We start from the raw sequence: 111,425 nt of genomic DNA on the forward strand, positions 1-111,425 counted from the left end.
ACTACGCCAACTGCACGACCTCGGCTACCAAGCCGACCTCACCCCACTCGCCGCATAGGTAAATCCACCGCTACCCATGGAGTTTCGTCTGAGTTCTGACCACTTCGTCTGGCGGTGTCCGTCCGCATCTGCGACCTCGGGCCATTGTCCGCGGGCGGCAGTCGGCGGCTGTCCTCGTGCCGCCTCGTTGCTGTCACCGTTGCTGTCGACAGCCCCGCCCTGTGGGGTGAGGTGGGCGCCAGCGATCCCTCGGCCAGCCCTAACCGCACCAGCCGACGGCCATGCTTTACAGGCCGTCTGCTTACCAGCCACTATCACCCCGCACTCACTGACCCCGGTCCCCGCCGACCATGACACTTCACCAACGCCTTCGGTTCTGTCATGGACTGACGGCTTCTGGAGGTAGAGCATGTTCTTCAAAGCCGTCCTTACGGTGCTGATAATTATTGCGGGGTTGGCTGCAATAATCTGGGTGGCCAACTGGCCCTTCAACACCCCCTGGGAGAAGAACCTCACTGCCGAGCAACGTCGTATTAACGCCGCACACAATCGGCGTCATCATCGGGGTGTGGCGCGCATTTTGTTGCCCAGTCTTGCCGTCATTTTCGGAATTGCATCGGTGGGAATTTTGTCAGGCCCGAAAAGTGATCCGCTCGCGGCGGCAGTCATGGGTGTCTGCTCGGTTGTGTGCGTCGGCGTGTTCGGTGCTCTGATCAAGAGGGGGCGCAGGCGGCGGTCTTCGACACGGCGATGAACTCTTTTTCTCAGAGCAGCACCTCACGCTTGCCTACCCTGGAGCGAACAGCCTGCCATCCCGATGCTCCATGGATGTCAACCCGGCGACTCCTTGACCCCCAGGCAACCAACACGGGGCTTCGGCCTGCCGCTTCATGGGCGTTGAACTGCGGGCGCCGACCACCAGCGTCCCTGCCCGTCCGCTGGCGTCCATCCCGATCGTCACCCAGCTAGTCACTCACCGCTGGTGACGTCGGCGTTCGATCAGCCATAGCGCTAGAACGGGCGGAACCGAGAACACGCCCAGCAACGAGGTGGTAGTCACCCAGGCCGGCATGGTCTTCGCCGGGACACTCGGCACCCTCCCCGGAAGAGGCGCTTGCAGGCCAGCGCAGACCGCCGCGAACTCCTATTGTGGTACGCATGTTCGAGACAGCGTTCGTCAATCTCTACACGCACGACATCGAAGCGGGGATCCGCTTCTACCGCGATCTGCTCGGGTTCACGGAGACGTTCCGGACTCCCACCGAGGGAGTCCCGGAGCACATCGAACTCCGGCTCGGCGGATTCAGCGTCGGACTCGGCACGGTCGAGGCGGCCAAGAGGGTCCACGGGGTGGAGGCTGAGCCGGGCAGACCCGCGATGGTCCTGGTGGTCTGGACACACGACGTCGACGAGGCCTTCGAGAAGCTCGTCACCGCTGGCGTCCCTGCGGTCCAACCGCCGCACGATTCCGGCAACAACAACCGCAATGCCCTGCTGCGCGACCCGGACGGCAACCTTGTAGAGATCGTCTCCAAGGTCGGGTAAGGCAGCCTCGGGCATCAGATGGCTCCCGCGCCATCCCGTCTGCCATCGACCCGCCCTTCCGGGGAGCGGGCCGCCGCCCGACCCGCCACGTCAAGCGGACCTTGACACCGGTTCGGACGCTGGCGGGTCGGGCGGTGGTCTGCTCGGCTCGCCCCGGGTCGATGGCAGGCGGGATGGCCTACCGCAACCACCCACGGACCGCGACCCGCCGGCGGAGCCCCGGCCATCCTGGAGCCGGAGCGCCCCCGCCGGAGGCGCACTAACCGCACCCCGCGACCGCCGCCAGCTCGCCAACGCGGCCTGCGTGCGCTCCCCCCACGCCGCGCGGGTCCTGGCCGCGCGGCCCGGCCGGCTGCCGGCCCACCACTCCACCGGTCAACGTCCTGTCGTTCTGCGGCGGCCCTCCGGGCTCCCCGCTCTCCGCGCCAGCCGCCGGGCGTTCGGCGTGTCGGCCGCAGAGCGGCAGCGGCAGCGGCCGGCGCGCGCCCTGGCGGCGGCGCGTGCGGCCCGCTCAGGGCCGCCTTGATAGACGTAAGGAAAGTCCTCACACACGGCCGACAGCCGGCCTGTCCTGTCTCGTGACCTGCGTGACAGATCGGTATCAGGACCTGGGTGACATTCCACCGACCGCTCGTGTCTCAGCTAGGTATGGGTTCGACGGCATCCCCGAGTGCGATACGACCAGGGCGTTCGACTGTGGCCCACACGCCGAAGGTCATGTCGTGGTGATCCGCGACGGTTCTTAGGAGATGTCCGTGCTCCGGGGCGCCCTCCTGGGCGAGGTCGATCATGACGCATCGAGTAAGCCGCTGGCGTGGTCTCAAGACGACCTCGGAACCGATGCGAACGGTTTTTCCGAGCCATCCGTCTTCAGGGAAGTCGCTGCCCGGTACATCGACAAGCAGGTTGGCGCGGAACCGCAACGGCTCGACCGGCTCCCCCAGGAGATCATGGAGTCGTCGCAGGGCGGCGGTGCTGATCAGGCTTACGGGTCCCTCGTCATGGTGCATGACCTCAGCCTGACGCTCGATCGTGACGCGCCGGGCGAGCAGCTTGCCGACAGCCTCATGCCCTGCTGGTGCATCGGCGGCGAAGCGGCGTCCGTCGGGCAGCTCGACGAGCGGCACCGGATCACCGAAATGCCCGCGGAGCGTGAACAGGCCGGGCATCCGGCGGAAGCGACGGGTGTTCTTCCCGCTGCCCAGCTTCCCGTCTGCGTCCCGCACGGCCCACAAACGGTCACCAACTAATCCCCGCTGGTCAACCTCGACGGCGGTGAGCTGCTCGCCGAGCAGCGACTTGATCGGATACCGGCGGATCTCGGCTAGCTCCATCGGCGTCACTGTAGATGGCCGGACGGAGCAAGGTCATCTAGCCGCCCGCGTCACGCGGGTCCTGAGACCGATCTGTCACGCAGGTCCTGAGACCCGACAGGCCGACAGCCGGCCTGTCGTACTCCGCTTGATGCTTTACGTCGTGGCTTCACTTGATGCACGACACTCTCCTCGTATGGGGAACCAGCCAGCGAAGGTCGCGTTCGACTTTCAGCAGTAGGCGCGTCGGGTGAGCGGAGGGCCTTGCTTCGTCTGCGCGTTTGCGCCCGCCGCGTCGGCTGTGGAAATCGCTGTCCGATTGTCGGAGCACAGTGCTAGAAAGCCGGAGTGCAAAAGACTTTGACGTTCCCTGAACAGCTGCGGCTCATTGACGAACGGTCGACCGCCTTTCGCGCCGCGGTCGCCGCGGCACACAGCCTCGACGTTCAGATGCCGACCCATCCCGAGCGGACGCTGTTCGATCACGTGCAACACGTGGGCATGGGCCGCCGCAAAGCAGCCGCCATCGTCACCGCAGGGCCCGCGGACGCTCCGCCGGAGGAGTCCGCATGGGGAGGCGGCACGGGCGCACCTCGGGAGCGCGAGGCTCTACTGGCCTGGTGGACCGAGTCCATCGAGCAACTAGCGAGCGCGCTGCGCGAGGCCGGCCCGGATCGCGCTTGCTGGACATGGTGGTGGGACTCGCCGTCACCGCAGACCTCCGGGGCCTGGGCGCGGCGCCAGCTCCACGAGATCGCGGTGCACACCTACGACGTCCAGCTCACCGGGGGCGCCCCGAAGCCGATACCGGAGGAGATCGCTCTCGACGGTTTCGACGACTGCCAGTTCACCCTCTGCGCGACGACGGTCGCCTGGCCACACGAACCCGCCGTCGTCGATTACCACGCCACCGAGGGCCACTCCTGGCGCCTTCGGCTGTCCCACAACGGCGCACAGGTCGCCCGCCTCGGCGCTCCCGCTGCCGGCGAGGACTCGGACACGGCCGACGTCTCCGCCCGGGGCACGGCCAGTGACCTGGTCCTGTTCTTCTACGGCCGCATACCGTTGGATTCCCTGAAGTTCGAAGGCGACCGTCGTATCTTCGATCAGCTCGCAGCCTGGGACCCGTCCGTGTAACGGCATCCCAGCTGGCACGCTCCCGTGTAGGTTCACAGCGACGCTGTCCTGCCCATCCCCGTGCACACGCGCCAGAGCGGCCGGGGCAGGCGTGAAGTCGCAGCAGTTCCACGCGGTGATGGCTGAGAACGGCGTCCTACGGGTCGACGACGACAGCCAGACAGCCCTCGCCCGGGACATCCGCAGCCGCATCCAAGCCTGAACTCACAGGACGATCGTGCGCACGGTGCCGTGATCGTCTAGCCGGAGGCGTAACGGATCAACTGAACGCAATCCGTAACGCATCAAGTGGAGCCCGACAGGCCGACAGCCGGCCTCCCCGGGCCGCTACTCGGCCTCTGCCAGATAGCCGACGTACGGTGACCCAGCCGCAGAGCGCACGTTGTAGCCCCAGCGGCGCAACGCCTGCATGATCTTTCCAGCGCCGGCGGGGTTCGCTGAGTGGACGTAAACGACGCCGATATCGAACGGGCGCTCCTCGAACGCGGCCCGCTCCAACACCTCGACGACCGGCCAAATCGTGTCGTCCTGGCCGAGGTCGTGATCCAGCCACAGCTCGTCCAATCGCTGTCCGCGGTGTCGCTCCAGCGCCTCAATGCCGGCCCTGCTGGTGCGCGCGACTTGTGCCACCCGGCCATCAACGAACGAGCGCAGGTCGTCTACCAGCACGATTCCCTTCAGCTTCTCGGTAACCACGGCACCATCCTTGGGCCAGCGCGCCGCCATCGCCACCGCTATTGGGGCCTGCACTTCGCACCGGACTACGGCGGGTTGACGTGTCGGTACGCGGTGCTACTCTGGCGCTCGTCGAGCACGACAGCGCGGCCTTCCTGCCGGATCGCTGGCCTCGACGTTGGGATGCCGAGCGGCCTTCCTGCCGCTGATGCGGGCCACGTCCCGCCGGCCCTCGATCACACCGGCCCCCATGTCGGTTCCCGAATCCGCTGAGCGGCCCAGCACGGTCTTCCCTACCGTCGAAGATGGCCCGGATTCGCTCACCTCCACGGGTGGGGGCAGCCTGCGGCAACCCGCCGGATGCCGACAACCCAGGCTCCCCACCCGTGCCAGCCCACTCACCAGGTTCACGAGCGTGAAAGGACATGACCCATCGGCGGGAAGTGGTACGACCACGATTCCGCCCTCCGGCGTCAGCCGCCCTCTCGGCGGTGCCAGGAGACCCGACGAACACCACCAGCGGACACATTTCCACGGCTGGTGGTGCTTCGTCTCCCGTCCCCGCCACCCCCTGATGAGGAGACAGTCGTGTCCACCACCCCGCTCACCATCGACGGCCCCGGTCTCGCCGTCGGCCGTGACGCCCAGGTCCTGCACCGCGCCGCCACGCCGGAGTTCTCCGGCTGGCTGGAGCACACCCGCCCCGCCGGCGGCTGTGCTCGCCCGATCCGCCTCACCGGCACCATCGCCGCCGTCGACCGGAACACCGGCCGCATCACCGGCCAGCTGCACACCGACGAGCTGCCCGACCGGACGCTCTACAAGGCGTGCGGCAACCGCCGCGAATCGGTGTGCCCGGACTGCGCCTGGGTCTACCAGGGCGACGCTTACCAAGTCGTCTGTCGCGGTGTGACCGGCGGTAAGGGTGTCCCCGCCTCGGTCGGCCGGCACCCGGTCGTCTTCGCCACCTTCACCGCCCCCTCCTTCGGCCCGGTCCACCACCGGCACGTCCCACGCCACACCTGCCACAACCGGCAGCGCTGCGACTGCCGCCCCGCGCACTGCCGCGCCCGCAGCAATGCCGGCACCTGCCAGCACGGGCGACCCGCGGCGTGCTTCGCCCGCCACGACGTCGACGATCCGCGGCTCGGACAGCCGTTGTGCCTGGACTGCTACGACCACGACCACCAGGTCGTCTGGAACTACTTTTCCGGCGAGCTGTGGCGGCGCACCAAACAGGCCATCGACCGCTACCTAGCCGCGCTCTGCGGCAAGCGCGGCATCCCCAAGGTCGGCATCGTCACCGCCTCCGGCAAGGTCCGCTGGGTGCCGCCCGTACGGGTCTCCCACGGCAAGGTCGCCGAGATGCAACGCCGCGCCGCCGTGCACTTCCACGCCCTGCTACGCCTCGACGGCGTCGACCCCGACGACTCGGACACTCTCGTGCCGCCACCGGCGGGCATCACCGTCGACGACCTGGAGGATGCCGTCCACGCCGCCGCTCGGCAGATCACGGTCACCACACCCGCGCACCCCGACCAGCCCGAAGGCTGGCTGGTCGCCTGGGGCAAGCAGGTCGACGTCCGACACATCAACTCCGCCGGCGGCGAGCTGACCGACGGCAAGGTCGGGGCCTACCTCGCGAAGTACGCCACCAAGGCCACCGAAGTCACCGGCCACTGCTCCACTCGACTCACCCCCGCCACCATCGACGACTACGCCGACCCCGAAGGCGACCACGTCGCCCGCCTCATCGACGCCTGCTGGCATCTCGGCCGCCCCACCCCCACCGACACCAGCAGCGGCGCCACAACCGCCGACGATCGTCAAGGCGGCCTTGACGCCAAACCCAACATCTACGGCGGCTTACGCCGCTGGGCGCACATGCTCGGCTTCGGCGGTCACTTCCTCACCAAAGCCCGCCGCTACTCCGTAACCTTCGCCCTACTCCGCGACACCCGCGCCACCTACCGCCGAGAAGAGGACGACCAACCGGCCGACACGATCAACGTCGGCACCCTCACCTACATCGGCTCCGGCTGGCTCTCCGAGGGAGACGCCCTGCTCGCCAACACCGCCGCGGAACAGCGACGCGAGAGCAGACGCATCGGCCGAGAAGAGCTCGCCTACGAAGCCTGGCTCCTCGGAGCCGCCGCATGAGCCATGACCTCACTCCTCGCTGGTACTCGCCTGCCGAGGTCGCCGTCCTGCTCGGCTTCGGCATCTCCAAGGTCAAGATGAAGATCGCCACCGGCGAGCTGCGCTCCATCAAGGACGGCAAGTACCGCCGCATCCTCCCCGAATGGGTCGACGACTACATCCGCGAGCAGGTCGAACGTCAGGAGGCCGCCTGATGCCCGCACGCGCACGAGCCAACGGCGAAGGCTCGATCTTCCCCTACCGCAACGGCTTCGCCGCATACGTCTGGGTCACCAAGCCCGACGGCCGGCGGGACCGCAAGTACGTCTACGGGAAGACCCGCGAAGCAGTGCACGACAAGTGGATCAAACTGCACCAGCAGGCGAAGCAGGGACCGGTGGCAACGAGCGTCCCCACGGTCGGCAGCTTCCTCACCTATTGGCTCACGGAGATCATCCAGCCGAACCGGGCACCGTTGACCTACGCCACCTACGAGACCTTCGTCCGCCGCTACATCTCCCCCGGCCTCGGGGCCAAGCGGCTCGACCGGCTCCAATCGAGGGACGTGCAGACCTGGATCAACCAGGTAGCCCGCACCTGCCAGTGCTGCGCCCAGGGCAAGGACGCCGCCCGGCCGAAGCACAAGCGCCGCTGCTGTGCGGTCGGCCGCTGCTGCCAAGCCGTCCCGTCAACGCGGACGGTCAGCGACATCCGGGCCGCCCTGCGGGCCGCCCTCACCCACGCCCAAGCCGAAGACCTCATCACCAAGAACCCGGCCGTCCCGGTCACCCTCGCCACCGTCCGCCGCCGCCGGGGCAAGTCCTGGTCGAGCGACGAGGCCCGCAAATTCCTCGAATCGGCCCGCGCCGACGAAGACCCGCTCTACGCCGCCTACGCCCTGGTCCTCGTCACCGGCCTACGCAAGGGCGAGGCACTGGGACTGACGTGGGAGGACGTCGACCTCGACGCCGGAGAGCTGACCATCGGCCGCCAACTGCAACGCGTCCGCGGGCAACTCCTGCACCGCGACACCAAGACCCAGGCGCCCGACGCCACCCTCCCCCTGCCCGACATCTGCCTGACCGCCCTCAAGCTCAGACAAGAACAACGCAACGAGGCCCGAGCAGCCGCCGGCAACGCCTGGCAGGAAACCGACCTTCTATTCACCACCCGCTACGGCACACCCATCGAGCCGCGCAACTTCCAACGCTCCTGGCAGACCCGGTGCGAGAAGGCGGGAGTCAAGACCATCACCGTCCACGACGCCAGGCGCACCTGCGCCACGCTCCTGGCCGACCTGGACGTCCACCCGCGAGTCGCCATGCAGGTCCTCCGGCACGCCCGCTTCTCCGTGACCATGGAGATCTACACCCAGGTCTCGTCCAAAACGACGCGGGAAGCACTCAAGCGCCTCGGCGACTCACTCGGCCGCTGAACGAACTGCTGTACTTCACTGCTGTACGCAAGCAAAAAGGCCACCTCCGAAGCCGGGAAGTGGCCTTTGACCTGCGTGGGCGATACTGGGATCGAACCAGTGACCTCTTCGGTGTGAACGAAGCGCTCTCCCGCTGAGCTAATCGCCCTCAGCGCCGATGACTCTACCTGATCGAGACCCCCGACCAAAAACCGGGTCTCAGTGCGTCGCGAGGTAGTGCAGCGCCCGCGCCACGATGTCGATCCCCAGGCTGTACTTGAGCGACAGCCACAGCACGACCGACACGAACACCAGCCCGGCGGCGCCCAGGGCGCAGCGCACCGGCAGCGACCGGCTGGTCGCCCACCGGGTCCAGGCGTTGACGTGCCGGCGGGTGAAGGCGAGCAGCCGTCGCGCCCAGTGGAACTCGACGGCCCAGACGCCGAGGCCGGCGATCACCAGCAGCCAGCCGGGTCCGGGCAGCGGGATGAGGGCGATGCCGAGGGTGACGACGATGGCGCCGAGCAGGCCGATGAAGATCTTGAGGGCGACCCGGCCGGTGGGGTTGGCCCGGATCAGTTCGAGGGTGGTGTGCAGGCGCCCGCGCCATCCCCCGCGGCGCCGCTCGGCGAGAGCGGTCCCCCGACCCCCTTCGACAGGCACCTCGTACCCCCGACTTTTGGCTGCTCGGACCGCACCTTTCGGTGGGCTGGCCGTGGTCCTCGTTTCCACCGAGGAACCCCTCGTGACCATTTCCACCCCCAGTGTCGCCCGGGACCGTCACCCCTGCTGAGGACTGGACGTTACCGGAGTAAGTCGACGACTGAACCACCCGTTGCCGGGCGGGATGACGGATCGGGCGGAAGCGGAAATCCTACAAGAATTTTCATGTTCTCGGAGGCTTTCCGACCCCCTTCCCACCACTGGGTGAAGTCAGCGTATGGCGGAGCGTAGCCAGGAGCAGCACCTGAGTATGGGAAAAGCGGGACACGCGCGTTCCGCAGCGGTGCCGGGGGGAGAACGTCCATGAGTGTGATTCGACCGACGACCGTAGAGGTCGAGACGTCGCTAAGGCTCGTCGCGCCTGACGCCACCGCCTTGCCGGTGCGCGCCAGTCTGCGTTACGACCCTGCTGACCCGTATGCGGTCCATGTCCTGTTCCACGCCGAATCCGCTGGCGGCGAGGCGGTGAGCTGGTCGTTCGCCCGCGAACTGCTGGTCACCGGGCTCGACGAGCCGGCCGGCATCGGCGATGTCCGGGTCTGGCCGTGGGCCACCCCGCGCGGCGACTTCGTCGCGCTCGCGCTGTCGTCGCCGGACGGCAACGCCCTCTTCGAGGTCCCGCGCAGCGTGCTCGTGCGCTTCCTGCGCCGGACCTACGTCGTCGTCCCGCGCGGCCGCGAGGCCGAGCACCTGGACGTCGACACGGCGGTGAACCGGCTGCTCGCCGGCCGCTGACACGGCACACCCGGGGCCGCGCGGATCTGCCGAGTCCGCGCGGCCCCGGGCCGTCAGGTCCGGGGTACGCCTCAGCCGTGCGTGGTGATCCCACCGTCGACCGGGATCACCGCCCCGGTCAGGTACGCGCCGGCGCGCGACGACAGGTAGATCGCCGTGCCCGCCATGTCCTCGGGGCGGCCGATCCGGCCCAGCGGCACCTGCTGCTCGATGGCCGACCGGGAGGCCGGGTCCTCCAGCGCGAAGGCCATCATCTTGCTCTCGAACGGCCCCGGCGCGATCGCGTTGACCGTGATCTGCTCGCCGGCGAGCTGGTGGGCGAGGCTGCGGGTGAGCATGTGCACGGCGGCCTTGGTCGCCGAGTAGGCGTACACCTCCATCCACGGCACCCGGATGCCGTCGATCGAGCCGATGTTGATGACGCGGGCCGGGTCGTCGGGGCTCGCCGCGGCGCGCAGCGCGGGCAGCAGCGCGGTGGTGAGCCGGAAGACGGCCTTGACGTTGACGGCCCAGAGCTTGTCGAACGCGGCCTCCGGGTACGACTCCAGCGGCGCGCCCCAGGTGGCGCCGGCGTTGTTGACCAGCACGTCGAGCCGGTCGGTGCGGTCCCGCACGGCCTGCGCCAGCCCGAGCGCGCCCTCGTCGTGGCCGAGGTCGGCGGGGATCGCCTCGCAGTGCCCCTCGGCGGAGAGCTCCTTGGCCACGGCCTCGCAGACGTCGGCCTTGCGCGAGGAGATGATGACCTTGGCGCCGGCCCGCACGAAGCCCCGGGCGATCATCAGGCCGATCCCCCGTGAGCCGCCGGTGACCAGCACCGTCTTGCCTTCGACCGAGAACAGATCCGTCATGCCCATCCCATCGCCGGTGTGCGGGGCCGCGGGTCGGTCGGGCGACCCCGGCGCTACCGATCGGTAACCTAACCGTCCCCCGTCGGTGCCGACAAGGCCGGCCGAAACCGTCGAGATGCAACGTGCGCGTCGGGCGGTTACCGTCGGGACGATGGTCACTACCGGTCAGCCCTCCCCGGCAACCCGCACCGACCTGTCCGCTCGCGTCGACGCCGACGAGATCGCCACCGGTGCGCTCGCCGACCTGGCACCCGCGTCCGGCTGGTCCCGGCCGGTCCTGCTCGACGCCGACCTGCTGGTCCTGGTCACCCACGGTCACGGCACGGCGGAGCTGGACTTCCGCGCGCTGCCCTGCCGCCCGGGCACGCTGCTGCGGGCCCGCCCCGGTCAGGTGCTGCGCTGCCACGGTCCGCAGCTCGACGCGACGGTGGTGCGCTGGGGCCCGGAGACGCTGCGCGGCCTGGACGTCGACCCGGACGCGGTGCCGGCGTACCGGCAGCTCGCCGGCGAGGACGAGGACGCCGTGATCAGCGAGGTGACCCAGCTGGCGGTGGACGCCGACCGGCACGCCGGCGTCCCGGCCGCGGTGGCGCTGCTGCGCCACCAGCTCGCCGTGCTGCTGCTGCGGCTGAGCCTGCTGCCCGGCACCGGGGAGCGGGCGACGCCGCGGGCCGAGTCGGAGACCTTCCGCCGGCTGTGCCGGGAGGTGGAGCGCGGCTACCGGCACACCCGCCGGGTGGAGGACTATGCCGCCCAGCTCGGCTGCTCGGTGCGTACCCTGACCCGGGCCTGCCTGGCGGTGACCGGCCGCAGCGCCAAGCAGGTGATCGACGAGCGGGTGGCGTTGCAGGCCAGCCGCCTGCTCGCCGCCACCGACGAGCCGATCGCCCGGATCGGCCGGCGGCTCGGCTTCCCCGAGCCGACCAACTTCGGTCGCTTCTTCACCCGCGAGGTGGGGGTGAGCCCGGGTGCCTTCCGGGCGGCCCGGGAGCAACCTCTGCCCGTCCGCATGGTGCGCCCTCGCCCGCCCGCCGACTCCCCCGCCCCGGCCGGCCGGGCATGATGGCACTGTGCAGATCTCCGCGCGCGGCGACTACGCGGTCCGGGCCGCTCTGAGCCTGGCCACCGCGTACCCCACCCTGGTGTCCACCCAGGCCATCGCGGCCGAGCAGGACATGCCCCGCAAGTTCCTCGAAGCAGTCCTGGCCGACCTGCGCCGGGCCGGGATCGTCCGGGCCCAGCGCGGCGCCGAGGGCGGCTACACCCTGGCCCGGCCGCCGCGCGACATCACCATCGGGCAGATCCTGCGCGCCGTCGACGGCCCGCTCGCCGGGGTACGCGGGCTGCGCCCCGAGGAGACGCGGTACGAGGGCGCGGCGGAGAACCTGCCCCGGCTCTGGGTGGCCGTCCGCGCCGCCGTCCGGCAGGTGGTCGACGAGGTGAGCCTGGCCGAGATGGCCAGCGGGAAGCTCCCCGGCCACGTTCGCAAGCTGATCGCCCGCCCCGACGCCTGGGAGCCCCGCTGACGCCTCAGAGGGTGCTGACCACCTCGGCGTAGTCGAGCCGGGGCAGCCGCTCCCGCCACGCGTCCGGTGCCGGCCGGCCGATGTTCATGAGCAGCAGCACCCGGTGCCGGCCGCCCGGGAAGAACTCCCGCTCCACCCCGGCGGTGTCGAACCCGGCCATCGGGCCGGCGGCCAGCCCGGCGGCGCGTACCCCGACCAGCAGGTAGCCGATCTGGAGCGCGGCGTTGAGCCGGGCCTGGGCCTCCCGGCCGGCCGGATCGCCGGTGAACCAGTCCCGCGCGCCAGGCCGGTGCGGGAACAGCTCGGGCAACCGGTCGTGCCAGTCCACGTCGGCCGCGAGCACCGCGGTCAGCGGCGCGCCCGCCGTCTTGTCCCGGTTGCCGGAGCTGAGGTACGGCAGCAGTCGGGCCCGGGCCGACGCCGAGCGCAGCAGCAGCACCCGCAGCGGCTGGGCGTTCATCGCGGTCGGGCCGTTGCGGACCAGGTCGTGGATCGCCCGGACCTGCTCCTCGTCGACCGGTTCGTCGGTGAACGCGTTGGCCGTCCGGGCCCCCCGGAACAGCAGGTCCTGGGCGGCCCGGTCGAGCGCGAGCAGCTCGGTGGTGGGTGCGCTCACCACGTCTCCGGCCACGCGCCGAGCGTCGTGGTGTAGCCGCCGCGGTGGTGCACCAGCGGGTCGCCGTCCTCGCCCGCGCCGAGCGCGAGGGGCTCGGCGAGCACCAGGGTGTGGTCGCCGGCCTCGATCCGGCGGACCACCCGGCAGAGCAGCACGGCCAGGGCGTCGCCGATCAGCGGCACCCCGAACGGTCCGGTCTCCCAGCCGGGGTGGCCGGCGAACCGGTCGATCCCGCTGGTGGCGAAGATCTTCGCGACCTCCTGCTGACCGGAGGCGAGCAGGTGCACGGCCACGTGCTCGGCGTGGGCCACGGTCGGCCAGCTCGACGACTCGCGGCCGAGGCAGAACGACACCAGCGGCGGGTCCAGCGACACCGAGGTGAACGAGGTGGCCGTGAAGCCGGCCGGGGGCAGCGACGGCAGGCGCCGGCCGGTGTGCAGGCAGGGGGTGGTGACGACGGTGACCGTGGACGCCTGCCGGCGCAGCAGGCCGCGGAACGTGTCGGTGTCGACCGGGCGCAGCTCGACGGTGCCGGCCCCGGGCCGGTCCACGGTGGTCACGCGGTCACCAGCTCTCGGCCGGCGTAGCTGCTGGCCGGGCGGGGCAGACCGTAGTGCTCGCGCAGGGTGCGTCCGGTGTACTCGTGCCGGAACAGGCCGCGCCGGCGCAGCAGCGGTACGACGTGGTCCACGAAGGCCTCCAGTCCGTGGGGCAGCAGGGGTGGCATGACGTTGAAGCCGTCGGCGGCGCCCTGGGTGAACCAGAGCTCGATCTGGTCGGCGATCTGCTCCGGGGTGCCGGCGACGACGCGGTGCCCGCGCCCGCCGCCGAGCCGGCCGATGAGCTGCCGGATGGTGAGCTTCTCCCGCCGGGCCAGGTCGACGACGAGCTGGTAGCGGCTCTGGTGCGACTGCACGGCGGTGACGTCGGGCAGGTCGGGCAGCGGCCCGTCCAGCGGCAGTCCGGTGAGATCGAGACCGGTCATGCCGGAGAGCTGGGCGAGGGCGTGCTCGGGCACGATCAGCGCCTCCAGTTCGTCGGCGAGGGCACGGGCCTCTCCCTCGGTACCCCCGATCACCGGCGCGATACCGGGCAGCACCTTCACCCCGTCGGGGTCGCGGCCGGCGGCGGCGGTCGCCCGCCGGAGCTCGGCGTAGAAGGCCTGGCCGTCGGCGACGGTCTGCTGGGCGGTGAACACGGCCTCGGCGTAGCGGCCGGCGAACGCGATGCCATCGGCGGACGAGCCGGCCTGGACCAGCAGCGGCCGGCCCTGCGGCGGGCGGGGGGTGTTGAGCGGGCCGTGCACCCGGAACCGGTCGCCCCGGTGCGCGATCTCGTGCACCCGGTCGGTGTCGGCGAAGACGCCGGCCGCGGTGTCGAGGACCAGCGCGCCGTCCTCCCAGCTGTCCCAGAGCTTGATCGCCACGTCGGCGAACTCGGCGGCCCGGCGGTACCGGTCGGCGTGCGCCGGGTGGTCGTCGAGGTTGAAGTTGCGGGCCTCCCGGGCCTGCGCGGAGGTGACGATGTTCCAGCCGGCCCGGCCGCCGCTGAGGTGGTCCAGCGAGGCGAACGTGCGGGCCAGGTTGAACGGCTCGTTGTAGGTGGTGGAGGCCGTGGCGATCAGGCCGATGTGTTCGGTGACGGTGGCCAGCGCGGCGAGCAGGGTGAGCGGCTCGAAGACGGCCTGGATGTTGTGCCGGACGGTCGGGCCGACGGCGAGTGAGTCGGCGAGGAACACCGAGTCGAGGGTGCCCCGCTCGGCGATCCGGGCCAGCTCCTGGAAGTGGGTGACGTCGGCGACCCGGCGCGGGTCGGTGCGCGGGTGCCGCCAGGCCGCCTCGTGGTGGCCGACGCCCATCAGGAACGCGTTGAGGTGCAGGGTTCGGGACATGGGGGTTCCTCTCAGGCGGTGACGTCGACGCGCCAGGTGGAGAAGCGGCGTTCCCCGGCGACCAGGAGTTGGTTGACGACCAGGCCGATGGCGGAGATCGTGATGATCCCGGCGTACATGTCGGGGATCGCGAAGTTGTACTGCGCGTAGTTGATGAGGTAGCCGAGCCCGGCCTTCGCGCCGACCATCTCGGCGGCGACCAGCACGAGGATCGAGTACGCCCCGGCGAGCCGGACGCCCGTGAAGATGGTCGGCACGGCCGCCGGCAGGATCACCTTCTGGAACAGCCGCAGGTGGTTGAGCCCCATCGAGCGGGCCGAGCGGATCAGCAGCGGGTCCACGCCCTTCACCCCGGCGATGGTGTTCAGCAGGATCGGCCAGGAGCAGGCGTAGACCACCAGGGCGATCTTGGAGGTCTCGCCCAGTCCGAGGATGAGCACGAAGACCGGCAGCAGCGCCAGCGCGGCGGTGTTGCGGAACACCTCCAGCAGCGGGCTGAGCAGGTCGGCGAGGGGCCGGTACCAGCCGATCAGCAGGCCGAGCGGGATCGCGGCGGCCACGGCCAGGGCCAGCCCGGTGAGCGAGCGGGTCAGGCTGGCGCCGACGTGGTCGGCGAGTTGCCCGGTGCGCAGCAGCGTCCACCAGGCGGTGAGCACCTCGGACAGCGGGGGCAGGAAGACCCGGTCGACCAGCCCGGCGCGGGGCGCGGTCTCCCAGACCGCGGCCAGCGCCAGCAGCGCGACGCTGCGGTGCAGGGCCCGGCCGCCGAGCCCGAGCAGCCGCCCGGACAGGGTGGGCGCGGCGGCGGGGGCCGCCGGGGACACGGCGGGCCGGGCCACCGCTGCGGTGGGTCGTTCGGCGACGTCAACCAACGCGGGCCTCCTCTCGTACGGCGGACTGGGCGGCACGCACCTCGTCGCGCAGCAGCGTCCAGATCTGGTGTCGGTGGTGCCGGAACGCGTCGGAGGAGCGCAGGTCCTCCTCCGCCTCCCGGTCGCCCAGTTCGATCTCGATGACCTCCTTGATCCGCCCGGGGCGGGAGGTCATCACGGCGACCCGCTGGCCGAGGTGAACGGCCTCGTCGATGCCGTGGGTGATGAAGACGATCGTCTTGCCGGTGGCCTGCCAGATGCGGACCAGCTCGTCCTGGAGCGAATCGCGGGTCTGCGCGTCGAGCGCCGCGAACGGCTCGTCCATGAGCAGCACGTCGGGGTCGTACGCGAGGCTGCGGGCGATGGCCACCCGCTGCTTCATGCCGCCGGAGAGCTCGTGCGGGTAGCGGTCGGCGAACCCGGCGAGCCCGACCAGGTCGAGGTGGTGGGCGATCAGGTCGGCGCGCTGCGCGCGCGGCACGCCCTTGGCCTCCAGTCCGAACCCGACGTTGCCGGCGGCGGTGCGCCAGGGCAGCAGCGCGTACTGCTGAAAGACGATGCCCCGGTCCAGGCCGGGCCCGGTGACCGGGCGGCCGTCGACCAGCACCTGCCCGCCGGTGGGGGCGGAGAGCCCACCGAGCAGGTCGAGCAGGGTGGACTTGCCGCAGCCGCTGGGGCCGACGACGACCAGGAACTCGCCGGGGCGTACGCCGAGGGTCAGCTCGTCGAGCGCGGTGACCGCGCCGCCGCTGCCCCGCCGGCCCGGGAAGACCTTCGTCACCCGGTCGAAGAGGATCTTGTCGGTGCTCACGCGCCACCCCCACCGGCGGCGAACTCGTTGAACCTGTTCGTGTACAGGTCGGCGGGCTTCGGCCGGTCGCCCTTCAGCTCGCCGGAGTCGGCCAGCCAGTCGATCCAGGTGGCGAACTCGCGGTCGCTGATCACGCCGCCCTTGCCGGCGACGCCGGTGGACTTCCAGTACCGCACCAGCGACGGGTCCTCGTTGCGGCCGCGCGTGGCGATGATGGCCTCCAGCCGGGCCACGACGGTCTCCCGGGGCTGGGTGCGGGCCCACTCGATGGCCTTGCCCACCCCGGTGACGAACGCCCGGACCGTCGCCGGGTTGCGCGTGATGAAATCGTCCCGGAAGACGTAGCTGCCCCCGCTGAACGCGCCGAGCAGCTCGTAGTCGGTGAGGACGGTGCGGACGCCGCCGGCGGCCACCGCCTTGTCGCGGATGACGCCGCCGAGCACCGCGACGTCGATCTGGTGCTGCCGCAGCGACTGCTCGATGTTGACCGGGGGCAGCGCGACCAGTTCGACCTTGGCGATCTCGGCCGGGGTCAGGCCGCCGGAGGCCAGCCAGGTCTTGAGGACCGCCTCGGCGTGCGCGCCGAGGGTGTTCATGCCGACCTTCTTCCCGATGAGGTCGCGGGGGCCGCGGACCGGGCTGTCGGTGAGGACGTAGTAGCCCTGGAAGGTCTGCGCGTCGGAGCCGTAGTAGGCGACCACGGCGGTGATCGGGGCGTTCGCGGCCTGGAGCTTGACGATCGCGCCGTTGAAGGCGCCGCCGAAGTCGGTCTGGCCGGTGGCGGTGGCCTGGATGTCGGCGGGGCCGCCGGTGACGTTGCCGATCCAGTCGAGCGTGACGTCGCCGAGGTAGCCGAGGTCGGCGGCGAGTTCGGGGAGGGTCACCTGGCCGACCGAGCCCTGGTAACGCAGCTGGGTGGTCTGCCGGCCGCCCGCGGCGGCGTCGGCGCCGCATCCCGTGGCGGCGGTGAGGGCGAGCAGGGTGACGGCGGCGGCGAGGGTACGCCGCAGCGACTGACGGGTCGAGGGCATGGAGAGGTCTCCTGATCTGTCCACGATGCGGTGGCGAGGGCCCGCGAGGGGCGCGAGAGCACGCCGCTGCCGGCCGGGCCACGATGCGCCGGCGACGGGAGCGGACGAGCGGAGGAGATGCGACGACCGGAAGCGGTCAGCTCAACAGAGCGCGCTCGCGTGCCGGACCAGGTCGACGTGCACGCGAGCGGTGAGGAGAAGCTCGTCCCGCTGCGACATGACCTCATGCTGCCGACCGTTCTCCGCGTCGGTCAATGCCCTTCCACAGACTGAGACTTGCATCGCTGGCTTTGTTACCAACCGTCACCACCAGCATTTACCGCCCCTTAACACCTACCCGTTGGATAGAGATTGTGACGGGTGGGACGGGCATCGTCCAGACCGGATCCGACCGGGTTTCGCGAACCGCCCTTTCGGGCATGTTCGATGCCGCAGAGGCAGGGAGGACGACGAGAGGAGCCCCGCGATGGGCATCGTGTTCCGCAAGCGGCAGAAGTACGGCCCGCTGATCTTGAACTTCACCGAGAACGGCTTCTCCTCCTGGAGCATCAAGATCGGCCGTTGGTCGTGGAACTCGCGGTCCCGCGCCCACCGCGTGGACCTGCCGGGACCGCTCTCCTGGAAGCAGGACAAGTCCCGGGCGTGACGTCCCGAGGTCGCGCGGGGTGCCGGTGGTTCACCGGCACCCCGCTCGGCGTTCAGGCGGGCTTCCTCGTTCCGCCGACGGGAACCCCGCGTTCCTGGTCACCGGCCAGGTACGTACGCCGTCAACTCGCCGCCACCGGGGCGTCCATCGTGGTCAGGCAGATGACCCAGCGGCCCCGCCCGACGCGGCGCTGATCACCACGTCCCCGCCGAGCCGGCCGTGCTCGGGGTCGCGGGTCACCGCGCCGGCGGCGAGCAGCGAGGCGAGCGCCCGGTTCGCGTCGGCGGCCCGGTAGACCGTCGAGGTGGCGGCGAAGCGGCGCAGCTCGGTGACCGTACGGGGGCCGGAGCGGGCGAGTTCGGCCAGCAGTTCGCGGCGCAGCGGGCCGGGTTCGGGGTCGAGGCTGATGTCGAGCAGGCGCCCCGCCGGGTCGGCCGGGTCGCGGTAGCGCACCCCCGCGTACTCGTCGACCGCCCAGAGGGCGTCCTTGACCGCCTCCAGGCCGCGGTCGGAGCCGGTCGCGTAGCCGAACAGCCGGGCCGGCCCGCCGTCGACCGGCACCAGCTCGACCTCGGTGACCAGCGGGAAGCCGGCCCCGGTCAGCGCCGGGCGCAGCGACCGGCCGGGCGCCGTGACCAGCAGCACCTCGGCCGGGCGGCCGGACGCGGCGGCGGCCAGCAGGGCGGGATCGGGCTCGCCGCCGTCGAGCACGGTGAACAGCGGGGCGCCCGCCGCGCCGGCCGCCTTGAGCGCCACCGGCAGCCGGTCCGGCCGGCCCGGCACCACGTGCACGGCGACGTCCGCCGGCAGGGCGGCCTCCGCCGCGCCCAACCGGGCCGGCAGCTCCGCGCCGCCCTCGGCGAGCACGAGCACGGTCAGCCGCCGGCCGCGCAGCCGGTCGGCGAACTCGGCCACCACCCGCAGCGCGGCCTCCGCGCCACCGACGTCGCTTCCGGCGTACGCGAGGGCCAGGGTGGCCCGCCGCGAACGATGCAACGCGGCGGGCAACCAGTAATCGAGTTGCCGGACGAGCAGTTCGCGCAGGACGGCGTCGGTCGACATGCTGCCGTTCTACCGCATCGCCGGTCAAGCGGGAATGGAGATCCCCACGCCGCCTCGGGTCTGGCCGCCGTAGCGCTGCCGCTCGCGGTCGAGGTCGAGCCGGCCGATCCGCGTGCGGGCGGCGAGGGCGGCGTCGTCGAGCAGGTCGGCGGGGACGATCCAGACGATCTCGAACTCCAGCCCGTCGGGGTCGCGGCCGTAGAGGCTCTTGGTGGTCCCGTGGTCCGAGGCGCCCACCAGGGCGTCGGCGGCGGCCAGCCGCTCGGCGGTGGCGGCCAGCTCGTCCAGGGTGTCCAGCTCCCAGGCAAGGTGGTAGAGGCCGACGGCGCTCCGGCCGGCCGGGGAGGGCCCGGCGGCCGCGCCGATCTCGAACAGCCCGAGGTCGTGGTCGTTGGTGGAGCCGGCCGCCTGCAGGAACGCGGCGCCGCGGAAACCGTCCGGCGTCATCGGCACCGGGCGGAAGCCGAGCACGTCGCGGTAGAAGGCGACGCTGCGGTCAAGGTCACGGACGTAGAGGACGGCGTGGTTGAGCCGGTGGATTCCCATGACACCGACCGTAGCGCGGTTTGGTTGAGCGTTCAACAACACGCGCTATGATGGCCGTCATGACCCGGTGGCTGGACCCCGACGAGCAGCGGACCTGGCGGGCCTTCCTCACCGCCTCGCGGGCGCTGATGGACACCCTCGACCGCGAGCTGCAACGCGACGCCGGGATGCCGCACGCGTACTACGAGATCCTGGTCCGGCTCTCCGAGGCCCCCGACCGGCGGCTACGGATGAGCGACCTGGCCGACGCCACCGGCTCCTCCCGCAGCCGCCTCTCGCACGCCGCCGCCCGCCTGGAGGCCGCCGGGTGGATCCGACGCGAGGAGTGCCCCACCGACCGGCGCGGCCAGCTCGCCGTCCTCACCGACGCCGGCTTCGCCACCCTGGCCGCCGCCGCGCCCGGCCACGTCGCCGGGGTACGCCGGCACCTCTTCGACGCGCTCAGCCCGGCCCAGGTGGACCAGCTCCGGCGGATCAGCGAGACCCTCGCCGAGCACCTGACCGGATCGCGACCAAACTGATCCACAGCGGGGGTTGTACTTACCGTCGCCGGATGAGCACGATGGGGCGTGTCCTCCGGCTTCGCTGACCTGACTGTCCAGGCGCACCACCTGGTGTCCGAAGGCGACCTCACCGGTGCCCAGCAACTGCTCGCCGACGCGCTGAGCGACGCCGATCCCCGTCCCGCCAACGCCTCCGCCGAGCTGGCCGAGGCCGCCGGTCTCCAGGCCCGGGTGCTCGTGGCGCTCGGCGAGCCGCACTCCGCGCGCGGCTGGGCCGCGTTCGCATACGCGGCGACCACCCGGCTGTTCGGGCGCTCCGACGAGCGCACGGTCACCGCCGCCGCGACCCTGGCCGCGGTGCTGCACCGGGTCGGCAGCGACGCCCGCGCCGCCCGGCTCTACTCCGACGTCATCATCGAGCTGACCGCCCGCGACGGGCCGGAGTCGCAGCGGGTGCTGGCCGCCCACGCCGACCTGGCCACCGTGGAATACGCCCGCGGCCAGTGCGACGTGGCCCGCGACCGGTTGCAGGACGCCTGGGAGCTGCACCGCGAGGTCTACGGCGACGGCCACCCCAGCGGCATCAAGATGCTGGCCAAGCTCGGCGCCATGGAACGCGACTGCGGCCGCTACGCCGAGTCCCACGAGCACCTGACGCTCGCCGAGGAGCTGTGCCGGGAGCACCTGGCCGCCGACGACCCGCTGGCCGCCCAGGTCGCCGGGCTGGCCCGGGCCGCCGCCGACCCGGACCACGTCTGCGGCGCGGCGGAGCCACCGGCCCGGGAGACCCCGGTGGTGCCGGCGGCCCGCGTCCCCCCGCCCGCCGAGGGGCCGCCCGACCTGCCGCCCTACCAGCCACCGACCCTCGACGACCCGGTCGAGACGCCGCTCTACCGCCCGCCGGACCGGGCCGAGGGCCCCCACGTGCCGACACCCCGCACCCCGCCCGAGGCGGACGACGAGGCGTTCGCCGACTATCCGTGGCCGCCGGACGAGCCGGCCGAGGAGCCGTGGCGGCCCGGGGAGAGCGCGCTGCCACCGACCGTGGTCGGCCTGACCGATTCCGAGCCGGCGGGCGTACGCCGGGTGCCCCGGACCACCGAGCCCGAGGCGCCGTCGCGCTACCTACCGGTGCACGTGCCCCGGCCGCCCGCCGCCGAGCGCCGGAACACACCGTGGCTGCCGCTCGTGGTGGCCGGCGTGGTGGTGGCGCTGCTGCTCGGCACCATCGCGGTGATCGCCGGGGTGTCGCGGGTGGACGACGGGCGGGACGCCCCGGCGCCCGCGCCGACCGGGCACGCCTCGTCGGCCGGTCCCACCGCCGGCACGCCGACCGCCGCCCCGGCCGCATCCCCCGGCACCCCGCCCGGGCAGCTCACCCTGGCCGACCGGCGGGACAGCATCGTGCTGAGCTGGACCTACCCCGCCGGGGCCGAGGGGCCGGTGGTGGTCGCCGGCGGTCGCTCCGGGCAGCCGCAGCGCACCTTCCTGACCCTGCCCGCCGGCTCCGTCGACTACATCGCCTACGGCCTCGACCGCACCACCGACTACTGCTTCACCGTCGCGCTGGTCTGGTCCACCGACAGCGTCGCCCGGACCGGCCCGGTCTGCACGAAACGGCGCCGCTGACCGGTCACTCCGCGTCGGGGTCGGCCAGCGCCGGCAGCCGTACCGTCACCCGCAGCCCCGGGGCGGCCGCCGCCGGCGTGGCGTCGGCCAGCTCGACGGCGCCACCGGCCCGGCGGACCAACTCCCGCACGATGGCCAGGCCGAGGCCGGCGCCGCCGGCGTCGCGCGCCCGGGCGTCGTCCAGCCGGGTGAAGCGGGCGAAGACCCGCTCCCGGTCCGCCGCCGGGATGCCCGGCCCGTCGTCGGTCACCGTGACCAGGTGGTACACCGAACCGCCCCGCTGCCGGGGCACCGGCGGGTCCGCATGCGGGCCGGTGACCGCGAGCCGCACCTCGCCGTGCGCGTGCCGCAGCGCGTTCTCCACCAGGTTGACCAGCACCCGGCGCAGCTCCCCCGGGTCCCCCTCGGTCCAGAGCGGGCCGGGCGGCGACGCGTGGCGCAGCGGCGGGGACGGATAGCGCTCGGCCACCCCGCGCAGCAGCTCGCCCAGCTCCACCGGGCCGACGGCGTGCGGCGCGGGACGGTCCGGCCGGGCGGCCTGCTCATCGAGACGGGCCAGCAGCAGCAGGTCGTCGACGAGCCGGCTGAGCCGCTCGGTGTCGGCGAGCAGGTTCTCCGCCACCGCCGGCCAGTCCGTCCCGTCGCCCAGCCGCCGGGCCACCTCCAGCTCGGTGCGCATGTTCGTCACCGGGCTGCGCAGCTCGTGCGCGGCGTCGGCGACGAACGCCCGCTGCCGGTCGCGGGAGGCGGCCAGCCGGTCCAGCATGTCGTTGAGGGTGACCGCCAGCCGCTGGATCTCGTCCCGCGCAGCCGGCACGGGCAGCCGTTCCGCCCCGGCCCGGCCGGTGATCTCGGCGGCCCCGCTGCGCAACGCCTCCACGGGCCGCAGGGTCGCCCCCACCACCCGCCAGGCCACCACGGCCAGCCCGGCCACCAGCAAGGGGAAGCCGACCAGCAGCAGGTTCCGGACCACGTGCAGGCTGTGCCGGACGTCGGACATCGACTTGGCGACCAGCACGGTGAGCGGCTCGTCCGCGGTGCCCGCCGGCACGGTCACCACCCGGACCGGCCCGGTCAGGCCGACCCGCCGCCCGTCCACCACCAGCCGCTGGCGCTCCCCGGCGCGCAACTGGTCGGCACCGAGCATCGGCACCAGCCGGTCGGCGTCGATGGAGGCGGCCCGGATCCGGCCCTGGCCGTCGAGCACCTGGACGCGGAGCTGCCCGCCGGCCACCGGCAGCGGATCGGGCAGGGCGTCCTCGGCCGCCAGCAGTGCGACGGCGTCCGCGGTGCGGAGCGCCTCGGCGTCGACGGAGCGCTGCAACGTCCAGCCAAGCGCGCCGAGCAGCAGCGCCCCGCCGAGCGCGAACCCGACGACCAGCCCGGTCACCCCGAGCGCGAGCAGCCGGGACCGCAGCCCGAGGTCCGGCAGGAGCTCGCTGAGCCGGCGCCTCATGTGGCCAGCCGGTAGCCGGCGCCGCGTACCGTCTCCAGCCGGTCCCGGCCGATCTTGCGGCGCAGGTAGCCGACGTAGACCTCGACCGCGTTCGGGGCGGTCTCCACCGAGGCGTCCCAGACGTGGTCCAGCAGCTCGGTCTTGGAGACCACCTCGCCGGGGCGGCGCATCAGGTAGGCGAGCAGGGCGTACTCGCGGGCGGTCAGGGCCACCTCGGCGTCCGACCGGGTGACCCGTCGCCGCGCCGGGTCCAGCCGCAGGTCGGCGACCGCGAGCACGGCCGGGCGCTCGGGCGCGCCGCGGCGCAGCAGCGCCCGCAGCCGGGCCAGCAGCACCACGTACGAGAAGGGCTTGGTCAGGTAGTCGTCGGCGCCGCAGTCCAGCCCGTCGGCCTGGTCGTACTCGCCGTCCTTGGCCGAGAGCATGAGCACGGGCAGCCAGCGCTCCTCGGCGCGCAGCCGGCGCACCACCTCGTAGCCGGAGAGCCCGGGGAGCATCACGTCGAGGATCATCGCGTCGTAGTCGCCGTGCCGGGCGGCGTCCAGCCCGCCGGGGCCGGTGGCCTCGACGTCCACCACGAAGCCCTCCGCCTGCAGGCCCCGCCGCAGGGACGCGGCCAGCCGCGTCTCGTCCTCCACCACCAGCACACGCACGGCTCAAGGGTGTCACGCCGCCACTACTGGGCAGGGACGCGGGCGCCGGTTGACAGGGGTCTATTAACCACGGAACGGCATCGATGCGATAATCGTGCCCCGGGGAATCGCCCAGCCACAGCCGGACAGAGCACGGACCCAACCGAGATGAAGGCATTCCAGGCTTACCAATTCGCCCTCGACCTGACTCCTTCCCAGGAGCGGGCCTTGTTCGCGCATGCCGGCGCGGCGCGGGTGGCGCATAACTGGGCTCTTGCGCGGGCCAAGGCCATAATTGACCAGCGGTCGGCGGAGCGGTCCTACGGCATTGCGGAAGTCGATTTGACCCCGATGCTGAGCTGGTCACTTCCGGCGTTGCGGAAGGCGTGGAATCAGGCCAAGGGGAACGTGGCGCCCTGGTGGACCGAGTGTTCCAAGGAGGCGTTCAACACCGGACTGGACGCTGTGGCACGGGCATTGAAAAACTGGTCGAACTCGAAGACGGGAAAGCGGGCTGGCCAGCGCGTCGGATTTCCTCGCTACAAGTCACGTCGCCGTAGCACCCCTAGCGTCCGGTTCACTACAGGCACAATCCGGGTCGAGGCGGACCGTAAGCACGTGGTACTGCCCCGGCTGGGTCGGCTCAAGACGCACGAGTCGACGCGCAAACTCGCTCGTCGGGTCGAGGCAGGGACTCTCCGGATCCTGGCTGCGACCGTGCGCCGTACCGGCGGCCGATGGCATGTGGCGTTCTGCGTCGAGAGCGAGCGGGGCCCGCGGGCTCCGATGCGTCCCTCGGCCGTGATCGGTGTAGACGTCGGGATTAAGCATCTTGCAGTGCTGTCTACCGGTGAACTGGAACCCAACCCTCAGCACCTCGGGGCTGCGTCTCGACGCATGCGACGGTTAGCCCGGCGCATGTCCCGCCGCTGTGGGCCGGACCGCCGGACAGGCCAGCACCCCTCCAATCGATGGGAACGGATGCGGAAGCGGGTCGCCCAGGTCCACGCCCGAGTGGCGAACCTTCGCCTCGACGCATCCACAAGCTGACGACGCGGCTCGCCCGCGAATACGGCACTGTCGTGGTCGAAGACCTTCACATTGCAGGCATGCTGCGCAATCGTCACCTAGCACGACACATCGCCGATGCCGGGTTCGGGGAACTACGGCGGCAACTGGCGTACAAGACGCTCCGGAATGGCGGCCAACTGCTTGTGGCCGACCGCTGGTACCCCTCCTCGAAAACCTGCTCGGACTGCGGCACAGTGAAAACCAAGCTGGCGCTGTCCGAGCGCACGTACTCTTGCGAAGACTGCGGCTTAGTCCTCGATAGGGACTTGAACGCCGCACGCAACCTTGCCGCCCTCGCGGCGCAGGTGAACACCGCCGGGAGTGGCCCGGTGGCTGGACGTGGAGCCGATCGTAAGACCCGCCACGGCGGGCCGTTGGCCGTGAAGCGTCAACCCGGCATCGCCCCTGCGGATAAGACCGGGACCGTCTCGCCGCAAGGCGGGGCTGTCGATCATGTGCCCTACCGGCAGCATGAAGGCAACGGAATCTCCTCAGCGCCCTCACAGCGACCGTGCTGCACCATTACCGTCAGGAGGTGCACATCATGTCCGTACTGAACAACCACGCCGTGCTCCGCTGGCTGGTCCCGGTGACCGCGGGGGTCGCCGTGATCGGGGGCGGCGCCGCCGTCGGCACGTTCGCCGCCGGGGCCGACCCGGCGCTGCCGCCGCGTACCGCCGCCCAGCTCCTGGAGGACCTGCGGACGTCCCGCCTCGACGGGCTCTCCGGCACCGTCGTGCAGCGCGCCGACCTCGGGCTGCCGCCGATCGCCGGGCTGGTCGGGCAGGCCGGCGGGAACGAGCTGGCGAGCCTGGTCAGCGGCACGCACACCCTGCGGGTCTGGTACGCCGGCCCGGAGCGTCAGCGGCTCGCCCTGGTCGACACGCTGGGCGAGCGGGACGTGCTGCGCAACGGGCGTGACGTCTGGACCTGGAGCAGCCGGGACAACGCCGCGTCGCACCGGACGCTGCCGGCGGACGCGAAGGACCTCGAGTCCGCCCCGGCCACGCCGGCCGACGCCGCCGACCGGGCGCTGGAAGCGATCGACCCGAGCACCGCGGTCACCGTCGGCCGCTCCGCCACCGTCGCCGGGCGCAGCGTGTACGAGCTGGTGCTGACCCCGCGCGACCGGGACTCGCTGGTGCATCAGGTGCGGATCGCGCTGGACGCGAAGGAGCACGTGCCGCTGCGCTTCGAGGTGCTCGCCGACGGGGCGGACGAGCCGGCGTTCGAGGTGGCGTTCACCCAGGTCGACTTCCGCACCCCGGACGCCGACCAGTTCCGGTTCAGCCCGCCGCCCGGCGTCACGGTGAAGGAGGAGCCGGCGGTCGACGAGCGCGGGCCGGCCGGTAAGCAGCGGCCCGAGCGGGGCGAGGCCGACCCGGACGTGCGTACCGTGGGGACCGGTTGGACCACCGTGCTGGTGGCGAAGCTCGACGCGGCCGGCGCCGCGGGCACGGCCGGCGCGAAGCCGGGCGCGGCGGCCGGACCGGACGCCGACATGGTGGCGAAGGTGCTCGGCGGGCTCCAGCGGGTGAGCGGCGACTGGGGCAGCGGCCGGCTGCTCACCGGCAAGCTGTTCAGCGTGCTGCTCACCGACGACGGCCGGGTGCTGGCCGGCCTCGTGCGGCCGGAGCGGCTGTACCAGGCGGCGAAGGGCTGAGCTCGGAGCGGACTCCTCGGGGTCCGGTCGGCGTGTGCCGGCCGGGCCCCGCTTTCGTGTGCGAACCTGCGGTGTGACGTGGTCGCGGGCGGCCGGCGGGGCTTGGTCCGGCGGCCCGCCGCGCGGTATCTTTCTCAGTTCAAACACAAAAAGGAATGGCTCCGAAAGCCATTCCTGCCGCAATTTTAGCCATGAGGAGCCGGCTTGTCAACGCACTCCGACGTGTCGGGTGAGCTGCACCAGGACGACGAGATCGGTCGCGAGCAGAAGTACGTCTCGATGCTCTACGACCGGTTGGACGGCATGCGGGACCAGGCCGCCCGGCGGCTCACCGAGGAGCTGCGCACCACCGGCGGCACGTTGCAGGCCCGGTCGCAGCGCGACTACGCCGTGCGGATGTACGCCGACCAGGTCGAGCAGTTCTCCGCGGTGGAGACCGGGCTCTGCTTCGGCCGCCTCGACGGCGAAGACGACTCGTGCCGCTACATCGGCCGGATCGGCATCTTCGACACCTCCGGCGACTACGACCCGCTGCTGATCGACTGGCGCGCCCCCGCCGCCCGCGCCTTCTACCTGGCGACCGCCGCCAACCCGCAGGGGGTCCGCCTGCGCCGGCACCTGCGTACCCGGGAGCGCAAGGTCACCGGGCTCAACGACGAGGTGCTGGACATCGCGGCCGCCTCCCCCACCGCCCACGAGGAGGTGACCGGCGAGGCGTCCCTGCTCGCCGCGCTGAACGCCGGGCGTACCGGGCGGATGCGCGACATCGTGGAGACCATCCAGGCCGAGCAGGACCGGATCATCCGGGCGGACCTGCCGGGCGTCATGGTGGTGCAGGGCGGGCCGGGCACCGGCAAGACGGCGGTGGCGCTGCACCGGGCCGCGTACCTGCTCTACACGCACCGGCAGCAGCTCTCCACCCGGGGCGTGCTGCTGGTTGGCCCGAACCCCACCTTCCTGCGCTACATCTCTCAGGTGCTGCCGGCGCTGGCCGAGACGGGCGTGCTGCTGCGTACCCAGGCCGACCTCTTCCCCGGCGTGCACGCCCGGCGCACCGAGCCGGCGTCGACCGCGGCGCTGAAGGGCCGTGCCGTGCTGGCCGAGGTGCTGGCCAACGCGGTGCGGGACCGGCAGTGGGTGCCGGACGAGCCGCTGGAGATCGAACTGCCCCAGCGGGAGGTCCTCACCCTCGACCCGGAGACCGTGCGCCAGGCGCGGGAGCGGGTCCGCCGCACCGATCGCCCGCACAACCTGGCGCGGGCGCTGTTCGACGTCGAGATCGTGCACGCGCTCGCCGACCAGGTGGCCGAGCGGATCGGCGCCGACCCGCTCGGCGGGGAGAACCTGCTCTCCGAGGCCGACCGGGCGGAGATCCGCCGGGAGCTGCGCGACGAGCCGGAGATCCGGGCCGCGCTGGACGAGCTGTGGCCGGTGCTCACCCCGCAGCGGCTGCTCGCCGACCTGTTCGAGTCGCCGGAGCGCATCGCTGCCGCCGCGCCGATGCTCACCGACGCGGAGCGGGCCGCGCTGCACCGGCAGCCGGGCGGCTGGACGCCGGCCGACGTGCCGCTGCTGGACGAGGCGGCCGAGCTGCTCGGCGAGGACGAGCGCGCCGCCGCCGCCCGCCGGGACCGGATCCGCGCCCTCGAACGCGAGTACGCCGAGGGCGTGCTGGAGATCTGGCGGGGTTCCCGCTCGATCGACGTGGAGGACGAGGCGGACGGCGGCGAGATCCTCGGCGTCACCGACCTGATCGACGCCGACCGGCTCTCCGAGCGGCAGGAGGAGGCCGACCGGCTGACCACCGCGCAGCGTGCCGCCGCCGACCGGACGTGGGCCTTCGGGCACGTGATCGTCGACGAGGCGCAGGAGCTGTCACCGATGGCCTGGCGGCTGCTGATGCGCCGGTGCCCGAGCCGGTCGATGACCATCGTCGGGGACGTGGCGCAGACGGGCGCCCTCGCCGGCACGCCGTCGTGGCAGGAGGCCCTGGCGCCGTACGTGGCGAACCGGTGGCGGCTGGAGGAGCTGACCGTCAGCTACCGCACCCCGGCCGAGATCATGGCGGTCGCCGCCGAGGTGCTCGCCGAGATCGACCCGGCGCTGCGCCCGCCCCGATCCGTACGCGCCAGCGGCGTGCCGCCGTGGGACCGTACCGTTCCGGCGGACCGGCTCGCCGCCGAGCTGGTCGAGGCGGCCGCGCGGGAGGCGGCCGGGCTGGCCGACGGCCGGCTCGGGGTGATCGTGCCGGCCGGCCGGGCGGCCGAGCTGGGGGCGACGGTCGTCGCCGCGCTGCCGGAGGCGACCGTCGGCGAGCAGCCGGAGCTGGCGAACCGGGTGGTGGTGCTCACCACCGAGCAGGCCAAGGGCCTGGAGTTCGACTCGGTGCTGGTGGTGGAACCGGACCGGATCGTCGCGGAGTCCCCGCGCGGCCACAGCGACCTCTACGTCGCCCTCACCCGCGCCACCCAACGCCTCGGCATCCTCCGCACCGCCTGACCCCGCCGCCGGGCCGCCCCGGTCCGTGAACCTCGTGATCGGCGCAAGACGGAGGGGGCGGCTCAGCCGCCCCCTCCGTTCGCGTGCCGGTGTCAGCCGGGGTTCGCCTGGTCGTTGGTGAAGTTGCCGACCTGGCTGCCGCTCGACGAGGCGTCGCTGGTGGAGCCGCCGGCCGGGGTGCTGAGGCCGCCGGTGGTGGCGTCGCCCGTGGTGGTCGGTGCCACCGTGCCCCGGTGCCGCTCCGGTTGGCGGGCCACCCGGCGCACGCTGGCCGGCCCGGCGGTGCCGCCGGTCGTGGTGACCGCGCCCTGGCCCCGGGTCGGGCCGCCGTCGCGCAACACGTTCGGGTCGACCGGGGCGTCCGCCGGGTCGTCCGGATCCTCCTCCTGGATGACCCGCAGCACGTCGGTCTGCGGCACGGTGACCTCGTCGAGCGCGCCCTCGCCGTAGACGCCGCCGGCGATCCGCTCCTCGGCCCGTCGGGCGGCCTGCTGCCGCATGTCGTCCTCACGCACGTGAACCACCTCGCAGATTTCTCGGGATCCTCCTTGCGTGCCCGACGGCCGGAGGCTGAAACCGGCCGGCCCGTCCGGTCCGCAGCGATGCCGGTTACCTGTCCGTGTGTCCGGTTCCCGGGTCAGGCCGGCGGCGCTTCCGCGTGGTGCTCCTATTCGGCCCCGGGGTGGCGTTACCTCACCGAGGCCAGGGGTAGACGGAGGGTGCCCCCGCCACAGAGCGCGAACCGTGCCGTGGCCGACCTGCGGCAGCGGGGCGGGAGGTTGCAGAGAACGACTCATCGCATCCTGAGGAGGACCAGATGAGCACGCAGGCTGCATCCGCCAGGCCGATGAACCGGCCGGCACAGGACATGTCCAACCGGGCCGGGATGCAGGAGGCGCCGACCCGCCCGATGCCGATGATGCACGACGGGCACCGGGAGCAGGCAATCGCGGCGCCCGGCACCGAGACCAAGCCGTCGCTCCGGACGACCGAATTCTGGGTCTACATCGCGTCCGTCGCGGCCGTGCTGGTGGCGTCGTACCTGGTCGGTAAGAACTCGGTCGGCGTGGACATCTTCCGCGCACCGCAGGCCTGGTTCTTCATCACGCTGCTGACCATCGGTTACCTCGGTAGCCGCGGTCTGGCCAAGGCCGGAAGCAACTTCCGCAGCGAGGAGGAGCGCAAGGCCCGGCACTGACCGGAGCCACTCCTGAAACGGCGATGCCCCCGGGGACAACCCCGGGGGCATCGTCGCGTGTGGTCACTCCCCGCCGAAGTCGCCGAAGTCGCCCTCGAAGGCGTCCTCGATCAGCTCACCGGCGACCAGGCCGCCCGCCACGCCGAGCGCGGCGCCCGCCACCATGCCACCCATGCCCGGGCCGCGGTGGCCGTGGTGCCCGCGCGGGGCGCCGAAGCCGTGCGCGCGCAGGTTGCCGTAGCGCGAGGTCGTCTCCCGCAGCCAGCCGTCGACCACCTGGACCCAGTCGGAGCGGCCCGCGTCGCTGTGCGGGACGGCGTAGCGGCCGAAGGCGTCGTGCCCGGGGGTGAGGAAGCCGCCGCGCTTGTCACACTCCAGGATCACCTCGACGCCGTGCTGGCTGGTGACGAAGGTCAGCTCGACCTCGTTGGTCACCTGCGCGTACTGGGGCGCGGCGAAGAACTCGATCTCCTGGTAGAAGGGGAGCGTCTGCTGCACCCCACGGATGTGGCCGCGCTCCAGGTCGGCGTGCTTGAAGCGGAAACCGAGCGCCTGGAAGGCGTCGAGGATGCGCTCGTGGATCGGCAGCGGGTGCACCGCCACCTGGTCCAGGTCGGACTTGTCCACGGCCCGGGCCACCGCCAGCTCGGTGCGCAGGCCCATGGTCATGCCGTGCAGCCGCTGGCCGTACACGTCGGTGACCGGGGTCTCCCACGGCACCGGGAGCTGGAACGGGATGGACAGCTGCTGCTTCGGGGCCAGTTGCAGCGGGCCGCTCACCGACATCCGGTGGAACTCCATGACGCCGGCGTACTCGGTGTCGCCGCCCTCGATCTCGACCCGGGTGACCAGGCCGACGGTGATCTGCTCGATGCTCGCCGGCGCGTCGCCGCCGACCAGGTTGACGTGCCCGTCCAGGGTCAGGCCCGGCCGGGTGTTGGGGTTGGTCAGCACGGTGTCGACGCTCGGGCCGCCCACGCCGAACGCGCTCAACATCTTCTTGAAGACCATCGCCACTCCGCTTCCACCGTCGGCGCACTCCACCCTGGAGCACACGGGGCCACGAAGGGGACCCTAACCTGGGCGGCTGTGAAGTGCCTGAAAGCCGGGCCGGTCAGTCGGCGTCGACCACGATCAGCTCACCGACCTGCTCGCCGATCTGCCGGCGCCCCTCCGGTGGCAGCCCGCCGTCGGTGATGAGCACGTCGGCCTCCTCCAGCGGGGCGATGGTGGCGATGCCGATCGTCTCCCACTTGGTGTGGTCGGCGAGCACCACGAGCCGCCGGGCCGCGCCGATCAGCCGCCGGTTGACGGCCGCCTCCAGCAGGTTCGGGGTGGTGAACCCGGTGCGCGGACTCATCCCGTGCACGCCGAGGAAGAGCAGGTCGACGTTGAGCGCGGCGATCGCCGCCTCGGCCACCGGCCCGGTCAGCGCGTCCGAGGGGGTACGGATGCCGCCGGTGAGCACGACGGTCTGGTCGGCGCGCGGGTTCTGGTATAGGGCGTCGGCGACCGGGATCGAGTTGGTGACCACGGTCAGCCCCCGGACGTCGGCGAGCCGCGCGGCCAGGGCGGCGGTGGTGGTGCCGGCGGAGAGCGCGATCGCCATGCCGGGCTCGACCAGCCCGGCGGCCCGCTCGACGATGGCCCGCTTCTCGGCCTGCTGCCGGATCGACTTGGCCGCGAAGCCCGGCTCCTCGGCCGAGCCGGGGCCGGCCAGCGTCGCTCCCCCGTGGACCTTGTCGACCAGGCCCCGCTCGGCGAGCACCTCCAGGTCCCGCCGGATGGTCATGTCCGACACCCCGAAGCGGCTGACCAGGTGGCTGACCCGGACGCCGCCGCGCTGGCGGATCAGCTCCAGGATGGCGCTCTGCCGTTGCTGCGCGAGCATCGGACCTCCTTCAGGCGCGCGGCGCGGGTACGCGGGATCAGGCGGCCTCGGGACGGGCCGAGGGTTCCTCGCGAACCACCGCCACCTCCCCCGCCGGGACCACCAGCTCGCCGTCGCACCGGCCGCCGTCGAGCAGTTCGGCGCCGGTGACCGCCAGCCGGGCCTCGGCGTCGGTGTGGTTGATGACGAACAGCCAGCTCCGGTCGCCGGCCCGGCGGCGGACCACCTCCACCCCCTCCGGCGCGCTCACCGCCGGGCGTGCGCCGGCCTCGGCGAGCAGCCGGGCGACCAGCCGGTCGGTGGCCGCCTGGTCGAGCCGGGTGCCGAGGTACCAGGCCGCGCCCGCGCCGACCGCGTGCCGGGTCAGCGCCGGCACCCCGGGCAGCGGCCCGTCGGCGTACGCGGCGAGCACCTCGGCGCCCTCGGCGTGCAGCCATTCGGTCCACACGTCGGCGGTCGCGCCGTCGTCGAGGCGGACCGACTCGCCCGCCCGGAGCGGGAAGAACTCCTCGGTGCGTACGCCGAGCAGGTCGCGGAACGCGCCCGGGTAGCCGCCGAGTCGGATGTGGTCGTGCTCGTCGACGATGCCGCTGAAGTAGGTGACCAGCGCGGTCCCGCCCGCCTCGACGTACCGGCGCAGCGCATCGGCGTCGGCGTCGCGGACCAGGTAGAGGGTGGGCACCAGGACCAGCCGGTAGCGGGACAGGTCGGTGGACGGGTGCACCACGTCGGCGGTGACCCCGGCCCGCCAGAGCGCGCCGTGCAGCGCGGTGAGCCGGTCGACGTAGGTGACGTCGACGCTGGGGTGGGAGTCGAGTTCGGCGCCCCACCAGGCCTCGTAGTCGAAGAGTATGGCCACGTCGGCGTCGACCCGACTGCCGCGTACCTCGGCCAGGGCCTGGAGGTCGGCGCCGAGCCGGCAGACCTCGCGGAACACCTTGGTCTCCGGGCCGGCGTGCGGGACCAGCGCGGAGTGGAACTTCTCCGCGCCGGCCCGGGACGCCCGCCACTGGAAGAACAGCACCCCGTCGGCCCCACGCGCCACGTGGGCGAGGCTGTTGCGGCGCAACTGGCCGGGGGTCTTGGCGATGTTGCGCGGCTGCCAGTTCACCGCACTGGTCGAGTGCTCCATGAGCAGCCACGGGTCGCCGCCGGCGACGCCCCGGGTGTGGTCGGCGGCCAGCGCCAGACCGACCTGCGGCTGCGCGTCGGCGGCGGTGAGGTAGTGGTCGTTGGAGACCAGGTCCACGTCGGCGGCCCAGGAGTGGTAGTCGAGGTACTTGATGCCGGTGCCGATCATGAAGTTCGTGGTGACCGGCTGGGTGGTGAGCCGGGTCAGCAGCTCCCGCTCGGCGCGCAGTTGGGCGCGCTGTTCGTCGGAGGAGAAGCGCAGGAAGTCCAGCTGCTGGGTGGGGTTGGCGAAGGTCGGGGCGCTCCGCGGCGGGTTGACCTCGGCCCAGTCGTGGTAGCGCTGGCTCCAGAACGCGGTGCCCCAGGCGGCGTTGAGCGCGTCCAGGTCGCCGTAGCGCTCGCGCAGCCAGGTGCGGAACGCCTCGGCGCTGACGTCGCAGTAGCAGTGCACGTTGTGGCAGCCCAACTCGTTGGAGACGTGCCACATGACGACGGCCGGGTGGTCGGCGTACCGGCCGGCGACCGCCTCGACCAGGGCGAGCGAGCGCTCCCGGAACACCGGCGAGCTGGGGCAGTACGCCTGCCGCCCGCCGGGCCAGAGGATCGTGCCGTCGGCGCGGCGAGGCAGCGTCTCCGGGTGCCGGTGGGCCAGCCAGGGCGGCGGGCTGGCCGTGGCGGTGGCCAGGTCCACACTGATCCCGCCGGCGTGCAGCAGGTCGAGCGCCCGGTCCAGCCAGCCGAACTCGAAGCGGCCGGGAGCGGGTTCCAGCAGGGCCCAGGAGAAGATCCCGACCGAGACGAGGTTGACCCCGGCGCGGCGCATCAGCTCGACGTCCTCGACCCAGATCTCCTCGGGCCACTGCTCCGGGTTGTAGTCGGCGCCGTACCAGATGTGCTCGCCGTGCCAGTTCCGCATGACAGCAGAGGGTGCCTCCGAACGTCACCCAAGTCAACACTTTCCAACATCGACAGAAATTCCAACGTTTACCGTTTCCCGCCGTTGTCACAACTGGGTTATCGCTGTCCTTCTGCCCTCTTGACACCGCCGAAGCAAGGGGTAGCTTCAAGCGCCACCGGCTGTTTGTGTTCGGACATGTGGATTCACGGTGGATCTACGGCGGCCGGCACGAACACCTATCCCCGCCACTCATCACGGCCCTTGGGCGCAGCGCACCTCTTCCACGCAGGAGGCACAATGTCCCGTCCCCGTACCGAAGCCGAGTACCTCGCTCGACTCGTACCCCCGTCCGTCGCCGGCCTGAACCGCCGCTCGCTGCTCGCCGGCACGGCCGGCGCGGGCGCGCTGCTGGGCACGGGACTGCTCGCCGGCTGCGGCTCCGACTCCGACTCCGGCGGCGACTCGAAGACCGTGTCGGTCGGCTCGAACGCCTCGGACCCGACCCCGAAGGACGTCCTCGCCAAGCTGGCGGCCGGCTTCCAGAGCTCGTCGGGGGTGAAGGTCGCCATCAACACGGTCGACCACAACACGTTCCAGGAGAACATCAACAACTACCTGCAGGGCAAGCCGGACGACGTGTTCACCTGGTTCGCCGGCTACCGGATGCGGTTCTTCGCCGCCAAGGGCCTGGCCGGCGACGTCAGCGACGTCTGGGGCAAGCTCTCCGGGTTCTCGGACGCGTTCAAGAAGGCGTCCACCGGCGACGACGGGAAGCAGTACTTCGTGCCGGCGTCCTACTACCCGTGGGCCGTCTTCTACCGGAAGTCGGTGTGGCAGCAGCGCGGCTACCAGGTGCCGAAGACGCTCGACGACTTCAACGCGCTCGGCGCGCAGATGAAAAAGGACGGCCTGAACCCGATCGCCTTCGCCGACAAGGACGGCTGGCCGGCGATGGGCACCTTCGACATCCTCAACCTGCGGATCAACGGCTACCAGTTCCACGTCGACCTGATGGCCGGCAAGGAGGCGTGGACCTCCGACAAGGTGAAGAAGGTCTTCGACACCTGGGCGGGGTTGCTGCCGCTGCACCAGCCGGACGCCCTGGGCCGCACCTGGCAGGAGGCGGCCCAGTCGCTGCAGCAGAAGAAGAGCGGCATGTACCTGCTCGGCCTCTTCGTCGCCCAGCAGTTCAACGAGAACGAGCAGGACGACATCGACTTCTTCACCTTCCCGGAGATCGACTCGACCATCGGGGCCAAGGCCCTGGACGCGCCGATCGACGGCTACATGATGGCCCGCAAGCCGAAGTCGGAGGCCAACGCCAAGAAGCTGCTGGAGTACATCGGCGGCGCCGACGCCGCGAACATCATGGTGAAGGGCGACCCCGGCACCCTGGTCGCCAACACCGGCGGGGACACCAGCGGCTACACCGCGCTGAAGAAGAAGGCCGCCGAACTGGTCGGCTCCGCCACCGAGATCGCCCAGTTCCTCGACCGGGACACCCGGCCGGACTTCGCCTCGACCGTGATGATCCCGGCGCTCCAGCAGTTCATCAAGGACCCGAAGGACATCGGCGGGCTGCTCACCAGCATCGAGAACCAGAAGAAGTCGATCTTCACCAGCTGACGGCGGAAGGGGGAGGACAGCCATGTCCGACCTGCCCCTGATCCAAGCGGATCGCGCCGTGCCGCCGCCGGCCGCGACCACCACCACGCGTGGTCGCGGCCGCCGGCTACGGCTCCTGTCCGGCACCGACCGCGTGGTGATCACGCTGATGGTGCTGGTACCCCTGCTGCTCGTCGTCGGCCTGGTCTGGCTGCCGGCGGCGGCAACCGTGCTGCTCTCCGGCACCGACTGGGACGGCATCGGCCCGCTGGGCGAGATCGACTGGGTCGGTCTGAAGAACTACGACGACGTGGTGAACATCTACCCGCCGTTCGTGCCGGCCGTGCAGAACAACCTGCTCTGGCTGGCCGCGCTCTTCGTGGTGGCCACCCCGTTCGGGATGTTCCTCGCCGTGCTGCTCGACAAGGAACTGCGCGGCAGCCGGTTCTACCAGACCGCGCTCTACCTGCCGGTGGTGCTCTCGCTGGCGCTGATCGGCTTCGTCTGGCAGCTCATCTACAGCCGCGACCAGGGCCTGCTCAACGCGCTGCTCGGCAGCGACACCGACTGGTACGGCGACCCGAACGTCAACATCTGGGCGGTGCTCTTCGCCGCCGGCTGGCGGCACGTCGGCTACATCATGCTGCTCTACCTGGCCGGCCTGAAGGGCGTGGACCCCTCGTTGCGCGAGGCCGCCGCCGTGGACGGCTCGTCGGAGGCCAGCACCTTCTTCCGGGTCGTCTTCCCGGTGATGCGACCCATCAACATCATCGTGCTGGTGGTGACGGTGATCGAGTCACTGCGCGCCTTCGACCTGGTCTGGGTCATCAACAAGGGCCGCAACGGCCTGGAGCTGATCTCCGCCCTGGTCACCCAGAACGTGGTGGGTGAGGCGAGCCGGATCGGCTTCGGCTCGGCACTGGCGACCATCATGCTGGTCGTCTCCCTGGTCTTCATCACCCTCTATCTCTTGACCGTGATGCGGGAGGACCGGCGATGAGCAGCGCGACCCTGACCCGTGCAGCCGACACCCCGGCGCCGCCCGCCCGCCGCCGGCCGCTGCGGCCGGCCCGGGTGGTCCTGCACGTCTTCCTCGTCGCGGTGGCGGTCGGCTGGCTCTTCCCGATCCTCTGGGCGGTGCTGACCTCGCTGCGCTCCTACGAGTACACCGCCACCCACGGCTACGTCTCACTCGGCGGCTGGACCCTCGACAACTACGTGACCGCGTGGCAGACGGCCGAGTTCGGCAAGCATTTCCTCAACTCGGTCTACATCACGGTCCCGGCCGTGCTGCTGACCCTCTTCCTCGCCTCCTGCGTGGCGTTCGTGATCGCCCGGTTCAGCTGGAAGCTCAACATCGTGCTGCTCGGCCTCTTCACCGCGGCGAACCTCCTGCCGCAGCAGGCCCTGCTCATCCCGCTGTTCCGGATGTTCACCGAGATCCCGCTGCCGGCCTGGCTGAGCGACTCGGAGCTGCTCTACGACAGCTACTGGGGGCTCATCCTGGTCAACGTCGCCTTCCAGTGCGGCTTCTGCGTCTTCGTGCTGAGCAACTACATGAAGGCCCTGCCGCACGAGCTGTACGAGGCGGCCATGGTGGACGGGGCCAGCGTCTGGCGGCAGTACTGGCAGGTGACCATGCCGCTGTGCCGGCCGGCCCTGGCCGCGCTGGCGACGCTGGAGGTGACCTGGATCTACAACGAGTTCTTCTGGGCCACCGTGCTGATGCGCACCGGCGACAAGTTCCCGGTGACCAGCTCGCTGAACAACCTGCGCGGCGAGTTCTTCACCGACAACAACCTCGTCTCGGCCGGCTCGGTGCTGGTCGCCATCCCCACCCTGGTGATCTTCTTCCTCTTGCAGAAGCAGTTCGTCCGGGGCCTCACCCTGGGAGCCAGCAAAGGATGACCATCGTCCACCTGCGCCGCGCGCGGACCAGCCTGGTGCTCGACGCGCGCGGCCCCGGCCTGCCCCGGGTCCTGCACTGGGGCGCCGACCTCGGCCCGCTGCCCGCCGGCGACCTGCCCGCGCTGGTCGACGCCACCATCCCGCCGGTGGTGCCGAGCAGCTTCGACGCGCCGACCGTGCTGTCGCTGCTGCCCGAGCCGAGCGCCGGCTGGAGCGGCCGCCCCGGCCTGGCCGGACACCGGGACGGCCGGGACTGGTCGACCGCCTTCCGCCTCGACACGATCGACGTGGAGGACCCGCGTGGCGGCGGTGGGGACGCGGTACGCGTATCCGAGGAGGAGCGGGACCACGACGTGGCCGGACCCGCGCGGGTGACCGTGCGGGCCGCGGACGCGGGCGCCGGGCTGTCGCTGACCGTCGAGATCACCCTGACCCCGGCGGGGCTGCTGACCGTGCGGCACCGGCTGCGCAACGACGGCGACCGGCCCTACGAGGTACGCGAGCTGACGCCGGTGCTGCCGGTGCCGGCGGTCGCCACCGAACTGCTCGACCTGACCGGTCGCTGGTGCCGGGAACGCGCGCCGCAGCGGCACCCGTGGCCGATGGGCGCCTGGGTGCGCGAGGGACGGCACGGCCGGACCGGGCACGACGCCACCCTGCTGCTGGTCGCCGGCACCCCCGGGTTCGGCTTCGCACACGGCGAGGTGTGGGCGGTGCACACCGCGTGGAGCGGCGACCACGTCACGGTCGCCGAGCGCCGGCCGACCGGCGAGGCCACCCTCGGCGGCGGTGAGCTGCTCGCCCCCGGCGAGATCCTGCTCGGTCCGGGCGAGGAGTACGCCACTCCCCTGCTGTACGCGGTGCACTCCGCCGACGGGCTGGACGGGCTCAGCGACGTGCTGCACACCCACCTGCGGGCGCGCCCGGAGCACCCGCGCGGCCCCCGCCCGGTGACGTTGAACGTCTGGGAGGCGGTCTACTTCGACCACGACCTGGACCGGCTCAAGGGTCTCGCGGACCGGGCCGCCGAAGTGGGCGTCGAACGCTTCGTGCTGGACGACGGCTGGTTCCGCGGCCGGCGGCACGACCGGGCCGGGCTCGGCGACTGGTGGGTGGACGACGACGTCTGGCCGGGCGGGCTGCAACCGCTCATCGACCACGTCCGCAAGCACGGCATGCAGTTCGGGCTCTGGGTCGAGCCGGAGATGGTCAACCCGGACTCGGACCTGTTCCGGGCCCACCCGGACTGGGTGCTCCAGGCGCCCGGCCGGCTGCCGCTCCCGTGGCGGCACCAGCAGGTGCTCGACCTGGCGCACCCGGACGCGTACGCCCACCTGCTCGGCCGGCTGGACGCGGTGCTGAGCGAGCACGACGGCATCGCGTACCTGAAGTGGGACCACAACCGGGACCTCACCGAGGCCGGGCACGGCGGTCGGCCGGGCGTGCACGCGCAGACCGTCGCCGTGTACCGGCTCCTCGACGACCTGCGCGCCCGGCACCCCGGCGTGGAGATCGAGAGCTGCTCCTCGGGCGGCGCCCGGGTCGACCTGGAGATCCTGCGCCGCACCGACCGGGTCTGGGCCAGCGACTGCAACGACGCCCTGGAGCGGCTCTCCATCCAGCGCTGGACCGGCCTGCTGCTGCCGCCCGAGCTGATCGGCACCCACATCGGGCCGGAGCGCTCGCACACCACCCACCGGGTGCACGACCTGGGCTTCCGGGCGGTCACCGCGCTCTTCGGCCACCACGGCATCGAGTGGGACATCAGCGGGATCGGCGCGGCCGAGCGGGCCGAACTCGCCGCCTGGGTGGCGCTGCACAAGCGGCTCCGCCCGCTGCTGCACGGCGGTCGGGTGGTCCGGGTCGACCACCCGGACCCGGCCGTCCAGGCCCACGGCGTGGTCGCCCACGACGGCTCCCACGCGGTGTACGCGGTCTCCCGCCTGGCCACCTCGGCGGCGCAGGTGCCGGGCGCGGTGCGGCTGCCGGGGCTGGACCCGGCGCGGCGCTACGTGGTCCGGATTCCGGCCGGGGTGCCGGAGCCGGCGCTGCTGGAACTGGCCCCGCCTGCCTGGCTGGCCTCGGACGACGGGGTGACGTTGAGCGGATCGGTGCTCGGGGCGGTCGGGCTGCAACTGCCCGCCCTGCACCCGGAGCAGGCGCTGCTCCTGGAGGTCACCGCGGCCGGCTGAGCACAGCTCCGGCGACCGGAAGGAGCCCGAGAACTTTCAGGCACGCCAACGCGGCGCTGCGCCTCATCGAAGGTCCGCGCATCCCCGAGTGCGGCACCACGCTCCGCACCGTCGCCACTGGCCAGCATCGATGGCTGCGCGCCGTCTTCGCCCTTCCGGTGCCGACCTCCACAACACTTCCGGAAGTTGTTGACGTCGCGACGACGCTGCGCCGATACTTGCGCCGTCGGCGGACCTCGACGGTCATCGATGCACAGCGCGGTCCGCGGCTCCCACACAAGGAGGACGCGCATGTGGATCAGAACACGTCCGTCGAAGCGGTCGCTCGCCGCGGGATTCGCCGTGGCCGCGTTGCTCGCGGCGAGCACCCTGGCCGTCGCGCTCACCGTCACGGCCGTCCCGGCCCAGGCTGCTGCCTGCAGCGGGTACGTCGGGCTCACCTTCGACGACGGCCCGTCGAATGACCACACCCCGGCCCTGCTCACCGCGCTACGACAGAACGGGCTGCGGGCCACGATGTTCAACGAGGGCCAGTACGCGGCCGCCTACCCCGCCCAGGTGCGCGCGCAGGTCAGCGCCGGCATGTGGGTCGGCAACCACAGCTACACCCACCCGCACCTGATCCAGCAGAGCCAGTCGCAGATCGACTCCGAGGTCTCCCGGACCCAGCAGGCCATCGCCAATGCCGGCGGCGGCACGCCCAGGCTGTTCCGTCCGCCGTACGGCGAGACCAACTCGACCCTGCAGTCGGTCCTGGCGAGATACGGCCTGACCCAGATCATCTGGGATGTCGACTCGCAGGACTGGAACGGGGCGAGCGTCGACGCGATCGTGCAGGCCAACGCCCGGCTCACCAACTTCCAGATCATCCTCATGCACGAGTGGTCCGCCAACACGTTGGCGGCGATCCCCCGTATCGCACAGGGGCTGGCCAGCCGCGGCCTGTGCGCCGGCATGATCTCCCCGCAGACCGGCCGCGCCGTGGCGCCCGACGGCGGCGGTGGCGGCGGTGGCGGTGGGGGCAGTTGCACCGCGACGCTCTCGGCGGGGCAGCAGTGGAGCGACCGCTACAACCTCAACGTCTCGGTGTCCGGGTCCAACACCTGGACGGTCACCATGAACATCCCTGCCCCCGCGAAGGTCATCGCCACCTGGAACGTCAACGCCACCTGGCCCAACGCCCAGACGATGGTCGCCAGGCCGAACGGCAGCGGCAACACCTTCGGGGTCACCGTCCAGCACAACGGCAACCGGACCTGGCCAACCGTCTCCTGCGCGGCCGGCTGACGCCGGAAATTTCTTCTGGACGGATGTCGAGGAGCGGAGTGGCAGCTTCTACCGAAGGGTGGAAGCACCGACAATCGGTGCTCGGGCGTGAGGAGCCAACCGTGAAGTACATGCTGCTGATGCAGTTCAGCGCCGCCGGCACCGACTTCCCCTCCATCGACACCTGGACGCCGGAGGAGATCCGGGCGCACATCGGGTTCATGGGGGAGGTCAACGCGAAGCTCGTCGCCGACGGGGAGTTCGTGCAGGGCGAGGGCCTGGGCGGGCCGCAGCAGGCGCGGATCGTCCGGGCCGGCGAGAACGGCGCGCCGGTGGTCACCGAGGGGCCGTTCGCCGAGACCAAGGAGTTCCTCGCCGGCTGGTGGATCGTGGACTGCGAGACGCCGCAGCGGGCCGTGGAGATCGCCGCGCACATCTCGACCGCCCCCGGGCCCGGCGGGCGTCCCCTGAACATGCCGATCGAGGTGCACCCCGTCATGTCGGCGCCGCCGCAGGAGCTGTGACCCCTGGGCGTACCGGACCACACCGTCGAGGACCTGCTGCGCGAGCTGGCGCCGCAGGTCCTCGGCGTGCTCGCCCGCCGGTTCGGCGACTTCGCCACGGCCGAGGACGCCGTGCAGGAGGCGTTGCTGGCCGCGGCCACCCAGTGGCCGGCCGAGGGGCTGCCCGACCATCCGCGCGGCTGGCTGGTCCAGGTCGCGTACCGCCGGATGATCGAACTGGTCCGGGGCGAGGCGGCCCGCCGCGACCGGGAGGACCGGGCCGCCCGGCGCGGCGGTGACGACCGGCGGACCGCGCCGGCCGCCGACGAGCCGCTGACCGCGGACCGGGACGACACCCTGGTGCTGCTCTTCCTCTGCTGCCACCCGACGCTCTCCACGGCGTCGGCGATCGCGCTGACCCTGCGCGCGGTCGGCGGGCTCAGCACCGCCGAGATCGCCCGCGCCTTCCTCGTCCCCGAGGCCACGATGGCGCAGCGGATCAGCCGGGCCAAGCAGCGCATCAGATCCTCCGGTCTGCCGTTCCGGATGCCGGCGGAGGAGGAACGGCAGGCCCGGCTCGCCGCCGTGCTGCACGTGCTCTACCTGATCTTCACCGAGGGGCACACCGCGAGTCTCGGCGACGACCTGCGCCGGGTCGACCTCTCCGAGGAGGCGATCCGGCTGACCCGCGCCATGCACGCCATGCTGCCCGACGACAGCGAGGTGGCCGGGCTGCTCGCCCTGATGCTGCTCACCGAGGCCCGGGCCGCCGCTCGCACCGGTCCGTCCGGCGAGCTGATCTCCCTGGCCGAGCAGGACCGCTCCCGGTGGGACGCCGCCGCGATCGCCGAGGGAACCGCGCTGGTCACCCGGGCCATGGCCCGGGGGCCGGTCGGGCCCTACCAGGTCCAGGCCGCGATCGCCGCCCTGCACGACGAGGCGCCGACCGCGGAGCGCACCGACTGGCCGCAGATCCTCGCCCTCTACCAGGTGCTGGAGGGGCTGGCGGAGAGCCCGGTGGTGTCGCTCAACCGGGCCGTGTCGACCGCCATGGTGCACGGCCCGGCCGCCGGGTTGGCCGCCCTGGCGGCGCTGGCCGACGACCCCCGGCTCACCGAGCACCACCGCCTCGACGCGGCCCGGGCCCACCTGCACGAGATGGCCGGCGACCGGGACGCGGCGGTGGCGCACTACCGGGCCGCCGCCGGCCGGACCACCAGCCGCCCGGAGCAGGAGTACCTCCTGGTGCGGGCGGCGCGGCTGGCCACCAGCCGTCCATACGACGGCGAGCAGTCCGGCCCACGCCAGGGCTCAACATCACACCAGCGGGAAGCGGGTACGACAAACGGTCCCTCTGCTGGAGAAGGACCGTGAGGCGATGAGATCAGGCAGCGTCCGCTTGCCGTTACCGCTGGTTGTTCTGGTTGTGCCGTAGGGCTTCTTCGAGCTGGTCTTCGAGAATGATGATCCGGCAGGCGGCTTCCAGGGCGGTGCCCTGGTCGACCATCTCCCGGGCCCGCGCGGCAAGGCGGAGCTGGTAACGGGAGTATCGGCGATGGCCGCCGGCCGACCGGAACGGGGTGATCAGCTTTGCCTCGTCGAGGCGACGCAGAAAGTCCTGCGATGCGCCGGTGATCTCCGCGGCGCGGCCCATCGTGTAGGCGGGGTAGTCGTCGTCACCGAACATGTCGTCGGGTTGGGCCATACACGTACCTCTCCATGACGAGGGCCCCGGCGCTTTTCAGCGCCGGGGCCCGGGTTACGGGTCAAACACCATCTACCGGCAAATTCGTCGGGTTGTCGTATCCGCACCTACCGCCGTCGGCGGCTTGGGGTGCGAGGATCGCATAAGCGTGACCGGAGACCACCTCTCGTTCGATGGAAACTGCGGTGTCCGGCTCCAGAGTTGAACTACGTCCTGGAGACGGGCGATCCAACGGTGTTCGGGCCCTCCCTTTCCTCTGCTTCCGATTTCTGTGGTGCTTGTCGTGCTGCCCGCCGGTGCCGGAGCCCCACTCGACTTCATGGCCCCGTGCACGTGCGGCGGACTGTCCTACCAGGCGAGCCCTGAACCAGCATCGGCCCACCTGTCTGCCCTGACCTGGAATGACGTCAGGGTCTTCACTGCTTCGTCCGCGTCTTCAACGATCTCTGCTGTCAACGACAGGAACATTAGCCAGGTGCGGCGAGAATGTCTAGCGCTTCGGACCTAGATTTTCTGAACCGCCGCGCCTGCTTTCGGTGGACGACACGACAGGGTGGTGGCCGGGTCCGCACGGACCCGGCCACCGGTGGTGCCTCAGCTCGCGGCGCAGGTCACCGCGGGGATCGGGTTGCTGCCGTTCCAGCTGCCGATGAAGCCGAACGAGGTGCTGGCACCGGCGCCGAGCCGGCCGTTCCAGTCGACGTTGCGGGCGGTGTACGCCGAGCCGCTGCCGCTGACCGTGGCGTTCCACGACTGGCTGACGGTCTGGCCGTTGGCGAACGTCCACCTCGCCGTCCAGCCGGTGATCGCCGCCGCGCCCGCGGTCACCCTGACCTCACCCTGGAAGCCGCCCTGCCAGGAGTTGACGATCGTGTAGCTGGCGGTACAGCCACCGGGCGGCGGCGCGGTCGTCGGGCTCGTGGTCGGGCTGGTCGTCGGGCTCGGGCTGGCGGTCGGGCTCGTCGTGGGGCTCGTGGTCGGGCTCGGTGAGGTGCCGGCGTAGACCGAGGCCTCCCGGGCGGTGGCCCGGATGCCGTTCGCCCCGTTGAAGATCCGCTGGCCCCAGGTGGTCAGCTGGTTCGGGTCGAAGTTGGTGACCATGTCGAGGTACTCGACGCCGCCGCCGTTGCCGCTCCACGACCAGCCGAGGTAGCCGATCCCGTTGGCCTGGCTGTAGGCCAGGATGGTGTCCTCGTCGGGGTTGCCGTCGGAGTGGTTGAAGCCGAACTCGCCGACCACGATCGGCAGGCCGGCAGTGCGGAACCGGCCCAGGTAGTCGGTGATCTCGGCGGCGGTGTCGAAGACGCCGTACATGTGGATCGAGAAGACGGTGTTCTTCTGCGGGTCGGCGGCGAAGACCGAGCCGGCGTTGTCGCGCATGGTGAAGGACCAGTCCTGGCCCCAGTTCGGCGCGTCCACCATGATCGTGTGGGTCAGGCCGCCGGCGCGCAGCCGCTTGATCGCGTTGGCCGTGTCGGTGGCCCAGGTGCCGTAGCCCTGGTTGCCGTACGGCTCGTTGCCGATGTTGACGATGACGTACTTCTCCTGGCCCTGGAGGGCGCCGGCGATGCTGAGCCAGTAGTCGACCGCCCGGTCCAGGGCGATCGCGCCGCTCTGCTCGCCGTACCCGGTGGTGTCGTGCACCTCCAGGACACAGATGAGCCGGTTGGCCTTGCAGAGCGAGATGACGTTGGTGACGTCGGCGGCGCTGTTCTTCGCCCAGCGGTCGCCGCTGGCCAGCACCACCCGGACCGTGTTCGCACCGAGCGCCTTGATGTTGGCGAACGAGGTGGTCTGCTGCGGATACCAGGTGTGCGCGTGGTTGACCCCGCGCATGACGAACTCGGTGCCGTTGGCGTCGTAGAGCCGGCCGCCCGCGACAGAGAAGCCGGCGGCGGCGTGGGCCGGCTGCCCGAAGGCGAAGACGGCGGCGAGGACCGTCAGCAGGGCGACGCCCGCGACGGAGAGCAACTTCTTCATGGCTGTCCTCAGGGAGGTCTCCCCCGTTGCCCAGTTAGGGGGTGCGGTGAGGGCGTGGCGGCTGAGCCCGGCAGCCGCCGCCCGACTCCGGCGGACGCACGCATCAGCGTAGGGCGATGGGACGGGGAAGGCAACCGGTTAAGCTGATCGGCCGTCCGGGGTGGCGGCCTGCGGCGGCCCATGTCGCTACGGGCCGCCGCAGGGGCGGTCATCCCCACCACAGGATGCTGCGCCACCGGAGTCTGAACCGGTTAAGCCGGACTGTAGGCAGCATCCCCAACCGGCGTCAAGACGGCCGGCCACCGAAGCGGACACCAGGGTTGACCGCCGCTGCGCGGGGTATCCGGTGACGATCCCGCCCGGAAGGAGAGGTGCCATGGTCAACGTCGGCTACACCCTCATGTGCGAACAGGCCGGACCCAAGCAGCTGGTCGACCACGCCGTCCGCGCCGAGGCCGCCGGCTTCGACCACCTCGTGACGTCCGACCACTACTACCCCTGGCTGGACTCGCAGGGCCACTCCCCGTACGCCTGGTCGGTGCTCGGCGCGGTCGCCCACGCCACCAACCGGGCCGAGCTGCTCTCCTTCGTGACCTGCCCGATCCGGCGCTACCACCCGGCCGTGGTGGCGCAGAAGGCCAGCACCATCGGGGTGCTCTCGGACGGGCGGTTCACCCTCGGCCTCGGCGCCGGGGAGAACCTCAACGAGCACGTGGTGGGCGGGTGGCCGCACGTGCAGCAGCGGCACGAGATGTTCGAGGAGGCCCTCCAGATCATCCGACCCCTGCTCAACGGCGAGACGCTGACCTTCTCCGGCAACCACTTCGACGTGCCCGACGCCTACGTCTGGGACCGGCCGGAACGCCCGGTGCCGATGGCCGTGGCCGCCTCGGGCCGGCAGTCCGCCACCCTCGCCGCCGAGTACGCCGACGCCATGATCGCCACCGACCCGCTGCCGCACCTGGTCGAGATGTACGAGGAGGCCGGCGGCGCGGGCCGCCCCCGGTACGGGCAGGTCGCCATCTGCTACGGCCCGGACGAGGCCGAGTGCCGCAAGATCGTGCACGACCAGTTCCGCTGGTTCGGCATGGGGTGGAAGGTCAACGCCGACCTGCCCGGCCCGGACGCCTTCGCCGCGGCCACCCAGTTCGTCCGCGAGGAGGACGCGGCCGACAGCATTCCCTGCGGGCCGGACGTGGACCGGCACGTCGAGGCGTTCAAGAGGTTCGTCGACGCGGGGTTCACCCACGTGGCGCTGGTCCAGGTCGGCGGCGACGGCCAGCCGATGTTCCTGGACTGGGCGCAGGAGGAGCTGCTCCCCCGGCTGCGCGAGCTGTGACCGGTCCCGCCGTCCGGCTCTCGCCACCGGGGCGCTTCGGGCCGGCGGAGCTGCGGCTGGCCCTGGCCGCGCCCCGGCCGGCCGCCGGTTTGACCAGCGAGTTCCGGCTGGTCGACGGCCTGCGTACGCACACCCGCCGGTCGGCCGACCCGGGCGGCGACGCCCCGCCCGTGGTGCTGGTGCACGGCCTCGCCGTCTCGCACCGCTACCTCACCCCGCTGGCGGTGGCCCTGTCGGCCACCCACCCCGTGTACGTGCCGGACCTGCCCGGCTTCGGGCTGACCGAGCGCCCCGGCACGGCGTACGACGTGCCCCGGCACGCCGCGTTCCTGGCGGACTGGCTGGCCGCGTACCGGCTGGGGCCGGTCTGCCTGCTCGGCCACTCGTTCGGCGCGGAGGTGGCCGCGGCGCTCGCCGCCCGCCGCCCCGACCTGGTCCGCGCGCTGGTGCTGGCCGGCCCGACCAGCGACCCGGCCGCCCGTTCCCGCCGCGGCCAGGTCGGGCGGTGGCTGCTGGACACCCTGTGGGAGGCGAAGTGGCAGGCGCCGATCCTGCTGCGCGACGTCCTCGACGCCCGGCCGTGGCGGGTGTTCGCCACCCTGTCCCACTCGGTGCGCAACCCGATCGAGGCGGACCTGGTCCGGGTCACCGCGCCGACGCTGGTGCTGACCGGCACCCGGGACACGGTCGTCCCGGCCGGCTGGCGGGCGGAGGCGGCCCGCCTGGTCCCGGGCGCCCGGACGGCCGCCGTGCCGGGAGCCGCGCACAACGTCGCCACCACCGCGCCCGGCCAGGTCGCCGACGCGATCCGCGACCTGCTGGCGCCCGTCCTGCGAAGGTGAGTCCATGCGCATCGGAAACACGGAGATCCGGCCCCTCGGCGGCGGTCTCGGCTGCCTGCTGATGATCCTCTTCTCGATCGTCGCCTCGGTCGTGCTGACCGTGCTGCTGAACCTGCTCGTCTGAACCGGGCCCGCACCCCGACGGCCCGCCAGCCGCAGCCCCCGGCCCAGCTCGGCGGCCTTCCTGCTCGGCGCGGCGCTGGGCATCCTGGTGCCGCTGACCGTCTGGTACGGCGTGTTCCGGGCGCTCCGGCGCGGAGTGAGCGACGGACCACGGGACAGCGGGAGCCGGCACCTGGATCGACTGGATCGTGCTCGGCGACCGGGCCACCGCCGCGCTGCCGCGGGTGCGCGACTGGGCCAACGCGCACTCCTGGGTGGTCAGCGAGTTGGTCACGCTGATCTTCGTCGCCCTCGTCGTCACGGACCTGGCGAGCTGAGACGCGGCCGCTTCGGTCAGCCGGGCGCCAGCGCCAGGTCGGCGACGACCGGGTAGTGGTCGGAGGCGCTGTCGGCGTCGCCGCCGCGGACCACCCGGACCGCGCGGGCCGTCGCGGCCAGCGCCGGGGTGGCGAGCAGGTAGTCCAGCCGCATCCCGGCGAACTCCGCCCCGCCGTGCCGGGTCGGCACGGTCAGCCCGGCCGGCTCGCCGCCGCCGGTGTGCGGCCAGAGGTCGACCAGACCCGCGTCGAGCAGCCGGGCCACCGCGCGGGTGTCGACGGTACGGCCGTCGCGGCGCAGGTGGCGCCGCCGGTAGAAGGCGGTGAGGCCGGCGAGCCGGGCGGTGTGGTCGACGGCCGGCTCCAGGGTGTTCAGGTCACCGGCGAGCAGGGCCAGGGCTGTCCCGGTCCGCCGCACCGCCGCCGCCAGCCAGTCGGCCTCCATCCGCCGCCGCCCTCCCGAGTACGGGTTCAGGTGGGTGCTGAACACGGTCAGCGGGCCGGCCCCGGTGGCCACCTCGACCCGGGCGGCGGCGTGGTGGAACGGGCGGCGTACCCGGCCCGCGCGGAGCACCCGCAGCGGCGGGCGGACCAGCACGGCCACCGGCTGCCCGAAGCAGGACCGGGCGAGGTGCGGCACCATGCCCACCCGCTCCGCCAGCTCGGCGAGCCGGCCGTCGCGGTCCAGGCCGCGCAGCTCCTGCAGGGCCAGCAGGTCGGGGCGCTGGTCGGTGACCACGGCGACGATCCGGTCCCGGCGGTCGGTGCCGTCGCGGTCCCGCCCGCCGGTCCGGATGTTCCAGGTCATCACCCGCAGCATCGGCGCCCGGTCAGTCCTCGCGGCCGGCCCGGGCCAGCTCGTCGTCCAGCTCGTGCACCTGTTCCGACTCGATGGCCGGCCGGTTGCCCTCGCGCACGTCCGCGTTGGGGCGGACCACCCACCAGAGCAGCGAGAGCCAGAGCGCGCTGAGCAGGATCGCGCCCATGAAGTCCGTCGGGTGGTGCATGCCCCGGTACATCCGGGAGGTGGCCACCCCGACCGGCATGATCACGGCCAGGGCCACGAAGATCCAGCGCCACCAGCGGTCGGTGCGGGGCAGCACGATGATCGCCATGGCGGTCCACAGGCAGATGGTCGCCGCGATGTGCCCGGACGGGAAGGACGAGGTGGGCATCTGCCCGTCCAGGTTCTCCACCGGCGGGCGGGGCCGCTCGACCACCCGGGCGCTGGCGAGGAAGAGGCTCAGCTCGCCGAACATCGCCAGCACCACGAAGAGCACCGGTCGCCAGCGCTTCCAGACCGCCAGCACGATCGGGCAGAACACCAGCGAGACCAGCAGGATGGCGTGGGTGTCCCCGAACTTGCTCCACCACCAGCTCAGGTCGGTGAGCGCGTCGGTGCGCCGGTCGGCGAACCAGTGCGGCACCTCGGTGTCCAGGGTGTCGAAGATCGTGCCCTTGGCGTGGTAGCTGACGTACATGCCGAAGGCGTACAGGGCGCCGAAGACGAGCACCCAGCCGACCAGCAGCTCGGCCACCGACGAGCGGGGATGCTCCAGCACGTGCTCCTCGGCGGGGGCGGGGGCGATCTCCTCCCCCACCTCGGGCTCCAGGCCCTCGGTCAGCGGCGGCACCGGCCGGCCGCGCTCGCGCCGCCACAGCCGGAAGGCGTACGCGGTGACGCCCAGCCAGGCCGCGCCGAGCAGCCAGCCGCCGAGCACGTCCGAGACGAAGTGCACGCCCAGCGCGATCCGGGTCAGCCCGACCAGGAGGACCAACACGGCGGCGAGCGCGATGGTCGGCTTGCGCCAGCGCGGCGCCACGGCCGGCAGGAACACCAGCAGCAGCGCCCCGTACGCGACGAACGAGCCGAGCGCGTGCCCGCTGGGGAAGCTGTTGCCGGGGGCGCTGGCCACCGGCACGTCCACCACCGGCCGCAGCCGACCGACCAGCGCCTTGAGCGACGGGTCGAGGATCAGCCCGCCCACCCCGGTAATGATCAGGTAGACGGCGAGCCGGGGCTGGCGGCGGATCAGCAGGCCGACCACCGCGATGGTGATGAGCCAGATCAGCACCGGCCGGCCGCCCAGGTCGGTGACCGCCTGGAGCACGGTGACCAGCGGGTGGTGCGGCGCCACCAGGCTGTTGAACCACTCCGCCGCCTCGTGGTCGGCGTGGTAGAGCGGGCCCCAGTGGAACCGGACGAGCATGAGCAGCACGCCGAACCCGACGCCCGCGCCGGCAACGACGAGCAGCCCCGCCAGGCTCCGCTCGGCGAAGTGGCCGAGCGGCCGGCGCGTCGCCTCCTTGACCGCGGTCACCCCACACCTCCCTTGTCTGCTGCGAGGCGCGCAGTACCCGATTCCCGCTCCCCGTACACGCCGGGGGCCGGCGCGGCGTCAGAGCGCGGTCATGTCCCCGGTGTCGACGAGCTCCTCGCGCTCGGCCTCCGGCTCCCAGAGGTCGGGCTGGGCGGGCTCCTCCACGCCGATCCGCATGGCCTCCAGCTGGGCGGCGAAGGCCAGCCCGCCGAAGAGCGCCATCCCGGTCAGGTTCGCCCAGAGCAGCAGGGCCATCATCCCGGTCAGGGCGCCGTAGGTCTGCCCGAATCCGGCGCTGTACTTCACGTAGGCGGCGAGCAGCAGGCTGGCCAGCCACCAGAGCGCGGTGGCGATGCCGGCCCCGAAGAAGAGCCAGGACAGCCCGGGCTGCTTGCGGCGGGGCGCGTGGCGGAACAGCACCGCCACGGCGAGTACGGTCAGGCCGAGGCTGAGCGGCCAGCGGATCACGTCCCAGGCCGCGTGGGCGAAGTCGCCCCACTCGTAGTGCCGCCGCACCGAGTCACCCATCGCCCGGCCACCGACCAGGATCAGGAACCCGGCCAGCGCGGGCACGCCGGCGACCATCGCGAGGACCGTGGCGCGCAGGTACTTCAACAGGGCCGGACGGTCCCGCTCGACGCCGTAGATCCGGTTCGCGCCCCGCTCGATCTGCGCCATCGTGGTGGTGAGCGCGACCAGGCCGGTCAGCAGACCGAGGGTCAGCGCCAGCTCACCGGCCCGCTCGGTGCGCTCGGTGTCGGCCAGCAACTCCTGGACCACGGACTCGCTCTGGCCCGGGGTGATCGCCAGCACCGTGTCGGCGACCACTTTGCCGCCCTCGTGGACGCCGAGGTCGGTGATCAGACCGGTGAGCGCGATGAGGAACGGCACCACGGCCAGGCAGAGCTGCAGGGCGAAGGCCCGGGAGTGGCTGAAGCCGTCGCCGTAGCGGAACCGGATGAACGCGTCCCGGAGCAGGCGCCAGCCGCCGTGGCGGCGCAGCGTACGCCAGGCGTCGTCGGCGGAGAGTTCCTCCCGCGCCATCAGCCGGGTCTCGGGGACGAGCTTGGTGCTACTCACGGCGGCCCTCCTCGACCAGCCGCTCACCGCGCTCGGCGGCGGCGTCGGCGTCCACCGACAGGTCGGGGTGGCGCGCCGGCCGCGGCACGCAGAGCCAGAGCGACCCGGGCCGGATCTCGGCCTTCAGCGACCGGCCCGGCGCGATGAGGTCGCCGTCGAGCTGCCGGGGCTGGGCCCGGTTGCTGGTGATCTCGACCTTGCGCGCCCGGAACACCTCCATCCGGGGCACGCTGCCCCGCCGCCTCAGCACCGCCCAGCCGAGGGCGAGCCAGTGGCCGAGCGTCCGCGGGGTCAGCACCGCCACGTCGAGCCAGCCGTCGTCCGGCTCGGCGTCGGTGAGCAGGCGTACCCCGCCCTGGAGCCGGCCGACGTTGCCGACCAGGACCGAGCGGGCCCGCCGGCGCAGCGGCGGCCCGCCGTCGATCCGGATGGAGACCCGCATGGGGCGGTCCCGCAGGTGCTTGGCCGCTCCCACCACGTAGGCCGGCCAGCCGATCCGCTTCTTGGTCTTCTCGGAGGTGGAGTCGAGCATCTGCGCGTCGAAGCCCATCCCGGCCATCACGGCGAAGCACTGGTCGCCAGCCACGCCCACGTCGAGCCGGCGCATGCCCCGCTCGACGGCGACCTCCAGCCCGGCGGCGAGGTCGCCGGAGAGGCCGAGGTTGGCGGCGAGCAGGTTGCCGGTGCCCTGGGGCAGCACGGCGAGCGCCACGTCGGTGCCGGCCAGCGCGGTCACGCAGGCCATCACGGTGCCGTCCCCGCCGCAGGCGAACACCACCTCGGCGCCGGCCTCGACGGCCGCCTCGGCCTGGCCCCGGCCGGGGTCCTCGACCGTGGTCTCGTACCAGGCCGGCTCGGGCCAGCCGGCGGCGGCGAGGGCGCCGTCCACCGTCCGGCGGAACTCGTCGAGATCGGTCACCTTGACCGGGTTGACCACCACGGCCGAGCGCGGGGCATGGTTGTCCGCGGTCACCGGGGCTTTGTCGTCTCCACCGTCCACGGCGCAAGTGTGCAGCAACCGGGGCGGCGGAGCGACCCGACGGGCGCGGACGTTGCGAGGACCGCAAACAGGTTTGAACGCGGGCTGCGGCCGTCCGGGGTCGGTCAGGCCGCCGTGCGCAGCGCCGCCTCGACCCGCCGGCGCAGGTCGTCGAGGTCCGCACCGGCCTCGGTGAGCACCAGCGCGGCCAGCCCGTTGCCCTCTCGCAGCAGGCCGAGCAGGATGTGCTCGGTGCCGATGTGGTGGTGGCGCAGTCGCAGCGCCTCCCGCAGGGACAGCTCCAGCACCTTCTTCGCGCGGGGCGAGAACCGGCCGTTGTCGCTGCGGCGACCCCACCACCGGCGAGGGGCGGGGGCTGCCTCGCGCAGCGCGTCCGGGCCGAAGGACTCCTCGATCCGGGCGACGATCGCGGCGAGGTCGATGCCGATCTCGCGCAGCGCCGCCGCGTCCGCCTCGCCGAGGCCGTCGACCCCGTGCGCGGTGTGCCGGGCCACCGCGGCGCGCAGGTCCTCGGCCCGGATGCCGCCGGCCGAGAGCACCCGGACGGCCAGGTTGTCGCCGTCGGCGAGCACGCCGAGCAGCAGGTGCTCGGTGCCGACCGGGCGCCGGCCCTCGGTGCGCGCCTCGTCGACCGCGTGGTGCACCACCGCGCGGGCCCGGTCGGTGAACCGTTCGAACATCACGCCTCCCAGCTTCCGTGGACCGCCGGTCGCCCGGCGTGCTTCTTGTGGACCGCCTGCCGGCTGACCTCGAGGGCGTCGGCGATCTCCTGCCAGGACCAGCCCTGCCGTCGGGCGTTGTCCACCTGGACCACCTCCAGCCGTTCGAGCAGCCGGCGCAGGGCGAGCACGGCCCGCAGCCCGACCTTCGGGTCGGTGCTGCCGGCCGCCGCCGCGAGTTCCGTCGCCTGACTCATGGTGTCAACTTAAGTTGACGGGGCACGGTTGTCAACCCCGGTTGACAGGCCGACACGTCGTCGCGACCTGCCAAACCGTGACCCGGACCGGTGCTACCGTCCGCAGGTGTTCCGCCGCCGCCCGCTGGACCAGCCGGTCCAGGCCACCCGCCGGCTGACCGTCGGCCGGTTCACCCTGGAGATCGCCGGGGGCAGCGTGGTCGGACACCGCTACGCGGAGAACTACGACGTGCTGCACGTCGACCCCGAACTGCCGCTGGCCGCGGTCGCCGACGGCATGGGCGACGGCGAGGGCAGCCGGGTCGCCGGCGCCACCGCGATGACCACCTTCGTGGCGCAGGTCCGCGCCGGCTGGCCGGCCGTCGACGCCGCCGGGCTGCGCGCCGCGACGGCCGAGACCCAACTCCGGGTACGCCGGGCCGGGACGGGACTCGCCGGGCTGACGGGCTGCACGCTCACCGCCCTGGTCGCCGAGCCCGACGGCCGGCAGGGCTGGCTGGTCCAGCTCGGCGACTCGCGGGCCTACCGGCTGCGCGACGGCCTGCTGGAACTGGTGACCGTCGACCACACCATGGCCTGGCTCGGCCTGCTGCACGGCTGGTGGCCGCCCGACTCGCCGGAGGCGGCCCGGGCCCGCTACCAGCTGCTGCGCTACGTCGGCCACCCGGACAAGCCCGAACCGGACCTGCTCGCCGTGCCGCTGCGCAGCGGGGACACCTGGCTGCTCTGCACCGACGGGGTGAGCGACCAGCTCGGCTACCACCGGCTGCGCGACCTGCTGGCCGCGCGCCGCGACCCGGCCCGGACCGCGCAGGCCCTGCTCGCCGCCAGCCTGGCCGAGGGCGGCGAGGACAACGCCACCGTCGTGGTCGTCCGCGTCCACCCCGCCCTGCCCAACCCCCGCTGATCCCTCCCGTCCGCGCCGGTTCCGCCGACCCGGTCCGGGCGGGCACCCGCACGACTACCGTGGGTGAGGAGAGCGCGGTCGGGAGGTGAGCCGGGATGCCCGCACCCACCCACGGCGCGGTGGTGGTCGGCGTGGGCAGCTCGGCGGAGGACCTCCAGCTGGTCCGGACGGCCGCCGGGGAGGCCGCCGCGCACGACCGGCCGCTGCACCTGCTGCACGCCTTCAACTGGGCGGCGGCCCTGCAGTCGTTCTCGGTGAGCGGCCCGCGCGCCGCCGCCGAGGAACTGCTGGAGCAGGCCGGGCGGGTGGCCGCCGAGGCCGCGCCGGCGGTGCCGGTGACCGACGAGATCGTCGAGGGCGACCCGATCGAGGCGCTGGTCCGCGCCTCCGACTCGGCGTTCCTGCTGGCCGTCGGCGACGGCGGCATGTCCGGCTGCCCGGACTGCGTACCGGCCGACGCGCCGTCCGTGCAGCTCGCCGCCCGGGCCGGTTGCCCGGTGCTGGTCGCCCGGATCGAGGCGCCCCCGCAGGGGCCGCTGCTGGTCGGCTTCGACGGGTCGGAGAGCTCCCGCGCCACCCTGGCGTACGCCTTCGACTGCGCCGAAGGCCGCGGCAGCCGGTTGCTCGCCATCCGGGTGACGGAGCGCTCCGACGGCGACGACGGCCTGCTCGACGAGGCCGTCGCCCGGTACGGCGCCCGACATCCCCGGGTGGCCGTCGAGTGTCACACGATCTGCGGCGACCCTGGCGCCGTCCTGGTGGAACAGTCCCGCTCGGCACAGGTGGCGCTGGTCGGGGCGCGGGGCGACGAGCCGCTGCGGGGCATGCTGGGCGCGGTCAGCCAGACGCTGCTCTACCACTCGCCGGCCCCGGTGATCGTCGTCCGTGGACTCGACCCGGACGACGAGGACGGGCCATGACGCCCGCGCGGCCCGGGACCTACGGCCCTGCTCGACCCACCGGCCGCCGGACGAGGCTGGACGTGCCGGGGGCGGCGGATCCGTTCCCGGGTGGCAGAAGACCCCGAGCCGCGAGAGGCTAACGCAGCATGGACACCGCTCTGGACCTGCACAGCCCACTGACCGAGGACGAGCTGCGCCGGATCGACGCCTACTGGCGGGCGGCGAACTACCTCACCGTCGGGCAGATCTACCTGCTCGACAACCCGTTGCTGCGTGAGCCGCTGAAGCCCGAGCACATCAAGCCGCGGCTGCTGGGGCACTGGGGCACCAGCCCCGGCCTCAACCTCCTGTACGCGCACCTCAACCGGGTCATCGTGGCGCGGGACCGGTCCGCCATCTTCGTCACCGGCCCGGGCCACGGCGGCCCTGCCCTGGTGGCCAACACCTGGCTGGAGGGGACCTACAGCGAGCTCTACCACCACATCGCTCGCGACGAGACCGGCATGCAGCGGCTGTTCCGCCAGTTCTCCTTCCCCGGCGGCATCCCCAGCCACGTGGCGCCGGAGGTGCCAGGTTCGATCCACGAGGGCGGCGAGCTGGGGTACGCGCTGAGCCACGCGTACGGTGCGGCGTTCGACAACCCGGACCTGCTGGTCGCCTGCGTGATCGGCGACGGCGAGGCGGAGACCGGCCCGCTGGCCGGGAGCTGGCTGTCCAACGTCTTCCTCAACCCGGCCCGGGACGGGGCGGTGCTGCCGATCCTGCACCTCAACGGCTACAAGATCGCCGGCCCGACGGTGCTCGACCGGATCCCCTCCGAGGACCTGCTCGACCAGATGCGCGGCTTCGGCTACCAGCCGTACGTGGTGGAGGGCGACGACCCGGCCCGGGTGCACCGGGCCCTCGCCGCCACGCTGGACCGGGCGGTCGACGAGATCACCGAGATCCAGCGCCGGGCGCGCTCCGGCGGCGAGGTCGAGCGCCCCCGCTGGCCCATGATCATCCTCCGTACGCCGAAGGGCTGGACCGGCCCGAAGGACGTCGACGGCAAGCAGGTCGAGGGCACCTTCCGCGCCCACCAGGTGCCGATCGACGAGGTCCGCGACAACCCGGCGCACCTGGCCGAGCTGGAGCGCTGGCTGCGCAGCTACCAGCCGGAGGAGCTGTTCGACGCCACCGGCGCGCCGGTCGCCGAGCTGGCCGACCTGCCGCCGAGGGGCGACCGGCGGATGAGCGCCAACCCGGTGGCCAACGGCGGCCTCCTGCTGCGCGACCTGGAGCTGCCGGACTTCCGCGACTACGCGGTCGACGTCAAGGAACCGGGCGCGCCAATGGCCGGCGCCACCGGCGCGCTGGGCCCCTGGGTCCGGGACGTGATCACCCGTAACCCGGAGACGTTCCGCCTGTTCGGCCCCGACGAGGTCGCCTCGAACCGGCTCGGCGCCGTCTTCGAGGTCACCGACCGGGCGTTCGTCGGCAGCCGGCTCCCCGGCGACGACCACCTGTCCCCCGACGGCCGGGTCATGGAGGTGCTCTCCGAGCACCTGTGCCAGGGCTGGCTGGAGGCCTACCTGCTGACCGGCCGGCACGGCATCTTCACCAGCTACGAGGCGTTCATCCACATCGTCGACTCGATGGTCAACCAGCACGCCAAGTGGCTCAAGGTGACCCGTCAGATCCCGTGGCGGGCGCCGGTGGCGTCGCTGAACTACCTGCTCTCCAGCCACGTCTGGCGGCAGGACCACAACGGCTTCTCGCACCAGGACCCCGGCTTCATCGACCACGTGGTGAACAAGAAGGCCGAGGTGGTGCGGGTCTACCTGCCGCCGGACGGCAACACCCTGCTCTCCACCATGGACCACTGCCTGCGCAGCCGGCACTACATCAACGTGGTGGTGGCCGGGAAGCAGCCGGCGCCCAACTGGCTGACCATGGAGGAGGCGATCCAGCACACCCGCCGCGGCCTGGGCATCTGGGACTTCGCCAGCACCGACGACGGCAGCGAGCCCGACGTGGTGCTCGCCTGCGCCGGCGACGTGCCGACCCTGGAGACGCTGGCCGCGGCCGACCTGCTCCGCCAGCACCTGCCCGACCTGAAGGTCCGGGTCGTCAACGTGGTCGACCTGATGCGCCTGCAGCCGCCCTCGGAACACCCGCACGGCCTGCTGGACAGCGAGTTCGACACCATCTTCACCCGCGACAAGCCGGTCATCTTCGCGTACCACGGCTACCCGTGGCTGATCCACCGGCTCACCTACCGCCGGACCAACCACGACAACCTGCACGTCCGCGGCTACAAGGAGGAGGGCACCACCACCACGCCGTTCGACATGGTGATGCTCAACGACCTGGACCGCTTCCACCTGGTCATCGACGTCATCGACCGCCTGCCCGGGCTGCGCTCGCGCGCCGCCCACCTGCGGCAGGAAATGGTGGACCTCCGGCAGTCCTGCCGCGACTACACCCGGGAGCACGGCGAGGACGACCCCCGGGTCGCCGAGTGGCGCTGGATCCGGGAGACCGACCCAGGTGTGCGGGGCGGACGGTGAGCGTGCGGAGTGCGCCTGCGAGCCCCGCAGTCGCGAACGAAAGGCCAGCACAGTGAGCAGCGACGAGATCCTGGTCGGCTACGACGGCTCCGCCGACGCGTCGGTGGCCGTGAACTGGGCGCTGGACGAGGCGGGCCGATCGGGCCGGCCGGTCCGGCTGGCGTACGTCTTCGAATGGCTGACGGTGGCCGGCTGGATCGGTCCCGGGGTGGCCCCCGGCGTCTGGCCCGACGAGACCGCCCGGCGGCAGGTCGAGGATCTGGTCCGCGGGGCGGCGGCGGACGCCGCCGCCGACCGGCCCGGGCTGACCGTGCAGGGCGAGGTCTTCGACGGCCCACCCGCGCTGGTCCTCCAGGAGCGCTCCGCCGAGGCGAACATGCTGGTGCTGGGCAGCCGGGGCCACGGCGGCTTCGGCGGGCTGCTCGCCGGCTCCACCGCCGTCTCCGTCAGCGCCCACGCGCACTGCCCGGTGATCGTGGTCCGCGACGGCCGGCCGGCCACGTCCGGGCCGGTGGTGGTCGGCGTGGACGGCTCGCCGTCCTCGGTGCAGGCGCTCGGCTTCGCGGTCGAGCGGGCCGCGCAGCGGGACGTGCCGGTTCGGGCGCTGCGGGTCTGGGAGCCGCCCGCCGAGGGGCGGGTGCCGACGGGCTTCGACCCGGAGGAGGCCGGCGCCACCGAGCGGGCGGCCGCCGAGGCGGACCTGGCCCCCTGGCGTCAGTCCTTCCCGGACGTGCCGGTCGAGGTGGTGGCGAGCCCGGGCAACCCGGCGGCACTGCTGGTCGAGGCGAGCCGCACGGCCCAGCTCGTGGTGGTCGGCAGCCGGGGCCGGGGCGGGCTGCGCGGAATGCTGCTCGGCTCGGTCAGCCAGCAACTCATCCACCACGCCGAGTGCCCGGTCGCGGTGGTCCGCGAACGCTGACCCGCCCGGGGGCGCCGAGGCGCACGGCGGCGACACCCGGCCGGTGACGGGGGAACCCGACGGGCCGAAGGGCCCGGGCGGGCAGGTCGTCCGACGCGTGCGCCCACCGCGGCCATGGCCGAGGATGGAGCGGGCGACCCCACCCGGTCGACCCGGCCGTGGGGCACGATGGGGAAACAGGAAAGGTCGTGACGATGAGCCACGAGACGCCGGCTACGGACCGCCCGCTGACCACCGCTCTCGCGGAGGCCGCCGGGATGGCCGGCCACGCTCCCTCGGTGCACAACACGCAGCCGTGGCACTGGACGGTGCTGCCCGACGCGCTGGAGTTGCGGGTGGTTCGGGAGCGTCACCTCAGCGCCCTGGACCCGGAGGGCCGGCTGCTGGTGTTGAGCTGCGGCGTCGCGCTGCACCACGCCCGGGTGGCGCTGGCCGCCGAGGGCTGGACGCCGGTGGTGGAGCGCATGCCCGACCCCGGCCAGCCCGATCTGGTCGCCCGGCTGACCGGATTCAAGCCCACCGGTGCGGACCCGGACGCCATGCGCACGGTCCAGTGCATGCAGGTCCGCCACACCGACCGCCGGCCGGTCAGCGACGAGCCGATCCCGACCGCCGTGCTGAGCGAGATCGACCGGGCGGCCACCCGGGAGGGCGTCAACCTGCAGGTGCTGGACGACAGCCAGAAGATCGAGCTGGCCGCCGCCGCCCAGCATGCGGCGGAGGTCGAGAAGGGCAGCCCCGACCTGCTGGAGGAGCTGGCCTACTGGACCAGCCGGGCCGGCGCCGGCACCGGGCTGCCGCCGGAGGTGCTGCCGGAGTGGGCACCCGAGACCACCGTTCCGGCCCGCGACTTCGGCCCCGGCACCCTGCCCGTGGGTGAGGGGCACGACCGGGCCGCCGTCTACGGGATCCTCTGGGGCACCGAGGACGAGCCGGACAGCTGGCTGCGCGCCGGCGAGGGGCTCTCCGCCGCCTGGCTCACCGCCACCCGGCACGGGGTGTCGCTGGTGCCGCTCTCCGGCGTGGTGGAGGTCGACAGCACCCGCCAGTCGCTCCGGCAGATGCTGTCCGGCCTGGGCTTCCCGTACATCTCGGTGCGCCTCGGCCTCGCCGATCCGACGCACGCCGGCCCCCCGCACACCCCGCGGCTGGAGACGGCGCAGACCGTCGACACCGCGGCGGTCCGCGGCCAGCTCTCCTGACGGATCTCGGTCCGGCGGCCACCGGGCGATAGCATCGCCCGGTGGCCAGCGCACCGAACCCACGCAACGAGCACGTCACCCCGTCGCTGGGTCTGACCCCGCTGTCCCGGGTGCGGCTCGACGAGCTGCTCCAGGAGATGCTGGACCGGGTCGGCGAGGTGGTCACCAACCGGGAGCGGCTCCGCGCCCTGCTCGACGCGGTCGTCGGCATCGGCTCCGACCTCGACCTGCGCAGCACCCTCCAGCGGATCGTGGAGTCGGCCTGCGAGCTGGTCGGCGCCCGCTACGGCGCGCTCGGCGTGATCGGCGCCGACCGGCTGCTGCACGACTTCATCGTCCACGGCATCAGCGACGAGCTGCACGCCCAGATCGGTGAGCTGCCACACGGGCGGGGGGTGCTTGGCCTGCTCATCGACGAGCCCCGCCCCCTGCGCATGCCGGACATCACCCGGCATCCCCGGTCCTACGGCTTCCCGCCGAACCACCCGCCGATGCACAGCTTCCTCGGCGTCCCGGTGCGGATCCGCGACCACGTGTTCGGCAACCTCTACCTCGCGGAGAAGCAGGGCGCCGCCGAGTTCACCGAGGACGACGAGGAGATCGTGGTCGCGCTCGCCGCGGCGGCCGGCGTGGCGATCGAGAACGCCCGCCTCTACGCCCTGGCGCACCGGCGGGAACGCTGGCTCGCCGCGACCGCCGAGATCACCTCGGTGCTGCTCGGCGAGGTACGCCGCACCGACGCGCTGACCCTCGTCGCCCGGCGGGCCCGGGAGGTCGCCGGGGCCGAACTGGCCCTCGTGCTGCTCTACGACGAGGACGAGCGCCAGTTCACCGTCGAAGTGGTCGACGGCGCCGACGACACCGCCCGGAAGCTGGTCGGCGCGGTGCTGCCGGCCGACGACACCACCTTCGTCGGCTCCGTCACCGAACGCCGCCACGAGCTGCTGGAGAACCTCGCCGAGGCGGCCCCCTGGTCACACCCGGTCGTCGCCGGGCCGGCGGTGGTCTCCCCCCTCGCCGCGGCGGACACCCTGCACGGCGTGCTGGTCATCGCGCACCGGCCCGACCGCGGTCCCGGCGCCGAGGACGACGTGGCCCTGCTGGGCAGCTTCGCCGGCCAGGCCGCGCTGGCCATGGAGCGGGCCCGGGGCCAGGAGGAACGGGAGCTGCTCGTGGTCCTGGAGGACCGTGAGCGGATCGCCCGCGACCTGCACGACGTGGTGATCCAGCGGCTGTTCGCCACCGGCCTGCAGTTGCAGAGCGGGGCCATGAACGCCCGCCCCGAGGTGGCCAAGCGGATCAACCAGGCGGTCGACGACCTGGACGCCACCATCCGCGACATCCGCCGCACCATCTTCGAGCTGCGTACCCCGATGAGCGCGGCGCTGCGCACCGAGATCCGCGAGGCGATCGAGGTGGCCGCCGAGTCGCTGGGCCACCGGCCCGACCTGGAGCTGATCGGCCCGATCGACAGCGCCGTCCCCGACCAGCTTCGCCCCGAACTCACCGCCGTGCTCCGCGAGGCGCTCTCCAACGCGGTACGCCACGCGCACGCCGAGCGGGTGTCGGTGCGGGTGCGGGTCGACGCCGGCTGGGTGAGCGTCACGGTCACCGACGACGGGATGGGCTGCGACCCGGAGGCGGCCCGCAGCGGCCTGGTGAACCTACGCGAGCGGGCCGAGCGGCTGGGCGGCGACTTCCAGCTCGGCCGGGTGACGCCGCACGGCACCGAGCTGCGCTGGAGCGTCCCGCTGCGCGACTGAGCGGTCGGGCGCCCGCCCTCAGTGGCTCTTGCCGAGCAGCCGGGTGGCCAGCACCGCGGCCTGCGTACGCCGTTCCAGGCCGAGCTTGGCCAGCACGCTGGAGACGTAGTTCTTCACCGTCTTCTCGGCGAGGAACATCCGGCCGGCGATCTCCCGGTTGGTGAGCCCCTCGGCCACGTACTCCAGGATCCGCCGCTCCTGCTCGGTGAGGGACTTCAGCTCGCGCGGCTGCTCGACGCCGCTGCGGATCCGCTCCAGCACCCGGGTGGTGATCGCCGGGTCGAGCAGGGACTGCCCTGCCGCCACCCGCCGGACCGCGTCGACCAGGTCGGTGCCGCGGATCTGCTTGAGCACGTAGCCGGCGGCTCCGGCCATGATCGCCGCGAAGAGCGCCTCGTCGTCCTCGTACGAGGTGAGGATCAGTCCCTTGATCGACGAGTCCACCGCGCGGATGTCCCGACAGACGTCGATGCCGTTGCCGTCGGGCAGCCGGGCGTCGAGGATCGCCACGTCGGGGCGGAGCGCCGGGATGCGGCGGGACGCCTCCTGCGCGGAGCCGGACTCGCCGACCACCTCGATGTCGCCGCTGCTCTGTAGCAGGTCGGCCAGGCCACGACGGACGACCTCGTGGTCGTCGAGCAGGAACACCCGGATCATCCGTCCTTTCTACCCTCCCGCCCGGACGTCCCGCACGGGCCGAAGGTCCCGACCGGCACGCGCCGGGAGTGGGCAGACGGACCCGCCCAGGTGGGGACCTCCGGCCCTGCTCACCGCCCCGCCCGCTGACGGACGGTGGGGATGGACCGGCCGGCAGGGCGGCCCGCACGGAGGGAGCAACGCCATGACCACGCGCTACACGGTCGAACAGCTGCGGGCCGCCGCCGCGGACGCGGTACGCGCGCCGTCGCTGCACAACACCCAGCCGTGGCGGTTCCGGCTGGTCGACGGCGGTATCGACCTCGCCGTCGACCCGCTGCGCCGGCTCCCGGCCACCGACCCGAGCGGCTGGGGCGCCCGGATCGCCTGCGGGGCGGCCCTGTTCAACCTGCGGCTGGCCCTCGCCGTGGCCGGTACGCCGGCCACGGTCCGGCTCCGCCCGTACCCCGGCGACCCGGACGTGGTGGCCCGGCTCGTCCCCGACGCGCCGCGCCGCCCCACCCCGGCCGAGCAGAGCCTGCACGGCGCGATCGGCCGCCGGTTCAGCAACCGGGCGCCCTTCTGGCCCGACCCGGTCCCCGGCGACGCGCGCTGGCGCCTCGGCGAGGCCGCCCACGCCGAGCAGTGCTGGCTGGAACTGGTCATCGGCACCAGCGCCGTCAACGCCCTCGCCGAGATCGCCCGCAGCGCCCACCGGGTGCTGGAGCGCGACCCCGGGTACGTCACCGAGCGGACCCGGTGGATCCGCTCCGAGCCGTCCCCCGACGGCGTGCCGACCGCCGCCGGCGGACCGCGGAGCGAACCGCAGGACCTGCTGCCGCAGCGCGGCTTCGGCGGCCGCGACCGCGCCCCGGGCCGCGACTTCGAACCGGAACCGCTGGTCGCCGTGCTCGGCTCGGCCGGCAACACCGCCGCCGACCAGGTCGTCGCCGGGCAGGCCCTGCAACGGGTGCTGCTCACCGCCACCGACGCCGGGCTGGCCGTGTCGATGCTCTCCCAGCCGATCGAGGTGCCCGGAGCGCGGGAGGCGCTGCGGCTGTCCCTGGGCCGGTTCGGCACCCCGCAGATGGTGATGCGGATCGGGTTCGGCCAGCCCGGCCGCACCACCCCGCGCCGCCCGGTCGACGACGTGCTCGACCTGCCGGTCGTGCCGGCCTGACCGCCAGCCCTTCCCCTGCCGGCCGCCCGGCACGCCGGTCGGACCGGCGGTTGGGCCGGCGGTTGGGCCGGCGGTTGGGCCGGCGGTTGGGCCGGCGGTTGGGCCGGCGGTTGGGCCGGCGGGGCCGGAGGTCGGGCTGGCGGGGCCGGCGGTCGGGCTGGTGGTCAGGCCGGTAGGGCGGCCAGGAGGGCCGCCTCGCGCTCCGGGGCCAGACCGACGGCCGCCCGCGCCGGGCGTCCCGCCCGGGCCGGCACCTGGCCCACCTCGCGCAGCCACCGCCAGGTGTCCGCGACCGTCTCGGCCGCCGGCCGACAGACCAGACCCGCCGCGTGCGCCCGCTCGACGTCCCGCTCCTGCAACCAGCGGTACTCGTGCCCGAGCGGAACCCAGATCGGCAGGTCGTTCCACGGCTCGACGCCGGCCGCCAGGAGCGCGTCCGGATCCGTCCAGCGCAGCGTCGCGTCCGCACCGGTCACCGCCACGGCCGCGTCGAGCAGCTCACCCATCGTCGTGTGCCCGGTCCGACTGACCACGTTGTATGCCCCGCCGACGCCCTCGACCCCCCGGTCCAGCAACCAGATCGCCAGGTCCCGCGCGTCGACGTACTGCACCGGCAGGTCGCGCGGGCCGGGAGCGAGCACCTCCCCGCCCCGGGCGATGCGGTGCAGCCACCAGGGCAGCCGCCCGATGTCCTCGCCCGGCCCGAGGATCAGCCCGGCCCGCGCCAGCAGCGCCCGGTCGCCGAACACCTCCACCGCGGCCCGCTCACCGCCCGCCTTGTTGTTCGGGTAGTCCCCGTCGCCAGTGTCCGCCTCGGCCACGACGACCGGCGCGTCCTCGCCCGTGCCCAGCCCGACGGGCGGCGCGTAGACCGAGCCGCTGGAGACGTAGACGTAGTGCGGCACCGCACCGGTCAGGGCGCGCGCCGCGTCCCGGACCGCCCGGGGCGCCCCGTCCCAGGTGTCCACCACCAGATCCCACTCGCCCCCGGCCAGCGGCGCCAACCCGTCCGGCGCGGTGCGGTCACCCCGCAACCGGTGTACGCCCTCGGGCACCTTGCCGTGCAGCCCCCGGTTGAACACCGTCACGGACCAGCCGCGGCGTACCGCCTCGGCCACCACCGCCCCACCGACGAATCCCGTACCACCCAGCATCAGCACTCTCATGCGTCCCACCCTGCCGCTCACGGGCCGCTCCGGTGAACCGTGTTCACGGTGAGCGGATCTGCCGAGGGCAGAAGCCGGCCACCACCGCCTTTGCTCTGCAGCCATCCACGCAGCGGCCGTGGTACGGGCGTGTTGCGTCCGTGGCTGCAGAGCAAAGGGGGCCGGGCTGGTGGGGCGGTGGCTGGGGGGCCCGTGGCTGGGGGCTGTTGCCGGTTTGGGGCCGGTGGCTGGGTGGGCTCGGGCTGGGGGCGTTCCGTGGCCCGCGCGTCTCGCCGTCGAGTCGCTGTCGACATCAGCTCGACAGGCACCGGCGAGGAGACGGTCGACGGGGGCCGCCGCGCCCGATCCATCCACGTCATCACGTTCGTAGCCACCGACACACGCCGTCCCAGCCTGGGGTGGATGTCCCGGTTCATGCCCTGCTTCGGGCGGTGAGTGGAACGCCATGAGTGTCTCCGGTGCCGGGACACCTCCATAGCCGTTCCACTCACTGTTGCCGGCGCGGCGGATTGTCCGGATCGCGCACCGCTCGGCCCGCTGGGTGGAACGACATGTGTGTCTCCCAGGTCCGGATACACACGTGGCGTTCCACCGAGGGTCCCGCCCTGGGCGCGATGTCCGGTTCGGCGGGTGACCGGCGGCATCCCGGCGGCGGAATGGCCGGCGGGTGGGGGTCGTTGTATACGGGTGAACGACCGAGGACCACGCCCCGCCGAGCGCGGGTGACCGCCCCGGGACCGCCGTCGAGGCGGGTCCGCCGGGCCCCGGAATGATGGCGGGTCGGCGGTCGTTACACATGGTCCCGGCGCCGCGAAGTGGCTTCGCCCCGCGCGCCGGATGATCCCCTAAGACTTTCCTTGAGCGCCTGACGGTGCTTGCGCACACCAGTTAGAGCCGACCCCCGTCGGCGTGTGTGTGCGCCAACCCCCGAATGGAGCCATCCCCCATGAACACGATGCTGCGTAAGAGCGTGCTGGGTATTGCTGGTCTGGCCTTCACCGGTGGAATCTTCGCCGGTCCGATGGCCGCCCACGCTGAGCCGGTGGACACCAAGCCGGTCGCCGTGAGTGTGCAGGGCGCCCAGTCCAAGATTGACCTGAACGACGAGCAGACGGCGAACGCCAAGGCGATCATCGCGGCGACGAAGAAGGCCGGCCTGCCGGAGCGGGCGGCGGTCATCTCGATCGCCACGAGCCTGCAGGAGTCGAAGCTGGAGAACCTCGGGCACCTCGGCGACGCCAACGATCACGACTCGCTGGGCCTGTTCCAGCAGCGCCCGACCTCCGGTTGGGGCACCCCGGAGCAGATCACCAACCCCGAGTACTCCACCCTCGCGTTCCTGAAGGGTCTCAAGCAGGTCGACGGCTGGCAGGACATGCCGCTGACCGACGCCGCGCAGACCGTGCAGGTCTCGGCCTACCCGGACGCCTACGCCCAGTGGGAGCAGCAGGCCACCGACATCGCCCACCAGCACTGGAACAGCTGACCCGAACACCAACCGCTGGCCGGCACCCCCAACACCGGGGGTGCCGGCCAGCGGCGTATCCGGGGTCAGGCCGGACGCAGAACGAAGGTCCAGGTCGTGGTGGTCGTGCTGGCCGCCGCGCCCACCGCGGCCAGGCCGCCGTAGGTGCCCGCCGGCACGCTGCTGCCCGAGTCGGCGAGGAGGGCGGTCACCCGTCCGCCGCCGGTCTGGGAGCTGTTGCTGCGCACCTCGACGCCGGCCGGTGGGGTGAGCGCCGTGGACGCTCCGTCACCGTGCAGCCAGTACGACACGGCCCAGCTCTGCTCGGCGACGGGCGCGTACGGGGTGATCCGGGTGGCGGTGCTGGCCGGGTCGGTGGCCCGGGCGAAGACCGGTGCGCTCGGCGCGACGCCCCGGTACGCGGCCACCACCAGGTTGCCCTTGGCCTGACTGTCGAGGGCGACGCGTACCGCCGTTCCGGCATCCCCGGCGGCGGCGACCTTCCACCAGGCGGTGGTGGTGGCGAAGCCGCCGTCGAGCCGGTCGAGGCGGCTCCAGCCGGTGACTCCGGTGGGCTCGCCGGTACCGATGTGGGTGTTCTGGCTGAGCACGAGCAGCAGGGTGTCACCCGGCTGGACGGTCGGCGGCACGGTCACGGTGTGGCTGGTCCAGTTGGCGTTCGCGGTGGCCTGGCCGACGAAGGAGATCCGCTCGGCCACCGGCGCGACGGTGACGTCGACCGTCGCCGTGCCGGTGGCGCCCCGGTCGTCGGTGACCGTGAGGGTGACCGGGTAGGTGCCGGCCGTCGCGTACGTGTGCGAGGTGGTCGGCACGGAGACGGTGTCGGTGGTGGACCCGTCACCGAAGGCCCAGCGGTGGTCCTGGATCGCGCCGTCGGCGTCGGTGGAGCCGGCACCGGAGAAGGTGCAGACCAGCCCGGAGCAGGACGGGACGAGGTGGGCCACCGGCGGCTGGTTGGCGGGGCCGCCCGAGCCCTTGAGGATTTTCACGTAGTCGATGTCGCCGGCGAAGTAGTCGCAGGTGACGTCCACGCCGTCGCACTGGCTCTTGCCGCCGATGGAGAACTGCTTGCTGTTCGCGATGGTGCCGGTCGGCCCGTTCAACCGGCTGGTCCGCACCCCGTCGACGTACATCTCCACGTAGCTGGCGGTCCGGTTGCAGGTGACCGTGTGCCACTGGCCGTCGGAGATGGGCACGTCGGTGTAGCCGGTGCGGGAGGCGCCGTCGCCGCCGCGGAACAGGCACTTCGGTTTGCCGCCCGGGGCCTCGAACTTCCAGTAGCCGCCGACGGTCGCGCCCTGTCCCTTCTGGAGGATGTTCCCGAAGGAGTACGTGGTGCGGTAGCGGATGGTGAACGAGAAGTCCCCGGCGTCCGGGTTCAAGTCGGTGCTGTGCGGCACCAGGTTCACGTGGCCCGGGACGTACTCCTGGTCGGTGGGCAGGTGGGTGGCGAACCGGTGTCCGGTCGCGCCGGCGTAGAGGGCGCCGGTGACCACCTCCGCGCCGATGGCGCCGTTGCGGCCGTTGCCGCTGCTGTCCTTGAGCACGTTCGACCCGGCCGGCTCGTCCATGCTCCAGAACGCGACGGTCCGGGTGGCGGTCGCCTGCGCGGGCGAGGCGCCCAGCGCCACCCCCGTGGCCACGAACAGGGCGGCCACGCCCAGCCGGGCGGCTGTGCGCCGCCACCGTCCCTGCCTGACTGACCGCATACGATCGCCTCCCAGCTCCACGGGCCACCACCCTGTCACGCTGCGGGCCAGCGGCTCCATAACCCGTTGGGCGGACCCGTACCAGGTCCTCCGTGCGGCCGGGCGACCGATGTGGCCAGTGGGCGGCGACCCGGCGGACCGCGGGCGCCGGGCGACCGGCGGCCCGGGGCGGCGAGGCGGCGACCGGCCCGTCCGATCCGTCCGCCGCGCCCACCCGTCCGCGTCCCACCGGGGTCCGTACGGAAGAAGGCCCGCCACCGCGTGCGGTGACGAGCCTTCGTGCTGTTCGGACAGCTGGTGGGCGATACTGGGTTTGAACCAGTGACCTCTTCCGTGTCAAGGAAGCGCGCTCCCACTGCGCCAATCGCCCGCGCGCTCGCCGGATCGGAGTACCGGCGGCGGTCGGCCCGCGAGGGGGCGGATCGCGAGCGGACGACGGGATTCGAACCCGCGACCCTCACCTTGGCAAGGTGATGCGCTACCAGCTGCGCTACGTCCGCGTTGTCACCGGCTCGCGTCGGCGACGGCTGCAACTGTACCCGATGACAAGATCGCCACACGGCAGGGCCCCGTCGCGTCCCGGCGACGATGGGTGACCGTCATCACAGCCCCGTGGTTGCGCTGCTCGTCGCGGGGGTACTGACTGCTGCGACAGCACAACCGTCCCCCCGAAGGAGGCTGTCGTGGGTATCGGAACGAGCATTTTCCTGATCGCGGTCGGCGCGATCCTCACCTTCGCGCTGAACGCCAGTGTCGGCGGGGTCGACCTGGACGTCGTCGGCTGGATCCTGATGGCGGCCGGCGTCCTCGGTCTGATCATGACGACCCTGGTCTGGGGTCGCCGCCGCCGCGAGGTGGTCACCACCGCCGAGCCGGTCGAGTACCGCCGGGTCGAGGAGCGCCGGGACATCGCCCCGCCGCTGTGACGCGAGCCCACCGGGGTCGACGGAGCTGATCGGTCCTCGGCCGGGTGTGACGGGGGCGCCGCCGGGCGCCCCCGTTCGCGTACCCGGTCAGCGCGTCAGCTCGTTCAGCGTGCCGTGTCGAGGGCGCCGGCCAGCGCGCCGTACGTCCCGGCCGTGAAGGCCTCCTCGGCTCGCCGACGAGATCGCGGCGTACTGGCGGCTGGCCGTGGCCCGCAACTGGCCCCGGATCCGGGCGGTGCTCGACGCCGAGGTGTTCCACCGGGCTCGCCGGTTCGCCGAGGACGGCGCGGCGGGGCTCCTCAACGACCGCCTGGTGGTGACGCACCGGCAGGGCCGATCGCTGTTGAGCAGCCGGACGGCCGTGGCCGTGGCGCTACTGGGCGCGTCGGCGTGACCGCGCGGGTGCGGGTAATGCGAAAGGCCGTGTCGATGATCGACACGGCCTTTCCGCTGGTGGGCGATACTGGGTTTGAACCAGTGACCTCTTCCGTGTCAAGGAAGCGCGCTCCCACTGCGCCAATCGCCCTCGTTCAACTGCCGAGGTGGAGACGGGATTTGAACCCGTGTACACGGCTTTGCAGGCCGTTGCCTCGCCTCTCGGCCACTCCACCGAGGTTGCCCCCGACATGCGTGGCGGCATCTCCGAGCGGACGACGGGATTCGAACCCGCGACCCTCACCTTGGCAAGGTGATGCGCTACCAGCTGCGCTACGTCCGCGTGTCTCCGGTGTTATCCGGTGACGGATGAGAACTTTAGCCGAGCCCGGGAACGGTTGCCAAATCGGGTCCCCTTTCCGGGCGCGTCCGGGTGACGGAGCCTGGAGCTTCCTAGGAGCCTGGGTGGGAGGCGATCAAGGTTGGCGCGGGGGCGGCGACCTGCGGATTGGGGCCTCGGGCGCCCCGCCACGGCACTGTCCGGGATCCGACTGTCGCGCGCCCGACCAGCCGCTTCGGTAACTCCTCGTGGTCACTCGGATGGGCTACGGTAACGGCGTGACGAGACGTGCCGCCGAGATCCGCCTGGACGCGCTGCTGCGCACGGCCTGTGAGGTGATCGCGGAACGGGGACTCGCCAACACCCGCACGGCCGACGTGGCCGAGGCCGCCGGGGTCAGTCAGGCCCTGGTCTTCTACCACTTCGCCACCAAGGACCGGCTGCTCGCGCAGGCGTTCGCCTACGCCGTCGAGCAGGATCTCAACCGGCTCGACACGGTGGTCCGCTCCAGCGCCCCGCCGCTGGCCAAGCTGCGCCGAATGCTTCGCCTCTACGCCCCGACCGGCCGCTCGACCTCCTGGTCGATGTGGATCGACGGCTGGGCCGAGTCGCTGCGCACCCCGGAGCTGGAGAAGCTCTCCCGCCGGCTGGACCTGCGATGGCGACGGGACCTGGCCGCGGTCATCGCCGACGGGGTGGCCGACGGCACCTTCGACTGCCCCGACCCGGCCGGCGCGGCGTGGCGGATCAGCGCCGTGATGGACGGCCTCGCCGTGCAGCTCGCGGTGCACGAGCGGGTGATCACCCGCCGGCAGATCGCGGAGTGGGTCCGCCTCGTCGCGGCCCGCGAGCTGGGTCTGGAACCGGCCCAGCTGGACTGACCGGGCCGGGCTCGGTGGCGGCGCGCCCGCGCCTGCGCAGCCGGTCCCGGGCCGGCGGGTGGACGTTGGCCAACTCCAGGTCGCCGCCGTAGTGGGCGAGCACCCGGCGGTCCATCACCCGCCGCCAGACCGGCGGCACCAGCGCGGCGACCACCATGGTGGCGTAGCCGGCGGGCAACTGCGGGGAGGCGTCGAAGCTGCGCAGCGTCTGGTAACGGCGCAGCGGGTTGGCGTGGTGGTCGCTGTGCCGCTGGAGCTGGAAGAGGAAGACGTTGGTGACGGTCCGGTCGCTGTTCCAGCTGTGCCGCGGGTCGACCTTCTCGTAGCGGCCCGCGGCGGTGCGCTGCCGGGCCAGCCCGTAGTGCTCCAGGTAGTTGACCACCTCCAGCAGCGAGAAGCCGACCACCGCCTGGAGTACGAGGAAGACCAGCACCCCGGGGCCGAAGGCGACGGCCAGCACGGCGTAGAGCAGCACGGTCATCGCCCAGGCGGTGAGCACGTCGTTGCGCCAGGTCCACGGGGTGCGGCCACGGAGGCGCAGGCGGCTGCTCTCCAGCCGCCAGGCCGAGCGCAGGCTGCCCCAGACCGTACGCGGCCAGAACGCCCAGAACGTCTCGCCCAGCCGGGAGCTGGCCGGGTCCTCCGGGGTGGCCACCCGGGTGTGGTGTCCCCGGTTGTGCTCGACGTGGAAGTGCCCGTACCCGGTCGGCGCGAGGGCGATCCGGGACAGCCAGCGTTCCGCCGCCTCCCGCTTGTGGCCCAGTTCGTGGGCCGTGTTGATGGCGATGCCGTCGACCACCCCGACGGTGGCGACCAGGCCGGCGGCGGCCGGCCAGGAGAGCCCGCCGTGGGTCCACACGGCACAGCAGAGCACGAGGGCGGCGTACTGGGCCGGCAGGTAGAGGTAGGTGAGCCAGCGGTAGTAGCCGTCGGCCTGGAGCGCCGGCACCATCTCCTCCGGCGGGTTCTCCCGGTCGTCGCCGATGAGCAGGTCGACCACGGGGATGACGCCGAAGACCACCGCCGGGGTGAGCCACCAGGCCCAGCCGCCGCCGGTCGCCCGCCAGAGCGACCAGGCGACGAAGGGCAGCGCGGGGACGAGCAGGGCGAGCGGCCAGAGCGGCTTGCGGGTGTCCCGCCAGGGGACGGTGTCGGTGCCCATCGTCAGCCTCCGATCCGTGAACTCCTGCCCAGACTCTGGCAGCCGGCACGGCGGTTTACAAGAGGCTGATTTTTGTAAAGCGCGATCACCACCGCGCACGAACCGGTGGCCGCGAGAACGCCGCCCCCCGGTCCTCGGGCGCCTCGCGGGCCGGGCGCAGCAGGCGCCGCATCCGCAGCAGCAGCCCCGCGCCGAGGAAGACCAGCAGCCCGCCGAGGACGAAGGCGACCTGGACCACCCCGAAACCGCCCGAGGTCGAGACCGGCCGGCCCGCCGCACCCGGCGGCGGCGGCTCGACCACCGCCGCCTCGCTCGACGGGTCGTCCGCCACCGGCTCCTCGGTGGCCGGGTCGGTCGGCTCGGCGCTGCGCTCCGTGGGCTCCGGCGTCGCCTCGGTCGGGGCGGTCGTCGCCTCCTCCCCCACCACCCGACGGTCGGCGGTCCGCCGGGCCAGCAGGCGCAACCCCGGGTCGTACGCCTCGGCGGCGAAGCTCACCCGCCCCCGGGCCACGTCCTCGGCGAAGGCCACCCGGTAGCGGGCCGTGACGGTGCGGTCCGGGCAGAGCACCCCCGGGTCCAGGTCGCGGTCGGTCAGCCGGGCGGTGTCCCCGTCGGTCCGGATCTCCAGCGGGAAGGAGCCGTTGTCCTCCACCCGGTCCACCTTGACCTGGTCCAGCCGCAGGCCCTGCACCCGCAGCAGCATCGACCAGCGCACCTTGACGCAGCCGCCCCCGTCGGTGCGGGACACCACGGCGGAGAGGGTCTCCACCCGGTCCCCGGCGGTGAACTCGTCCGGCAGGCCGCTCAGCTCAGTGGAGAAGGCGGCCGCCGCCCCGGCCGGCACGGCCGCGCCGAGCCCGGCCCCCGCCAGGCAGGTCAGCACCACCCCGATCCGCAGCGCGTACCGCCACCCGTTCACCACCGTCTCCTCCCGTCGGCCGCGTCCACCCGGAAACGCTAGGAGCGCCAACGGCGCCGCGGTAGACGGGCGTGTTCGCACGGACCGCCAACACCGGGGCCCCTTCTCACCGAGCGTGGTGAACCGGTCACGCCCGCACCGCGACACGCCCGGGCTCGCCCGCCGGCCGTCTCCGGGGGTACGACAGAATCACCCGGTGTCCGACCTGTCCGCGGCCTTCGTCCGGCTGCACGCCCGCCTCGCTCCGGTCGCCTTCGTCCCGGAGGTGCGGCTGCACCAGGCCGACGAGCCGATCGGCCTCTGGGAGCTGACCGAGGGCGAGTTCCACAGCGCCCAACCGCCGCCGTTCTGGGCGTTCGCCTGGGCCGGCGGCCAGGCCCTCGCGCGCTACGTCACCGACCACCCGGAGCTGGTCGCCGGCCGCCGGGTGCTCGACCTCGCGTCCGGCTCCGGCCTGGTCGCCATCGCCGCCGCCCGGTGCGGCGCGGCCGCCGTCCGGGCCGTCGAGGTGGACGAGCGGGCCGTCGCGGCCGTCGCGCTCAACGCCGAGGCCAACGGGGTACGCGTCGACGCCGAACTCGGGGACGTTCTGGACGGCGACGCCGGGGCCGCCGAGGTGGTGCTGGCCGGGGACGTGTTCTACAGCGAGGCGATGGCCCGCCGGATGCTGCGCTTCCTGCTCCGGGCGGCCCGGTCCGGGGCCCGGGTGCTGGTCGGCGACCCAGGCCGGGCGTTCCTCCCCCGCGAGCGCTTCCACGAGCTGGCCGCGTACGAGGTGCCGGTGCCGGAGGCCCTGGAGAGCGTACGGGTGAAGCACACCACCGTGTGGAAGCTGGACCCGGCTCCGCCGGGAGCCGCCCGCTAGTGCCGTGACCACAAACGTTCGCCGGGTCGGTTGCCGGAAAAGTTTGTCGTACTGGTGGTGTTGGGTGGGGTTGTGCCTCGTCGTCGGGATCCTGGTATGCCGCCGGTCGTTCACCGCACGGCTCGTATCGCGTTGCGGGTGACGTCAGGGCAGCGGCGGCGGTGTTTCGGGCTGTTGCGTTCGGCCGGTGATGTGTGGGCGTGTGTGTTGGAGGTCAACGGGTGGCGACGTCGCCGCCGGGATGCGTCGCTGGCTGGGTATCAGGAGTTGTGTCGGGAGTTGTCGGTGTCGGGGCCGGGCACGTTCGGGGAGTTGGATTCGACGGGTGCCCGGTCGGTGTTGCGCCGGTTCTCCGACGCGTGGTTCGCGGCGACGAAACGCCGCAAGGACGGTGACGTGTCGGCGCGTTTCCCGCGCCGGCGGCGGGGGTTGATGCCGGTGCGCTGGTATCACAGCACGTTCACCCTCGACGGCGACCGGGTGCGGATCCCGACGGCGAGAGGCACCGCGCCGTTGTGGGTGCGGCTGGCGCGCACTCCTCCCTATCCGGTCGAGCAGGTCCGGTCGATCACGCTGTTGTGTGAGGGCGGCCGGCTGTTCCTGGACGTCACTGCTGAAGTGCCGGTGGCGACGTACCCGCCCGGTGAGGGACCGGACCCGGCAAGGGTGGCCGGGGTGGACCTGGGGATCATCCACCCGTACGCGGTGGCCGGCCCTGACGGTGCGGGGCTGTTGGTGTCGGGGCGGGCGATCCGCGCCGAGCACCGCATGCATCTGGCGGATACGAAGGCCCGCCGCCGTGCGGTCGCCCGGCGGGCCCCGAAGCCGGGGCAGAAGGGGTCACGGCGGTGGCGCCAGTACCGCCGTCGGGCGCGGCTGGTGGAGGGCCGGCATCGGCGTCGGGTGCGTCAGGCCCAACACGAGGCCGCCCGCCAGGTGGTGTCCTGGGCGGTACGCGAGCGGGTGGGTGTGCTGCGCGTGGGTGACCCGCGTGGGGTGCTCGACCTACCGGCGGGGCGGCGGCACAACCTGCGGCTGCGGCAGTGGCAGATCGGCCGGCTCCTGCAGGTCCTCACCGACAAAGCTGTCCTGGCCGGCATCACCGTCCCCCTCGTCGACGAACGTGGCACCTCGTCGACCTGCCCGGCCTGCCGGCGGCGGGTGCCGAAACCCCGCGGCCGGACCCTGTCCTGCCCGCACTGCGCGTTTACTGGGCACCGTGACCTCGTCGCGGCCGCCACCATCGCCACCCGTATCCCGGGCGGCGGCACCACCACCCCCACACCACGGGTCGTGGTGCCTGGGGTGGTCACGCACCGTCGAGCCGGCCGACACCTCCCCGGTGCCGGCCAGTCCCGACGTGACCCCCGCCGCCCACACCAGGCGGCGCGAGGATCAGTTGGCCCGCGGAGGCCCGCCCCACCACCCGGTGGGGAGTCGCTCGCCCAAAAGGCGAGGATCCACAACCCCCACCGGACACCCGGTGAACGTTAGTGGACACCGCACTAGCGTGACGCCGTGCTGTTCCAGGGCTGGGGCGAGTCCGTCGACGGACCGTGGCCCGACGCGGCCACCGTGCTCGACCACGTCGGCGTGCCGCACCTCGTGGTGACCCGGCACGCGCTGGTCCGGCGGCTGCTCACCGACCCGGCGACCTTCCGGCCGGACAACGCCCTCGACGCGGTGACCCCGATGCCGGTGGCCGCGCTGCGGGTGCTCGCCGGGCACCGGTTCCGGCTGCCACCGACGCTGGCGAACAACGCGGCGGCCAGCCACCCGGAGATCCGCGGGATCGTCGCCGACGCGCTGCACCCGGACCGGGTGGCCGCGCAGCAGCCCTGGCTGACCGGCGTGGTGCGGGAGCGGGTGACCCGGCTCGCCGCCGCCCTCGCCGCGGGCGAGCCGGTCGACCTCTACGCGGAACTCGCCGCCGACCTGCCGCTGCTGGTGCTGGCCCGGCTGGTCGAGCTGCCGGACGCCCCGGTGGAGGCGGTCAAGGACTTCGCCCGGGCCGCCCTGGAGCTGTTCTGGGCCCCGCTCGACTCCGCCCGGCAGCTCGCCCTCGCCGCCGAGGTGAGCCGGTTCCACACCGTGCTCCGCGCGTTCGCCGTCACCGGGGGCGGGCTGGCCGCCCGGCTGCGCGACGCCGGGCACTCCCCCGACGTGGTGGTCGGCGCGCTCTTCTTCCTGCTGGTCGCCGGCCAGGAGACCACCTCCCAGTTCCTCACCCTGCTGCTGCACCGGCTGGCCGGCGAACCGGCGGTGCGGGCCGGCCTGCGCGCGGGCGAGGTCGCGGTGGCCGACGTGGTCGAGGAGGGGCTGCGGCTGGAGCCGCCCATCGTCACCTGGCGGCGGGTGGCCGCGGTGGACACCACCCTGGGCGAGGTCGCCGTGCCGGCGGGCACCAGCATCGTCGCCTGGCTGGCCCGGGCCGGCCGTGACCCGGCCGTGGTGGCCGCGCCCGGCGAGTTCCGGCCGGGGCAGCGCGGCTCCCGCCGGCACCTGGCCTTCGGGGCCGGCCCGCACCGGTGCGTCGGGGCGCAGCTGGCCCGGATGGAAGCGGCCGTGGTGGTGGCCGAGGCGACGCCGCTGCTCGACGGCGTGACCGTGGTCCGGCCGCCGTGGTGCCCGGACAACCTCACCTTCCGGATGCCCGACGCGTTCGTGGTCCGCCGGACCTGACGAAAGTCAGGTTGCAGCGGTGCCGATCGGTGGCGGTGCGCCACCATCGCCGCTGCCTACCGTCAGTGCATGATCACACTTCGTGCGTTGACGAAACGGTTCGGCGCGGCCACCGCGGTCGACGACCTGACCGTCGAGATCGGACCGGGGCAGGTGACCGGCTTCCTCGGCCCGAACGGCGCGGGCAAATCCACCACCATGCGGATGGTGCTCGGGCTGGACCGGCCGACCGCCGGGCAGGCCCTGGTCAACGGCCGGCCGTACCGGGAGCTGCGGTACCCCCTCCACGAGGTCGGCGCGCTGCTCGACGCCACCGGCGTGCACCCGGCCCGCTCCGGCCGGGCGCACCTGCGGGCGATGGCCCGCAGCAACGGCGTCCCGGCCCGCCGGGTGGACGAGGTGCTCGACCTGGTCGGGCTGGACGGGCGGGCCGCCGACAAGCCGGGACGCGCGCTGTCGCTGGGCATGGGCCAGCGGCTCGGCATCGCCGGGGCGCTGCTCGGCGACCCGCCGGTGCTGCTGCTCGACGAGCCGGTCAACGGGCTCGACCCGGACGGCGTGCGGTGGATCCGCCGGTTCACCCGGGGCCTCGCCGACGAGGGACGGACGGTGCTGATCTCCAGCCACCTCATGAGCGAGATGCAGCAGACCGCCGACCGGGTGGTGGTGCTCGGCCGGGGTCGGCTCGTCGCCGACGCGCCGCTCGCCGACCTGATCGCCGCCCGCCCGGCCAGCTCGGTCCGGGTACGCGGGCCCGAGCCGGCCGGCCTGGCGGCCCTGGGTGCACGGCTGAGCGCCGAGGGGGCGGCGGTCAACCCGGACGAGGACGGGCTGACCGTCACCGGCGTCACGGCCGGCCGGGTCGGTGACCTCGCGTACGAGCTGGGGGTGCGGCTGCACGAGCTGACCCCGGTGGCCGCCTCGCTGGAAGAGGCGTTCCTGGAACTGACCGCCGGCAGCGTGGAGTACGCGGCCGGCCCGACCGGAGGCGAGACCCGATGACCGCGCTGCCCACCGCCACCCCGACCCGGCCGGCGTCCCGGCCCGCCCCGACCAGCGGCCCGTTCACCGGGGCGGTGGCCGCCGAGTGGACCAAGCTCTGGTCGGTCCGGTCCACCTGGTGGACCCTGCTGGCCGCCGTGCTGACCATGGCGGCCGCCGCCGGCCAGCTCGCCATCTACGCGGTCAACGCGAACACCGACGACGACCCGACCGTGAACCCCGGGATCGTCCCGGTGGGCGAGGTGGTCGCGGGCGCGCTGGAGCTCACCCAGTACGTCGTGCTCGCCCTCGGCCTCTTCGCGATCAGCAGCGAGTACGCCACCGGCACCATCCGGACGACGCTGCGCTGCACCCCCTCCCGGGGCCGGGTGCTTGCGGCCAAGGCCGTCGTCGTCGGCGCGGTGACGTTCCTGACCGGGCTGCTCGTCGGCGCGGTCGGCGCGGCGGTCGCCCGGCCGGTGCTCGGCGAGTGGGGCCGGGCCCCGCTGGGCGGCACCGTGGCCGACGTGGTCGCCTCGGCCGCGTACCTGGCGCTGCTGGGCGTGCTGGCGCTGGGGCTGGCGGCGGCACTGCGCGGCGCGGTGCTCACCCTGACCGTGCTCTTCGCGCTGCTGATGATCGTGCCGCTGTCGCTCCAGGAGCCGGGGATCACCGTGCTCACCCGGATCGCCGACGCGTTCCCCGGGGTGGCCGGCAACCACTTCCTCGCCGGGGACACCGAGCCCTACCCGGCGGCGGTCGGGCTGCTGGTGCTCGCCGGTTGGGCCGTCGCCGCGCTGGCGCTGGGCCGCTGGGCGCTGCGCCGCCGGGACGCCTGAGCGGGGCGGGGCTGGTCAGCCGGTGGGCGGGACCAGCCCCGCCTCGTACGCGAGGATCGCCGCCTGCACCCGGTTACGCACGTCCAGCCGGGTGAAGATGCTGGTCAGATAGCTCTTCACGGTGCCCTCGACGAGGTGCAGCCGGCGGGCGATCTCGGCGTTGGACAGCCCCGCCCCGACCAGGGCGAGCACCTCCCGCTCCCGGTCGGTCAGCCCGGCCAGCCGATCGCGCGCGTACGGGCCGCGGGCCAGCCGGCCACCGCTGAGCTCGATGACCCGGCGTGCCACCCGCGGCGACAGGTACGCCCCGCCGTCGGCCACCGCCCGCAGGCCGGCGAGCAGTTCCCGGGGGTCGCCGGACTTGAGCAGGAACCCGCTCGCACCGTGACCGAGCGCCCGGGCGATCAGGTCGTCGTCGCCGAACGTGGTGAGCATGACCGCGGCCGTCTCCGGCACCAGCCGCCGGATCTCCGCCGCCGCGGCCAGCCCGTCCTGCCGGGGCATCCGGATGTCCAGCAGCGCCACCCGGGGCCGGTGCGCCCGGACCAGTTCCACGGCCGCGTGGCCGTCGCCCGCCTCGCCGACCACCTCGATGCCCGGGTCGGCGGCCAGGATGGCCCGCACCCCGGCGCGCACCATCGCCTCGTCGTCGGCGAGCACCACCCGCAGGGGGCGCCCGTGGTCGTCGCTCACTGCGCGATCTGCTCCTTGCTGACCAGCCGGCCGTCAGTGAAGCAGAGCTGCCAGGTCGGCTCCGCGAACGGGAAGTTGCCGTCGGTGTAGTACTCGCAGCCGGCGGTCGCGCCCTCGGCCGGCGGGTCGGCCTGCCGGCGGGGCAGCCCGAGGGCGTCCCGCTCCTCGCCGAGGCGCAGCCGCTCGTACCCGGACCGGTCGAGGACCGCGCCCGCCGTGGCGAGCGGGTAGTAGACCAGCGCGAGCACCAGGGCGAGGCCGGCCGGGGCGCCGAACGCCACCAGCAGGCTGCGCCGGGCCCGCCGCCGGGCCTCCCGCAGCCGCCGCGCCGCCTCTCCGGGCCGGCCGTCCGCGGTCCCACCAGGCCGGGCATCGCCCGCGCCGCCGTCCTCGGGTCCGTCGGACCATGCCACGCTCCGTGCCGGGTCATCCGCCGGCTCGTCCCCGAAAGGCACCCGGCTCGGCTCGTGATCGACCGTTGCCCGGACTGGCTCGTTTCCGGCCGTCGCCCGGCTCGGCTCGTGATCGACCGGCGCCCGGCTCGGCTGGTGATCGACCGGCGCCCGGGTCGGCTCGTGACCGACCGGCGCCGGTGCGGTGGTGATCGGCAGGCGTGCCGTGACGGCGAACCCGGCGTCCCGGGGGCCGGCGTCGAGCACGCCCCCGGCCAGGCGGACCCGCTCGCGCAGGGCGAGCAGCCCCGAGCCGTGCGACGCCGGCCCCGGCAGCGGTCCGGCCGGCGGCCGCCCGTTCACGACCGACACCGCCACCTCCCCGCCGGCCCGGCCGACGGTGACGGTCAGCGGGGCGCCCGGGGCATAGCGGGCGGCGTTGGTCAGCGCCTCGCGGACCACCCGGTGCACGGCGTGCGCGGCCAGCGGCGGCAGGTCCCCGCCGTCCGGGTCGGCGCGCAGCTCCACCGCCATCCCGGCGTCGCGGGCACCGTCGACCAGCTCCGCCACCGTCTCACCGGCCGGACGCAGCGACCCGGACCGCTCTTCCCGGAGCACGCCGATGATGTCGTGCAGCCGTTCGGTGGCGGCTGACACGCTGGCCCGCAGCTCCCCGGCCGCGCTCCGGTGGGCGGGCGGCAGGTCGGCGGCCAGCTCCAGCGCGGCGGCGCGCAGCGCGATGAGGCTCAGGTCGTGCCCCAACGAGTCGTGCATGTCCTGCGCGATCCGGGCCCGCTCGCGCAGCCGTACCCGCTCCACGGCGGCCCGCCGCTCCCGCTCCTCCGCCTCGGCGTGCCGCTCCCCGGCCTCGGCGAGCGCCCGCTGCTGCCGGCGCAGCCGCCCGAGCAGCCAGGGGAAGACCCCGGCGAACAGCAGCACCGAGGCGAGCAGGAACCAGGTGCCCGGGTTGGTGCCGAACAGCCCGAGGTTGAGCGCGGTGCCGGCGACCGCGATGGCGCCGAAGACGGCGGCCACCCGGCCGGCGCGGGCGCTGCGCCGGCCGGCCAGGTAGCTGAACACCGGGATGCCGAAGACGAAGTTGCCGTCGACCAGCGAGCCGAGCACCACGGCCAGCAGCGCCGCGAGGGGCCAGCGGCGGCCGACCGCCACCGCGAGGCCGAGCAGCGCCAGCGAGGCGGCCAGCAACGGCGCGGCATGGCGCGGCCAGGGCGGGGTCAGCCCGGCATACGCCACCGGGGCGGCGAGCACGGCCCAGAGCAGCAGGTCACCGGCCCGGCGCCGGCCGGGCGGCGGGGTTCGCGGCGCTTCCACGGCGGCCAGGCTACCCACGGACGGCCGGAGCGGGCACCGACGAAAGTCAGGTGCTCAGCTGATCTCCTCGGCCCAGGCGCGCCAGTCGTCGAGCACGCCGTAGAGGGCCGGGGTGAGCCAGCCCGGGGCGGACCGGCGGAACACCCCCGGGTCCATCCCCCCGGCGCCCATCGGCACCGCGCCCAGCAGGTTCGGTACCAGGTCGGACAGGTTGAGCCAGTGCACCAGCTCCGGTTCACCCGGCCAGGCGCCGATCACCACGCCGGCCGGGATGGCCCGGCGTTCCAGCGCCTCCAGGGTCAGCGCCGTGTGGTTGAGCGTGCCCAGCCCCGCGCGGACCACCACCACGGCCGGGGCGCCCAGCGACACCGCCAGGTCGGCCACCGTCCAGGGCTCGCCCGACGGGCGCAGCCCCATGGGTACGAGCAGCCCGCCCGCGCCCTCGACGAGCACCAGGTCGTGCTTGTCGGCCTCCTCGCGGATGGCGTCGACCGCGGTGTAGAGCTCCAGCGGCTCCAGCTCGGCGACCCGGGCCGCGGCGAGCGGGGCCAGCGGGTCCGGGTAGCTGGCCAGGGTCCGTCCGGTGAGCGGGGCGGCCAGCCGGGTCACCGAGTCGACGTCGCCGGGCTCGCCGGTGGCCGTACCCGTCTGGCCGGGCTTGACCACCGCGACCCGCAGCCCGGCGGCCTGCGCGGCGGCGGCGATCGCCGCGGTCACCACGGTCTTGCCCACCTCGGTGTCCGTGCCGGTCACCAACACCGGCCCGGTCCAGCCGTTGCCGTTGCTCATGACCCCTCCTCCGTCCGCGCCCGCCGGGCCCGCGAAACCGTCCTCGCGCTCACGGTGCACAGTCCACGATCACGTCCAGCGCCCGTTCGAAGTCGGCCCGGTCGACCCCCGCGCTGATGGTCAGCCGGAGCCGGGAGCGGCTGTCCGGGGTGGACGGCGGCCGGAAGCAACCCACCGCCACGCCCCGGTCCCGGCAGTCGGCCGCCCAGGCGGTCGCCGCCTCCGGGCCGGGGGCGGTCACCGAGACCACCGCCGCGTCGGGTGCGGAGACCTCCAGGCCCGCCCCGCCCAGCCGGTGCACCACGAGCGCGGCCCGCTCGACCAGCTCGGCGCGCAGGCCCTCGCCGGACCGGGCCAGCCGCACCGCGGCGCGTACCCCGGCCACCACGGCGGGCGGCGGCGCGGTGTCGAAGATGAACGTGCGGCCGGTCTCCACCAGGTGCCGGACGAACTCCGCCGGACCGGCCACCACCCCGCCGGCCCCGCCGAGCGCCTTGGACAGGGTCGCCGTCACCACGACGTCCGGCTCGCCGGCCAGCCCGGCCGCGGCCACCCCGCCGGCCCCGGCCGGGCCGGTGACGCCGAGCGCGTGCGCGTCGTCGACCAGCAGCAGCGCGCCGTGCCGGCGGGCCACGGCGTGCAGCGCCGCGAGGGGGGCGAGGTCGCCGTCGACGGAGAACACCGACTCGGTCACGACCACCGCCGGGCGGCCCGGGGCGGCGGCCAGCGCGGCGGCCACCGCGTCGACGTCGGCGTGCGGGGTGACGATCGTCTCGGCGCCGGAGATCCGGCAGCCGTCGATCAGCGAGGCGTGGTTGTGGGCGTCGGAGACGAGCAGCGTACGCGGCTGCACCAGGCCCCGGACGGCGGCGAGGTTGGCCAGGTAGCCGGAGGAGAAGACCAGCGCCCGGTCGACGCCGAGCCAGCCGGCCAGGTCGTCCTCGAGGGCGTGGTGCAGGTCGGTGGAGCCGCGCACCAGCCGCGACCCGGTGGCGCCCAGCCCGTACGCCGACAGCGCCCGGCCGGCGGCGGCGGTGACCTCCGGGTGGGTGGCCAGGCCGAGGTAGTCGTTGCCGGCCAGGTCGACCACGGCGTCGCCGGCGGCGCGCGGGCGCAGCGTGCGGGTGAGCCCCGCCTTGGCCCGCAGCTCGGCGCGGCGGTCCAGGGCCGCCAGCCAGTCCGCCACCGTCACGTTCCTTCCCCAGACCCGTCGCCCCACCGGGCGCTTCCGCGGGGCGAAGTTACCACCCGGCCGGAGGGCCCCGGCGTGGCGCTGTCCGGCTCGCCGGGCCTGCTCGCGAGGGCCCGACGCGGCCGTTTCCCGGGCTCGGAGCGGCCTTGTAGGGTACGAGCCATGTCAGAGATCCTCGACCAGGCCCGGACCCAGGTGCTGGAGAACGGCGTCGGCCTCGACGAGGCCGGTGTCCTCGCCGTGCTGAACCTGCCCGACGAGCACCTGCCCGCCGCCCTCCAGCTCGCCCACGAGGTGCGGATGCGCTGGTGCGGCCCGGAGGTCGAGGTCGAGGGCATCGTCTCGCTGAAGACCGGCGGCTGCCCGGAGGACTGCCACTTCTGCTCGCAGTCCGGCCTGTTCACCTCGCCGGTCCGCTCCGTCTGGCTGGACATTCCGGCACTGGTCGAGGCGGCGAAGCAGACCGCGGCGACCGGGGCGACCGAGTTCTGCATCGTGGCCGCCGTGCGCGGCCCGGACGCGCGGCTGATGAAGCAGATGCGCGAGGGCGTGGCCGCCATCCGGGCGGAGGTCGACATCCAGGTCGCCGCCTCGCTCGGCATGCTCAACCAGGAGCAGGTCGACGAGCTGGTCGCGATGGGCGTGCACCGCTACAACCACAACCTGGAGACCTGCCGCTCCTACTTCCCGAACGTGGTCACCACGCACTCCTTCGAGGAGCGCTGGGAGACCCTGACGATGGTCCGCGAATCCGGCATGGAGGTCTGCTGCGGCGGCATCCTCGGCCTGGGCGAGACGGTGGAGCAACGCGCCGAGTTCGCCGCGCAGCTCGCCGAGCTGGACCCGCACGAGGTGCCGCTGAACTTCCTCAACCCCCGTCCGGGCACCCCGCTCGCCGACCGCCCGGTGGTGGAGGGCAAAGACGCGCTGCGCGCCATCGCCGCGTTCCGGCTGGCCATGCCACGCACCATCCTCCGCTACGCGGGCGGCCGGGAGCTGACCCTCGGTGACCTGGGCACCCGCGACGGCCTGCTCGGCGGCATCAACGCGGTGATCGTCGGCAACTACCTGACCACGCTGGGCCGGCCGGCGACCGCCGACCTGCAACTGCTGGACGACCTGAAGATGCCGGTGAAGGCGCTCTCCGCCACCCTGTGAGGACGACGTGACCGAGCTTGTCGAGCCCGCACCGCCGGCGGATCCCGCCGGCGCCGCGACGCCGCGCTGGTGCGACCGCTGCGGCGAGTCCGTGGCGGCGGGCCCGCACGAGGCGTGCGCGGCGGCCCGGGCGCTGGAGCCGCCGCGCTGGTGCGCGCTCTGCCGGCGGCGGATGAAGGTGCAGGTCGTGCCGACCGGCTGGTCGGCGGTCTGCGTCGAGCACGGCGAGATCCGGGGCTGATCGTGCTGCGGGGGCGGGCGGTGACGTTGCGGCCGGCGGCCGACGCCGACGTGGCGGCCCTCGCCGCGATCCGGGCCACCCCGGAGGTGCGCCGCTGGTGGCGGGGCGGGGACGACCTCGCCGAGGCCGTTCGCGCCGACCTGGCCGACGACGATGTCACCGTCTACGCGATCGAGCACGACGGCCGGCTGGTCGGCGCGATCCAGTGGTACGCGGAGACCGACCCCGACTACCGCCACGCCAGCCTGGACATCTTCCTCGACCCGGTGGCGCGCGGCGCCGGCCTGGGCGGGGACGCCATCCGCACCCTGGTGCGGCACCTCGTCGACGAGTACGGGCACCACCGGTTCACCATCGACCCGGCGGCGGCGAACACCGCCGCGATCCGGGCGTACGCGAAGGTGGGGTTCCGGCCGGTCGGCATCATGCGCCGCTACGAGCGGGGCGCGGACGGCCGCTGGCACGACGCGGTGCTCATGGACCTGCTCGCCGACGAACTCGCTGACTGAGCCGGCGCGCCCGCGGGCGGTGGTGGTGCGTCAGCCGTCCCAGAGCAGGTGGCCGTCGGGGAGGCGGCGGCCGCCCTCGGCGGGGCGGTGCGGGCTGAGCCGGCCGTCGGGCATGAGGTGCGCGACGGGCACCCCGCGACCGAGCACCGCCACGTCGGCGATCAGCCGCCGGTGGCAGCGCCACCACACGCTCTCGCTGCACATCACGGCAGTGGTCCGGCGCGCCGCGTCGGCGAGCACCTCGTCCAGCGCCGCGTCGAACTCCGGCGTCCGGGTGTACTGGGCGTACGCACGGAACGCCGCGACGGTCCACCAGGTGTCCGGCTCGGGCTCACCGGCGCGGACGTGCCGGCGGCCGCCGAGCCGGGGCTCCCACCGGTAGTCGATGCCCCGCTGCGGCAGCCAGCGTTCGAGTTCCTCCCGCCGCACGTCCGGGTTGGTCCGGCTGGCCGGATAGCGTCGCACGTCCACGACGAGCGCCACCCCGGCGCCCGCCAGCAACTCCCCCAACCGCTCCCGGTCGGCGGCCCCGTGCCCCACCGTCACCAACACGCTCCCAGGTTCCCCCGAATCCTGGCGGCTTACCGTTCGCGGCGAACGGTAAGTCGCCAAGATTGCTAAGGGTCAGGAGACGGTGCAGGGGGAGCCGTTCACGGTGAACGCCGCGGGTCTCGGGTTGGTGCCGGTGTGGGTGCCGTTGAAGCCGAAGCTGGTCGACGCGCCCGGCGCCAGCGTGCCGTTGTAGGAGACGTTCGTCGCGGTCACCGCCGTGCCGCTCTGGGTGACGTTCGCCGACCAGCCCTGGCCCACCTTCTGCCCGCTGCTCGGGAAGGTGAAGCCGAGCGTCCAACCGTTGATGGCGCTGGTCCCGGTGTTGGTGACCGTGATGTTCGCGGTGAACCCGGTGTCCCAGCCGCTGGTCGTCCAGGTCACCGCGCAGCCACCGGCGGCCGGCGGGTCCGCGGTGGTGACCGTGAGCGACGGCGAGGCCGCGGAGACGTTGCCGGCCGCGTCCAGCGCGACCACGGTGAAGGTGTACGCCGTGGCGGCGGTCAGCCCGGTGACCGCCAGCGTGGTCCCGGTGGTCGATCCGACGAGGACGTTTCCGGACCGGTGGACCCGGTAGCCGGTGACGCCCACGTTGTCGGTGGCCGGGCCCCAGGCGAGGGTGAGCCCGGTCGGGCCGACGGCCGACGCGGTGGGCGTGCCCGGGGCGGTGGGCGGGGTGGTGTCCGGCGCCGGGGCGGCCGGTGTGGTCACGGTCAGGGCCGGCGAGGCCGCCGACCGGTTGCCGGCGCCGTCGCGGGCGCGCACCGTGAACTGGTACGTCCGCTCGGGCAGCAGCCCGGTCACCGCGAGCGTGTTGGTCGGGGCGTCGGTCAGCACGAGAGCGTCGCTGCCGGTCTGCGCCCGGGTGACCTCGTAGCCGGCCAGGCCGCTGCCGCCGGTGTCGGTGGAGGCGGGCCAGGTCAGGGTGAGGCCGGTGGCCGTGACGGCCGAGGCGACCGGGGTGCCGGGCACGGTCGGCGCGGCGGTGTCCGGGGTGGCCGGTCCGGGCTCCTCGCCCCAGACCCGCGCCCCGCCGGAGTAGAGCGGCACCTTCCGGTTGGGGCCGGCGGTGGCCTGGTACGACGGGTCGTTGGTCGGGTCCCAGGTGCCGCCCTCCGGCACGCCGACCTTGAACTGCACCTCCATCCGGTGCTGCGACTGGCCCGCCGGCGCGATGGTCCAGCCGATGCAGTCGACCTCGACGTACCAGATGTCGCCGGAGAACTGCTTGGCCGTGGTGGGTGACGGGCAGCCCTGGGTGTAGCCGGGGGTGACCTGCACCGGGCCGGTGCCGTCGGGGCGGAAGTAGTAGCGGAACTTCGCGGTGGTCAGCGCCCGGGCCGGGAAGGCGGACTTGTTGTAGATGATCGCCTTGAGTCCGGTGGCCCGAGGCTCGGCCTGCATCACCGTGGTCTCCACGGTCAACTCGTCCAGGTCGGGCTGCTCCGCGGCCGGGAAGCCGGCGAGCGGGCTGCCGCCGTACTCGGCGGTCAGCCGGGCCAGGGCGGAGGTGAAGCCGGCGTTGTAGTCGGTGGCGACCTCGTTCATGACGTAGTCGGAGCGGCTGTCGGTGTACGCGTCGTTGGCCGAGGACGGGCCGCCGACCAGCGCGCCGTAGAGCACGTGCCGGGTCTCGGTGGGCACGGTCTGGCTGTCCCACCAGGATCCGTGCGCGGTGCGGTGGTGCGGGTTACGCGGCGGGTTGGCGCCGAAGCCGATCAGGTAGCTGGAGTTGCGCGGGTTGTCGCCGAGCGCGTAGTTGATCTGCCGGACGGCGAAGCCGTGGTAGCGGGCCTTCCGGGTGGCGTCACCGGTCCGGTCGCTGTAGACCAGCGCCGCGAAGGCGGTGTTGGCGGCGTAGCGCAGCGAGCCCCAGGAGTCGAGGACGGCCTCGCCGCCGGGTGAGTAGGTGACCCGGGAGCCGTTGACGCCGACGGTCCACCAGTCGAGCCAGCGGTTGGCGTCGTCGACGTACTTCTGCTTGCCGGTCAGGTTGGCCAGCAGCACGTACGCGCCGAACTGCTTGTTGTCCCAGGCGATGGTCCACTTGTAGGAGCGGGTGGTGGACTGCGGCTCGGTGCCGAGCCGGTCGTACTCGCTCTCCGCCTTGGTCAGGTAGGCGGCGTCGCCGGTGGCGCGGTAGAGCCAGACCGCGCCCCAGACCAGCTCGTCCTGCCACCCGCTCCAGGACCGGTAGAAGCTGGTCGCGTCGGTGATGCACTCGTGGTAGCTCTTCCGCACCGTGTCGGCGAAGGTGTAGAGCTGCTTCGCGTGGCCGACCAGCTTGTCGGCGTAGGCGGCGTCGGTCGGGCGGAAGACGATCGACGAGGCGGCCATGGCGGCCGCCGTCTCCCCCGCCAGGTCCGCGCCGCCACAGCTCGCGTCGATCTTGTACGCGGGCCGCGCCATCGGCAGCACCTCGGCCGGTCCCCACCACTTGTGGTCGTCGTCGCCCTTGCCGACCTGTCCGTAGAGGACGTTCGGGGCGGGATGCGCCTTGATGAACCAGTCGTTGACCCAGCGCAGGTTGTTCAGCAGGTTCGGGAGCTGCCCGGAGGCGGCGTAGGCGTCCCGGTACTCGACCGCGCCCCAGGCCAGCATGGTGGCGCTGAACGCCATCGGGAAGCCGAACTTCACGTGGTCGCCGGCGTCGTACCAGCCGCCGGTGAGGTCGAGGCCGACGTCGGCGCCGTCGGTGAGCGCCGAGTCGCCCCGCCAGGAGACCCGGTTCCAGGCCGGCTTCCTCCCGGACTGCTGCGCCTCGTAGAAGAACAGCGACTTCTGCAACGCCTCGGCGTAGTTGAAGGCGGGCGCGGCCAGCGCACTTCCGGTCCGCGCGCCGGCGGCGGCAGAGACCGCGCCGTAGTGGAAGGCGGATGCCGCGGCGGCCGGCGGCGGCGGGACGGCGACGGCTGCGGCCAGGGCGGCGGCGAGCGCGGCGCCGGCGGCGAGCAGCCGGCGGAGCCGGGACCGGCGGCGAGGTGGCGGGGTCGGACGGGGCATGGCGAGCTCCAGTGGGTGGCGCCGCGCGGCAGCCCGGGCCGGACGGGACGGCGTCGGCGGTCGGAGGTGCGGGCGGCTGTGGTGGGGGATGGATCTCGGAGCGCGGGAGCGCTCCCATGGATAATCGACAATGTACTGGCGGCGTCACCGCTTGTGAAGACGGTGCCCGGCACCGAGGGCGGCGGAGCGTCGATTGCCCGTTCCGCGTTACGCCGACACGCCTGCAAAGTGGCCCCGACTTGGTCCTCGCCGACGGCATTTTCGCAGCTCAGGCCGGTAGTCCGATCTGGACGGGAGCGCGCAGACGTGTGATCATGTGCCGTCCCCTCTCCCGATCTCGGAGGATTCCTCATGCCACAGCGTCGGCACGTGGCGCGCGCTGCCCTCACCGCAGCCGCCGCCACGGCCATGCTCGGGCTGGTGGCCGCCCCGGCGTGGGCCACCGGCAACCCGCACAACCCCAAGGGCGACAACGGCACCGTCAAGATCGACGGTGCTCCCTTCTCGGACAAGGTCGACAACCAGCCGCACGTCACCTGCGACTTCGAGCTGGAGTTCTTCAACTTCGACCAGGACCAGAAGGCGAACATCACCCTCTGGGCGCAGGCGCCGTCCGCCAGCCCGAAGGACAAGGTCGTCTGGTCGAACAGCAACGTGGTGATCAGCACCGACCCGGCTTCCGGCGCGGAGAACGACCGCGACGCGGTCATCAAGCTCTCCGCGAAGGATCTCGACCTGACCGGGCTGAAGCTCCAGCCGAAGCAGGGCTACCACCTCAAGCTCGACGTGGACCTGACCGACGGCAAGTCGTCCGACGGCAAGCACAAGGTCTTCTGGCTGGCCCCGTGCGAGTCGCCGGGCAACCCGACGCCGACGCCGGGCGGGGAGACGCCGATCCCGACGCCGGGCGGCTCGGAGAACCCGTCCGGGAACCCGCCGGGCACGCCGGCGCCGGGCACCTCGGTCGGCGGCGGCCAGGGCGGCGGCAGCGGCACCGAGGGCGGCCTGCCGCTCACCGGCGTGGCCGCGACCAGCATCTCGCTCACCGGCCTCGCCCTGATCGGCGGCGGTGTCCTCCTGATGGTGCTGCGGCGCCGCCGGGACCGGATCACCTTCACGAGCTGAGCCGGACACCGGCTCGGGAACCGGCCGTCGGACCCCGGTCCGGCGGCCGGTTCCGCCGTTCGGGACCGCCGCGGCGACCCCGCCTCGATATGATCTTGAAGTGGATGCTCTCGACCCGACCCGTACCGCCGTCGTCCTGATCGACCTCCAACGTCGCATCGTGGACCTGCCGGCCGCCCCGCACACCGGCCCGGAGGTGGTCGCGCGCTGCCTCGCCCTCGCCGAGGCGGCCCGCGCGACCGGCGCCACCGTGGTGGTGGTCCGCGCCGACCGGCCCGGCCCCGATCCGCAGCCGCCGGGGAGCGAACTGCTGCCCGAGGTGGCGCCCCGCGAGGGCGACCTGGCGGTCGTCAAGCACAGTTGGGGCGCCTTCCACGAGACCGGGCTCGACGCCGCGCTGCGGGCACGCGGCGTGGACACCCTGGTGATCGGCGGGATCGCGACCAACTTCGGCGTGGAGCAGACCGCCCGGATCGCCGACGAGATCGGCTATCGGGTGGTGCTGCCGCACGACGCGATGTCCGGGCTGGACGCGTACGCCCACGAGTTCGCGGTCGACTACGTCTTCCGCCGGCTCGGGACCGTCTGCACGACCGTGGAGGCGATCGCGGCGCTGCGCGGTTGAACCGGTCGAGGAAATGATCCGTACTGACGGGTAACCCGGTCGACGTCGCCCGGAGCTGGATCACATAATCGATAGTCTTCTATAGACTTCCCGCGTACTCCCAGGTCAAGCCCACACCGATCGGGCCGCGACGTGTCGCGGCGGCGGGACAGGTGTCCTGGCATACGAGCGTACGGTTGCCCGCGCGCTCGGCCGCGCGGGACAGTACGCGACACCAGCGGTGCCATCGACGCCGCCGCTCCCCGGACAACCCTGAGGAGATCGCGATGGCTCTCAGACTCGCCGAAGGCACCTCCTGGTCCGACACCCTCGCCCGCGCGGTGGCCGCCACGCCGGAGGCCTTCGGCACCGCGCCCGACGGCATCGCCACCCTGCACAACCTGGTCGAGGGCGGGTGGCGCGCGGTCGGCGCGCCGACCCCGGTGCGCACCCCGGTCGACAACACCGTGCTGGTCAACCTGGCCCGGCTCGACGCCGAGGCGGCGCGCGGCGCGGTCGCGCACGCCGCCGCCGCGCACCGGGAGTGGGCGCAGACCCCGCTCGCCGAGCGCAAGGCCCGGGTCGACGACGCCCTGGACGCGCTCACCGCCCACCGCGACCTGCTCGCCCTGCTGCTGGTGTGGGAGATCGGCAAGCCGTGGCGGCTGGCCTGCGCCGACGTCGACCGAGCCCTGGACGGCGTCCGCTGGTACGTGCAGGAGATCGACCGGATGCTCGCCGACGGCCGCGAGCCGCTGCCCGGCCCGGTCAGCAACATCGCCTCCTGGAACTACCCGATGAGTGTGCTCGTGCACGCCGAGCTGGTGCAGTTGCTCGCCGGCAACGCGGTGATCGCCAAGACCCCGTCGCAGGGCGGGGCGGTCTGCCTCACCGTGGCGCACGCGCTCATGCGCCGCGCCGGGCTGCCCGCGACCCTGCTGTCCGGCAGCGGCGAGGAGCTCTCCGAGGTTCTGGTCCGCGCCCCGGAGATCGGCGCGGTGGCGTTCGTCGGCGGTCGCTCCAACGGCGGCAAGGTGGCGGCGGCGCTGCTGGACTCCGACAAGCGGCACTTCATCGAGCAGGAGGGCCTCAACGCCTGGGGCATCTGGAACTTCTCCCAGTGGGACCAGCTCGCCGCGCACCTGAAGAAGGGCTTCGAGTACGGCAAGCAGCGCTGCACCGCGTACCCGCGGTTCGTGGTGCAGCGCGACCTGGTCGACGAGTTCCTCGACGTGTACCTGCCGGTGGTGCGCTCCGTCCGGTTCGGACACCCGCTCGCCGTGGGAGACGACTGGTCGGCCGGTGACCCGCTGCCCGAGCTGAACTTCGGCCCGCTGATCAGCGCGGCCAAGGCCGAGGAGCTGCGCCGCAAGGTCGACGAGGCGGTCCGCGGCGGCGCGGTGCCGCTGCACCGGGGCAAGCTCGACGGCGCGCCCTTCCTCGACGGGCAGGACACCTCGGCGTACGTGGCGCCGGCGGTGCTGCTCGCCCCGCCCGGCCGGTCCCGGCTCATGCACGCCGAGCCGTTCGGCCCGGTGGACACCATCGTCGTGGTGGACACCACCGACGAGCTGCTGGCCCAGATGAACGCCTCCAACGGCGCGCTGGTCGCCTCCTTGGCCTGCGACGACGAGGAGCTGGCCGGCAAGCTCGCGGTCGACCTCCAGGCGTTCAAGGTGGGCATCAACAAGCCCCGTTCCCGCGGCGACCGGGAGGAGCCGTTCGGCGGCCGGGGCGCGTCCTGGAAGGGCGCGTTCGTCGGCGGCGAGCTGCTGGTGCAGGCGGTCACCGTGGGCGGCGACGGCCGGCTCTACGGCAACTTCCCGGACTACAGCAGCTACCCGACGACCTGATCGGGGCCAGACCGGACACGGGCAGGGCCCCCGCACCGGGGGCCCTGCCGTGTCACCGTCCCCCGCACCGGAGGTCGGCCAGGGTGGCGCCGGTGATCCGGCGCCGGTGGGCGGTCACCCGCCGGCCGGCGTCCCGCACCGCGCCGTTGCGGCCCGGGACGCGTCGCGGCGCGCGACCGTGGAGTCAGGACGACCGCCGCGCCCGCGCGGTCGCGTCGGCCTGCCGGGGCGGCACGGCCGGGCGGGGCGCCAACGGCACCGTCACGGTCAGCACGCTGCCGTCCCGCTCCACCGACGTGGGCCGGTTCAACCCGCGTACGGTGCGCAGCATCGGGGTGTTCTCGGCCTGCACGTGCAGCAGCACGGCCGCGTAGCCGGCCCGGTCGGCGTGCCCGAGCAGGCGCCGCAGCAGGGCGGAGCCGAGGGCCCGGCGCTGCCAGTCGTCCCGCACCAGCAGCGCCGCCTCCGCCTCGTCGCCCTCGCCGAGCAGGTTGGCCATGGCCACCACCGGTGCCGCCGTGCCGCCGGAGCCGGCCGTGGCGACCATGGTCAGCCCCCGCGCCGGTTCGAGCAGCCGGCGCAGCCGGGCCGGCGCCGGGTGCCCCGCCCCGCTCAGGTAGCGCCGCTGGCGGCTCCGGTGCGAGCACTCCGCGTGCAGCTCCAGCACGCCGGGCAGGTCGTCGGCGGTGGCCGGCCGGACCAGCACCTCGGCCGCGTCGGGCAGCACCAGGGTGACCCGGTCGGCGTCCCGGCGGGCCACCGTGGCGGCCAGCTCGACCAGGGCCTGGGCGCGGGCGTACTCGGCCGGGGTGAAGCTCGGCTCCCGCCGGCGCAGCTCGTACGAGCCGCCGGCCGGGTCGGCCAGCAGCATCGTGGTCTCGTCCACCCCGCCGAGCGGGGCGGCCGGCGTCGGCCGCCACGCCACCGCGTCCGCGCCGAGCAGCACGCGCAGTGTCTCGCCGGCCGCGTCCGGGTCGCGGACCAGCCGGCCGGCCAGCCCGAGCACCCGGGTCGGCTGGTCGGCCAGCCCGCGCGCCTCGCTGCGCGCGACCCAGCAGTTCCGGCCCCGGCCCCGTTCGACGGCCGCCCGCAGGTCGGCCTCGGTGAGCTGGTCGGGCGCGTCGATCAGGAAGTCGTCGACGGCCCCCACCTCGGTGGTGTGCACCTGCACGGTGAGGATGTTGACCCCGCGCAACGCGAGGCTCGCCGTGAGCACCGACAGGTAGCCCGGCCGGTCGTCCACGGTGGCACGGATCCGCCACAGCGCCATGGTTCGCTCCCTTCCTCACCACCGACCCTGCCGGCCGCCTGTTGCGCCCCCGTTGCCCAGGGGTGAAACGGCGGGACCGGTCAGGTGATGGTGGTCACGGGCGGCGCGCCGACCAGGTCCAGCCGGTCGCCGAGGATCACCGCGCCGGCCCGGACCAGTTGGGCGAGCCGGTCCACCTCGGTCGAGTGGAACGCGGCCGCCGCGAGCGGCTCGCTGCGGTCGCGCGCCACCACCAGCACCAGGCCGGCCCGGCCGAACGGCGCGACCGCGTAGTGGTGCCCGTCCGGCGTGGTCATGGCGCGAGCGCGCAACGGGGTCACCTCCGGCAGCCGCGGCGGAACCGGGGCACGCCAGCTCGCGTGCCCGACCGTCGCCTCGCCGGCGCCGCCGCTGCGCGCGGCCCAGTCCAGCGGGACCACGGCGGCCACCGCCCAGTCCGCGGCGAGCAGCCCGGGTACCGCGTCGACCAGGGTGGCCACCCCGTCGGTCGGGTTCCCCGCGACCTGGGCGAGCAGTTCGGCGTCCTGGCCCGTGGTGGTCGGCGCGCCGATCGCCCGCCACACCCCGTCCACCCGTACGCCGGGGATCGCGGCCAGGCCGGCGAGCAGGCGCTCCACCCGCGCTGCACCCGGCCAGACCACGGTGAAGTCGTCGACCGCCCGGCCGCCGAGCCGCTCCAGCACCACCACCTGGACGATGTCGGCGCCGGAGACGCCGAGCGTCCGGGCCACCTGGCCGAGCGTGCCCGGTCGATCCGGCAGGGTCACCCGAACTCTCAGCAGCATGTCTGGTCCCTCCGCTCGGCGGGCCGGCCGTGGCGGCCGGCAGGCTGGCCCCAGCCTGCCGGTTGACCATTTCGCCCCCGTTGCAGCGGCATGTCCCGCCGGGAACATCCCACCTTGACAACAAAGCTGAGCTGCCATCAACTAACCGGATGACCGATCCGGCCGTCGACGCACCGCAGACCCCGACCGGTTCGGCCCCGCGCGGGCTCGACCTTGACCGGCTGGCCGCGTATCTGGCCACGCACCGGCCGGGGCTGGCCGGGCCGCTGGCGGCGCGGCTGATCGCCGGGGGCAAGTCCAACCTGACGTACCTGCTGCGCGTCGGCGACCGCGAGGTGGTGCTGCGCCGGCCGCCGCTCGGGCACGTGCTGGCCACCGCGCACGACATGGCCCGCGAGTACCGGGTGATCTCCGCGCTCGCCCCCACCGCGGTGCCGGTCCCCGAGGCGCTGCTGCTCTGCCCCGACCCCGACGTGATCGGCGCGCCGTTCTACCTCATGGAGAAGGTCGACGGCGAGGTCTACCGGCGGCGGGAGCAGACCCACGCCCTCACCGCCGGCCAGCGACGCGACCTGGCCATGGCGATGATGGACACCCTCGCGGAGCTGCACATGGTCGAGCCGGCCGCGGTCGGGCTGGCCGACTTCGGTCGCCCCGAGGGCTACCTGGCCCGGCAGGTCCGCCGCTGGGCCGGCCAGCTCGACCGCTCCCGCAGCCGCCCGCTGCCGGGCATCGACGAGCTGCGCGACGCGCTCGCCGGCAGCGTGCCGGAGGGCGCGAACGCCGGGCGGATCGTGCACGGCGACTACCGGCTGGACAACCTGCTCGCCACGGTCGAGCCGGTGGCGGTGCGGGCGGTGCTCGACTGGGAGATGGCCACCCTCGGCGACCCCCTCGCCGACCTGGGGCTGCTGCTGACCTACTGGGACGTGCTGGGCGACAGCGACAGCGCCGAGGGCAACCCGGTGGCCGACGGCATCGGCCCGCGGGCCGGCTTCCCCACCGGCGCCGAGCTGATCGGCCGGTACGCCGGCCGCAGCGACGTCGACGTCGGGCCGCTGCACTGGCACGTGGCGCTCGGCTGTTTCAAGCTCGCGGTGATCTGCGAGGGCATCCACTACCGGCACACCCTCGGGCAGACGCTCGGCGGGGGCTTCGACCGGATCGGCGAGATGGTGGCGCCGCTGGTCGAGCACGGTCTGCACGCGGTGAGGGAGAAGTAGTGGACTTCGAGTACGACGCCCGGACGGTCGAGCTGCGCGAGAAGGTCGAGGCGTTCCTCACCGAGTGCGTCTACCCGGCCGAGCCGGTGCACCACGAGCAGGTGCTCGCGGCCGGCGACCCGTGGGCCCGCCCGCCCGTGCTGGACGAGCTGAAGGCCGAGGCCCGCGCCCGCGGCCTGTGGAACCTCTTCCTGCCCGACCCGCGCTACGGCGCCGGGCTGACCAACCTCCAGTACGCCCCGCTGGCCGAGCTGACCGGCCGCAGCCCGCACCTGGCCCCGGAGGCGCTGAACTGCGCCGCCCCGGACACCGGCAACATGGAACTGCTGGCCGAGTTCGGCTCCGACGCGCAGCGGGACCGCTGGCTGAAGCCGCTGCTGGCCGGGGACATCCGCTCGGCGTTCTGCATGACCGAGCCGGAGGTGGCCTCCTCCGACGCTACCAACGTCGCCACCCGGATCGTCCGGGACGGCGACGCGTACGTGGTGAACGGCCGCAAGTGGTGGTCGTCCGGGGCGATGGACCCGCGCTGCGAGATCTTCATCGTGATGGGCAAGACCAACCCGGACGCCGACCGGCACCGCCAGCAGAGCATGATCCTGGTCCCCCGGGACACCCCGGGCGTGACGGTGCGCCGGGGCATGACGGTCTTCGGCTACCGCGACGCCCCGCACGGCGGGCACGCCGAGATCGACTTCACCGACGTACGGGTGCCGGCGGAGAACCTGGTCGGCGCCGAGGGCGGCGGCTTCGCCATCGCCCAGGCCCGGCTCGGCCCGGGGCGGATCCACCACTGCATGCGGCTGATCGGCATGGCCGAGCGGGCCCTGGAGCTGCTCTGCAAGCGGGTCCTGACCCGGGTCGCGTTCGGCCGCCCCCTCGCCGAGCAGGGCGTGGTCCGGGAGTGGATCGCCGAGTCCCGGGTGCGCATCGAGCAGGCCCGGCTGCTGGTGCTCAAGACCGCCTGGCTCATGGACACCGTGGGCAACCGGGGCGCGCACACCGAGATCCAGGCCATCAAGATCGCCACGCCGGCGATGGCCGAGTGGGTCATCGACAAGGCCATCCAGGCGCACGGCGGGGCCGGCGTCAGCCAGGACACCCCGCTCGCGGCCCTCTGGGCGCAGGCCCGCACCCTCCGCCTGGCCGACGGGCCCGACGAGGTGCACCGGGCCTCTCTGGCGAAGCGGGAACTGCGCCGCTGGGCCTGAGCCGTCAGGCGGAGGCGCGGTGGATGAGCTTGGTGTCCAGCAGCACGTGCGGGCTGGGCAGTTCCTCGCCGCGGATCCGGGAGACCAGCAGCCGGGCCATCTGCCGGCCCATCTCCTCGACCGGCTGGAAGACCGTGGTCAGCGGCGGTTCGGCCTGCCGGGCGATCGGGGCGTCGTCGAAGCCGATCACCGCCACGTCCTCGGGCACCCGGCGGCCGGCCTCGCGCAGCGCGCGCAGGGCGCCGAAGGCCATCAGGTCGGAGGCGACGAAGACGGCGTCCAGGTCCGGGCAGACCTCCAGCAGCCGGCGCATGCAGGCCGTGCCGCTGCCCTCGCTGAAGTCCCCGTACGCGATGAGGTCCGGGTTGAGGTCGCCGCCCGCGGCCCGGACCGCCTCCTTGTAGCCCGACAACCGGGCCAGGCCGGCGCCCATGTCCTGGGTGCCGGCGATGGTGGCGACCCGCCGCCGGCCGCGGGCGAAGAGGTGCTCCACCGCCTGCCGGGCGCCGCCGACGTTGTCCACGTCGACGAACCAGGCCGGCTGGGCGTTCGGGTGCAGCATCCGGGCCGGCCGGCCGCCGAGCACGGTGGGCAGGCCGCGCTCCTCCAGCAGGGTGGGCAGCGGGTCCGCGTCGTGCAGCGAGAGCAGCAGCACGCCGTCCACGTGCTGGTTGGTCAGGTGGTGCTCGACCCGTTCCCGCTCGATCTGCGACTGCGCCATGGCCAGCCAGAGCTGCATCGGGGTCTCCAGCAGCGCGGAGCTGACGCCCCGGACGATGCCGGCGAAGAACGGCTCGGTGAAGACGCGCTCCCCCGACTCGGAGACCACCAGCGCCACCGAGTCGGTCCGCTGGGTGACCAGCGCCCGGGCCGCGCGGTTGGGCACGTACCCCAGCTCGGCGATGGCCGCCTGGACGGCGGCCCGGGCCTCCGGGCTGACCTGCGGCGAGCCGTTGACCACGCGGGAGACCGTGCCGCGCCCCACGCCGGCGCGGGCCGCGACCGCGTCGAGGGTCGGGCGCCCGAGCGACCGTGTGCGCTGCGTTGTCATCGTCTGTGCTCCTCCGACATCGGGCGGGCCCGGCACCTGTCGAGGCGCCGGCGCCGGGCCGCCCGTCACTGGCTGGCCCAGCCTATTGTGCGGCCAGGCCGTTGCGTCGGATCACATCGGCGTACCACCTGGCGCTGGACTTCGGGATCCGGGCCTGGCTGTCGTAGTCGACATAGATCATGCCGAAGCGCTTCGTGTAGCCCCACGCCCACTCGAAGTTGTCCATCAGCGACCAGGCGAAGTATCCCTTCAGCGGCACCCCGGCGCTGATCGCGGCGTGCGCGGCGCGCAGGTGTGCATCGAAGTACGCCAGCCGGTCCGGGTCGTCGACCCGGCCGTCGACCACCGCGTCGACGAACGCGGAGCCGTTCTCGGTGACGTAGAGCGGCAGGTCGGTGTAGTCCCGGTGCACCCGCTGCAGCGTCTCCACCAGGCCCGGCGCGTCGATCTCCCAGCCCATGTCGGTCACCGGGACGCCCCGGGTGACGAACCGGACGTCCTCGCTGCCCGGCCAGCAGGACGGCGCCCGCCAGTAGGTCTCCGGCTCGACGCCGTCGACCGGCGCGGCGACCACGTGCCGGCTGTAGTAGTTGACGCCCACCATGTCCAGCGGGGTCGAGATGACCGCCAGGTCGCCGTCCCGGACGTGCCCGAAGTCGGTGACCTCGCGCAGGTCGGCGACGAGGTCGGCCGGGTACGCCCCGCGCAGCACCGGGTCGAGGAAGAACCGGTTGGCCAGCGCGTCGATGCGGCGGGCGGCGTCGGCGTCCGCCGGTGACCCGGTGGCCGGGGTGACCGGGTAGAGGTTGACCGTGATGCCGAGCTGCGCGTCCGCGCGGGACGCCCGCAGCGCCTGCACCGCCAGCCCGTGCCCGAGCATGAGGTGGTGCCCGGCCCGGACCGCGTCCGCCCCGTCCGACCGGCCCGGCGCGTGCACGCCGGAGCCGTAGCCGAGGAAGGCCGAGCACCACGGCTCGTTGAACGTGGTGAAGTACTTCACCCGGTCGCCGAGGGCGTCGGCGACCAGCTGGGCGTAGTCGGCGAACCGGCCGGCCGTGTCCCGGGCCGGCCAGCCGCCCGCGTCCTCCAGCAGCTGGGGCAGGTCCCAGTGGTAGAGGGTCAGCCAGGGCTCGATGCCGTGACCCAGCAGCTCGTCCACCAGGCGCCGGTAGAAGTCCATCCCCTCGGAGTTGACCGCTCCGGCGCCGCCGGGCTGCACCCGGGGCCAGGAGACGGAGAAGCGGTAGGACTTCAGCCCGAGGTCGGCCATCAGCCGCACGTCGTCGGGCATCCGGTGGTAGTGGTCGCAGGCCACGTCGCCGGTGTGCCCGGCCACCGTCCGCCCCTCGGTGTGGCTGAAGGTGTCCCAGATCGACGGGGTGCGGCCGCCCTCCGTCGCCGCGCCCTCAATCTGGTACGCGGCGGTCGCCGCCCCCCAGAGGAAGCCGGGCGGGAAGGGAGCTGCCGCACCCTGGTCGAGGACACCGACGGCGGGCGGGCTGGCTGGGTTGCTCACGACTTGACGGCGCCTTCCATGATGCCGCCGATGATCTGGCGGCCGAACAGAACGAACACGATGAACAGGGGCAGGGTCGCGATCAACGTACCCGCGAAGATCTGCGAGTTGTCGGCGAAGTAGGCGGTGTTGAGGCTGCGGAGGGAGATCTGCACGGTCGGGTTGGCCGGGTCGGCCAGCACCACGAACGGCCAGAAGAACTGGTTCCACTGCTCCATGAAGGTGAGCAGGCCGAGCACCGCGGCGGCGGGACGCAGCGCGGGCACCACCACGTGCCAGTACACCCTCCAGGTCGAGCAGCCGTCCACGCGGGCCGCCTCGATCAGCTCGTTGGGGACGGCCTGCTCGGCGTACTGGCGCATCATGAAGATCCCGAAGCCGCCGATGAGGAACGGCACGGTGACCGAGGGCATGGTGTTCAACCACTCGAGCTTGGCCATGAGGATGTAGAGCGGGAGCACGCCGAGCTGGATCGGCACCATCATCGAGGCCAGGATGATCAGCAGCAGCGCGTTCTTGCCCCGGAAGCGGAGCTTGGCGAAGGCGAAGCCCGCCAGGGACCCGAAGAACACCGTGGCGACCGTGATGGTGCCGGAGACCAGGAACGAGTTCAGCAGGCCCTTGACGATGTTGGCGTCGCCGTTGTCGAGCACCCGCTGGATGTTCTCGCCGAGCTTGCCGCCGGGCAGGAACGGCGGCGGCCAGGAGTTGGCCGCGTCGTTGGTCCGCGAGGCGATCACGATCATCCAGTAGAACGGAAAGAGCGACAGGAGCACCCCGAAGACCAGGCCGACCCAGGTGAGCGGGCTGGCCTTCCAGAGCCGCTCGGCCTGGTGTGCGGCCCGGACCGGGGCGTTCGGCCGGGTCGGTGGGCGGAGCGTGGTGGTCGTCATCTCGTCACCTCACTTGTCGGAGCTGATGGGGCGGGCCAGCAGGTAGTTGACCGTCGACATCAGCGCGATGAGCAGGAAGAGCACGAGCGCGACCGCGCCGGCGTAGCCCCACCGGAAGCGTTGGTTCATGACGTCGAGCAGGTACATCGTGATGGTCTGGAACTGCCCCTCCGAGCCGCCGGAGAGACCGCCCGAGCCGCTGGTGAACAGCAGGGGCTCGGTGAAGAGCTGGAGGCCGCCGATGGTCGAGATGATCAGCGTGAAGATGATCGTCGGGCGCAGCTGCGGCACGGTGATCGACCAGAACTGCCGGCGCCGGGAGGCGCCGTCGAGCGCCGCGGCTTCGTACATGTCCTTGCTGATGGACTGCATGGCGGCCAGGTAGATCAGCGCGTTGTAGCCCACCCAGCGCCAGTCGACCATCGTGGAGATGGCGAACCAGGAGGCGAACCGGTTGGCCCGCCAGTCGATCGGGTCCAGGCCGACGCTGTCGAGCACCCAGTTGACCAGGCCGAAGTCCTTCGCGTAGATCATCGAGAAGATCAGCGCGACCACGGCGGTCGAGGTGATGATCGGCATGGCGATGGCCATCCGGAAGAAGGTCTGCGCGCGCAGCTTCCGGTTCAGCGCGTTGGCCAGCACCAGCGCGAGCAGCAGCTGCGGCAGGGTGGAGAGCACGAACATGCCGAACGTGTTCACCACCGCGTTCCAGAACTGCGGGTCGTCGGTGATCAGTTCGACGAAGTTGTCCAGGCCGACGAAGGAGATCGTCGGGTTCAGCGGGGACCGGTCGGTCAGGGCGATCCACACCGTGTACGCGATGGGGTACGCGCTGAACACGGCGAAGATCAAGAAGAACGGCAGGACGTAGACGTAGGGCGAGTACTTCAGGTCCAGCCGGGTCAGTGAGCTGGCGCGGCGGTGCGCGGGACGGGCGGCGCGGGGCGGTCCGGGGTCGGGTGGCGCTGCGGCGTGCAGGTCGAGGCTCATGGGGAGTCCTTCTCCTCGGCCGGCGTCACCCGCCCACACGGGCGACGCCGGGGCTCTCCGGGCAGCGCGGGTGGCGCCGACAGCGGGGCTGTCGACGCCACCCGCGGGCGGGTCGGCCGGATCACTTACCGGCGGCCGCACCGTTCTTCAGCGCCGCCTGCCACTGCTCCTCGGCGGTCTTGCCCTGCTCCACAGCGCGGAGGCTGTTCTCCACGGCGGTGCGGACCGCGTTGTTCTTCGGGCCGAGGTAGACCGGCTTCAGCTCGCTGGCGCCGGCGGCGAAGATCTTGCCGACCGGGGCCTTGGTGAAGTAGTCGTTGGTCGAGTCGGCCACGGCCGGGTCGGCCAGCGCCTGCGGCGAGGAGGGCAGGTTGCCGACCTTCTTGAACGCCTCGGTCTGCCCCTTGGCGCTGGTCAGGAACTTGGCCAGCTCGGCGGCCTCCTTCTGGTGCTTGCTCGACTTCGGCACGGCCAGGAACGAGCCACCCCAGTTGCCGCCGTTGCCGGGCGCCTTGGCGATGTCCCACTTGCCGGCCGCCGCGTCACCGGCCTGGCCCTTGATGACGCCGGTCATCCAGGCGGGGCAGGCGATGGTGGCGAAGGTGCCGTTCTTGAAACCGGCGTTCCACTCGTTCGAGAAGGACTGCAGGTTGTTCGACAGGCCGGCGGCGATCATCTTGGTGGTGAGGTCGTACGCCGACTTGATGTCCGGGTTCTCGCCGATGACCAGCTTGTTGCTCTTGTCGTAGTAGGTGTAACCGGTGCCGGAACCCGCGGTCTGCATCAGCACCACGTTGTAGAAGTTGGTCGCCGAGTCGACGAACTTGTGCTTCTTGTCGGCGGCGGCGAACCGCTGGCCGGCCGCGATGAACTGGTCCCAGGTGGGCCAGAGCGCGCCGACCTGCTCGCGGTCGGTGGGCAGGCCGGCGGCCTTGAACAGGTCGCTGCGGTAGCACAGCGCCATCGAGCCGACGTCGGTGCCGAGGCCGAGCACCTTGCCGTCCGGGGTAGTGCCCTGCTCCCACTTCCACGGCAGGAAGTTGCCCTTGAGGTCGTTGGCGCCGTGGTCGGCGAGGTTCACGAACTTGTCGGACTGGGCGTAAAACTGGACGATGGTGCCCTCCTCCAGGGCCACCACGTCGCCGGCGCCCGACCCGGCGGTGATCTGCTGGGTCAGCCGGGTGTTGTAGTCACCGAGGCCGAGGCCCTTGCCCCGCTCCTGGATCTTGACGTTCGAGTGCTCCGCTTCGTACTGCTTGTAGAGCTCGTCGTAGCCGAAGCCCTGGTCGCCGAAGACGTCGACGACCAGGGTCACCGGGCCGCCGCTGCTGCCGCTGTCCGACGAGTCGTCGCCGCATGCGGTGGCGGCGGCGAGCACCGCGACGGACGCGAGCGCGATGGCCGCGAGCCGCCGGCGGCGGATTGGGACGCTCATCCGAGACCCCTCTTTCGGTGGTGAGGCGATATCTGTGTGGTGGGGGGTGTTGTCGCGCGGCTCGCCGCCACCGGCCGTGGTGGCCGCCGGAGGCGACCCCGGGAGGGGGCAGGGATGAGACCCACGCCACTCGCGGGAGCGCTCCCATGAGATTGCCGGCAGGTGTCAGGGGTGTCAATAGACCTATGGGAGCGTTCCCAGATCGTTACCGCGCGGCTCCCGGATGCGGTCCCGGAGCGGCGGTCAGCAGAAGCGACGCAGCAGGATGGTGGCCCGATCGGCGGCGAAGAACTCCGGCTCGAAGCCGGCGCCGGCCCACTCCCGCATCATCCGGTGCTCGGCGTGCCCGGGATCGGCCAGCGCGGCCAGCAGGACGGCGTACCCGGCCGGACCACCGACGTCCTCGGGCGGGCAGGCGCGCTCCCCCTCGACGCAGGCCGGGTAGCGCTCGTCCGGGTCGGCCGCGCACACGTCCTCGACCACCAGGTCGTGCTCCCACCAGTCGCCGAAGTCGTAGGTGTAGCGGAATCGGTCGCCCTTGCCCACCACCGCGTCCAGCCGGACGTCCAGCTCGTCGCGGAGCGCCAGCTCGCCGTCCGGATCGGGCTCGCCGTACTGGCGGCCGTCGATGTCGAACGAGTGCAGGTGGCAGTCCCGCCAGCCCATCGCGTGCTGGACCACCCGGTGCAGCCGGTCCAGGGTGTAGCCGCCGGGCACCAGCACCCGCCGCCACACCGGCGGCCGGACCCCGGCGAGGGAGACCTTCAGTTGGAAGATCTGACGCGACATGCTGTCCCATCCTCCCTCGGCATAGGCTGCCCACATGATCTGCCGAGCGTGCCGGGAGCGGCGGCACGACGACTGTCCAGGCCGGAAGTGGTGCGACTGCCAGCACCGTACCCCCGAACCCACCCCTCCGGTCACCGGTCCGGCCGGCGAATGAGCGTCGGAACCCCGATCGAACGGGTCTGGCCGACGCCCGTCACCGGGCCGCTGACCGACCCGGAGCTGGCCGCGCTCTACGGCCGCGCCCCCCATCCCCACCTGCGGGTGAACTTCGTGGCCAGCGTCGACGGCGCGGTCACTCTGGACGGCTACTCCGCCGGGCTCTCCGGCGAGCCGGACAAGCGCGTCTTCGGCCTGCTGCGGATGCTCTGCGACGGGCTGGTGGTGGCCGCCGGCACGCTGCGCCACGAGGGCTACCGCGCGGTCCGGCTCGGTGAGGCGCGCCGGGCCTGGCGCCGCGAGCAGGACCTGACCGAATATCCGACCCTGGTGGTGGTCTCCGGCTCGCTGGACCTCGACCCGGCCCAGGCCTGCTTCGCCGACGCGCCGGTCCGGCCGCTGGTGCTCACCCACGCGGCCGCCGTGCCGCCGCCCGGGCTGACCGAGGTGGCCGACCTCGTCCGCTGCGGCGCGGAGCGGGTCGACCTGGCCGCCGGCCTGTCCGAGCTGCGCCGCCGGGGGTTGGGCCAGCTGCTCTGCGAGGGCGGTCCGCACCTGTTCGGCGCGCTCACCGCGGCCGACCTGGTGGACGAGCTGTGCCTGACCGTCGCGCCACTGCTCGCCGGGGCCGGCCCGGGTCGGATCACCGCCGGGACCGGCAGCGCGCCGCGGCACCTGCCGCTGCGCCACGTGCTGGCCGCCGCCGACGGCGTGCTGATGCTCCGCTACGCCCGCGACCCGGGCGGGTCACCGCCCGCCGGGGCCGCCCCGGCCGCCTGACCGTCGGCGCCCGCCACGATCAGCGGCTCGGCGGGTGCGGCGCCAGGGAGTCCGGCAGCCCGAACGCCGCGAACTGCGCCGCGCCCACGAACGAGGTGATCCCGGCGATCCGGTCACCCCGCAGCGTCAGCACGTCGACCGACCACGGCAGGTACGGGCCGGACCCCGCCCGGCGCAGGTAGCCGGCGACCGCGGGCTGGCCGTTCGCCGCGGCGGGCAGGTGCCGCCAGCTGCCGCAGGGGCCGAGCGGCGCCGACCGGGCGAAGTCCAGCACCGCCGCGACGCCCCGGTACCAGTGCGGCATCGGCGGCATGGACCAGGTGACGTCCTCGGTGAGCAGGGCGATCAGGGCGTCCGCGTCACCGTTCTCCAGTGCGGTGGCGTAGCCGGTGACGACCTCCCGCAGCCGGACGTCGTCGAGCATCCGCAGAGTGCGCTGCTGGGTCGCGGCGGGAGCCCGTTCGGCCAGCACGCGGCGGGCCCGCGCGAGGGCCGAGTTCACCGACGTGGTCGAGGTGCCCAGCATGACCCCGATCTCCGCGGCGGAGTAGCCGAGGACGTCGAAGAGCAGCAGCGCGGCCCGCTGGTTGCCCGGCAGGTGCTGCACCGCGGCCACGAAGGCCAGCTCGACCGCCTCGCGCTGCTCGTACCGCGCGCCCGGGGCGACGGGGCCGGCCGCGAGGCCGGTGTCGGGGTACGGGCCGAGCCAGGCGACGTCGTGGACCGGGTGGTTGTCGGGTACGGCGCGGTCACTGGCCGGGCCGAGGTCGACCGGCAGGGGCCGCCGGGCGCGGCCGGCGATGGCGTCGAGGCACACCCGGGTCGCCACGGTGTAGAGCCACGAGCGCAGCGGGCCGTGTCCGGCGAAGGTCGACAACCCGCGCCACGCCCGCAGCAGCGCGTCCTGGAGGGCGTCGTCGGCGTCGTGGACCGAGCCGAGCATCCGGTAGCAGTGGGCGTGCAGTTCCCGGCGCAGCGGCGCGACGAGCGCGGTGAAGGCGGCCTCGTCGACCGGGGCCCGGTCGGGCGACCCGGCGGCGGTCGGGGAGGTGAGGCTCACGACCGACGATTCTGCCGCAGCACCGGAGTCAGGAAGGTGAACGGCTCGCCCGCCACGACTCTGGAGGACCCCATGAGCAGCATGTCCACCGCGCCCGTCACCACCGGCACCCTGGCGGTGCCCGACGGGCGGCTGTACTACGAGGTACGCGGCCGGGGCCCGCTCGTGGCCCTGGTCGCCGCCCCGATGGACGCCGACGCCTTCGCGCCGCTGGCCGACCTGCTGGCCGCGGACCACACTGTGCTGACCACCGACCCGAGCGGGATCCGCCGCAGCGTCCTGCACGACCCGCACCAGGACTCGACCCCGGAGCTGCGCGCCGACGACGTCGCCCGGCTCCTCGCCCACGTCGACGCGGGTGCGGCCGCCGTGCTGGGGTCCAGCGGCGGCGCGGTGACCGTCCTCGCCCTGGCCCAGGCCGGTCCCGCGCGGGTGCACACGGTCGTCGCGCACGAACCGCCGCTGCTCGGCCTGCTGCCGGACCGGGCGGAACTGCTGGCCCGCGAGGACGACATGATCGCCACCTACCGCGCCGGCGACCGGCTCGGCGCCGGGCGCAGGTTCCTCGCCGCCGCGAACATCCACCTGCCGGAGGAGGTGGTGCTGGGCATGTTCGGCGGCGAGCCCGACCCGCAGGCGGCCGCCGACGAGCACTTCCAGTACCTGCACATGATCCGTGGCACCACCCGCTTCCGGCCCGACGTCGAGGCCCTGCGCGGCGGCCCGACCCGCGTCGTCGTCGGTCTCGGAGAGCAGTCGACCGGTGAGGTCTGCGACCGCACCTCGCGGGCGCTCGCGGCGGCGCTCGGCACGTCGCCGACGATGTTCCCGGGCGGTCACATCGGCTTCGCCGAGGACCCGCCGGCCTTCGCGGCCCGGCTGCGCGAGGTGCTCGCCGACGGCTGAGGCCCCGCCCCACGCGACACGGGCGCGGGTACGTGCCTCCGGCGCCGGAACCCGCGCCCCGCCGGGTCGGGCTGTGCCGTCTCGCGGGCCCGCCGATGATCAGCGCCGTAACCTCGGGGAATGCGTACTCCGCAGGCGACCGCGATGGCGCCGGAGCGGACCCGTCGCCCGGTGCTCGCCGGTGGGCTGCTGGTCGCCACCGGCCTGGCCGACATGCTGGCCGCGTCCGGGATGCTCCGGTCCGGGACGTTCATGGTGCTGAGCGAGGGCGGCCTGCACCAGGTCGACCTCACCGTCTGGGCCTGGCTGCACCTGACGATCGGGGCCGCGGTCGCGCTCGCCGGGCTGGTGGCGGTCACCGGCCGGCGGGGCGCCGCCACCGTCGCGATCGGCTGCGTCGCGGTGGCGATCGCCCTGGACCTGCTCATGCTGCCGTACGCGCCGATCCGGTTGGTCCTCGTGGCCGCCGTCGACGCGGCGGCGATCCGGCTGCTGCTCCGGCACCGCCGGGCCGTCGCCGGGGCGGAGTGAGGCCGCCGGTCAGCGCGGCTCGCAGATCCGGCCGGTGAAGGCCGGGTCGCCCTCCCGGCCGGCCGCCCACACCGGGTTGAGGACCAGCGCGAGCGGCGGGGCCTGCCAGGCGGCGCCCAGCCGCTGGAGCAGGCGGTACTCCCGGCGTGGTTCGTCGACCCGGCCACCGGCGAGGAAGTCGACCAGCCGTTCCTGGGCGAGCTGCTTGCCGATCAGCCCGCCGTGCAGGGCGGGCGTCTGGAACACCGGGATCCGGCTGTACTCGCCGGGCGGCGCCTCGGCCGCGCTGACCGTCGGCAGGAAGGCGATCATGCGGACCCCGGCCACCGGGCAGAGCGTGCGGTTGCGGTAGAATGGCGCGTTGACCAGCACCGACCGTACGAACGGCTCGTCCGGGTGGCTCTTCACCCGGCGGCCCAGGTTGGCGAGCCAGAAGATCCCGCGCAGTTCCCAGCCGGCCGCGACGCCCCAGCCGGAATACCCGGGCGGCGGGTAGTAGGCCCGGCCGGGCTGGATGAGCGGGCTGAACAGCAGCACCGCCTTCACCGGCAGGGGCTGCGCCCACTTGTCCAGGTAGGTCCGCGCCACCATGGCCCCCTCGCTGAACCCGAGCAGGGCGATCGGCCGGCCGGTCCGGCGGTGCAGCTCGTCGATCTGCGCGGCGAGCAGCACCGCGCTGGAGTCCAGGGCCTGGTGGGTCGCCTCCGGCGCGTACGGCAGCGGCCGGCCCTGCCGGTCGAGGCCCACGTAGGAGAAGCGCTCCACCCGGGAGTCCGCCGGTTGCCGGCCGTTCCACTGCGAGTCGTGTCCGGCGATGGCGATCACCGCGTGCGGCACCCGGTCGGGTAGCCGCTCGGTGAGCAGCGGGGGCAGCCACTCGGCCGGTGGACCCGTCGCCAGGCCGACGAGCGTCTGCGACCCGACCGCGGCGGCCATGGTGAGGGCGATCGCCACCGGCGCGACCGGGGCCCGGGCCAGGCGGATCCGGGCGGGCAGCACGGCCGCCGACACGGTGCGCTGCCAGAGCAGGCCGTTGGCCAGGCCGGCCAGCGCGGCCACCGGGACGCCCCACCAGCCCGACGTGCTGGAGATGACCGCGCCCGCGACCGTGAGCACGACGAAGTTGAGCACCGACCAGCCGAGCAGTTCGATCGTGGGCAGGCCCCGCCACCAGCTCCGGACCACCCCGGCACGCTGGAGGAACGGGGCGAGCACCAGCATCGGGGCGAGCGAGGCGAACAGGTAGAGCGACAGCGCGACCGCCGAGAAGGCCACCGAGATCGCGGCCCACGGCGAGATGATGACCAGGGCGAGGGCGGCCACCTCCAGGTTCCGCCGCAGCAGCCAGCCGAACGGGGGACGCGCCGCCCGCGCGGGCCACGCCAGCGCGGTCAGCCCGGCGGAGAGCAGCCCGCGGAACACGGTGAGCACCACCAGCCCGAGCCCGAAGTTCCACCAGGAGTTGTGGTAGACCAGCAGCCACCGCAGGTCGTGGAACGAGTCGTAGGGCCAGACCGCGGTCACCTGGGGCGCCAGCCCCCGGGCGCCGTGGAAGCCGATGCCCACCAGCACCGCCTCCTGCAGCACCGGCGGCACCAGGGCGAGCGCCAGCAGCAACGCCGTCCGGTTCCGGACTGCTTCCACCGCCGCTCCTCGTGCCTTCCGTCCTCCGGCCCCTTGCAGGATCTCCCGGGATCCGGCCCGGCGGTGCCGGAATGGCCGACCAGGGCGTACGGAGAGTCACCGGGCGGCGCCGCTGCGCACGGTCGGCGGACCGGCGAGGTGTCCTCCGCCGCGTCGCGTGGCAACCTGTCGCATGCCTCGGGCAGGATGCACGACGTGCGCCGCGAACGGGACGACCAGCCGACCGGAGACCGCCGATGACCGACGACCTGCTCGACGGCCCCGGCGACGGGGTCGGCCGGGTGCTCGGCACCGCCGACGCCACCCCGCTCACCTTCTGGACGGCCGTCGCCCCGGGCAGCTACCTCCAGCTCGACGATGTCGTGGTGACCCGCCGCGAGCTGCCCGGCCGGGAGCCGGTCACCATCGCCGGCGTGGTCACCCAGGTCCGCGCCCGCCACGAGGGCGCGCAGTTCGACTCCGACGTGTTCGCCATCGCCGACGGCACCCTGCCGGCCCAGGTGCAGGAGGCCGCCGAGATCACCACCACCCGCGTCGACCCGGAGTTCTACGTGCCGCCCACCCCGGGCGCCGTGGTGCACCGGGCCGAGGGCGACGCCCGGGCCCGAGCGCTGCACTTCGACCGGATGGAGCGGCGCATCCCGATGGGCATGGGCCGCGACGGCGTGCCGGTCTACCTCAACGCCGACTTCCTCGACGGCACCCGGGGCGCGCACGTCTCGATCTCCGGCATCTCCGGCGTGGCCACCAAGACCAGCTTCGCCACCTTCCTGCTCTACTCGGTCTTCCGCTCCGGGGTGCTCGGCGGCGACGCGGTCAACGCCAAGGCGCTGATCTTCAACGTCAAGGGCGAGGACCTGCTCTTCCTCGACCACCCCAACACCCGGCTCGACGACGCCACCCGGGCCGGCTACGCGAAGCTCGGGCTCGACGCGGGCGCCTTCCCCGACGTCCGGGTGCACGCCCCACCCCGCGTCGGCGACTCCTCCGGCACGCCCGACGTGAGCAGCCGACTCACCGGGGTGGACAGCTTCTACTGGACGCTGAGCGAGTTCTGCGCCGACCGCCTGCTGCCCTACGTCTTCGCCGACGCCGACGACGAGCGGCAGCAGTACACGATGGTGGTGCACTCGGTCGCCGCCCACCTGGCCAGATACGCCCAGCCCGCCGACGGCGGGGTGAGCATCGACGGGGTCCGGCTGGGGTCCTACGCCGACCTGGTCGACCACGTCGTCGCGCAGCTCAACGACGACGAGACCCGTGGCGAGTGGGCGGGCAGCGCGGTCGGCCTCGGCACGGTCAACGCGTTCGCCCGCCGGCTGATCGGCAGCAAGAAGGACCTGGCCCGGCTGATCCGGGGCGACCTCGCCACCCGCCGCCCGCACTCGATCAACACCGCCGAGTCCGCCCAGGTCACCGTGGTCGACCTGCACAACCTGCCGGACCGGGCGCAGCGCTTCGTGGTCGGCGTGACGCTCAAGAGCGAGTTCGAGCGCAAGGAGAAGGCGGGCACCGCGAAGCCGCTGCTCTTCGTCGTCCTCGACGAGCTCAACAAGTACGCCCCCCGGGAGGGCTCCTCCCCGATCAAGGAGGTGCTGCTCGACATCGCCGAGCGAGGCCGCTCGCTCGGGGTGATCCTGGTCGGCGCCCAGCAGACCGCCAGCGAGGTGGAACGGCGGATCGTCACCAACTCGGCGATCCGGGTGGTCGGCCGGCTCGACCCGGCCGAGGCGTCCCGCCCGGAATACGGCTTCCTCCCGCCCGCCCAGCGCCAGCGGGCCCTGCTGGCCAAGCCGGGCACCATGTTCGTCAACCAGCCCGACATCCCGGTCCCGCTCTGCCTGGAGTTCCCCTTCCCGGCCTGGGCCACCCGGGTCTCCGAGGCCGGCCGGGCGCCCTCGGAGACGCTGCGCTCGATCACCCAGGCGGCCGACCCGTTCGCGGTGGTCGGCTCGGGCACCTCCGACGACGACATCCCGTTCTAGAGGGCTGAGCATGAAGATCCTGCACACCTCCGACTGGCACGTCGGCAAGGTCCTCAAGGGGCAGTCCCGGGCCGACGAGCACAAGCAGGTGCTCGCCCAGGTGATCGAGATCGCCCGGGTCGAGCGGCCCGACCTGGTGATCGTGGCCGGCGACCTCTACGACACGGCCGCGCCCACGCCCGAGGCGACCCGGCTGGTCACCCGGGCGCTGACCGCGCTGCGCCGCACCGGGGCGGACGTGGTGGCGATCGGCGGCAACCACGACAACGGCGCGGCGCTCGACGCGCTGCGCCCCTGGGCCGAGGCCGCCGGGATCACGCTGCGGGGCAGCGTCCGGGAGAATCCGGCCGAGCACGTCATCGACGGCACCACCCGCGACGGCGAGCGCTGGCAGGTCGCGGCGCTGCCCTTCCTCTCCCAGCGCTACGCCGTGCGCGCCGTGGAGATGTACGAGCTGACCCCCGCCGAGGCCAACCAGACCTACGCCGACCACCTCGGGCGGGTGCTCGCCCGGCTGGCCGAGGGGTTCACCGAGCCGGACCGGGTGCACCTGGTCACCGCCCACCTCACCGTGGTCGGGGCGAGCACCGGCGGCGGCGAGCGGGACGCGCACACCGTGCTCGGCTACGCGGTGCCGGCCACCGTGTTCCCGGGCAACGCGCACTACGTGGCGCTGGGCCACCTGCACCGCTCCCAGCGGGTCATCGGCCCCTGCCCGGTCCGCTACAGCGGCAGCCCCCTCGCGGTCGACTTCGGCGAGCAGGAGAACGTCGGGTCGGTGACGATCGTCGAGGTGACCGCGACGACCGCCGCGCAGATCCGGGAGGTGCCGGTGCCCGGCGCCGTCCCGCTGCGCACGGTCCGCGGCACTCTGGCCCAGCTCGCCGAGGTCGACGTGCCCGAGGGCTGGCTGCGGGTCTACGTCCGCGAGCAGCCCCGCGCCGGGCTGCGCGAGGAGGTGCAGGAGCTGCTCCCCCGGGCGCTGGAGATCCGGATCGACCCGGAGCTGGTGCCCGCACCGGGCAGCGGCACCCGCACCGCCCAGCGGGCCGGTCGCTCGCCGCGCGAGCTGTTCGCCGACTACCTGGGCAGCCGGGGTCACGCCGACGAGGACGTCCGGCAACTCTTCGACGAGCTGCTCGAGGGGATCGATCACTGATGCGGCCGATGCGGCTGGACATGGCGGGCTTCACCGTCTTCCGCGAGGAGACCACCGTCGACTTCACCGACGCGGACTTCTTCGCGCTGGTCGGGCCGACCGGCTCGGGCAAGTCGACAGTGCTCGACGCGATCTGCTTCGCCCTCTACGGCACCGTGCCGCGCTGGGGTGGCACGCGCGGCCTGGCCAACGCCCTGGCCCCGTCGGCCACCGAGGCGCGGGTGCGGCTGGTCTTCGAATCCGCCGGCGACCGGTACGTGGCCACCCGGGTGGTCCGCCGCGACGGCCGGGGCACGGTGAAGACCGCCAACGCGGGGCTCCAACTCATGCCACCCGGTTTCGACGTCACCAAGCTCGACACCGGGCTCAGCCCGGAGGATCTCGGCGAGGTGGTGGCCGGCACCCCGGCCGAGATGGAGCAGGCGGTGCTGGACGCGGTCGGGCTGCCCTACGAGCAGTTCACCAGCTGCGTGGTGCTGCCGCAGGGGCAGTTCGCCGACTTCCTGCACGCCAAGCCGGCCACCCGGCAGCAGATCCTCGTCAACCTCCTCGGGCTGGGCATCTACGAGGAGGTGCAGAAGAAGGCCACCGAGCGGGCCGGGCGGGCCGAGGCGAGGCTGGAGGCGGTCGACAAGGTGCTCGGCGGCCTCGCCGACGTCGACGAGGAAAGCCTGGCCGCCGCCCGGGAGCGGGTCGACCGGATGCGCGGGTTGGCCGGGGCGGTCGCGGCGGCCGTACCGGAGCTGGAGCGGGTGCGGGGGACGGCGCGCGAGCAGACGGCGGCCCTGGCCGCGCTCGACGCCGAGCTGACCGTGCTGGGCGGGGTCCACCCGCCGGACGGGATCGCCGAGCTGGCCCGGGCGGTGTCCGCCGCGCGGACCGCCGCCGACGAGGCGGCCGCCGCCGTCGGGCTGGCCGAGGAGCGCGAGGAGAAGCTGCGCGGCGAACTGGCCGCGGCCGGCGACGAGAGCGCGCTGCGCCTCCAGCTCAAGGCGTACACCGACCGGGAGAGGC

Annotated in this window: 105 protein-coding genes and 6 tRNA genes (1 of these 111 running past the window's edge); 57 read left to right on the forward strand and 54 right to left on the reverse strand. The window is 73.2% G+C overall.

The annotated features are described in order from the left end of the window. Positions 1-409: 409 nt before the first annotated feature. A complete protein-coding gene (locus tag ACFYPD_RS13050) occupies positions 410-754 on the forward strand; it encodes a hypothetical protein (RefSeq protein ID WP_387112418.1) in 345 nt (114 codons plus the stop codon). A gap of 404 nt (positions 755-1,158) precedes the next feature. Further along, positions 1,159-1,545: a VOC family protein gene (locus ACFYPD_RS13055; protein WP_387112420.1), complete on the forward strand. Its 387-nt coding sequence runs from the start codon at positions 1,159-1,161 to the stop codon at positions 1,543-1,545. A 638-nt stretch (positions 1,546-2,183) separates the two neighbouring features. Here the strand turns inward: ACFYPD_RS13055 and ACFYPD_RS13060 are convergent. Further along, positions 2,184-2,879, reverse strand: a complete 696-nt coding sequence (locus tag ACFYPD_RS13060; RefSeq protein ID WP_387112422.1) for an MOSC domain-containing protein — start codon at positions 2,877-2,879, stop codon at positions 2,184-2,186. Positions 2,880-3,206: 327 nt separating this feature from the next. Between ACFYPD_RS13060 and ACFYPD_RS13065 the strand changes: the two genes are divergently transcribed. Further along, complete coding sequence (locus tag ACFYPD_RS13065; protein ID WP_387112425.1) at positions 3,207-3,995, forward strand: maleylpyruvate isomerase N-terminal domain-containing protein; 789 nt, start codon at positions 3,207-3,209, stop codon at positions 3,993-3,995. A 327-nt stretch (positions 3,996-4,322) separates the two neighbouring features. Here the strand turns inward: ACFYPD_RS13065 and ACFYPD_RS13070 are convergent, their stop codons facing one another. Beyond that, the gene (locus ACFYPD_RS13070; protein WP_387112428.1) at positions 4,323-4,691 is read right to left on the reverse strand and encodes a cyclic-phosphate processing receiver domain-containing protein; all 369 of its coding nucleotides are present in this window, start codon (positions 4,689-4,691) and stop codon (positions 4,323-4,325) included. A 567-nt stretch (positions 4,692-5,258) separates the two neighbouring features. Between ACFYPD_RS13070 and ACFYPD_RS13075 the strand changes: the two genes are divergently transcribed. Genes ACFYPD_RS13075 through ACFYPD_RS13085 form a run of 3 tightly spaced genes read left to right on the forward strand, consistent with a single transcriptional unit; the run spans position 5,259 to position 8,244 of the window. Beyond that, positions 5,259-6,830, forward strand: coding sequence for a replication initiator (locus ACFYPD_RS13075; RefSeq protein WP_387112431.1), 1,572 nt, complete (start codon positions 5,259-5,261; stop codon positions 6,828-6,830). Then, positions 6,827-7,024, forward strand: a complete 198-nt coding sequence (locus ACFYPD_RS13080; protein ID WP_089007694.1) for an excisionase family DNA-binding protein — start codon at positions 6,827-6,829, stop codon at positions 7,022-7,024. The genes ACFYPD_RS13075 and ACFYPD_RS13080 overlap by 4 nt, the downstream gene beginning before the upstream one ends. Next, on the forward strand, positions 7,024-8,244 hold the full coding sequence (locus ACFYPD_RS13085) for a tyrosine-type recombinase/integrase (protein ID WP_387112434.1): 1,221 nt from the start codon (positions 7,024-7,026) through the stop codon (positions 8,242-8,244). The genes ACFYPD_RS13080 and ACFYPD_RS13085 overlap by 1 nt, the downstream gene beginning before the upstream one ends. A 76-nt stretch (positions 8,245-8,320) precedes the next feature. On the opposite strand, the gene ACFYPD_RS13090 is transcribed toward ACFYPD_RS13085, so the two are convergent. Then, positions 8,321-8,392, reverse strand: a tRNA-Val gene (locus ACFYPD_RS13090). 50 nt (positions 8,393-8,442) lie between these two features. Next, a complete protein-coding gene (locus ACFYPD_RS13095; protein WP_387112437.1) occupies positions 8,443-8,976 on the reverse strand; it encodes a TIGR02611 family protein in 534 nt (177 codons plus the stop codon). A 273-nt stretch (positions 8,977-9,249) separates the two neighbouring features. Between ACFYPD_RS13095 and ACFYPD_RS13100 the strand changes: the two genes are divergently transcribed. Continuing rightward, the gene (locus tag ACFYPD_RS13100) at positions 9,250-9,681 is read left to right on the forward strand and encodes an SsgA family sporulation/cell division regulator (protein WP_007457244.1); all 432 of its coding nucleotides are present in this window, start codon (positions 9,250-9,252) and stop codon (positions 9,679-9,681) included. Positions 9,682-9,752: 71 nt separating this feature from the next. Here the strand turns inward: ACFYPD_RS13100 and ACFYPD_RS13105 are convergent, their stop codons facing one another. Continuing rightward, on the reverse strand, positions 9,753-10,529 hold the full coding sequence (locus ACFYPD_RS13105) for an SDR family oxidoreductase (protein ID WP_387112440.1): 777 nt from the start codon (positions 10,527-10,529) through the stop codon (positions 9,753-9,755). A 151-nt stretch (positions 10,530-10,680) separates the two neighbouring features. Between ACFYPD_RS13105 and ACFYPD_RS13110 the strand changes: the two genes are divergently transcribed. Continuing rightward, the gene (locus ACFYPD_RS13110) at positions 10,681-11,592 is read left to right on the forward strand and encodes a helix-turn-helix transcriptional regulator (protein ID WP_387112443.1); all 912 of its coding nucleotides are present in this window, start codon (positions 10,681-10,683) and stop codon (positions 11,590-11,592) included. A 7-nt stretch (positions 11,593-11,599) separates the two neighbouring features. Next, a complete protein-coding gene (locus ACFYPD_RS13115; protein ID WP_262284371.1) occupies positions 11,600-12,055 on the forward strand; it encodes an Rrf2 family transcriptional regulator in 456 nt (151 codons plus the stop codon). Positions 12,056-12,059: 4 nt separating this feature from the next. Here ACFYPD_RS13115 and ACFYPD_RS13120 read toward each other — a convergent pair whose 3' ends face one another. The 7 genes from ACFYPD_RS13120 to ACFYPD_RS13150 form a co-directional block, all read right to left on the reverse strand. Continuing rightward, positions 12,060-12,671 carry a malonic semialdehyde reductase gene (locus tag ACFYPD_RS13120; protein WP_387112446.1) on the reverse strand — a complete coding sequence of 204 codons (612 nt, stop codon included), beginning with the start codon at positions 12,669-12,671 and terminating at the stop codon, positions 12,060-12,062. Next, the gene (locus ACFYPD_RS13125; protein ID WP_387112449.1) at positions 12,668-13,231 is read right to left on the reverse strand and encodes a flavin reductase family protein; all 564 of its coding nucleotides are present in this window, start codon (positions 13,229-13,231) and stop codon (positions 12,668-12,670) included. The genes ACFYPD_RS13120 and ACFYPD_RS13125 overlap by 4 nt, the downstream gene beginning before the upstream one ends. After that, on the reverse strand, positions 13,228-14,562 hold the full coding sequence (locus tag ACFYPD_RS13130) for an LLM class flavin-dependent oxidoreductase (RefSeq protein ID WP_387112452.1): 1,335 nt from the start codon (positions 14,560-14,562) through the stop codon (positions 13,228-13,230). Before ACFYPD_RS13130 ends, ACFYPD_RS13125 begins: the two co-directional genes overlap by 4 nt. 11 nt (positions 14,563-14,573) lie before the next feature. Beyond that, positions 14,574-15,434: an ABC transporter permease gene (locus ACFYPD_RS13135; RefSeq protein ID WP_387112455.1), complete on the reverse strand. Its 861-nt coding sequence runs from the start codon at positions 15,432-15,434 to the stop codon at positions 14,574-14,576. Next, entirely contained in the window at positions 15,427-16,245 is an 819-nt protein-coding gene (locus ACFYPD_RS13140) for an ABC transporter ATP-binding protein (RefSeq protein ID WP_387112457.1), read from the reverse strand. The genes ACFYPD_RS13135 and ACFYPD_RS13140 overlap by 8 nt, the downstream gene beginning before the upstream one ends. Then, entirely contained in the window at positions 16,242-17,276 is a 1,035-nt protein-coding gene (locus tag ACFYPD_RS13145; protein ID WP_387112460.1) for an ABC transporter substrate-binding protein, read from the reverse strand. Before ACFYPD_RS13145 ends, ACFYPD_RS13140 begins: the two co-directional genes overlap by 4 nt. A 141-nt stretch (positions 17,277-17,417) precedes the next feature. After that, on the reverse strand, positions 17,418-17,558 hold the full coding sequence (locus ACFYPD_RS13150; protein ID WP_387112463.1) for a putative leader peptide: 141 nt from the start codon (positions 17,556-17,558) through the stop codon (positions 17,418-17,420). Positions 17,559-17,742: 184 nt separating this feature from the next. On the opposite strand from ACFYPD_RS13150, the gene ACFYPD_RS13155 reads away from it, so the two are divergent. After that, the gene (locus tag ACFYPD_RS13155; protein ID WP_091270009.1) at positions 17,743-17,922 is read left to right on the forward strand and encodes a DUF4236 domain-containing protein; all 180 of its coding nucleotides are present in this window, start codon (positions 17,743-17,745) and stop codon (positions 17,920-17,922) included. Between the two features lie 153 nt (positions 17,923-18,075). Here the strand turns inward: ACFYPD_RS13155 and ACFYPD_RS13160 are convergent, their stop codons facing one another. After that, positions 18,076-18,984: a hypothetical protein gene (locus tag ACFYPD_RS13160; protein ID WP_387112465.1), complete on the reverse strand. Its 909-nt coding sequence runs from the start codon at positions 18,982-18,984 to the stop codon at positions 18,076-18,078. Positions 18,985-19,008: 24 nt separating this feature from the next. Next, positions 19,009-19,530, reverse strand: coding sequence for a VOC family protein (locus tag ACFYPD_RS13165; protein WP_387112468.1), 522 nt, complete (start codon positions 19,528-19,530; stop codon positions 19,009-19,011). Between the two features lie 50 nt (positions 19,531-19,580). Here ACFYPD_RS13165 and ACFYPD_RS13170 point away from each other — a divergent pair, with 50 nt between their 5' ends. Both ACFYPD_RS13170 and ACFYPD_RS13175 read left to right on the forward strand, forming a co-directional pair. Then, positions 19,581-20,051: a MarR family winged helix-turn-helix transcriptional regulator gene (locus ACFYPD_RS13170; RefSeq protein WP_154230305.1), complete on the forward strand. Its 471-nt coding sequence runs from the start codon at positions 19,581-19,583 to the stop codon at positions 20,049-20,051. A gap of 48 nt (positions 20,052-20,099) precedes the next feature. Further along, positions 20,100-21,662 (forward strand): tetratricopeptide repeat protein, encoded by a 1,563-nt coding sequence (locus tag ACFYPD_RS13175; protein WP_387112471.1) that lies wholly within the window; start codon positions 20,100-20,102, stop codon positions 21,660-21,662. 4 nt (positions 21,663-21,666) lie between these two features. On the opposite strand, the gene ACFYPD_RS13180 is transcribed toward ACFYPD_RS13175, so the two are convergent. Then, on the reverse strand, positions 21,667-23,118 hold the full coding sequence (locus ACFYPD_RS13180) for a sensor histidine kinase (protein ID WP_387112474.1): 1,452 nt from the start codon (positions 23,116-23,118) through the stop codon (positions 21,667-21,669). Beyond that, complete coding sequence (locus ACFYPD_RS13185) at positions 23,115-23,771, reverse strand: response regulator transcription factor (RefSeq protein WP_387112477.1); 657 nt, start codon at positions 23,769-23,771, stop codon at positions 23,115-23,117. Before ACFYPD_RS13185 ends, ACFYPD_RS13180 begins: the two co-directional genes overlap by 4 nt. Positions 23,772-23,918: 147 nt before the next feature. On the opposite strand from ACFYPD_RS13185, the gene tnpB reads away from it, so the two are divergent. The 4 genes from tnpB (at position 23,919) to ACFYPD_RS13205 (ending at position 28,983) form a co-directional block, all read left to right on the forward strand. Beyond that, complete coding sequence (gene tnpB, locus ACFYPD_RS13190; protein WP_387112480.1) at positions 23,919-24,800, forward strand: IS607 family element RNA-guided endonuclease TnpB; 882 nt, start codon at positions 23,919-23,921, stop codon at positions 24,798-24,800. Next, positions 24,722-25,378, forward strand: a complete 657-nt coding sequence (locus tag ACFYPD_RS13195) for an RNA-guided endonuclease TnpB family protein (RefSeq protein ID WP_387112483.1) — start codon at positions 24,722-24,724, stop codon at positions 25,376-25,378. Before tnpB ends, ACFYPD_RS13195 begins: the two co-directional genes overlap by 79 nt. After that, positions 25,366-26,484: an outer membrane lipoprotein carrier protein LolA gene (locus ACFYPD_RS13200; protein ID WP_387112486.1), complete on the forward strand. Its 1,119-nt coding sequence runs from the start codon at positions 25,366-25,368 to the stop codon at positions 26,482-26,484. The genes ACFYPD_RS13195 and ACFYPD_RS13200 overlap by 13 nt, the downstream gene beginning before the upstream one ends. A gap of 279 nt (positions 26,485-26,763) precedes the next feature. After that, the gene (locus ACFYPD_RS13205; RefSeq protein WP_387113375.1) at positions 26,764-28,983 is read left to right on the forward strand and encodes a HelD family protein; all 2,220 of its coding nucleotides are present in this window, start codon (positions 26,764-26,766) and stop codon (positions 28,981-28,983) included. Positions 28,984-29,075: 92 nt separating this feature from the next. Here the strand turns inward: ACFYPD_RS13205 and ACFYPD_RS13210 are convergent, their stop codons facing one another. Further along, a complete protein-coding gene (locus ACFYPD_RS13210; RefSeq protein ID WP_387112489.1) occupies positions 29,076-29,498 on the reverse strand; it encodes a hypothetical protein in 423 nt (140 codons plus the stop codon). A gap of 302 nt (positions 29,499-29,800) precedes the next feature. Between ACFYPD_RS13210 and ACFYPD_RS13215 the strand changes: the two genes are divergently transcribed. Then, positions 29,801-30,181 (forward strand): hypothetical protein, encoded by a 381-nt coding sequence (locus ACFYPD_RS13215; protein ID WP_387112492.1) that lies wholly within the window; start codon positions 29,801-29,803, stop codon positions 30,179-30,181. 63 nt (positions 30,182-30,244) lie between these two features. Here the strand turns inward: ACFYPD_RS13215 and ACFYPD_RS13220 are convergent, their stop codons facing one another. The 3 genes from ACFYPD_RS13220 to ACFYPD_RS13230 all read right to left on the reverse strand — a co-directional run bounded on the left by ACFYPD_RS13220 (position 30,245) and on the right by ACFYPD_RS13230 (position 34,119). Then, positions 30,245-31,192 (reverse strand): sporulation protein, encoded by a 948-nt coding sequence (locus ACFYPD_RS13220; RefSeq protein ID WP_387112495.1) that lies wholly within the window; start codon positions 31,190-31,192, stop codon positions 30,245-30,247. 103 nt (positions 31,193-31,295) lie between these two features. Next, the gene (locus ACFYPD_RS13225; RefSeq protein ID WP_387112498.1) at positions 31,296-32,072 is read right to left on the reverse strand and encodes a DeoR/GlpR family DNA-binding transcription regulator; all 777 of its coding nucleotides are present in this window, start codon (positions 32,070-32,072) and stop codon (positions 31,296-31,298) included. Positions 32,073-32,109: 37 nt separating this feature from the next. Continuing rightward, positions 32,110-34,119 carry a beta-galactosidase gene (locus tag ACFYPD_RS13230; protein ID WP_387112501.1) on the reverse strand — a complete coding sequence of 670 codons (2,010 nt, stop codon included), beginning with the start codon at positions 34,117-34,119 and terminating at the stop codon, positions 32,110-32,112. Positions 34,120-34,398: 279 nt separating this feature from the next. Here ACFYPD_RS13230 and ACFYPD_RS13235 point away from each other — a divergent pair, with 279 nt between their 5' ends. The 7 genes from ACFYPD_RS13235 to ACFYPD_RS13265 all read left to right on the forward strand — a co-directional run bounded on the left by ACFYPD_RS13235 (position 34,399) and on the right by ACFYPD_RS13265 (position 42,949). After that, a complete protein-coding gene (locus ACFYPD_RS13235; protein ID WP_387112504.1) occupies positions 34,399-35,727 on the forward strand; it encodes an ABC transporter substrate-binding protein in 1,329 nt (442 codons plus the stop codon). Between the two features lie 22 nt (positions 35,728-35,749). Next, the gene (locus tag ACFYPD_RS13240) at positions 35,750-36,706 is read left to right on the forward strand and encodes a carbohydrate ABC transporter permease (RefSeq protein ID WP_387112506.1); all 957 of its coding nucleotides are present in this window, start codon (positions 35,750-35,752) and stop codon (positions 36,704-36,706) included. Beyond that, the gene (locus tag ACFYPD_RS13245; RefSeq protein ID WP_387112509.1) at positions 36,703-37,614 is read left to right on the forward strand and encodes a carbohydrate ABC transporter permease; all 912 of its coding nucleotides are present in this window, start codon (positions 36,703-36,705) and stop codon (positions 37,612-37,614) included. Before ACFYPD_RS13240 ends, ACFYPD_RS13245 begins: the two co-directional genes overlap by 4 nt. Continuing rightward, entirely contained in the window at positions 37,611-39,806 is a 2,196-nt protein-coding gene (locus ACFYPD_RS13250; RefSeq protein ID WP_387112513.1) for an alpha-galactosidase, read from the forward strand. Before ACFYPD_RS13245 ends, ACFYPD_RS13250 begins: the two co-directional genes overlap by 4 nt. Positions 39,807-40,097: 291 nt before the next feature. After that, a complete protein-coding gene (locus ACFYPD_RS13255; protein WP_387112516.1) occupies positions 40,098-41,093 on the forward strand; it encodes a polysaccharide deacetylase family protein in 996 nt (331 codons plus the stop codon). Between the two features lie 110 nt (positions 41,094-41,203). Next, on the forward strand, positions 41,204-41,596 hold the full coding sequence (locus ACFYPD_RS13260) for a YciI family protein (RefSeq protein ID WP_225853704.1): 393 nt from the start codon (positions 41,204-41,206) through the stop codon (positions 41,594-41,596). Between the two features lie 66 nt (positions 41,597-41,662). Further along, positions 41,663-42,949 (forward strand): RNA polymerase sigma factor, encoded by a 1,287-nt coding sequence (locus tag ACFYPD_RS13265; RefSeq protein WP_387112519.1) that lies wholly within the window; start codon positions 41,663-41,665, stop codon positions 42,947-42,949. A 31-nt stretch (positions 42,950-42,980) separates the two neighbouring features. Here the strand turns inward: ACFYPD_RS13265 and ACFYPD_RS13270 are convergent, their stop codons facing one another. Beyond that, positions 42,981-43,280 carry a MerR family transcriptional regulator gene (locus tag ACFYPD_RS13270; protein WP_387112522.1) on the reverse strand — a complete coding sequence of 100 codons (300 nt, stop codon included), beginning with the start codon at positions 43,278-43,280 and terminating at the stop codon, positions 42,981-42,983. Positions 43,281-43,874: 594 nt separating this feature from the next. Beyond that, the gene (locus ACFYPD_RS13275) at positions 43,875-45,260 is read right to left on the reverse strand and encodes a cellulase family glycosylhydrolase (RefSeq protein WP_387112525.1); all 1,386 of its coding nucleotides are present in this window, start codon (positions 45,258-45,260) and stop codon (positions 43,875-43,877) included. 376 nt (positions 45,261-45,636) lie between these two features. Between ACFYPD_RS13275 and ACFYPD_RS13280 the strand changes: the two genes are divergently transcribed. The 3 genes from ACFYPD_RS13280 to ACFYPD_RS13290 all read left to right on the forward strand — a co-directional run bounded on the left by ACFYPD_RS13280 (position 45,637) and on the right by ACFYPD_RS13290 (position 47,881). Next, the gene (locus tag ACFYPD_RS13280) at positions 45,637-46,599 is read left to right on the forward strand and encodes a TIGR03557 family F420-dependent LLM class oxidoreductase (protein ID WP_387112528.1); all 963 of its coding nucleotides are present in this window, start codon (positions 45,637-45,639) and stop codon (positions 46,597-46,599) included. Further along, complete coding sequence (locus ACFYPD_RS13285; RefSeq protein ID WP_387112530.1) at positions 46,596-47,441, forward strand: alpha/beta fold hydrolase; 846 nt, start codon at positions 46,596-46,598, stop codon at positions 47,439-47,441. The genes ACFYPD_RS13280 and ACFYPD_RS13285 overlap by 4 nt, the downstream gene beginning before the upstream one ends. Positions 47,442-47,752: 311 nt before the next feature. After that, the gene (locus ACFYPD_RS13290) at positions 47,753-47,881 is read left to right on the forward strand and encodes a hypothetical protein (protein WP_387112533.1); all 129 of its coding nucleotides are present in this window, start codon (positions 47,753-47,755) and stop codon (positions 47,879-47,881) included. 16 nt (positions 47,882-47,897) lie between these two features. Here the strand turns inward: ACFYPD_RS13290 and ACFYPD_RS13295 are convergent, their stop codons facing one another. From ACFYPD_RS13295 to ACFYPD_RS13320, 6 genes are all read right to left on the reverse strand, one after another. Beyond that, positions 47,898-48,701: an endonuclease/exonuclease/phosphatase family protein gene (locus ACFYPD_RS13295; RefSeq protein ID WP_387112535.1), complete on the reverse strand. Its 804-nt coding sequence runs from the start codon at positions 48,699-48,701 to the stop codon at positions 47,898-47,900. Positions 48,702-48,711: 10 nt separating this feature from the next. After that, positions 48,712-50,202: a phosphatase PAP2 family protein gene (locus tag ACFYPD_RS13300; protein ID WP_387112538.1), complete on the reverse strand. Its 1,491-nt coding sequence runs from the start codon at positions 50,200-50,202 to the stop codon at positions 48,712-48,714. Positions 50,203-50,280: 78 nt separating this feature from the next. Continuing rightward, positions 50,281-51,282: a YihY/virulence factor BrkB family protein gene (locus ACFYPD_RS13305; protein ID WP_387112541.1), complete on the reverse strand. Its 1,002-nt coding sequence runs from the start codon at positions 51,280-51,282 to the stop codon at positions 50,281-50,283. After that, positions 51,275-52,282, reverse strand: coding sequence for a diacylglycerol/lipid kinase family protein (locus tag ACFYPD_RS13310; RefSeq protein ID WP_387112544.1), 1,008 nt, complete (start codon positions 52,280-52,282; stop codon positions 51,275-51,277). The genes ACFYPD_RS13305 and ACFYPD_RS13310 overlap by 8 nt, the downstream gene beginning before the upstream one ends. A gap of 104 nt (positions 52,283-52,386) precedes the next feature. After that, a complete protein-coding gene (locus ACFYPD_RS13315) occupies positions 52,387-52,962 on the reverse strand; it encodes a Clp protease N-terminal domain-containing protein (protein ID WP_387112547.1) in 576 nt (191 codons plus the stop codon). Next, positions 52,962-53,198 carry a helix-turn-helix domain-containing protein gene (locus ACFYPD_RS13320; RefSeq protein WP_387112550.1) on the reverse strand — a complete coding sequence of 79 codons (237 nt, stop codon included), beginning with the start codon at positions 53,196-53,198 and terminating at the stop codon, positions 52,962-52,964. The genes ACFYPD_RS13315 and ACFYPD_RS13320 overlap by 1 nt, the downstream gene beginning before the upstream one ends. Before the next feature lie 106 nt (positions 53,199-53,304). On the opposite strand from ACFYPD_RS13320, the gene ACFYPD_RS13325 reads away from it, so the two are divergent. The 6 genes from ACFYPD_RS13325 to ACFYPD_RS13350 all read left to right on the forward strand — a co-directional run bounded on the left by ACFYPD_RS13325 (position 53,305) and on the right by ACFYPD_RS13350 (position 61,440). After that, positions 53,305-54,105: a PP2C family protein-serine/threonine phosphatase gene (locus ACFYPD_RS13325; RefSeq protein WP_387112553.1), complete on the forward strand. Its 801-nt coding sequence runs from the start codon at positions 53,305-53,307 to the stop codon at positions 54,103-54,105. Positions 54,106-54,200: 95 nt separating this feature from the next. Further along, positions 54,201-55,025 carry a universal stress protein gene (locus ACFYPD_RS13330; RefSeq protein ID WP_387112556.1) on the forward strand — a complete coding sequence of 275 codons (825 nt, stop codon included), beginning with the start codon at positions 54,201-54,203 and terminating at the stop codon, positions 55,023-55,025. Between the two features lie 128 nt (positions 55,026-55,153). Further along, positions 55,154-57,556 carry a phosphoketolase gene (locus ACFYPD_RS13335; protein ID WP_387112559.1) on the forward strand — a complete coding sequence of 801 codons (2,403 nt, stop codon included), beginning with the start codon at positions 55,154-55,156 and terminating at the stop codon, positions 57,554-57,556. 52 nt (positions 57,557-57,608) lie between these two features. Beyond that, positions 57,609-58,475, forward strand: coding sequence for a universal stress protein (locus ACFYPD_RS13340; RefSeq protein WP_387112562.1), 867 nt, complete (start codon positions 57,609-57,611; stop codon positions 58,473-58,475). Between the two features lie 194 nt (positions 58,476-58,669). Beyond that, positions 58,670-59,677, forward strand: coding sequence for an Acg family FMN-binding oxidoreductase (locus ACFYPD_RS13345; protein ID WP_387112564.1), 1,008 nt, complete (start codon positions 58,670-58,672; stop codon positions 59,675-59,677). Positions 59,678-59,769: 92 nt separating this feature from the next. Further along, entirely contained in the window at positions 59,770-61,440 is a 1,671-nt protein-coding gene (locus tag ACFYPD_RS13350; protein ID WP_387113377.1) for a GAF domain-containing protein, read from the forward strand. 18 nt (positions 61,441-61,458) lie between these two features. On the opposite strand, the gene ACFYPD_RS13355 is transcribed toward ACFYPD_RS13350, so the two are convergent. Further along, complete coding sequence (locus ACFYPD_RS13355) at positions 61,459-62,097, reverse strand: response regulator transcription factor (protein WP_091269973.1); 639 nt, start codon at positions 62,095-62,097, stop codon at positions 61,459-61,461. 184 nt (positions 62,098-62,281) lie between these two features. Between ACFYPD_RS13355 and ACFYPD_RS13360 the strand changes: the two genes are divergently transcribed. Then, on the forward strand, positions 62,282-63,256 hold the full coding sequence (locus ACFYPD_RS13360; protein WP_387112566.1) for an Acg family FMN-binding oxidoreductase: 975 nt from the start codon (positions 62,282-62,284) through the stop codon (positions 63,254-63,256). Between the two features lie 164 nt (positions 63,257-63,420). Here ACFYPD_RS13360 and ACFYPD_RS13365 read toward each other — a convergent pair whose 3' ends face one another. Continuing rightward, positions 63,421-64,422 carry an NAD-dependent epimerase/dehydratase family protein gene (locus ACFYPD_RS13365; RefSeq protein WP_387112568.1) on the reverse strand — a complete coding sequence of 334 codons (1,002 nt, stop codon included), beginning with the start codon at positions 64,420-64,422 and terminating at the stop codon, positions 63,421-63,423. A gap of 946 nt (positions 64,423-65,368) precedes the next feature. Here ACFYPD_RS13365 and ACFYPD_RS13370 point away from each other — a divergent pair. Next, positions 65,369-65,908 (forward strand): hypothetical protein, encoded by a 540-nt coding sequence (locus ACFYPD_RS13370; RefSeq protein WP_387112570.1) that lies wholly within the window; start codon positions 65,369-65,371, stop codon positions 65,906-65,908. A gap of 65 nt (positions 65,909-65,973) precedes the next feature. Here the strand turns inward: ACFYPD_RS13370 and ACFYPD_RS13375 are convergent, their stop codons facing one another. The 3 genes from ACFYPD_RS13375 to ACFYPD_RS13385 form a co-directional block, all read right to left on the reverse strand. Then, positions 65,974-67,617 carry a PKD domain-containing protein gene (locus ACFYPD_RS13375; RefSeq protein ID WP_387112572.1) on the reverse strand — a complete coding sequence of 548 codons (1,644 nt, stop codon included), beginning with the start codon at positions 67,615-67,617 and terminating at the stop codon, positions 65,974-65,976. 295 nt (positions 67,618-67,912) lie between these two features. After that, positions 67,913-67,987 (reverse strand) — tRNA-Val (locus tag ACFYPD_RS13380). A gap of 57 nt (positions 67,988-68,044) precedes the next feature. Then, positions 68,045-68,117 (reverse strand) — tRNA-Gly (locus ACFYPD_RS13385). Positions 68,118-68,300: 183 nt separating this feature from the next. Between ACFYPD_RS13385 and ACFYPD_RS13390 the strand changes: the two genes are divergently transcribed. Together ACFYPD_RS13390 and ACFYPD_RS13395 are read left to right on the forward strand one after the other, a co-directional pair. Continuing rightward, positions 68,301-68,543, forward strand: coding sequence for a DUF6458 family protein (locus ACFYPD_RS13390; RefSeq protein ID WP_387112574.1), 243 nt, complete (start codon positions 68,301-68,303; stop codon positions 68,541-68,543). 205 nt (positions 68,544-68,748) lie between these two features. Next, complete coding sequence (locus ACFYPD_RS13395; RefSeq protein WP_387112576.1) at positions 68,749-68,937, forward strand: hypothetical protein; 189 nt, start codon at positions 68,749-68,751, stop codon at positions 68,935-68,937. A gap of 57 nt (positions 68,938-68,994) precedes the next feature. On the opposite strand, the gene ACFYPD_RS13400 is transcribed toward ACFYPD_RS13395, so the two are convergent. The 3 genes from ACFYPD_RS13400 to ACFYPD_RS13410 all read right to left on the reverse strand — a co-directional run bounded on the left by ACFYPD_RS13400 (position 68,995) and on the right by ACFYPD_RS13410 (position 69,261). Then, positions 68,995-69,069, reverse strand: a tRNA-Val gene (locus tag ACFYPD_RS13400). A gap of 14 nt (positions 69,070-69,083) precedes the next feature. Next, positions 69,084-69,154 (reverse strand) — tRNA-Cys (locus ACFYPD_RS13405). Positions 69,155-69,188: 34 nt separating this feature from the next. After that, positions 69,189-69,261: transfer RNA gene (locus ACFYPD_RS13410), tRNA-Gly, on the reverse strand. Positions 69,262-69,536: 275 nt separating this feature from the next. Here ACFYPD_RS13410 and ACFYPD_RS13415 point away from each other — a divergent pair. Then, a complete protein-coding gene (locus tag ACFYPD_RS13415; RefSeq protein WP_387112578.1) occupies positions 69,537-70,139 on the forward strand; it encodes a TetR/AcrR family transcriptional regulator in 603 nt (200 codons plus the stop codon). On the opposite strand, the gene ACFYPD_RS13420 is transcribed toward ACFYPD_RS13415, so the two are convergent. Both ACFYPD_RS13420 and ACFYPD_RS13425 read right to left on the reverse strand, forming a co-directional pair. After that, on the reverse strand, positions 70,060-71,301 hold the full coding sequence (locus ACFYPD_RS13420; protein WP_387112580.1) for an alkane 1-monooxygenase: 1,242 nt from the start codon (positions 71,299-71,301) through the stop codon (positions 70,060-70,062). The two genes, ACFYPD_RS13415 and ACFYPD_RS13420, sit on opposite strands and share 80 nt — an antisense overlap. An 85-nt stretch (positions 71,302-71,386) precedes the next feature. Beyond that, entirely contained in the window at positions 71,387-72,220 is an 834-nt protein-coding gene (locus ACFYPD_RS13425; RefSeq protein WP_387112582.1) for a hypothetical protein, read from the reverse strand. Positions 72,221-72,416: 196 nt separating this feature from the next. Here ACFYPD_RS13425 and ACFYPD_RS13430 point away from each other — a divergent pair, with 196 nt between their 5' ends. The 5 genes from ACFYPD_RS13430 (at position 72,417) to ACFYPD_RS13450 (ending at position 77,587) form a co-directional block, all read left to right on the forward strand. After that, positions 72,417-73,085, forward strand: coding sequence for a class I SAM-dependent methyltransferase (locus ACFYPD_RS13430; RefSeq protein WP_387112584.1), 669 nt, complete (start codon positions 72,417-72,419; stop codon positions 73,083-73,085). Positions 73,086-73,181: 96 nt separating this feature from the next. Continuing rightward, positions 73,182-74,579: an RNA-guided endonuclease InsQ/TnpB family protein gene (locus tag ACFYPD_RS13435; RefSeq protein ID WP_387112586.1), complete on the forward strand. Its 1,398-nt coding sequence runs from the start codon at positions 73,182-73,184 to the stop codon at positions 74,577-74,579. A 24-nt stretch (positions 74,580-74,603) separates the two neighbouring features. Then, the gene (locus ACFYPD_RS13440) at positions 74,604-75,767 is read left to right on the forward strand and encodes a cytochrome P450 (protein WP_387112588.1); all 1,164 of its coding nucleotides are present in this window, start codon (positions 74,604-74,606) and stop codon (positions 75,765-75,767) included. 69 nt (positions 75,768-75,836) lie between these two features. Next, positions 75,837-76,769: an ABC transporter ATP-binding protein gene (locus ACFYPD_RS13445; protein ID WP_387112590.1), complete on the forward strand. Its 933-nt coding sequence runs from the start codon at positions 75,837-75,839 to the stop codon at positions 76,767-76,769. After that, entirely contained in the window at positions 76,766-77,587 is an 822-nt protein-coding gene (locus ACFYPD_RS13450; RefSeq protein ID WP_387112592.1) for an ABC transporter permease, read from the forward strand. The genes ACFYPD_RS13445 and ACFYPD_RS13450 overlap by 4 nt, the downstream gene beginning before the upstream one ends. 15 nt (positions 77,588-77,602) lie before the next feature. Here the strand turns inward: ACFYPD_RS13450 and ACFYPD_RS13455 are convergent, their stop codons facing one another. Genes ACFYPD_RS13455 through ACFYPD_RS13470 form a run of 4 tightly spaced genes read right to left on the reverse strand, consistent with a single transcriptional unit; the run spans position 77,603 to position 81,979 of the window. After that, a complete protein-coding gene (locus tag ACFYPD_RS13455) occupies positions 77,603-78,280 on the reverse strand; it encodes a response regulator (protein WP_387112594.1) in 678 nt (225 codons plus the stop codon). Next, positions 78,277-80,004, reverse strand: a complete 1,728-nt coding sequence (locus tag ACFYPD_RS13460; protein WP_387112596.1) for a histidine kinase — start codon at positions 80,002-80,004, stop codon at positions 78,277-78,279. Before ACFYPD_RS13460 ends, ACFYPD_RS13455 begins: the two co-directional genes overlap by 4 nt. A 54-nt stretch (positions 80,005-80,058) precedes the next feature. Next, a complete protein-coding gene (gene bioD, locus ACFYPD_RS13465) occupies positions 80,059-80,793 on the reverse strand; it encodes a dethiobiotin synthase (protein WP_387112598.1) in 735 nt (244 codons plus the stop codon). 49 nt (positions 80,794-80,842) lie between these two features. Then, on the reverse strand, positions 80,843-81,979 hold the full coding sequence (locus tag ACFYPD_RS13470; RefSeq protein ID WP_387112600.1) for an 8-amino-7-oxononanoate synthase: 1,137 nt from the start codon (positions 81,977-81,979) through the stop codon (positions 80,843-80,845). Between the two features lie 168 nt (positions 81,980-82,147). On the opposite strand from ACFYPD_RS13470, the gene bioB reads away from it, so the two are divergent. From bioB to ACFYPD_RS13485, 3 genes are read left to right on the forward strand one after another with little or no spacing between them, the layout of a single operon-like run. Beyond that, positions 82,148-83,143 (forward strand): biotin synthase BioB, encoded by a 996-nt coding sequence (bioB, locus tag ACFYPD_RS13475; protein WP_387112602.1) that lies wholly within the window; start codon positions 82,148-82,150, stop codon positions 83,141-83,143. A gap of 7 nt (positions 83,144-83,150) precedes the next feature. Beyond that, the gene (locus tag ACFYPD_RS13480) at positions 83,151-83,384 is read left to right on the forward strand and encodes a hypothetical protein (protein ID WP_387112604.1); all 234 of its coding nucleotides are present in this window, start codon (positions 83,151-83,153) and stop codon (positions 83,382-83,384) included. Next, positions 83,384-83,893: a GNAT family N-acetyltransferase gene (locus ACFYPD_RS13485; protein ID WP_387113379.1), complete on the forward strand. Its 510-nt coding sequence runs from the start codon at positions 83,384-83,386 to the stop codon at positions 83,891-83,893. The genes ACFYPD_RS13480 and ACFYPD_RS13485 overlap by 1 nt, the downstream gene beginning before the upstream one ends. A gap of 30 nt (positions 83,894-83,923) precedes the next feature. Here ACFYPD_RS13485 and ACFYPD_RS13490 read toward each other — a convergent pair whose 3' ends face one another. Together ACFYPD_RS13490 and ACFYPD_RS13495 are read right to left on the reverse strand one after the other, a co-directional pair. Next, complete coding sequence (locus tag ACFYPD_RS13490) at positions 83,924-84,445, reverse strand: DUF488 family protein (RefSeq protein WP_387112606.1); 522 nt, start codon at positions 84,443-84,445, stop codon at positions 83,924-83,926. 72 nt (positions 84,446-84,517) lie between these two features. After that, positions 84,518-87,445, reverse strand: a complete 2,928-nt coding sequence (locus ACFYPD_RS13495) for a glycoside hydrolase family 9 protein (protein WP_387112608.1) — start codon at positions 87,443-87,445, stop codon at positions 84,518-84,520. Positions 87,446-87,796: 351 nt separating this feature from the next. Between ACFYPD_RS13495 and ACFYPD_RS13500 the strand changes: the two genes are divergently transcribed. The 3 genes from ACFYPD_RS13500 (at position 87,797) to ACFYPD_RS13510 (ending at position 91,027) form a co-directional block, all read left to right on the forward strand. After that, positions 87,797-88,570, forward strand: a complete 774-nt coding sequence (locus ACFYPD_RS13500; RefSeq protein ID WP_387112610.1) for an LPXTG cell wall anchor domain-containing protein — start codon at positions 87,797-87,799, stop codon at positions 88,568-88,570. A gap of 100 nt (positions 88,571-88,670) precedes the next feature. After that, the gene (locus ACFYPD_RS13505; protein ID WP_387112612.1) at positions 88,671-89,195 is read left to right on the forward strand and encodes an isochorismatase family protein; all 525 of its coding nucleotides are present in this window, start codon (positions 88,671-88,673) and stop codon (positions 89,193-89,195) included. A gap of 266 nt (positions 89,196-89,461) precedes the next feature. After that, positions 89,462-91,027, forward strand: coding sequence for an aldehyde dehydrogenase family protein (locus ACFYPD_RS13510; protein WP_387112614.1), 1,566 nt, complete (start codon positions 89,462-89,464; stop codon positions 91,025-91,027). A gap of 184 nt (positions 91,028-91,211) precedes the next feature. Here the strand turns inward: ACFYPD_RS13510 and ACFYPD_RS13515 are convergent, their stop codons facing one another. Beyond that, entirely contained in the window at positions 91,212-92,297 is a 1,086-nt protein-coding gene (locus ACFYPD_RS13515; protein WP_387112616.1) for a GNAT family N-acetyltransferase, read from the reverse strand. Between the two features lie 80 nt (positions 92,298-92,377). Further along, positions 92,378-93,082 carry an amino acid-binding protein gene (locus tag ACFYPD_RS13520; protein WP_387112618.1) on the reverse strand — a complete coding sequence of 235 codons (705 nt, stop codon included), beginning with the start codon at positions 93,080-93,082 and terminating at the stop codon, positions 92,378-92,380. Between the two features lie 149 nt (positions 93,083-93,231). Between ACFYPD_RS13520 and ACFYPD_RS13525 the strand changes: the two genes are divergently transcribed. Both ACFYPD_RS13525 and ACFYPD_RS13530 read left to right on the forward strand, forming a co-directional pair. Further along, positions 93,232-94,305: a phosphotransferase family protein gene (locus ACFYPD_RS13525; RefSeq protein ID WP_387112620.1), complete on the forward strand. Its 1,074-nt coding sequence runs from the start codon at positions 93,232-93,234 to the stop codon at positions 94,303-94,305. After that, a complete protein-coding gene (locus tag ACFYPD_RS13530; RefSeq protein ID WP_387112622.1) occupies positions 94,305-95,516 on the forward strand; it encodes an acyl-CoA dehydrogenase family protein in 1,212 nt (403 codons plus the stop codon). The genes ACFYPD_RS13525 and ACFYPD_RS13530 overlap by 1 nt, the downstream gene beginning before the upstream one ends. Positions 95,517-95,520: 4 nt before the next feature. Here ACFYPD_RS13530 and ACFYPD_RS13535 read toward each other — a convergent pair whose 3' ends face one another. The 6 genes from ACFYPD_RS13535 to ACFYPD_RS13560 form a co-directional block, all read right to left on the reverse strand. Next, complete coding sequence (locus tag ACFYPD_RS13535) at positions 95,521-96,567, reverse strand: LacI family DNA-binding transcriptional regulator (RefSeq protein WP_091311570.1); 1,047 nt, start codon at positions 96,565-96,567, stop codon at positions 95,521-95,523. 82 nt (positions 96,568-96,649) lie between these two features. Further along, complete coding sequence (locus ACFYPD_RS13540) at positions 96,650-98,083, reverse strand: GH1 family beta-glucosidase (RefSeq protein WP_387112624.1); 1,434 nt, start codon at positions 98,081-98,083, stop codon at positions 96,650-96,652. Then, entirely contained in the window at positions 98,080-98,976 is an 897-nt protein-coding gene (locus ACFYPD_RS13545) for a carbohydrate ABC transporter permease (protein ID WP_387112625.1), read from the reverse strand. The genes ACFYPD_RS13540 and ACFYPD_RS13545 overlap by 4 nt, the downstream gene beginning before the upstream one ends. A 9-nt stretch (positions 98,977-98,985) precedes the next feature. Then, positions 98,986-99,966: a carbohydrate ABC transporter permease gene (locus tag ACFYPD_RS13550; protein WP_387112627.1), complete on the reverse strand. Its 981-nt coding sequence runs from the start codon at positions 99,964-99,966 to the stop codon at positions 98,986-98,988. 121 nt (positions 99,967-100,087) lie between these two features. Further along, positions 100,088-101,401, reverse strand: coding sequence for an ABC transporter substrate-binding protein (locus ACFYPD_RS13555; protein ID WP_387112629.1), 1,314 nt, complete (start codon positions 101,399-101,401; stop codon positions 100,088-100,090). Positions 101,402-101,644: 243 nt separating this feature from the next. Further along, the gene (locus ACFYPD_RS13560) at positions 101,645-102,190 is read right to left on the reverse strand and encodes a plasmid pRiA4b ORF-3 family protein (protein WP_387112631.1); all 546 of its coding nucleotides are present in this window, start codon (positions 102,188-102,190) and stop codon (positions 101,645-101,647) included. Positions 102,191-102,340: 150 nt separating this feature from the next. Here ACFYPD_RS13560 and ACFYPD_RS13565 point away from each other — a divergent pair, with 150 nt between their 5' ends. Continuing rightward, entirely contained in the window at positions 102,341-103,126 is a 786-nt protein-coding gene (locus tag ACFYPD_RS13565; protein WP_387112633.1) for a pyrimidine reductase family protein, read from the forward strand. A 19-nt stretch (positions 103,127-103,145) separates the two neighbouring features. On the opposite strand, the gene ACFYPD_RS13570 is transcribed toward ACFYPD_RS13565, so the two are convergent. Continuing rightward, positions 103,146-104,186, reverse strand: a complete 1,041-nt coding sequence (locus tag ACFYPD_RS13570) for a sigma-70 family RNA polymerase sigma factor (protein WP_387112635.1) — start codon at positions 104,184-104,186, stop codon at positions 103,146-103,148. A gap of 72 nt (positions 104,187-104,258) precedes the next feature. Between ACFYPD_RS13570 and ACFYPD_RS13575 the strand changes: the two genes are divergently transcribed. Together ACFYPD_RS13575 and ACFYPD_RS13580 are read left to right on the forward strand one after the other, a co-directional pair. Beyond that, positions 104,259-105,092, forward strand: a complete 834-nt coding sequence (locus ACFYPD_RS13575; RefSeq protein ID WP_387112637.1) for an alpha/beta fold hydrolase — start codon at positions 104,259-104,261, stop codon at positions 105,090-105,092. Positions 105,093-105,212: 120 nt separating this feature from the next. Then, entirely contained in the window at positions 105,213-105,623 is a 411-nt protein-coding gene (locus ACFYPD_RS13580) for a hypothetical protein (RefSeq protein ID WP_387112639.1), read from the forward strand. 9 nt (positions 105,624-105,632) lie between these two features. Here the strand turns inward: ACFYPD_RS13580 and ACFYPD_RS13585 are convergent, their stop codons facing one another. Next, the gene (locus ACFYPD_RS13585; protein ID WP_387112641.1) at positions 105,633-107,267 is read right to left on the reverse strand and encodes a hypothetical protein; all 1,635 of its coding nucleotides are present in this window, start codon (positions 107,265-107,267) and stop codon (positions 105,633-105,635) included. A 236-nt stretch (positions 107,268-107,503) separates the two neighbouring features. Between ACFYPD_RS13585 and ACFYPD_RS13590 the strand changes: the two genes are divergently transcribed. The 3 genes in view from ACFYPD_RS13590 to ACFYPD_RS13600 are tightly spaced (at most 10 nt apart) and all read left to right on the forward strand, a layout consistent with a single transcriptional unit that may run on beyond the window. Further along, positions 107,504-109,252: an ATP-binding protein gene (locus tag ACFYPD_RS13590; protein WP_387112643.1), complete on the forward strand. Its 1,749-nt coding sequence runs from the start codon at positions 107,504-107,506 to the stop codon at positions 109,250-109,252. 10 nt (positions 109,253-109,262) lie between these two features. Then, positions 109,263-110,411 (forward strand): exonuclease SbcCD subunit D, encoded by a 1,149-nt coding sequence (locus tag ACFYPD_RS13595; RefSeq protein ID WP_387112645.1) that lies wholly within the window; start codon positions 109,263-109,265, stop codon positions 110,409-110,411. Further along, positions 110,411-111,425: the beginning of an AAA family ATPase gene (locus tag ACFYPD_RS13600; RefSeq protein ID WP_387112647.1), read on the forward strand. 1,460 nt of this gene lie beyond the right edge of the window; 1,015 of the gene's 2,475 nt are visible here — the first part of the coding sequence; its start codon is at positions 110,411-110,413; the stop codon falls past the right edge of the window. The genes ACFYPD_RS13595 and ACFYPD_RS13600 overlap by 1 nt, the downstream gene beginning before the upstream one ends.

Source organism: Micromonospora sp. NPDC005299 (assembly GCF_042872345.1).
Lineage (GTDB): Bacteria > Actinomycetota > Actinomycetes > Mycobacteriales > Micromonosporaceae > Micromonospora.

What these genes read in the sequence shown, in the direction of transcription:
- ACFYPD_RS13560 (WP_387112631.1), bottom strand. Translation starts at nt 102,190, where the DNA reads ATGTCGCGTCAGATCTTCCAACTGAAGGTCTCCCTCGCCGGGGTCCGG.
- bioB (WP_387112602.1), top strand. Translation starts at nt 82,148, where the DNA reads ATGTCAGAGATCCTCGACCAGGCCCGGACCCAGGTGCTGGAGAACGGC.
- ACFYPD_RS13080 (WP_089007694.1), top strand. Translation starts at nt 6,827, where the DNA reads ATGAGCCATGACCTCACTCCTCGCTGGTACTCGCCTGCCGAGGTCGCC.
- ACFYPD_RS13525 (WP_387112620.1), top strand. Translation starts at nt 93,232, where the DNA reads ATGACCGATCCGGCCGTCGACGCACCGCAGACCCCGACCGGTTCGGCC.
- ACFYPD_RS13235 (WP_387112504.1), top strand. Translation starts at nt 34,399, where the DNA reads ATGTCCCGTCCCCGTACCGAAGCCGAGTACCTCGCTCGACTCGTACCC.
- ACFYPD_RS13250 (WP_387112513.1), top strand. Translation starts at nt 37,611, where the DNA reads ATGACCATCGTCCACCTGCGCCGCGCGCGGACCAGCCTGGTGCTCGAC.
- ACFYPD_RS13280 (WP_387112528.1), top strand. Translation starts at nt 45,637, where the DNA reads ATGGTCAACGTCGGCTACACCCTCATGTGCGAACAGGCCGGACCCAAG.
- ACFYPD_RS13225 (WP_387112498.1), bottom strand. Translation starts at nt 32,072, where the DNA reads ATGCTCGCGCAGCAACGGCAGAGCGCCATCCTGGAGCTGATCCGCCAG.
- ACFYPD_RS13320 (WP_387112550.1), bottom strand. Translation starts at nt 53,198, where the DNA reads ATGAGTCAGGCGACGGAACTCGCGGCGGCGGCCGGCAGCACCGACCCG.
- ACFYPD_RS13155 (WP_091270009.1), top strand. Translation starts at nt 17,743, where the DNA reads ATGGGCATCGTGTTCCGCAAGCGGCAGAAGTACGGCCCGCTGATCTTG.
- ACFYPD_RS13595 (WP_387112645.1), top strand. Translation starts at nt 109,263, where the DNA reads ATGAAGATCCTGCACACCTCCGACTGGCACGTCGGCAAGGTCCTCAAG.
- ACFYPD_RS13215 (WP_387112492.1), top strand. Translation starts at nt 29,801, where the DNA reads ATGAGCACGCAGGCTGCATCCGCCAGGCCGATGAACCGGCCGGCACAG.
- ACFYPD_RS13200 (WP_387112486.1), top strand. Translation starts at nt 25,366, where the DNA reads ATGTCCGTACTGAACAACCACGCCGTGCTCCGCTGGCTGGTCCCGGTG.
- ACFYPD_RS13055 (WP_387112420.1), top strand. Translation starts at nt 1,159, where the DNA reads ATGTTCGAGACAGCGTTCGTCAATCTCTACACGCACGACATCGAAGCG.
- ACFYPD_RS13105 (WP_387112440.1), bottom strand. Translation starts at nt 10,529, where the DNA reads ATGACGGATCTGTTCTCGGTCGAAGGCAAGACGGTGCTGGTCACCGGC.
- ACFYPD_RS13180 (WP_387112474.1), bottom strand. Translation starts at nt 23,118, where the DNA reads ATGAGGCGCCGGCTCAGCGAGCTCCTGCCGGACCTCGGGCTGCGGTCC.
- ACFYPD_RS13130 (WP_387112452.1), bottom strand. Translation starts at nt 14,562, where the DNA reads ATGTCCCGAACCCTGCACCTCAACGCGTTCCTGATGGGCGTCGGCCAC.
- ACFYPD_RS13550 (WP_387112627.1), bottom strand. Translation starts at nt 99,966, where the DNA reads ATGAGCCTCGACCTGCACGCCGCAGCGCCACCCGACCCCGGACCGCCC.
- ACFYPD_RS13515 (WP_387112616.1), bottom strand. Translation starts at nt 92,297, where the DNA reads ATGGCGCTGTGGCGGATCCGTGCCACCGTGGACGACCGGCCGGGCTAC.
- ACFYPD_RS13230 (WP_387112501.1), bottom strand. Translation starts at nt 34,119, where the DNA reads ATGCGGAACTGGCACGGCGAGCACATCTGGTACGGCGCCGACTACAAC.
- ACFYPD_RS13195 (WP_387112483.1), top strand. Translation starts at nt 24,722, where the DNA reads ATGGGAACGGATGCGGAAGCGGGTCGCCCAGGTCCACGCCCGAGTGGC.
- ACFYPD_RS13420 (WP_387112580.1), bottom strand. Translation starts at nt 71,301, where the DNA reads ATGGGCACCGACACCGTCCCCTGGCGGGACACCCGCAAGCCGCTCTGG.
- ACFYPD_RS13315 (WP_387112547.1), bottom strand. Translation starts at nt 52,962, where the DNA reads ATGTTCGAACGGTTCACCGACCGGGCCCGCGCGGTGGTGCACCACGCG.
- ACFYPD_RS13050 (WP_387112418.1), top strand. Translation starts at nt 410, where the DNA reads ATGTTCTTCAAAGCCGTCCTTACGGTGCTGATAATTATTGCGGGGTTG.
- tnpB (WP_387112480.1), top strand. Translation starts at nt 23,919, where the DNA reads ATGAAGGCATTCCAGGCTTACCAATTCGCCCTCGACCTGACTCCTTCC.
- ACFYPD_RS13590 (WP_387112643.1), top strand. Translation starts at nt 107,504, where the DNA reads ATGACCGACGACCTGCTCGACGGCCCCGGCGACGGGGTCGGCCGGGTG.
- ACFYPD_RS13580 (WP_387112639.1), top strand. Translation starts at nt 105,213, where the DNA reads ATGCGTACTCCGCAGGCGACCGCGATGGCGCCGGAGCGGACCCGTCGC.
- ACFYPD_RS13270 (WP_387112522.1), bottom strand. Translation starts at nt 43,280, where the DNA reads ATGGCCCAACCCGACGACATGTTCGGTGACGACGACTACCCCGCCTAC.
- ACFYPD_RS13375 (WP_387112572.1), bottom strand. Translation starts at nt 67,617, where the DNA reads ATGCGGTCAGTCAGGCAGGGACGGTGGCGGCGCACAGCCGCCCGGCTG.
- ACFYPD_RS13295 (WP_387112535.1), bottom strand. Translation starts at nt 48,701, where the DNA reads ATGCTGCGGGTGATGACCTGGAACATCCGGACCGGCGGGCGGGACCGC.
- ACFYPD_RS13360 (WP_387112566.1), top strand. Translation starts at nt 62,282, where the DNA reads ATGACCACGCGCTACACGGTCGAACAGCTGCGGGCCGCCGCCGCGGAC.
- ACFYPD_RS13370 (WP_387112570.1), top strand. Translation starts at nt 65,369, where the DNA reads ATGAACACGATGCTGCGTAAGAGCGTGCTGGGTATTGCTGGTCTGGCC.
- ACFYPD_RS13445 (WP_387112590.1), top strand. Translation starts at nt 75,837, where the DNA reads ATGATCACACTTCGTGCGTTGACGAAACGGTTCGGCGCGGCCACCGCG.
- ACFYPD_RS13095 (WP_387112437.1), bottom strand. Translation starts at nt 8,976, where the DNA reads ATGGTCACGAGGGGTTCCTCGGTGGAAACGAGGACCACGGCCAGCCCA.
- ACFYPD_RS13335 (WP_387112559.1), top strand. Translation starts at nt 55,154, where the DNA reads ATGGACACCGCTCTGGACCTGCACAGCCCACTGACCGAGGACGAGCTG.
- bioD (WP_387112598.1), bottom strand. Translation starts at nt 80,793, where the DNA reads ATGAGCAACGGCAACGGCTGGACCGGGCCGGTGTTGGTGACCGGCACG.
- ACFYPD_RS13355 (WP_091269973.1), bottom strand. Translation starts at nt 62,097, where the DNA reads ATGATCCGGGTGTTCCTGCTCGACGACCACGAGGTCGTCCGTCGTGGC.
- ACFYPD_RS13435 (WP_387112586.1), top strand. Translation starts at nt 73,182, where the DNA reads ATGCCGCCGGTCGTTCACCGCACGGCTCGTATCGCGTTGCGGGTGACG.
- ACFYPD_RS13520 (WP_387112618.1), bottom strand. Translation starts at nt 93,082, where the DNA reads ATGCTGCTGAGAGTTCGGGTGACCCTGCCGGATCGACCGGGCACGCTC.
- ACFYPD_RS13330 (WP_387112556.1), top strand. Translation starts at nt 54,201, where the DNA reads ATGCCCGCACCCACCCACGGCGCGGTGGTGGTCGGCGTGGGCAGCTCG.
- ACFYPD_RS13575 (WP_387112637.1), top strand. Translation starts at nt 104,259, where the DNA reads ATGAGCAGCATGTCCACCGCGCCCGTCACCACCGGCACCCTGGCGGTG.
- ACFYPD_RS13365 (WP_387112568.1), bottom strand. Translation starts at nt 64,422, where the DNA reads ATGAGAGTGCTGATGCTGGGTGGTACGGGATTCGTCGGTGGGGCGGTG.
- ACFYPD_RS13245 (WP_387112509.1), top strand. Translation starts at nt 36,703, where the DNA reads ATGAGCAGCGCGACCCTGACCCGTGCAGCCGACACCCCGGCGCCGCCC.
- ACFYPD_RS13535 (WP_091311570.1), bottom strand. Translation starts at nt 96,567, where the DNA reads ATGACAACGCAGCGCACACGGTCGCTCGGGCGCCCGACCCTCGACGCG.
- ACFYPD_RS13220 (WP_387112495.1), bottom strand. Translation starts at nt 31,192, where the DNA reads ATGGTCTTCAAGAAGATGTTGAGCGCGTTCGGCGTGGGCGGCCCGAGC.
- ACFYPD_RS13240 (WP_387112506.1), top strand. Translation starts at nt 35,750, where the DNA reads ATGTCCGACCTGCCCCTGATCCAAGCGGATCGCGCCGTGCCGCCGCCG.
- ACFYPD_RS13085 (WP_387112434.1), top strand. Translation starts at nt 7,024, where the DNA reads ATGCCCGCACGCGCACGAGCCAACGGCGAAGGCTCGATCTTCCCCTAC.
- ACFYPD_RS13060 (WP_387112422.1), bottom strand. Translation starts at nt 2,879, where the DNA reads ATGGAGCTAGCCGAGATCCGCCGGTATCCGATCAAGTCGCTGCTCGGC.
- ACFYPD_RS13500 (WP_387112610.1), top strand. Translation starts at nt 87,797, where the DNA reads ATGCCACAGCGTCGGCACGTGGCGCGCGCTGCCCTCACCGCAGCCGCC.
- ACFYPD_RS13165 (WP_387112468.1), bottom strand. Translation starts at nt 19,530, where the DNA reads ATGGGAATCCACCGGCTCAACCACGCCGTCCTCTACGTCCGTGACCTT.
- ACFYPD_RS13260 (WP_225853704.1), top strand. Translation starts at nt 41,204, where the DNA reads ATGCTGCTGATGCAGTTCAGCGCCGCCGGCACCGACTTCCCCTCCATC.
- ACFYPD_RS13255 (WP_387112516.1), top strand. Translation starts at nt 40,098, where the DNA reads ATGTGGATCAGAACACGTCCGTCGAAGCGGTCGCTCGCCGCGGGATTC.
- ACFYPD_RS13565 (WP_387112633.1), top strand. Translation starts at nt 102,341, where the DNA reads ATGAGCGTCGGAACCCCGATCGAACGGGTCTGGCCGACGCCCGTCACC.
- ACFYPD_RS13345 (WP_387112564.1), top strand. Translation starts at nt 58,670, where the DNA reads ATGAGCCACGAGACGCCGGCTACGGACCGCCCGCTGACCACCGCTCTC.
- ACFYPD_RS13495 (WP_387112608.1), bottom strand. Translation starts at nt 87,445, where the DNA reads ATGCCCCGTCCGACCCCGCCACCTCGCCGCCGGTCCCGGCTCCGCCGG.
- ACFYPD_RS13545 (WP_387112625.1), bottom strand. Translation starts at nt 98,976, where the DNA reads ATGACGACCACCACGCTCCGCCCACCGACCCGGCCGAACGCCCCGGTC.
- ACFYPD_RS13170 (WP_154230305.1), top strand. Translation starts at nt 19,581, where the DNA reads ATGGCCGTCATGACCCGGTGGCTGGACCCCGACGAGCAGCGGACCTGG.
- ACFYPD_RS13450 (WP_387112592.1), top strand. Translation starts at nt 76,766, where the DNA reads ATGACCGCGCTGCCCACCGCCACCCCGACCCGGCCGGCGTCCCGGCCC.
- ACFYPD_RS13510 (WP_387112614.1), top strand. Translation starts at nt 89,462, where the DNA reads ATGGCTCTCAGACTCGCCGAAGGCACCTCCTGGTCCGACACCCTCGCC.
- ACFYPD_RS13555 (WP_387112629.1), bottom strand. Translation starts at nt 101,401, where the DNA reads ATGAGCGTCCCAATCCGCCGCCGGCGGCTCGCGGCCATCGCGCTCGCG.
- ACFYPD_RS13150 (WP_387112463.1), bottom strand. Translation starts at nt 17,558, where the DNA reads ATGCAAGTCTCAGTCTGTGGAAGGGCATTGACCGACGCGGAGAACGGT.
- ACFYPD_RS13275 (WP_387112525.1), bottom strand. Translation starts at nt 45,260, where the DNA reads ATGAAGAAGTTGCTCTCCGTCGCGGGCGTCGCCCTGCTGACGGTCCTC.
- ACFYPD_RS13145 (WP_387112460.1), bottom strand. Translation starts at nt 17,276, where the DNA reads ATGCCCTCGACCCGTCAGTCGCTGCGGCGTACCCTCGCCGCCGCCGTC.
- ACFYPD_RS13205 (WP_387113375.1), top strand. Translation starts at nt 26,764, where the DNA reads ATGCTCTACGACCGGTTGGACGGCATGCGGGACCAGGCCGCCCGGCGG.
- ACFYPD_RS13110 (WP_387112443.1), top strand. Translation starts at nt 10,681, where the DNA reads ATGGTCACTACCGGTCAGCCCTCCCCGGCAACCCGCACCGACCTGTCC.
- ACFYPD_RS13100 (WP_007457244.1), top strand. Translation starts at nt 9,250, where the DNA reads ATGAGTGTGATTCGACCGACGACCGTAGAGGTCGAGACGTCGCTAAGG.
- ACFYPD_RS13160 (WP_387112465.1), bottom strand. Translation starts at nt 18,984, where the DNA reads ATGTCGACCGACGCCGTCCTGCGCGAACTGCTCGTCCGGCAACTCGAT.